General features: G+C 71.4%; 93 protein-coding genes, 5 pseudogenes and 1 riboswitch (1 of these 99 running past the window's edge). Of the genes and pseudogenes, 31 read left to right on the top strand and 67 right to left on the bottom strand.

Going from position 1 to position 110304, the window contains the following annotated elements; genetic code table 11:
- Positions 1-398 precede the first annotated feature (398 nt).
- Both ACFYXB_RS26475 and ptsP read left to right on the top strand, forming a co-directional pair.
- Positions 399-848, top strand: a complete 450-nt coding sequence (locus ACFYXB_RS26475; RefSeq protein WP_351360894.1) for a PTS glucose transporter subunit IIA — start codon at positions 399-401, stop codon at positions 846-848.
- 79 nt (positions 849-927) lie between these two features.
- The gene (ptsP, locus tag ACFYXB_RS26470; RefSeq protein WP_351360897.1) at positions 928-2598 is read left to right on the top strand and encodes a phosphoenolpyruvate--protein phosphotransferase; all 1671 of its coding nucleotides are present in this window, start codon (positions 928-930) and stop codon (positions 2596-2598) included.
- Positions 2599-2670: 72 nt separating this feature from the next.
- On the opposite strand, the gene ACFYXB_RS26465 is transcribed toward ptsP, so the two are convergent.
- The gene (locus tag ACFYXB_RS26465; RefSeq protein ID WP_389586539.1) at positions 2671-3564 is read right to left on the bottom strand and encodes a hypothetical protein; all 894 of its coding nucleotides are present in this window, start codon (positions 3562-3564) and stop codon (positions 2671-2673) included.
- A gap of 187 nt (positions 3565-3751) precedes the next feature.
- Positions 3752-5719: an acetoacetate--CoA ligase gene (locus ACFYXB_RS26460; protein WP_389586537.1), complete on the bottom strand. Its 1968-nt coding sequence runs from the start codon at positions 5717-5719 to the stop codon at positions 3752-3754.
- Positions 5720-5932: 213 nt separating this feature from the next.
- Here ACFYXB_RS26460 and ACFYXB_RS26455 point away from each other — a divergent pair, with 213 nt between their 5' ends.
- Entirely contained in the window at positions 5933-8293 is a 2361-nt protein-coding gene (locus ACFYXB_RS26455) for a glycoside hydrolase family 31 protein (RefSeq protein ID WP_389586535.1), read from the top strand.
- Between the two features lie 9 nt (positions 8294-8302).
- On the opposite strand, the gene ACFYXB_RS26450 is transcribed toward ACFYXB_RS26455, so the two are convergent.
- Complete coding sequence (locus ACFYXB_RS26450) at positions 8303-8839, bottom strand: NUDIX domain-containing protein (protein WP_389586533.1); 537 nt, start codon at positions 8837-8839, stop codon at positions 8303-8305.
- Between the two features lie 125 nt (positions 8840-8964).
- On the opposite strand from ACFYXB_RS26450, the gene ACFYXB_RS26445 reads away from it, so the two are divergent.
- The 5 genes from ACFYXB_RS26445 to glpK all read left to right on the top strand — a co-directional run bounded on the left by ACFYXB_RS26445 (position 8965) and on the right by glpK (position 14998).
- A complete protein-coding gene (locus tag ACFYXB_RS26445) occupies positions 8965-9411 on the top strand; it encodes a Zn-ribbon domain-containing OB-fold protein (RefSeq protein ID WP_389586531.1) in 447 nt (148 codons plus the stop codon).
- The gene (locus ACFYXB_RS26440) at positions 9408-10598 is read left to right on the top strand and encodes a lipid-transfer protein (protein WP_389586529.1); all 1191 of its coding nucleotides are present in this window, start codon (positions 9408-9410) and stop codon (positions 10596-10598) included. The genes ACFYXB_RS26445 and ACFYXB_RS26440 overlap by 4 nt, the downstream gene beginning before the upstream one ends.
- Positions 10599-10730: 132 nt before the next feature.
- Complete coding sequence (locus tag ACFYXB_RS26435) at positions 10731-12380, top strand: EAL domain-containing protein (RefSeq protein WP_389586527.1); 1650 nt, start codon at positions 10731-10733, stop codon at positions 12378-12380.
- A gap of 338 nt (positions 12381-12718) precedes the next feature.
- Positions 12719-13456: an MIP/aquaporin family protein gene (locus tag ACFYXB_RS26430; RefSeq protein WP_389586525.1), complete on the top strand. Its 738-nt coding sequence runs from the start codon at positions 12719-12721 to the stop codon at positions 13454-13456.
- A 21-nt stretch (positions 13457-13477) separates the two neighbouring features.
- Positions 13478-14998 carry a glycerol kinase GlpK gene (gene glpK / locus ACFYXB_RS26425; RefSeq protein ID WP_389586523.1) on the top strand — a complete coding sequence of 507 codons (1521 nt, stop codon included), beginning with the start codon at positions 13478-13480 and terminating at the stop codon, positions 14996-14998.
- 122 nt (positions 14999-15120) lie between these two features.
- On the opposite strand, the gene ACFYXB_RS26420 is transcribed toward glpK, so the two are convergent.
- Genes ACFYXB_RS26420 through ACFYXB_RS26400 form a run of 5 tightly spaced genes read right to left on the bottom strand, consistent with a single transcriptional unit; the run spans position 15121 to position 23001 of the window.
- Positions 15121-15726 carry an ATP/GTP-binding protein gene (locus tag ACFYXB_RS26420; RefSeq protein WP_389586521.1) on the bottom strand — a complete coding sequence of 202 codons (606 nt, stop codon included), beginning with the start codon at positions 15724-15726 and terminating at the stop codon, positions 15121-15123.
- Positions 15707-19324 carry a hydantoinase B/oxoprolinase family protein gene (locus tag ACFYXB_RS26415; protein WP_389586519.1) on the bottom strand — a complete coding sequence of 1206 codons (3618 nt, stop codon included), beginning with the start codon at positions 19322-19324 and terminating at the stop codon, positions 15707-15709. The genes ACFYXB_RS26420 and ACFYXB_RS26415 overlap by 20 nt, the downstream gene beginning before the upstream one ends.
- A gap of 24 nt (positions 19325-19348) precedes the next feature.
- Positions 19349-19744 (bottom strand): DUF742 domain-containing protein, encoded by a 396-nt coding sequence (locus ACFYXB_RS26410; RefSeq protein ID WP_351360933.1) that lies wholly within the window; start codon positions 19742-19744, stop codon positions 19349-19351.
- 9 nt (positions 19745-19753) lie between these two features.
- On the bottom strand, positions 19754-20182 hold the full coding sequence (locus tag ACFYXB_RS26405; protein ID WP_351360936.1) for a roadblock/LC7 domain-containing protein: 429 nt from the start codon (positions 20180-20182) through the stop codon (positions 19754-19756).
- Positions 20179-23001, bottom strand: a complete 2823-nt coding sequence (locus ACFYXB_RS26400; RefSeq protein WP_389586516.1) for a nitrate- and nitrite sensing domain-containing protein — start codon at positions 22999-23001, stop codon at positions 20179-20181. Before ACFYXB_RS26400 ends, ACFYXB_RS26405 begins: the two co-directional genes overlap by 4 nt.
- Before the next feature lie 420 nt (positions 23002-23421).
- On the opposite strand from ACFYXB_RS26400, the gene ACFYXB_RS26395 reads away from it, so the two are divergent.
- Positions 23422-23958, top strand: a complete 537-nt coding sequence (locus tag ACFYXB_RS26395; protein WP_389586548.1) for a hypothetical protein — start codon at positions 23422-23424, stop codon at positions 23956-23958.
- A gap of 166 nt (positions 23959-24124) precedes the next feature.
- Positions 24125-24319 (top strand): annotated as a pseudogene (locus ACFYXB_RS26390) (GMC oxidoreductase); the annotation flags it as partial.
- Between the two features lie 24 nt (positions 24320-24343).
- Here the strand turns inward: ACFYXB_RS26390 and ACFYXB_RS26385 are convergent.
- The 3 genes from ACFYXB_RS26385 to ACFYXB_RS26375 are packed head-to-tail and all read right to left on the bottom strand — an operon-like array spanning position 24344 to position 31599.
- Positions 24344-29122, bottom strand: coding sequence for a hypothetical protein (locus tag ACFYXB_RS26385; RefSeq protein ID WP_389586514.1), 4779 nt, complete (start codon positions 29120-29122; stop codon positions 24344-24346).
- A 40-nt stretch (positions 29123-29162) separates the two neighbouring features.
- On the bottom strand, positions 29163-30041 hold the full coding sequence (locus ACFYXB_RS26380; RefSeq protein ID WP_351366387.1) for a hypothetical protein: 879 nt from the start codon (positions 30039-30041) through the stop codon (positions 29163-29165).
- Positions 30042-30072: 31 nt separating this feature from the next.
- Positions 30073-31599: a hypothetical protein gene (locus ACFYXB_RS26375; RefSeq protein ID WP_389586512.1), complete on the bottom strand. Its 1527-nt coding sequence runs from the start codon at positions 31597-31599 to the stop codon at positions 30073-30075.
- 179 nt (positions 31600-31778) lie between these two features.
- On the opposite strand from ACFYXB_RS26375, the pseudogene ACFYXB_RS26370 reads away from it, so the two are divergent.
- Positions 31779-32168: pseudogene (locus tag ACFYXB_RS26370) on the top strand (allophanate hydrolase subunit 2 family protein); the annotation flags it as partial.
- Between the two features lie 4 nt (positions 32169-32172).
- Here the strand turns inward: ACFYXB_RS26370 and ACFYXB_RS26365 are convergent.
- From ACFYXB_RS26365 to ACFYXB_RS26345, 5 genes and pseudogenes are all read right to left on the bottom strand, one after another.
- Positions 32173-33039, bottom strand: a complete 867-nt coding sequence (locus ACFYXB_RS26365) for an SGNH/GDSL hydrolase family protein (RefSeq protein ID WP_389586510.1) — start codon at positions 33037-33039, stop codon at positions 32173-32175.
- A 263-nt stretch (positions 33040-33302) separates the two neighbouring features.
- Positions 33303-34445, bottom strand: a pseudogene (locus ACFYXB_RS26360) (glycosyltransferase); the annotation flags it as partial.
- A complete protein-coding gene (locus ACFYXB_RS26355) occupies positions 34442-35569 on the bottom strand; it encodes a glycosyltransferase family 4 protein (RefSeq protein ID WP_389586508.1) in 1128 nt (375 codons plus the stop codon). The pseudogene ACFYXB_RS26360 and the gene ACFYXB_RS26355, both read right to left, overlap by 4 nt.
- 139 nt (positions 35570-35708) lie before the next feature.
- Positions 35709-37127, bottom strand: coding sequence for a HEAT repeat domain-containing protein (locus ACFYXB_RS26350; RefSeq protein ID WP_389586506.1), 1419 nt, complete (start codon positions 37125-37127; stop codon positions 35709-35711).
- A 301-nt stretch (positions 37128-37428) separates the two neighbouring features.
- On the bottom strand, positions 37429-37821 hold the full coding sequence (locus ACFYXB_RS26345) for an ankyrin repeat domain-containing protein (RefSeq protein ID WP_389586504.1): 393 nt from the start codon (positions 37819-37821) through the stop codon (positions 37429-37431).
- Positions 37822-38161: 340 nt separating this feature from the next.
- Here ACFYXB_RS26345 and ACFYXB_RS26340 point away from each other — a divergent pair, with 340 nt between their 5' ends.
- Positions 38162-38356, top strand: a complete 195-nt coding sequence (locus tag ACFYXB_RS26340) for a hypothetical protein (protein ID WP_389586502.1) — start codon at positions 38162-38164, stop codon at positions 38354-38356.
- Positions 38357-38396: 40 nt separating this feature from the next.
- Positions 38397-39986: a hypothetical protein gene (locus ACFYXB_RS26335; protein WP_389586500.1), complete on the top strand. Its 1590-nt coding sequence runs from the start codon at positions 38397-38399 to the stop codon at positions 39984-39986.
- A gap of 92 nt (positions 39987-40078) precedes the next feature.
- Here ACFYXB_RS26335 and ACFYXB_RS26330 read toward each other — a convergent pair whose 3' ends face one another.
- A complete protein-coding gene (locus tag ACFYXB_RS26330; RefSeq protein WP_389586498.1) occupies positions 40079-41587 on the bottom strand; it encodes a PLP-dependent aminotransferase family protein in 1509 nt (502 codons plus the stop codon).
- 101 nt (positions 41588-41688) lie between these two features.
- Between ACFYXB_RS26330 and ACFYXB_RS26325 the strand changes: the two genes are divergently transcribed.
- From ACFYXB_RS26325 to ACFYXB_RS26310, 4 genes are all read left to right on the top strand, one after another.
- Positions 41689-42342, top strand: a complete 654-nt coding sequence (locus ACFYXB_RS26325) for a YitT family protein (protein WP_389586496.1) — start codon at positions 41689-41691, stop codon at positions 42340-42342.
- The gene (locus tag ACFYXB_RS26320; protein ID WP_389586494.1) at positions 42339-43106 is read left to right on the top strand and encodes a glycerophosphodiester phosphodiesterase; all 768 of its coding nucleotides are present in this window, start codon (positions 42339-42341) and stop codon (positions 43104-43106) included. The genes ACFYXB_RS26325 and ACFYXB_RS26320 overlap by 4 nt, the downstream gene beginning before the upstream one ends.
- A gap of 59 nt (positions 43107-43165) precedes the next feature.
- Positions 43166-44521, top strand: coding sequence for an MFS transporter (locus ACFYXB_RS26315; RefSeq protein ID WP_389586492.1), 1356 nt, complete (start codon positions 43166-43168; stop codon positions 44519-44521).
- 278 nt (positions 44522-44799) lie between these two features.
- Entirely contained in the window at positions 44800-45174 is a 375-nt protein-coding gene (locus ACFYXB_RS26310) for an RNA polymerase-binding protein RbpA (protein WP_003977404.1), read from the top strand.
- A 118-nt stretch (positions 45175-45292) separates the two neighbouring features.
- Here ACFYXB_RS26310 and fxsA read toward each other — a convergent pair whose 3' ends face one another.
- The 4 genes from fxsA to ACFYXB_RS26290 form a co-directional block, all read right to left on the bottom strand.
- Positions 45293-45856: an FxsA family membrane protein gene (gene fxsA / locus ACFYXB_RS26305; protein WP_389586490.1), complete on the bottom strand. Its 564-nt coding sequence runs from the start codon at positions 45854-45856 to the stop codon at positions 45293-45295.
- Positions 45857-45935: 79 nt separating this feature from the next.
- Positions 45936-46730: a polyprenol monophosphomannose synthase gene (locus ACFYXB_RS26300; protein WP_389586488.1), complete on the bottom strand. Its 795-nt coding sequence runs from the start codon at positions 46728-46730 to the stop codon at positions 45936-45938.
- A gap of 520 nt (positions 46731-47250) precedes the next feature.
- On the bottom strand, positions 47251-48855 hold the full coding sequence (locus ACFYXB_RS26295) for an amidohydrolase (protein ID WP_389586486.1): 1605 nt from the start codon (positions 48853-48855) through the stop codon (positions 47251-47253).
- A gap of 47 nt (positions 48856-48902) precedes the next feature.
- Positions 48903-49343 carry an Lrp/AsnC family transcriptional regulator gene (locus ACFYXB_RS26290; RefSeq protein WP_351357942.1) on the bottom strand — a complete coding sequence of 147 codons (441 nt, stop codon included), beginning with the start codon at positions 49341-49343 and terminating at the stop codon, positions 48903-48905.
- Positions 49344-49611: 268 nt separating this feature from the next.
- Here ACFYXB_RS26290 and ACFYXB_RS26285 point away from each other — a divergent pair, with 268 nt between their 5' ends.
- Positions 49612-50046 (top strand): hypothetical protein, encoded by a 435-nt coding sequence (locus tag ACFYXB_RS26285; RefSeq protein ID WP_351357885.1) that lies wholly within the window; start codon positions 49612-49614, stop codon positions 50044-50046.
- A gap of 445 nt (positions 50047-50491) precedes the next feature.
- On the opposite strand, the gene ACFYXB_RS26280 is transcribed toward ACFYXB_RS26285, so the two are convergent.
- The gene (locus ACFYXB_RS26280) at positions 50492-51664 is read right to left on the bottom strand and encodes an acyl-CoA dehydrogenase family protein (protein WP_389586484.1); all 1173 of its coding nucleotides are present in this window, start codon (positions 51662-51664) and stop codon (positions 50492-50494) included.
- A 333-nt stretch (positions 51665-51997) separates the two neighbouring features.
- Here ACFYXB_RS26280 and ACFYXB_RS26275 point away from each other — a divergent pair, with 333 nt between their 5' ends.
- Entirely contained in the window at positions 51998-53251 is a 1254-nt protein-coding gene (locus ACFYXB_RS26275; RefSeq protein WP_389586482.1) for a glycoside hydrolase family 18 protein, read from the top strand.
- 45 nt (positions 53252-53296) lie between these two features.
- Here the strand turns inward: ACFYXB_RS26275 and ACFYXB_RS26270 are convergent, their stop codons facing one another.
- The 3 genes from ACFYXB_RS26270 to ACFYXB_RS26260 form a co-directional block, all read right to left on the bottom strand.
- Entirely contained in the window at positions 53297-53956 is a 660-nt protein-coding gene (locus tag ACFYXB_RS26270; RefSeq protein ID WP_389586480.1) for a TetR/AcrR family transcriptional regulator, read from the bottom strand.
- A gap of 76 nt (positions 53957-54032) precedes the next feature.
- A complete protein-coding gene (locus ACFYXB_RS26265) occupies positions 54033-54173 on the bottom strand; it encodes an SCO1431 family membrane protein (RefSeq protein ID WP_351357898.1) in 141 nt (46 codons plus the stop codon).
- A gap of 140 nt (positions 54174-54313) precedes the next feature.
- Positions 54314-55672, bottom strand: a complete 1359-nt coding sequence (locus ACFYXB_RS26260) for a peptidase C39 family protein (RefSeq protein WP_389586478.1) — start codon at positions 55670-55672, stop codon at positions 54314-54316.
- Between the two features lie 356 nt (positions 55673-56028).
- Between ACFYXB_RS26260 and ACFYXB_RS26255 the strand changes: the two genes are divergently transcribed.
- Together ACFYXB_RS26255 and ACFYXB_RS26250 are read left to right on the top strand one after the other, a co-directional pair.
- Positions 56029-56649: a uridine kinase gene (locus ACFYXB_RS26255; protein ID WP_389586546.1), complete on the top strand. Its 621-nt coding sequence runs from the start codon at positions 56029-56031 to the stop codon at positions 56647-56649.
- A gap of 432 nt (positions 56650-57081) precedes the next feature.
- On the top strand, positions 57082-58941 hold the full coding sequence (locus ACFYXB_RS26250) for an AAA family ATPase (protein ID WP_389586476.1): 1860 nt from the start codon (positions 57082-57084) through the stop codon (positions 58939-58941).
- A 69-nt stretch (positions 58942-59010) separates the two neighbouring features.
- Here the strand turns inward: ACFYXB_RS26250 and ACFYXB_RS26245 are convergent, their stop codons facing one another.
- The 9 genes from ACFYXB_RS26245 to ACFYXB_RS26205 all read right to left on the bottom strand — a co-directional run bounded on the left by ACFYXB_RS26245 (position 59011) and on the right by ACFYXB_RS26205 (position 66386).
- Positions 59011-60111 carry a hemolysin family protein gene (locus tag ACFYXB_RS26245; protein WP_389586474.1) on the bottom strand — a complete coding sequence of 367 codons (1101 nt, stop codon included), beginning with the start codon at positions 60109-60111 and terminating at the stop codon, positions 59011-59013.
- Positions 60108-61442: a hemolysin family protein gene (locus ACFYXB_RS26240; RefSeq protein ID WP_389586472.1), complete on the bottom strand. Its 1335-nt coding sequence runs from the start codon at positions 61440-61442 to the stop codon at positions 60108-60110. The genes ACFYXB_RS26245 and ACFYXB_RS26240 overlap by 4 nt, the downstream gene beginning before the upstream one ends.
- A gap of 198 nt (positions 61443-61640) precedes the next feature.
- Complete coding sequence (locus ACFYXB_RS26235; protein WP_389586470.1) at positions 61641-62105, bottom strand: PH domain-containing protein; 465 nt, start codon at positions 62103-62105, stop codon at positions 61641-61643.
- 21 nt (positions 62106-62126) lie between these two features.
- Positions 62127-62975 (bottom strand): ATP phosphoribosyltransferase, encoded by an 849-nt coding sequence (gene hisG / locus ACFYXB_RS26230; RefSeq protein WP_351357916.1) that lies wholly within the window; start codon positions 62973-62975, stop codon positions 62127-62129.
- Positions 62976-63025: 50 nt separating this feature from the next.
- Entirely contained in the window at positions 63026-63298 is a 273-nt protein-coding gene (locus ACFYXB_RS26225) for a phosphoribosyl-ATP diphosphatase (protein WP_389586468.1), read from the bottom strand.
- A gap of 34 nt (positions 63299-63332) precedes the next feature.
- A complete protein-coding gene (gene ribH, locus ACFYXB_RS26220) occupies positions 63333-63818 on the bottom strand; it encodes a 6,7-dimethyl-8-ribityllumazine synthase (protein ID WP_351357922.1) in 486 nt (161 codons plus the stop codon).
- 20 nt (positions 63819-63838) lie between these two features.
- Complete coding sequence (locus tag ACFYXB_RS26215; RefSeq protein ID WP_389586466.1) at positions 63839-65149, bottom strand: bifunctional 3,4-dihydroxy-2-butanone-4-phosphate synthase/GTP cyclohydrolase II; 1311 nt, start codon at positions 65147-65149, stop codon at positions 63839-63841.
- Positions 65146-65787 carry a nicotinamide riboside transporter PnuC gene (gene pnuC / locus ACFYXB_RS26210; RefSeq protein ID WP_389586464.1) on the bottom strand — a complete coding sequence of 214 codons (642 nt, stop codon included), beginning with the start codon at positions 65785-65787 and terminating at the stop codon, positions 65146-65148. Before pnuC ends, ACFYXB_RS26215 begins: the two co-directional genes overlap by 4 nt.
- Positions 65784-66386: a riboflavin synthase gene (locus ACFYXB_RS26205; RefSeq protein WP_389586462.1), complete on the bottom strand. Its 603-nt coding sequence runs from the start codon at positions 66384-66386 to the stop codon at positions 65784-65786. The genes pnuC and ACFYXB_RS26205 overlap by 4 nt, the downstream gene beginning before the upstream one ends.
- Before the next feature lie 151 nt (positions 66387-66537).
- Positions 66538-66668, bottom strand: a riboswitch (FMN riboswitch).
- 268 nt (positions 66669-66936) lie between these two features.
- On the opposite strand from ACFYXB_RS26205, the gene ACFYXB_RS26200 reads away from it, so the two are divergent.
- The 3 genes and pseudogenes from ACFYXB_RS26200 to ACFYXB_RS26190 form a co-directional block, all read left to right on the top strand.
- Positions 66937-67200, top strand: a complete 264-nt coding sequence (locus tag ACFYXB_RS26200) for a sigma factor (RefSeq protein ID WP_389586460.1) — start codon at positions 66937-66939, stop codon at positions 67198-67200.
- The gene (locus ACFYXB_RS26195; RefSeq protein ID WP_389586458.1) at positions 67194-67823 is read left to right on the top strand and encodes a sigma factor-like helix-turn-helix DNA-binding protein; all 630 of its coding nucleotides are present in this window, start codon (positions 67194-67196) and stop codon (positions 67821-67823) included. The genes ACFYXB_RS26200 and ACFYXB_RS26195 overlap by 7 nt, the downstream gene beginning before the upstream one ends.
- 102 nt (positions 67824-67925) lie before the next feature.
- A pseudogene (locus ACFYXB_RS26190) lies at positions 67926-68664 on the top strand (SDR family oxidoreductase); the annotation flags it as partial.
- Positions 68665-68720: 56 nt separating this feature from the next.
- Here the strand turns inward: ACFYXB_RS26190 and ACFYXB_RS26185 are convergent.
- Positions 68721-69914, bottom strand: coding sequence for an ROK family transcriptional regulator (locus tag ACFYXB_RS26185; protein WP_389586456.1), 1194 nt, complete (start codon positions 69912-69914; stop codon positions 68721-68723).
- Positions 69915-70080: 166 nt separating this feature from the next.
- Here ACFYXB_RS26185 and ACFYXB_RS26180 point away from each other — a divergent pair, with 166 nt between their 5' ends.
- A complete protein-coding gene (locus ACFYXB_RS26180) occupies positions 70081-71301 on the top strand; it encodes an MFS transporter (RefSeq protein ID WP_389586454.1) in 1221 nt (406 codons plus the stop codon).
- On the opposite strand, the gene ACFYXB_RS26175 is transcribed toward ACFYXB_RS26180, so the two are convergent.
- Together ACFYXB_RS26175 and ACFYXB_RS26170 are read right to left on the bottom strand one after the other, a co-directional pair.
- Positions 71261-71719: an acyl-CoA thioesterase gene (locus ACFYXB_RS26175; RefSeq protein WP_389586452.1), complete on the bottom strand. Its 459-nt coding sequence runs from the start codon at positions 71717-71719 to the stop codon at positions 71261-71263. The two genes, ACFYXB_RS26180 and ACFYXB_RS26175, sit on opposite strands and share 41 nt — an antisense overlap.
- 87 nt (positions 71720-71806) lie before the next feature.
- Positions 71807-73072 (bottom strand): alginate lyase family protein, encoded by a 1266-nt coding sequence (locus tag ACFYXB_RS26170; protein ID WP_351355930.1) that lies wholly within the window; start codon positions 73070-73072, stop codon positions 71807-71809.
- 122 nt (positions 73073-73194) lie between these two features.
- Between ACFYXB_RS26170 and ACFYXB_RS26165 the strand changes: the two genes are divergently transcribed.
- The 3 genes from ACFYXB_RS26165 to ACFYXB_RS26155 all read left to right on the top strand — a co-directional run bounded on the left by ACFYXB_RS26165 (position 73195) and on the right by ACFYXB_RS26155 (position 76503).
- Positions 73195-74601, top strand: coding sequence for a uracil-xanthine permease family protein (locus ACFYXB_RS26165; protein WP_389586449.1), 1407 nt, complete (start codon positions 73195-73197; stop codon positions 74599-74601).
- Between the two features lie 124 nt (positions 74602-74725).
- Positions 74726-75412, top strand: coding sequence for a DUF5995 family protein (locus ACFYXB_RS26160; protein WP_351355924.1), 687 nt, complete (start codon positions 74726-74728; stop codon positions 75410-75412).
- Positions 75413-75573: 161 nt separating this feature from the next.
- Positions 75574-76503, top strand: coding sequence for a TIGR03619 family F420-dependent LLM class oxidoreductase (locus ACFYXB_RS26155; RefSeq protein ID WP_389586447.1), 930 nt, complete (start codon positions 75574-75576; stop codon positions 76501-76503).
- Here the strand turns inward: ACFYXB_RS26155 and ACFYXB_RS26150 are convergent.
- The 10 genes and pseudogenes from ACFYXB_RS26150 to ACFYXB_RS26105 form a co-directional block, all read right to left on the bottom strand.
- On the bottom strand, positions 76500-78212 hold the full coding sequence (locus tag ACFYXB_RS26150; protein WP_389586445.1) for a flavin monoamine oxidase family protein: 1713 nt from the start codon (positions 78210-78212) through the stop codon (positions 76500-76502). The two genes, ACFYXB_RS26155 and ACFYXB_RS26150, sit on opposite strands and share 4 nt — an antisense overlap.
- 52 nt (positions 78213-78264) lie before the next feature.
- Entirely contained in the window at positions 78265-79053 is a 789-nt protein-coding gene (locus tag ACFYXB_RS26145; RefSeq protein ID WP_351355916.1) for a carbon-nitrogen hydrolase family protein, read from the bottom strand.
- A gap of 401 nt (positions 79054-79454) precedes the next feature.
- Entirely contained in the window at positions 79455-79631 is a 177-nt protein-coding gene (locus ACFYXB_RS26140) for a DUF742 domain-containing protein (protein ID WP_389586443.1), read from the bottom strand.
- 45 nt (positions 79632-79676) lie between these two features.
- Positions 79677-79871: a DUF742 domain-containing protein gene (locus tag ACFYXB_RS26135; protein WP_389586544.1), complete on the bottom strand. Its 195-nt coding sequence runs from the start codon at positions 79869-79871 to the stop codon at positions 79677-79679.
- A gap of 40 nt (positions 79872-79911) precedes the next feature.
- A pseudogene (locus tag ACFYXB_RS26130) lies at positions 79912-80214 on the bottom strand (nitrate- and nitrite sensing domain-containing protein); the annotation flags it as partial.
- Positions 80215-80408: 194 nt separating this feature from the next.
- Entirely contained in the window at positions 80409-81875 is a 1467-nt protein-coding gene (locus ACFYXB_RS26125) for an HAD-IA family hydrolase (RefSeq protein WP_389586441.1), read from the bottom strand.
- Between the two features lie 14 nt (positions 81876-81889).
- Positions 81890-82966: an ABC transporter ATP-binding protein gene (locus tag ACFYXB_RS26120; protein ID WP_389586439.1), complete on the bottom strand. Its 1077-nt coding sequence runs from the start codon at positions 82964-82966 to the stop codon at positions 81890-81892.
- A gap of 4 nt (positions 82967-82970) precedes the next feature.
- Positions 82971-83789 carry an ABC transporter permease subunit gene (locus tag ACFYXB_RS26115; protein WP_351355907.1) on the bottom strand — a complete coding sequence of 273 codons (819 nt, stop codon included), beginning with the start codon at positions 83787-83789 and terminating at the stop codon, positions 82971-82973.
- On the bottom strand, positions 83774-84673 hold the full coding sequence (locus tag ACFYXB_RS26110; protein ID WP_351355904.1) for an ABC transporter permease subunit: 900 nt from the start codon (positions 84671-84673) through the stop codon (positions 83774-83776). Before ACFYXB_RS26110 ends, ACFYXB_RS26115 begins: the two co-directional genes overlap by 16 nt.
- Positions 84670-85827 carry an extracellular solute-binding protein gene (locus ACFYXB_RS26105; RefSeq protein ID WP_351355901.1) on the bottom strand — a complete coding sequence of 386 codons (1158 nt, stop codon included), beginning with the start codon at positions 85825-85827 and terminating at the stop codon, positions 84670-84672. Before ACFYXB_RS26105 ends, ACFYXB_RS26110 begins: the two co-directional genes overlap by 4 nt.
- A 212-nt stretch (positions 85828-86039) precedes the next feature.
- Between ACFYXB_RS26105 and ACFYXB_RS26100 the strand changes: the two genes are divergently transcribed.
- Both ACFYXB_RS26100 and ACFYXB_RS26095 read left to right on the top strand, forming a co-directional pair.
- On the top strand, positions 86040-86780 hold the full coding sequence (locus ACFYXB_RS26100) for a GntR family transcriptional regulator (RefSeq protein WP_389586437.1): 741 nt from the start codon (positions 86040-86042) through the stop codon (positions 86778-86780).
- 24 nt (positions 86781-86804) lie between these two features.
- Entirely contained in the window at positions 86805-87263 is a 459-nt protein-coding gene (locus ACFYXB_RS26095; protein ID WP_389586435.1) for a hypothetical protein, read from the top strand.
- A 6-nt stretch (positions 87264-87269) separates the two neighbouring features.
- Here ACFYXB_RS26095 and ACFYXB_RS26090 read toward each other — a convergent pair whose 3' ends face one another.
- The 8 genes from ACFYXB_RS26090 to fmt all read right to left on the bottom strand — a co-directional run bounded on the left by ACFYXB_RS26090 (position 87270) and on the right by fmt (position 94816).
- Positions 87270-87722: an Lrp/AsnC family transcriptional regulator gene (locus ACFYXB_RS26090; protein WP_389586433.1), complete on the bottom strand. Its 453-nt coding sequence runs from the start codon at positions 87720-87722 to the stop codon at positions 87270-87272.
- A 116-nt stretch (positions 87723-87838) separates the two neighbouring features.
- On the bottom strand, positions 87839-89281 hold the full coding sequence (locus ACFYXB_RS26085; RefSeq protein WP_351355889.1) for a GuaB1 family IMP dehydrogenase-related protein: 1443 nt from the start codon (positions 89279-89281) through the stop codon (positions 87839-87841).
- Positions 89282-89689: 408 nt separating this feature from the next.
- The gene (locus tag ACFYXB_RS26080) at positions 89690-89998 is read right to left on the bottom strand and encodes a barstar family protein (RefSeq protein WP_351355886.1); all 309 of its coding nucleotides are present in this window, start codon (positions 89996-89998) and stop codon (positions 89690-89692) included.
- Positions 89995-90402 (bottom strand): ribonuclease domain-containing protein, encoded by a 408-nt coding sequence (locus ACFYXB_RS26075; RefSeq protein ID WP_389586430.1) that lies wholly within the window; start codon positions 90400-90402, stop codon positions 89995-89997. The genes ACFYXB_RS26080 and ACFYXB_RS26075 overlap by 4 nt, the downstream gene beginning before the upstream one ends.
- A gap of 63 nt (positions 90403-90465) precedes the next feature.
- Entirely contained in the window at positions 90466-91509 is a 1044-nt protein-coding gene (locus tag ACFYXB_RS26070; RefSeq protein WP_389586429.1) for a sugar-binding transcriptional regulator, read from the bottom strand.
- A 78-nt stretch (positions 91510-91587) separates the two neighbouring features.
- The gene (gene rpe / locus ACFYXB_RS26065; RefSeq protein WP_351355878.1) at positions 91588-92274 is read right to left on the bottom strand and encodes a ribulose-phosphate 3-epimerase; all 687 of its coding nucleotides are present in this window, start codon (positions 92272-92274) and stop codon (positions 91588-91590) included.
- A gap of 100 nt (positions 92275-92374) precedes the next feature.
- Complete coding sequence (locus ACFYXB_RS26060; protein WP_389586427.1) at positions 92375-93805, bottom strand: RsmB/NOP family class I SAM-dependent RNA methyltransferase; 1431 nt, start codon at positions 93803-93805, stop codon at positions 92375-92377.
- Positions 93806-93883: 78 nt separating this feature from the next.
- On the bottom strand, positions 93884-94816 hold the full coding sequence (gene fmt, locus ACFYXB_RS26055; protein WP_389586425.1) for a methionyl-tRNA formyltransferase: 933 nt from the start codon (positions 94814-94816) through the stop codon (positions 93884-93886).
- A gap of 283 nt (positions 94817-95099) precedes the next feature.
- On the opposite strand from fmt, the gene ACFYXB_RS26050 reads away from it, so the two are divergent.
- Positions 95100-95642, top strand: coding sequence for a hypothetical protein (locus ACFYXB_RS26050; protein ID WP_389586423.1), 543 nt, complete (start codon positions 95100-95102; stop codon positions 95640-95642).
- 100 nt (positions 95643-95742) lie between these two features.
- On the opposite strand, the gene ACFYXB_RS26045 is transcribed toward ACFYXB_RS26050, so the two are convergent.
- The 12 genes from ACFYXB_RS26045 to ACFYXB_RS25990 all read right to left on the bottom strand — a co-directional run.
- On the bottom strand, positions 95743-97890 hold the full coding sequence (locus ACFYXB_RS26045) for a primosomal protein N' (protein ID WP_389586421.1): 2148 nt from the start codon (positions 97888-97890) through the stop codon (positions 95743-95745).
- Between the two features lie 133 nt (positions 97891-98023).
- The gene (gene metK, locus ACFYXB_RS26040; protein ID WP_389586419.1) at positions 98024-99232 is read right to left on the bottom strand and encodes a methionine adenosyltransferase; all 1209 of its coding nucleotides are present in this window, start codon (positions 99230-99232) and stop codon (positions 98024-98026) included.
- Positions 99233-99471: 239 nt separating this feature from the next.
- Positions 99472-100674, bottom strand: coding sequence for a bifunctional phosphopantothenoylcysteine decarboxylase/phosphopantothenate--cysteine ligase CoaBC (coaBC, locus tag ACFYXB_RS26035; protein WP_351355860.1), 1203 nt, complete (start codon positions 100672-100674; stop codon positions 99472-99474).
- Between the two features lie 118 nt (positions 100675-100792).
- Positions 100793-101065 carry a DNA-directed RNA polymerase subunit omega gene (rpoZ, locus tag ACFYXB_RS26030; protein WP_005319902.1) on the bottom strand — a complete coding sequence of 91 codons (273 nt, stop codon included), beginning with the start codon at positions 101063-101065 and terminating at the stop codon, positions 100793-100795.
- A gap of 75 nt (positions 101066-101140) precedes the next feature.
- Entirely contained in the window at positions 101141-101698 is a 558-nt protein-coding gene (gene gmk / locus ACFYXB_RS26025; protein ID WP_351355858.1) for a guanylate kinase, read from the bottom strand.
- Between the two features lie 60 nt (positions 101699-101758).
- The gene (locus ACFYXB_RS26020; protein WP_003977346.1) at positions 101759-102082 is read right to left on the bottom strand and encodes an integration host factor; all 324 of its coding nucleotides are present in this window, start codon (positions 102080-102082) and stop codon (positions 101759-101761) included.
- A 267-nt stretch (positions 102083-102349) separates the two neighbouring features.
- Entirely contained in the window at positions 102350-103195 is an 846-nt protein-coding gene (gene pyrF, locus ACFYXB_RS26015) for an orotidine-5'-phosphate decarboxylase (protein WP_389586416.1), read from the bottom strand.
- Positions 103192-104298: a quinone-dependent dihydroorotate dehydrogenase gene (locus ACFYXB_RS26010; RefSeq protein WP_389586414.1), complete on the bottom strand. Its 1107-nt coding sequence runs from the start codon at positions 104296-104298 to the stop codon at positions 103192-103194. The genes pyrF and ACFYXB_RS26010 overlap by 4 nt, the downstream gene beginning before the upstream one ends.
- 56 nt (positions 104299-104354) lie before the next feature.
- Entirely contained in the window at positions 104355-107663 is a 3309-nt protein-coding gene (gene carB / locus ACFYXB_RS26005) for a carbamoyl-phosphate synthase large subunit (protein WP_389586412.1), read from the bottom strand.
- A complete protein-coding gene (carA, locus tag ACFYXB_RS26000; RefSeq protein ID WP_389586410.1) occupies positions 107656-108798 on the bottom strand; it encodes a glutamine-hydrolyzing carbamoyl-phosphate synthase small subunit in 1143 nt (380 codons plus the stop codon). The genes carB and carA overlap by 8 nt, the downstream gene beginning before the upstream one ends.
- Positions 108795-109373: a hypothetical protein gene (locus tag ACFYXB_RS25995; RefSeq protein ID WP_351355843.1), complete on the bottom strand. Its 579-nt coding sequence runs from the start codon at positions 109371-109373 to the stop codon at positions 108795-108797. The genes carA and ACFYXB_RS25995 overlap by 4 nt, the downstream gene beginning before the upstream one ends.
- A protein-coding gene (locus ACFYXB_RS25990; protein WP_389586408.1) for a dihydroorotase crosses the window boundary here: on the bottom strand, positions 109370-110304 show its 3' portion. 352 nt of this gene lie beyond the right edge of the window; the window shows 935 of its 1287 coding nt (coding positions 353-1287); its start codon lies off the right edge, out of view — the gene reads right to left on this strand; its stop codon occupies positions 109370-109372. Before ACFYXB_RS25990 ends, ACFYXB_RS25995 begins: the two co-directional genes overlap by 4 nt.

The raw sequence follows: 110304 nt of genomic DNA, 5'->3' as shown, positions 1-110304 counted from the left end.
GCTGTTGAGTTCTCAAGGAACGGACGCTTCCTTCGTACTCACCCTCTCGGGCTTTCCTCCGGGCGCTTCCCTTCGGTGTTTCCAGACTCTATCAGTGTTTTTCCGTCTCTCTGACCGCCCTCCCGCAGACATGCCGAAGGAGACCCCGAGATAGGATCTGACAAGTTGAGTGCTGCTGAGTATGGACACCTGGTGGCGTCGCTCGGCCTCAAGCAGGAGTACGACTGTACACGCGCCCTCGAAGGCGGTGCAAATCGATTGGACTGGTGGTCTAGACCACTAGCTGGTAGCTTCCATGCGGAACCGACTCTTCATCTGACATACCCTGCTGCTCAGCGTGCCGTCCGGGACAGCCAGTGACGGCCTCTATATGCAGCCCCACCTCCGGGAGGCTTCCCATGACCACCGTGACGTCCCCACTCGCTGGACGCGCCATCGGACTGGCTTCCGTGCCGGATCCGGTCTTCGCCGGGGCCATGGTCGGCCCGGGCACCGCGATCGACCCCGTGCGTGAGCCTTCGGAAGCAGTCGCCCCCGTGGACGGCGTCATCATCTCGCTTCACCCGCACGCCTTCGTCGTCGTGGACGACCAGGGACACGGCGTGCTCACCCACCTCGGTATCGACACCGTGCAGCTGAACGGTGAGGGCTTCGAACTGCTCGTCAACAAGGGCGACACCGTGACGCGGGGCCAGGCCGTCGTGCGCTGGAACCCGGCCGCCGTCGAGGAGGCCGGGAAGTCCCCGATCTGCCCCGTGGTGGCACTCGAAGCCGCGGCCGACTCCCTCTCCGACCTGCGTGACGACGGCGATGTGAAGGCCGGCGACAGCCTCTTCGGCTGGAACTGACATCGGTGCCGTCGTACGACGGCACGTAGGACAACCACCGCGGCGGCGGGACCTGCCGCACTTATCGGAGACGGGTGAGATGGAGACAACGCTGCGAGGCGTCGGCGTGAGCCACGGTGTGGCGATCGGCGAGGTGCGGCACATGGGAACGGCGGTGCTCGAGCCGCCTGCCAAGCAGATCCCGGCGGAGGAGGCGGAGCGCGAACAGGGGCGGGCCCGCCAGGCTGTGGACGCTGTGGCGGCCGACCTCATGGCGCGGGGCAATCTGGCGGGGGGTGAAGCCCAGGCGGTGCTCGAGGCGCAGGCCATGATGGCCCAGGACCCCGAGCTGATGGCCGATGTGGACCGGCGTATTGCTGTGGGCAGCACGGCCGAGCGTGCGGTGTACGACGCGTTCGCCGCGTACCGCGAGCTGCTGGCCGGCGCCGGTGAGTATCTCGCCGGACGTGTGGCCGACCTCGACGACGTGCGGAACCGTATCGTCGCCCGGCTGCTCGGCGTTCCGATGCCGGGTGTTCCCGACAGCGACGAGCCGTACGTGCTCGTCGCCCGTGATCTGGCGCCGGCCGACACGGCGCTGCTGGACCCGACCCTGGTGCTCGGTTTTGTCACCGAGGAGGGCGGGCCGACCAGCCACAGCGCGATCCTCGCTCGTGCGCTCGGTGTGCCGGCTGTGGTGGCACTGCCGGGTGCGGGTGAGCTTGCCGAGGGGACGGTGATCGCCGTCGACGGCAGCACCGGCGACATCTTCGTGAACCCCAGCGAGGAGAAGAAGGCGCAGCTCGAGGCAGCGGCCGCCGAGCGGAAGGCGGCGCTGGCCGCCTCGACGGGCCCGGGTGCCACCGCCGACGGGCACAAGGTGCCCCTGCTGGCCAACGTGGGTGGTCCGGCGGACGTGCCTGCGGCTGTGGAGGCGGGGGCCGAGGGTGTGGGTCTGTTCCGCACCGAGTTCCTCTTCCTTGACGACAGCAAGAACGCGCCGTCCGAGGAGAAGCAGGTCGAGGCCTACCGGCAGGTGCTCGAAGCGTTCCCCGAGGGCCGTGTCGTCGTACGGGTGCTGGACGCGGGTGCGGACAAACCGCTGGAGTTCCTGACTCCGTCCGACGAGCCGAATCCGGCGCTGGGTGTGCGCGGTCTGCGGACACTGCTCGACCACCCCGACATCCTGCGGACCCAGCTGACCGCGCTGTCCAAGGCCGCCGAGGGGCTGCCGGTCTATCTCGAGGTCATGGCGCCGATGGTGGCCGACCGTGCCGACGCCCGGGCCTTCGCCGACGCGTGCCGTGCGGCGGGGCTGCGGGCGAAGTTCGGCGCGATGGTGGAGATTCCCTCGGCCGCGCTGCGGGCGCGCTCGATTCTGCAGGAGGTCGAGTTCCTGTCCCTGGGCACGAATGACCTCGCCCAGTACACCTTCGCCGCCGACCGTCAGGTGGGTGCGGTGTCCCGGCTGCAGGATCCGTGGCAGCCCGCGCTGCTCGACCTGGTGTCGCTGTCCGCGGACGCGGCGAAGGCCGAGGGCAAGAGCTGTGGTGTGTGCGGCGAGGCTGCGTCCGACCCACTGCTGGCGTGTGTGCTGACGGGTCTGGGGGTCACCTCCCTTTCCATGGGTGCGGCGTCCATTCCTTATGTGCGGGCGACGCTGGCCAAGTACACGATGGCCCAGTGCGAGCGGGCCGCGGCGGCCGCCCGGGCGGCGGACAGCGCCGAGGAAGCGCGCGGGGCGGCCCAGGCGGTGCTGTCCGGCGAGTAGTGAGTCGCGCCGGGCTGCCGTCGGTGGTTCTTCAGGGGCGCTCCGCCTTCGGATGGAGCGCCCCTGGCGCGTTCAGTGGCGGTGTCCTGGTGTCCCGTCGTCCTTTCCCAGGTCGGGCGGTACGCAGTAGTCGACGCCGGATTCCGGGGAAATGAGGTCGCCGGATTCGATGTCCGTGCAGTAGGCGTCGAAGACCTCGCCGGCGGTGAGGGGCTCCAGGCCGTCCTTTCGGATCCGCCATCCGTAGATGCGGTCGGCTGTGCCGGGCGCGCTCGTGCGCATGACGAGTCCGCCCGGGCTGCGGGTGGCGATGCCGAGTGCCAGGACGGTGGTGAATTCGAGGGCCTCCGCCTCGTCCAGGCGTGTGATGCCCTCGGCGTCCTCGTCGGCGTGCAGGACGGACACGAGTGTTTCCGGTGATCCCCAGACACTGCACACAAGGTGCCGGTCGCCGGGCGATGCCGTGTCGAGGATGCGGGCGAGCAGGTCCGAGGCCCGGTTGAAGGCCGCGCGGCCGATGTCCTCGCCGCAGGTCGTGCAGGGACCGATTCGAGCCAGCAGGGTGCTGGCGTATTCCCAGGTGGCCTGGCGGATGGCCTCGTCGACGAGCTCGGGCACGAGTTCGTCGAGTGCCTGGCCGTCGTAGGGGACGGTGGCACCGGTGGCGGCGAGTTCGGCGGTGAAGCGGGTGCGGCTCGACGCGGTGTCCGGTTCGAGGCCGGTCTCCGCGCAGTATTCGGCGTACTCCTCCGGGTCGAACAGAGCGAGGGTGGTGTGGCCGCCCTGCGCTGCGCGGGCCCTGAGGAGTGCCTCCATCTGGTGGAGGTAGATGGTGTGGTCGTCGAAGGTGAAGCTGCGATAGCGCCGCATGGCCAGGAAGTCCTGCTCGTCGGTGAGCAGGCCGATGGTGCCGGCGATTTCGCGGCGCAGGACGCGTCGCATGGTCAGGTGGTCGGTGTGCGCCATGTTTCCCCCAGTGCGCGATCGATCAATGCTCACTCACAGTAACCGGAGGCACTGACAACGGGTGCCGGTGGCGCTGGCGGCGCTGACCGCGGAGGGGCAGACGGGGTGCGGCCGGCCTGGGACTTCGCCGTCGTGCTCGGCGAAGTCCCAGGCCGCCTACGGAGGTTGACCAGGCCTTCCGTTTGGGTCAGGCGCGTTTGCGGGCCAGCTCCTCGTAGAAGTTGAGCAGGTCGAGGTTGTCGATGGAGCCCGGGTTGACGGCCTTCTCCAGGGGTGTGCCTTGAAGCAGGCGTTTGACCGGGACCTCGATGCGCTTTCCGGTGAGGGTGTGGGGAACGCCGGGTACCTCGATGACCTCGTCGGGGACGTGCCGTGGCGAGAGCTGTTCGCGGATGGCCTGCTTGATGCGGGCCAGGAGGGAATCATCGAGAACCGCTCCCGGGGCCAGCTGCACGAACAGGGGCATCCAGTAGCCCCCGTCGGGCTGTTCGATGCCGATGACCAGGGATTCCTTGATCTCGGGGAGGCGTTCGACAACTTCGTAGATGTCGGCCGAACCCATGCGCACGCCCTGGCGGTTGAGCGTGGAGTCGGAGCGGCCGTGGATGATCACGGAGCCGCGAGAGGTGACGGTGATCCAGTCGCCGTGGCGCCAGACTCCGGGGTAGGTGTCGAAGTAGCTGTCGTGGTACCGGCTGCCGTCGGGGTCGTTCCAGAAGCGGATCGGCATCGACGGCATAGGGTTGGTGACCACGAGCTCGCCCACCTCGTCGACGAGGGGCTTGCCGCTGGGGTTCCAGGACTGCAGGTCGGTGCCCAGGCCGGGCGCCTGGAGTTCGCCCGTGTACACCGGGAGGGTGGGTACGGCTCCCGCGAAGCAGGAGCACACGTCCGTGCCGCCGCTGACGGAGGCGATCCAGAGGTCGTCGCGGACCTCGTCGTGCAGCCAGCGGAACCCGTCGGGCGGCAGGGGCGAACCGGTGGTGGCGACGCACTGCACCTTGGACAGGTCGAAGTCGCGGGACGGGTGCACGCCCGCCTTGCGGCAGGCCATGACATACGCGGCCGACGTGCCGTAGAGGGTGGCTCCCGTGCGTTCCGCGACGCGCCACTGGGCGCCCGTGTCCGGGTAACCGGGGCTGCCGTCGTACAGGACGATCGTGGTGCCCGTGAGGAGCCCGGAGACGAGGAAGTTCCACATCATCCAGCCGGTCGAGGTGTACCAGAAGAAACGGTCCTCGGGGCCGAGGTCGCAATGCAGGCCGAGCTGTTTGAGGTGCTCGACCAGGATGCCGCCCTGGGACTGGACGATGGCCTTGGGCAGGCCGGTCGTGCCGGAGGAGTACAGCACCCACAGGGGATGGGCGAAGGGGACCTGTTCGAAGACGGGCTCGGTGTCGGCGGACGTCAGTGCCGACCACTCCAGAGCGCCCTCCGGTGCCTCGGTCCCGAGGAGGGGAATGTGGACGACGGCCCGCAGGGTGGGCAGTTCGCGGCGCAGTTCGGCGACGACCTCACGCCGGTCGTGCTCCTTGCCGCCGTAGCGGTAGCCGTCGACGGTGAACAGCACGACGGGTTCGACCTGCTGGAAGCGGTCGAGGACACTGCGGGCGCCGAAGTCGGGGGCGCAGGAGGTCCAGACGGCACCCACGGCGGCCGCGGCGAGGAGGGCGACGACGGCCTGCGGGACGTTCGGGAGGTAGCCGCTGACGCGATCGCCGGGGCGTACGCCGAGGGCGCGCAGTTCGGCGGCGAGTGAGCCGACCTGGCGGCGCAGCTCGGACCAGGTCACCGGGCGCGGTTCGTGGGTCTCGTCGACGTACAGGAGCGCCGGTTCGTCCGCGCGGGTCGCTGCGGCGCGCAGGGCGTGCTCGGCGTAGTTGAGGGTCGCGCCGGGGAACCAGTCCGCGCCGGGCATCGCGCGGTCGCCGAGCACGCGCGCGTAGGGCGTCGAGAACCGGACGTCGAACCACTCCGTGACGGCTTTCCAGAACGTGTCCAGCTGGTCCACGGACCAGCGGTGCAGTGCGAAGTAGCCGCCCTCGGACGGGGCGCCGTGGTGCTCGGCCGCCCAGGCCTGGAACTTGGTGATGCGTGCCTGGGCGATCCGTTCCGGATCTGGCTGCCAGAGCGGCAGGGGGTTCGCGGTCGACATGGGGCGGCTCCCGGACTGTACGCGTGGTGTGCGTCACTCGCGCACGGGCTGGGTTGTGCGCGTGACGCGGCTGACAGGGACGATGCCATGTGATCGACTTCTACACCAGGGTGCGCCCCACATAGTCCCTGTCGTAACGATGTGCTCCCAGCACGGGTGAACGGCAGTTGAACGACACGCGCGTGTGGGGCTGTCAGTGGCAGGGTGAGCAGCATGGACGGTCGTGACCTGGTGCGTTCGGTGAAGGTGGTCGGTTCGAGGAGGGCGGCTCAGGGGTTGCGCACCGTACGGGCCGCATGGCGCAGGAGGCGTACCGACGCCGTCGCGCTGAAGCCGCGGGGTGCGGAGCGCGCGCGGGTGCCGGGTCAGGTGAGCGGCGTGGAGCCCGGGCCCGGGGGCGGTCTGATCCGTTTCACCAGGTCGGAACTGCGGATCACCGTCGATGTGAACGGGGCGGTGTTCTGGGGCTGGGACGGGGCCGGTCCCGAGCCGTCGTACGCCCTCGCCGGGCGCTCCCCCGAGCCGGACCCCAGGGCGGTGCTGGAGCCGGACAAGGACGGCGGCTGGCGGGTCGTGGCGGAGCGGGTGACTGTCGTCGTCTCCCGGCACGGCGCGATAGAGGTGTGCACCCCCGGGGGCGTGACGCTGCGGCGGGAAATGCCGCCGCGATGGTGGGAGCCGGTCGGTGGCGGGACGGCGCGCTGGATGCAGCGCTCGGAGGTGGCCGCGGACGCACGCTTCTTCGGCCTGGGCGGCCGCGCGGCGGGGCCCCGGCTGCGCGACGGGACGTACCGGCTGTGGAACACCGACCCGGGACGTGCCTTCGAACCTGGTGACGATCCCCTGTACATCACGATGCCGGTCCAGATGGTGGTGGCCGACGCGGCCACGCACCTGGTCTTCCACGACACCTCGTGGGACGGGACGGTGACGTTGCGGGAGGGCGAGGAGGGCGCCGGATCGGGCCATGACCGGGCCGGGCGGTGCGAGCTCAGGGTGGACGGCGGTCCGCTGCGCTGCTGGGTCATGGTGGGCACTCCCGCGCGTGTGCTGCGCGCATGGGCCTCGCTGACGGGGGCGCCCGCGCTGCCACCCGCGTGGGCGCTCGGGCACCATCACGCGCGCTGGGGTTTCAGCTGCGAGCAGGAGGTACGGCGGATCGTCGCGGGCTATCAGGAGCACGGCCTGCCGCTGGACGCCATCCACCTGGACATCGACCACTTCGACGCGCATCAGGTGTTCACGGTCGACAGCGAGCGCTTCCCGAGGCTGCCGGTGCTCGCCGAGGAGCTGCGGCGCGTGGGGATCCGGCTGGTGTCGATCGTGGATCCGGCGGTGAAGTCCGAGCCGGGCAACACCGTGTACGACAGCGGGACCGCCGTGGAGGCCTTCGTGCGGGACGCCTCGGAGCAGTTGGTGCGGGGCGAGGTGTGGCCCGGGGAGTCGGTCTTTCCCGACTTCACGCACGCGCGCGTGCGCAAGTGGTGGGGCGGGTTGTACGAGGAGCGGCTCGCCCAGGGCTTCGCCGGGTTCTGGCACGACATGAACGAGCCGACGTCCTTCAACGCCTTCGGCGAGTCGACCCTGCCGCGCTCGGTCCGGCACTCGCTGGAGGGCTTCGGTGGCGACCACAGGGAGGCCCACAACGTGTATGCGCTGTGCATGGCCAGGGCGGCCTATGAGGGGCTGCGCGAACTGTCGCCCCAGCACCGGCCGTTCCTCTTCTCCCGCTCCGGCTGGGCCGGTATGCAGCGATACGGCGGCACGTGGTCGGGGGACGTGGCCACGGCCTGGCCGGGGCTGCGGGCGTCCCTGTCGCTGGCGCTGGGGCTCGGGTTGTGCGGGGTGCCGTACTCGGGGCCGGACGTGGGCGGTTTCGACGGGAGCCCGTCCCCGGAGCTGTTCCTGCGGTGGTTCCAGCTCGGCGCGTATCTGCCGCTGTTCCGCACCCACGCGGGTCTGCGGGCGGGGCGCAGGGAGCCGTGGGAGTTCGGCACCGAGGTGCTGGAGCACGCACGCGTGGCGCTCGTCGAGCGCCGGCGTCTGCTGCCGTACTTCATGACCCTCGCGCATCTGGCCAGGCGCACCGGTGCGCCCTATGTGCGGCCCGTGTGGTGGGGCGCGCCGGAGGACCGGGCGCTGCGCGACTGCGAGGACGCCTTCCTGCTGGGCGACTCTCTCCTGGTGGCGCCGGTGCTGGACCCGGGCGCGGACCGGCGTGCCGTGCTGCTGCCCAGGGGGCACTGGTACGACACGGTGACCCAGCAGGTGTACGAAGGTCCGGGGCAGGTTCTCGTCGACGCCCCGTTGGCGAGGATTCCGGTGCTCGCGCGCGCGGGTGCGGTGATTCCGGTGCGGGGTGCGGACGGCGGGCTCGAGCTGGAGGTGTGGGCGCCCGCCCGTGGCCGGACCGGGGGCGGGCTCGTCGTGCCGGACGCGGGCGACGGGTGGGACGAGCTGGAGATCGAACGGTACGTCGCCCGCTGGGAGGGCCGGCGGGTGGTGGTCGGACGCGAGGGGGACGGCGGTGTGAGTGAGCCGCCCTACCCGGTGCGCATTCGAGGGCTCGGGTGAGCGTCGAGCTCAGATGTAGCGGCCCTCGAAGAACGCCCGGACGGCCAGGGTGTGCAGCGGGAAGGCGAGTTCCTCCGCCCGCCGCAGCAGGTGCCAGCCCTCCGTCTCGTCCGTGGCCCGGGACGCCGGGAGCAGGTCGGCCGGACGCTCGGGGAGGAGCCCGAACAGCAGCAGGTGCCCGTCGGGCGAGCTCATCGCGTCGACGAGTCGCACGTCGCGGCTCGCGGCGTCGATGCCCGTCTCCTCCTTGAGTTCGCGTACGACGGCCTGCCGCCAGTCCTCGCGGTCGTCGATGTAGCCGCCCGGCAGTGCCGTGCCCCCGCGCGCGGGGGCGACGGTGCGGGTGATGACGACCAGGGCGGTGCCCTTCGTGTCGTACACGGGCTGGAGGGCGATCGCGACCGGCAGCGGATTGCGGTAGGCGACGGCCCCGCAAGCGGCGCAGGTGCGAGGGAAACCGGAGACTCCCTCTCCGTAGGGCGCTCCGCAGCTCGAACAGTGCGAGTCCGGCTCGGAGTTGGCGGTTGGGTGCTGAATTTCGGACACGCGCGGACTGTATCCGATCGCAGGAAGCACGTCTTCCGGAAGCACCTGAAGCAGGCACGGTCGTAATCGGAGGGCACCGTGGCACACTTCTGACGTTCCGTCAGATCGAGTGCTCTGGAGGGGCTTTGTCGCGCACACGCACGCCTGCGGTCGTCGGCTGGTTCACCGGCGAGGCGGGGGACTTCCGGCTTCTTGGCACACGCTGTGCGGCCTGTTCGGCGGTCTTCTTCCCACGCGAGGACGTCGACTGCCGCAATCCGGAATGCCCGGGCGGCGACCTGGACGAGGTCGCGCTGTCGCGGCGCGGGCGTATCTGGTCGTACACGGACTGCCGGTACCGGCCGCCGTCACCCTATGTGAGCGATCCGGAACTTCCGTGGGAGCCGTACGCGTTGATCGCTGTGGAGCTGGAGTTCGAGCGGATCGTGGTGCTGGGACAGGCGGTTCCCGGCATCACCGTCACGGACCTGGCGGTGGGCATGGCGGTGGAGGTCGTCCCCGGAGTGCTCCACGAGGACACGGAGACGACCTGGACGACCTGGAACTGGCGGCCGACGGGGGTGACGGCATGACGGAGGACGTGGCGGTGCTCGGCGTGGGCATGCACCCCTGGGGCAAGTGGGGACGCGGCTTCGTCGAGTACGGCACCTCGGCGGCCCGGGCGGCGCTTTCCGACGCCGGTCTGGAGTGGCGGGACATCGGCTCGATCGTCGGCGCGGACACGGTGCGTGGCGGCTACCCGGGGTATGTCGCGGGGGCGACGTTCGCGAAGGCCCTGGGCTGGCAGGGAGCCAGGGTCACCAGTGTGTACGCGGCGTGCGCGTCCGGGGCGCAGGCGGTCGCAGTGGCGCGGGCCCAGATCCTCTCCGGGCTGGCGGACGTGGTGCTCGTCGTGGGGGCGGACGCGGCCCCCAAGGGGTTCTTCCGGCCGGCCGGCGGGGACCGGCACGACGACCCCGACTGGCTGCGCTTCCGGCTGCTGGGGGCGACGAATCCGGCGTACTTCGGGCTGTACGCGCGACGGCGGATGGCCGTGCACGGGGACACACTGGAGGACTTCGCCCAGGTCAAGGTGAAGAACGCCGCTCTGGGGGCGCTGAATCCGTACGCCCGCTACCGCAGGCGGGTCACCGCCGAGGAGGTGGCCGCATCCGCGGTGGTCGCCGATCCGCTGCGGCTGCTCGACATCTGCGCGACCTCGGACGGCGGCGCGGCGCTGGTGCTGTCCGGCCTGGACTTCGCACGTCGGCACGCTGTGCCGCGGCCGGTGCGGATCCGCGCGGTGTCCACGGTGACGCCGCGCTATCCCAGCACCGTGCTGGACCTGCCGGACATCGCCACGGACTCGGCGTCGGCGGCCGGGCCGCCGGACGAGACGTTCCGGGCGTCGATAGCCCGGGCCGCCTACGAGGAGGCGGGCATCGGTCCCGAGGACCTGTCCCTGGCCGAGGTGTACGACCTGTCCACCGCCCTGGAGTTGCAGTGGTACGAGGATCTGGGGCTGTGCGGCGAGGGTGAGGGCGCGAAGCTGCTGCACGAGGGCGCGACTGCCCTGGGCGGGCGCACACCGGTGAACGCCAGCGGTGGACTGGCCTCCTTCGGAGAGGCGGTGCCGGCCCAGGCTCTCGCCCAGGTCTGCGAGTTGACCTGGCAGTTGCGGGGTGCCGCCGGGGAGCGGCAGGTGGCCGGGGCGAGCGTCGGGATCACGGCCAACCAGGGGCTGTTCGGGCACGGTTCGTCGGTGATCGCGGTGCGCTGAAGGGTATGGACGGGGGTGGTGTGACAGGAGGGTTACCGGCGGTTCTCCTACGCTGTGTGACCATCCAGGAATCCTGCGTGAACGTCTTATGAACTGCGCCTGGGCGTGCGCGGGCGGCGCCATCATGCTCCCGTGCACTCCTGGTCGGACACACTCCGCTTCGCCTTCCAGCCGATCGTCAATCTGGCGACCGGCGGAGTCGCCGCACTGGACACTCTCGCCCGCCCGGAGACCGGCGACATCCTGGCAGAAGCCCGCCGTGACCCCGAACTCGACGGAAAGCTGGCCGTGTTGGCCCTCCGCGCGGCAGCTCGCAAGGAGAAGCTCCTGCCGCTGCACGTCAACGTGTTCGCGGGCACCCTGGCCGACCTCGGCGGCCTCACGCCCCTTCACTCCGCCGTACGGGAGGTGGGCCGGATGCCGTGGGAGGTGACCCTCGACATCGTGCCGCCGTACACGCACGTGCCGCAGCGGGCCCTCCTGGAGGCGGTGACGGCGCTGCGCGACCAGGGGTTCCGGATCAGCGCGGACGGTATCGGGGACGGGGACGTACCCCTGCGGCTGCTCATCGACATGAGCCCCGATCTCGTCAAGCTGGATGCCTCGCTGCTGTCGCGGCCGGCCGCGGTGCGGGCGATGCGGACGCTGTGCGAGCAGCTCGGCGCCCTGGTGGCCGTCGAGGGCGTGGAGACCGAACTCCAGTACACGGCAGCGGTGTCGGCCGGCGCGCAGCTGGCGCAGGGCGACCTGTTCGCACCGCCGGCCCGGATTCCCGCGGCGGACGTATACGTTCCGCCCCGCTTTCCCGACGCCCCGGCGACGCTCCCGTCGGGTCCGACGGTGCGGGAGTTCGTACGGCCCGCCGCACTGATGCCGGCGACCGCGTCGGCGGGACAGGTGCGGGCGCTGCTGACCGGGTCGCCGGAGGTGTCCGGGGTGCTGCTCGTGGACCAGGCCGGGGTTCCGGTCCGCTCGGTGCACCGCTCCCGCTTCCTGCTGTCGATGTCGGGCCGCTACGGACATGCCCTGTACGCGGACCGGCCCGCCGTGAAGTTGGGCGACCCTCCGCGCACGGTCGGTGTCGACGCCACCGCCTGGCAGGTGCTGGACGTGGTGGCCGTGGGCGGCCGCGACCGTACCTCGGACGATGTCGCGGTGGTCGACCGCCATGGGCGCTGTGTGGGCGTCGTGCGGCTGGCTGACCTGGTCCGGGCGCTGGCCGAGGACCGGGTCGAGGAGGCCGCCGCGCTCAATCCGCTGACGCGGCTGCCCGGTTCGGACGCGATCACGACCGAGGTGGACCGGTGGCTCGCGAACGGGCGGACGTGCGCGTTGAGCTGGCTGGACATCGACCACTTCAAACAGGTCAACGACGGTGCCGGGTTCGCGGCCGGCGACGAGCTGATCCGGTCGGTGGGGCGGGCGCTGCAGCACGCGGCGTACGGGAACACGCGGGTGGGGCACATCGGCGGCGACGACTTCCTGGTGCTCGCGGACGAGGAGGGACTGGATCCGCTGGTCACCGCCGTGCTCGACACGCCCTGGTCGGCGGGCGGTCGTCCCGTCACGCTGTCGCTGGCCACGGTCGTGTGCGCGCCGGGCAGTGTGGCCGACCACCGGCAGGCGGCGGCCTGTCTGGCACCGCTGAAGCAGGCGGCGAAGTCGCTGTGCGGGGTCAGTTGGGTACTCGGGCGTGCGGGGCTGCCCGGGCACGAGATCCGGCGCGGCTCGAAGACCGCGCCCGCCCGCGCGGGATACGCGGCGGCCGAGCCCCACGTCTGACCGGCCGCACCCGGCACGCCCGTTGGGCCCGCACAGGCGACGCACGCGTGGCTGTCACCGTTGCTGTCCGCGACCTTGACGCTCTCTGGACGCCGGTGAACACTTCCCGGTGTCGGTCGACATCGCCGTACATTCTCGGCGTAATCAGGCACTGCGCCGCGGGCTTCTGCTGAGCCATGGCACGTTCCCCACGGGCGATTCGGCTGCGACGGCACGCTCGTCACGGACGCCGGGCGGGGCGCGGGAGCTTCCCTGCCTTCGGCTGAAGTTGCCAAGGGAACCGTTCCTGCACGGAGGGCCGGGGTCGATCCCCCGGGGGCCAGCGCCTGGGAGCCGCCATGAGCAACGGAGACATATTCGTCGGCGAAGTCATCGGTACCGCGATCCTGATCCTCTTCGGTGCCGGTGTCTGCGCCGCCGTCACCCTCAGATACTCCAAGGCCCGGGCCTCGGGGTGGGTCGTGATCGCGTTCGGCTGGGGATTCGGCGTGCTGGCCGGCGCGTACACCGCCGCCCCGCTCTCCGGCGGGCAACTCAATCCCGCCGTCACCATCGGCATCGCCGTCAACACGGGCGAGTGGGACAAGGTCTGGGTGTACCTGCTGGGCCAGATCGTCGGAGCGATGCTCGGCGCCATCCTCGCGTATCTCGTCTACCTCGCCCAGTTCCAGGCCAACGTCCGCGGGAAGGGCTCGACGGAGGAACCCACTGCGACCCTCGGCATCTTCTCCACCATCCCGGAGATCCGGAATCCGCTCGCCAACCTCATCACGGAGATCATCGCAACGATCGCCCTCGTCCTGCCCATCCTCGCCTTCGGGCTGACCAAGGGGCTCGGTGAGTCCGGCACCACGGTGCTGGTCGTCTCGCTGCTCGTCGTCGGCATCGGACTCTCCCTCGGCGGGCCCACCGGCTATGCCATCAACCCGGCGCGCGACCTCGGCCCGCGTATCGTCCACACCTTCCTGCCGATCCCGAACAAGGGAACGTCCGACTGGGGTTACGCCTGGGTCCCGGTCGTCGGCCCGCTCATCGGAGGAGCGCTCGCGGGCCTCATCTACAACGCAGCCTTCTGACCCAGCGACCAAGGGGTAGCCATGACGGACACCGCCGAGAAGTACGTTGCCGCAATCGACCAGGGCACCACCTCAAGCCGCTGCATCATCTTCGACCGCGGCGGCGCGATCGTCGCCGTCGACCAGCGCGAACACCGCCAGATCTTCCCCAAGCCGGGCTGGGTGGAGCACGACGCCACCGAGATCTGGTCCAAGGTCCAGGCGGTGGTCGCCGGAGCGCTCGCCAAGGCCGGGCTGCGTGCCGAACAGCTCAGCGCCCTCGGCATCACCAACCAGCGCGAGACGACCGTCCTGTGGGATCGCGCCACCGGCAAGCCGGTGCACAACGCGATCGTGTGGCAGGACACGCGCACGGCTGCCCTGTGCAACGAACTGGGCGGCACGGACGGGCAGGACCGCTTCCGCGAACAGACCGGGCTGCCGCTGGCCAGCTACTTCTCCGGGCCCAAGGCGGCCTGGCTGCTCGACAACGTGCCGGGGCTCAGGGACCGGGCGGAGCGCGGCGAGATCGCCTTCGGGACCATCGACTCCTGGCTGATCTGGAACCTCACGGGCGGCACCGACGGCGGACGGCACGTCACCGACGTGACCAACGCGGGGCGCACCATGCTGATGAACCTGGAGACCCTCCAGTGGGACGCGTCCATCCTCACCGCGATGAACGTGCCGGAGGCGATCCTCCCCGAGATCAGGTCCTCCGCCGAGGTCTACGGGACCGCCGTCGGCCAGCTCTCCGGTGTACCGGTCGCCTCGGCACTCGGCGACCAGCAGGCGGCCGTGTTCGGACAGGCCTGCTACGACGTCGGGACGGCGAAGAACACGTACGGCACGGGCAGCTTCCTGCTGCTCAACACGGGCAACAGGCCTGTCCCTTCGAAGAGCGGACTGCTGACGACGATGGGCTACAAGATCGGCAGTGAGGCCCCGGTCTACTGTCTGGAGGGGTCCATAGCGATAACGGGCGCGCTCGTGCAGTGGTTCCGCGATCAGCTCGGCATCATCCGCACCGCCGACGAGATCGAGACCCTGGCAGCGAGCGTCGACGACAACGGCGGCGCCTACATCGTGCCCGCGTTCTCGGGCCTGTTCGCGCCGTACTGGCGCTCCGACGCGCGCGGGGTCGTCACGGGCCTGACCCGGTACGTCACGAAGGCACACCTCGCGCGGGCCGTGCTGGAGGCGACGAGCTGGCAGACACGCGAGGTCGTGGACGCCATGTTCCAGGACTCCGGGGTGCACATCACCACCCTGAGGGTGGACGGCGGCATGACCAAGAACAACCTGCTCATGCAGCACCAGGCCGATGTGCTCGGGGTACCCGTGATCCGGCCCAAGGTCTCCGAGACGACCTGCCTGGGCGCCGCCTACGCGGCAGGCCTCGCGACAGGTGTGTGGAACGATCTCGACGAGCTGAAGTCGCACTGGCGGAAAGACGTGGAGTGGACGCCCGCGATGGAGGCGTCCGTGCGCGACCGCGAATACCAGAACTGGCGCAAGGCCGTGGAGAAGAGCTTCGGGTGGCTGGAGGAGGGTGACAACTAGGAGCCGGGGAGACGTGCTCCACGCACGCGTGCGGCGCAGGTGAACCCCCGCGCGCGTGGAGTGTCCCCGAAGGGACCACGGCTCGTACCCCGGTCGGCGGGGGTGCGGGCCGTGGGCGCGCGTCAGGTCGTGACGGTCTGCCGGCGGTCGGCCGCGTACGCCATCGCGTGCTGGACGACGCCGATCAGCACCTCCTTGACCGATGCGCGGTCACGGGCGTCGCACACGACCAGCGGCACGTCAGCGTCGAGGTCGAGGGCCCGGCGGACGTCCTCTGCCGGGTAACGAGAGGCTCCCTCGAAGCAGTTGACGCCGACGAGGAAGGGTATGGAGCGCCTCTCGAAGTAGTCGACGGCGGCGAAGCAGTCCTCCAGGCGGCGGGTGTCGGCGAGCACGACGGCACCGAGCGCGCCCTCGGACAGCTCGTCCCACATGAACCAGAACCGCTCCTGTCCAGGCGTGCCGAAGAGGTACAGCACCAGGTCCTCGCGCAGTGTGATGCGGCCGAAGTCCATGGCCACGGTGGTGGTGTGCTTCCCCTCGACACCGCGCGTGTCGTCGACCGGACGTCCGGCCTCCGTGAGCAGCTCCTCGGTGCGCAGCGGCCTGATCTCGCTGACCGCACCGACGAGGGTGGTCTTGCCCACGCCGAAGCCGCCGGCCACCAGGATCTTCAGTGTGACGGGCTCGACCAGGGGCTTGCCGCGCTCAGAACGCCCGAAGGTCATCGCTCTCTTCTCCTGCTTGATGGGGATCGGGCAACGGCGGCCCGTAGCCGCCGCCACCGGGGGTTTCGATGACGAGTACGTCGCCGGGGCCGACGTCAGCCGAGTCGCTTCCGCCGAGTTCGGTCACCGTGCCGTCGGCCCGCTCCACGCGGTTGGCGCCGAGTGCGCCGGGGAAGCCGCCCGCCATGCCGTACGGGGGGACACGGCGGTGCTGGGAGAGGGTGGAGACGGTCATGGGCTCGTGGAAGCGGATGCGGCGCACCGCTCCGTCCCCGCCGCGCCACTGTCCGGCGCCGCCGCTGCCCTGTCGTACCGCGAACTCGTCCAGCTGAACCGGCAGTCGCCACTCCAGGACTTCGGGGTCGGTGAGGCGCGAGTTGGTCATGTGGGTCTGGACGACACTCGCTCCGGGGAAGCCGTCTCCGGCGCCGGACCCCGAGGCAACGGTCTCGTAGTACTGGTGGCGCTCGTTGCCGAAGGTCACGTTGTTCATGGTCCCGGAGCCCTCGGCCTGGACGCCGAGCGCCGCGTAGAGGGCGCCGGTGATGGCCTGGGAGGTCTCGACGTTGCCCGCGACGACGGCGGCGGGCGGCTGGGGCGCGAGCATCGAGCCGGACGGTACGACGATGTCCAGGGGGCGCAGACAGCCGTCGTTGAGCGGGATGTCGTCGGCGACCAGGGTACGGAAGACGTAGAGCACCGCGGCGTTGACGACGGAGAAGGGCGCGTTGAAGTTGGTGGCGAGCTGGGCGGACGTACCGGTGAAGTCGATGGTCGCGCGGCGCTCCGCGCGCTCCACGCGCACGCGTACGCGGATGACGGCACCCGCGTCGGTCTCGTAGGCGTACTCGCCGTCGTCGAGGGCGCCGATCACGCGGCGGACGGCTTCCTCGGCGTTGTCCTGGACGTGCCGCATGTAGGCCTGGACGACCTGGAGTCCGAAGTCCTCGATCATGCGCGCGACTTCGTCGACACCCTTCTGGTTCGCGGCGATCTGGGCCCGCAGGTCGGCGAGGTTGGTCCTGGGGTTGCGCGAGGGGTACGGCGCCTCGGTGAGCAGGCCGAGGGTCTCAGCCTCACGGAAGCGGCCGTTCTCCGCGAGCAGCCAGTTGTCGAAGAGGATGCCCTCCTCGTCGATGGTCCGGCTGTTCGCCGGCATGGAGCCCGGCGCGATGCCGCCGATCTCGGCGTGGTGGCCGCGCGAGGCGACGTAGAACAGGATCCGGTCACCCTGCGTGTCGAACACCGGGGTGATGACGGTCACGTCGGGAAGGTGGGTGCCGCCGTGGTAGGGGTCGTTGACGGCGTATGTGTCCCCCGGCCGCATCTCGCCGGCGCGGCGGCGGATGACCTCCTTGACGCTGGTGCCCATGGAGCCCAGGTGGACGGGGATGTGGGGGGCGTTGGCCACCAGGTTTCCGTCCGGGTCGAACAGGGCGCAGGAGAAGTCGAGGCGTTCCTTGATGTTGACGGACTGTGCCGTGGACTCGAGCCGGGCGCCCATCTGTTCGGCGATGGACATGAAGAGGTTGTTGAAGACCTCGAGGAGAACGGGATCGGATTCCGTATCGAGATCGGAACTCTGCGTGACCGTCGCCCGTTCCATGACCAGATGGCCGTCGTCGGTCGTCGCGGCCCGCCAGCCGTCGTCGACGACGGTCGTGGCGCCGGCCTCGGTGATGATCGCGGGGCCGGTGACGATTTCGCCGGGGGGCAGGTCCTCGCGGCGGTGGAGGGGTACGTCGCGCCAGGCGCCGCCCGTGTGGAGGCGGACCGTCTCTGGGGCGGCGGTGCCGCCCTCGTAGGTGGCGAGGGCGGAGAGATCGGGGGGTTGGGTGATGCCGGTGGCTTCGACGGAGAGGGCTTCGACGACGACCGGGCGGTCGAGGGTGAAGGAGTACGTGGCGCGATGACGTTCTTCGAAGGCGTGCCTCATGGTGTCGGGCTCGGTCAGCTCGACCGTGAGGGTGGTGTCCGTGCCGTCGTAGCGGAGCTGGGCGCGGCGGGTGACCTCGATGCGGTCCTGAGGGACGTCCTCGGCGAGGAGTTCGGCGCGGGCCGCGCCCTCCAGGTCGTCGGCAGTCTTGCGGACGGCGGGCATCGAGGCCGCCTCCAGGGGCGCCTCGACGGACTGTTCACGCATGGCCGTGGTGTCGGCGAGGCCGATACCGAGGGCGGAGAGGACGCCGGCCATGGGCGGCACCAGGACCGTGCGGATGCCGAGCGAGTCGGCGACCATGCACGCGTGCTGTCCGCCCGCACCGCCGAAGGTGGTGAGGGCGTAGCGGGTGACGTCATGGCCCTTCTGCACGGAGATCCGCTTCACGGCGTTGGCGATGTTGGCGACGGCGATCTGCAGGTAGCCCTCGGCGACCTGCTCCGGCGTGCGCTCGTCGCCGGTCTGCTCGCGGATCTCGTCGGCGAGGTCGGTGAATCGGTCCCTGACGAGCGCGCCGTCCAGGGGCTGGTCGCCGTCGGGCCCGAACACCTTGGGGAAGTGGGCGGATTGGATGCGGCCGAGCATGACGTTGGCGTCGGTGACGGCGAGCGGGCCGCCGCCGCGGTAGCAGGCCGGTCCCGGATCCGCTCCGGCCGAGTCCGGTCCCACGCGGTAACGGGAGCCGTCGAAGTGCAGCACCGAGCCGCCGCCGGCCGCGACGGTGTGGATGTCCAGCATGGGGGCGCGCAGCCGGACGCCGGCGATCTGCGTGGTGAAGACGCGTTCGTACTCGCCGACGAAATGCGAGACGTCGGTGGAGGTGCCGCCCATGTCGAACCCGATGACCCGGTCGAAGCCGGCGAGCTGCGACATCCGGGCCATGCCGACGATGCCGCCTGCCGGTCCGGAGAGGATGGCGTCCTTGCCGCGGAACTGGCCGGCCTCGGCGAGCCCGCCGTTGGACTGCATGAACATCAACCGCACGCCTTGGAGTTCGTCGGCGACGTGCTGGACGTAGCGTCGCAGCCCGGGCGACAGGTAGGCGTCCACGACGGCGGTGTCCCCTCGCGGGACGAGCTTCATCAGTGGGCTGACCTCGCTGGACAGCGAGATCTGCGGGAAGCCGGTGCGGGCGGCCAGTTCGCCGATGGCCTGTTCGTGGGCCGGGTGCAGATGGCTGTGCATGCAGACGACGGCGACGGCGCGGATCCCCTGGTCGTACGCCTCCTGGAGGGGGCCCTGGAGTGCGTCCAGGTCCGGTGCGTGCAGGACGGTGCCATCGGCCGCGATGCGCTCGTCGACCTCGACGACCCGTTCGTACAGCAGCTCCGGCAGTTCGATGCGTCGGGCGAAGATGCGGGGGCGGTTCTGGTAGGCGATGCGCAGGGCGTCGCGGAAACCGCGTGTGATGACGAGGAGAGTGCGCTCGCCCTTGCGTTCCAGGAGGGCGTTGGTGGCGACCGTGGTGCCCATGCGGACGGCCTCGACGGGCTCCTGGGAGCCGCCGAGGAGTTCGCGTACGCCGGCGACGGCCGCGTCGGCGTAGCGGGCGGGGTTGTCGGACAGCAGCTTGTGCGCGAGCAGGCTGCCGTCCGGGCGCCGCGCGACGATGTCGGTGAAGGTCCCGCCCCGGTCGACCCAGAACTGCCAGCCTGTCACGTCACTACCCCGATTCCGCGCCGGTCACAGCGCCCGGAGGCCGTTGATCACGTCGCGCAGAATACTCTCGTCCGGCAGCTCCGCCGGGGGTACGGGACGCGTCACATGGACGAGTTCCCCGTTCACGAGATCTCCGACGAGGACCCGGACGACTCCGACGGGCAGATCGAGTTCCACGGCGAGTTCGGCCACCGATTGCGGGGCGTCACGGCAGAGTTCGACGATGTCCACGTGTTCCGGGGACAGCGTCTGGTCCGCCTCCGGGTCGTCCACGTGGGGTTCCGTGACGACGACCGCGATCAGGTCGAGGCGGTGCTGGGCCGCACTGGAGGTACGGCCGCGCGTCATGGCGTACGGACGCACGACCGGTCCGGCCTCGTCGTCGAACCAGTGGCTTCTTGGCTGACCCTCTCCGCTCATGTCATCCCACTACCCGCCCGAGGGCAGATCGGTGCGCGGAGCGGCGCCCAGATGCACCCCGACCCGCTTGACGAGGAGCGTCATCTCGTAAGCGACCTGGCCGACGTCGGAGTCCGCGTCGGAGAGGACGGCGAGGCAGCTGCCGTCGCCGGCGGCCGTCACGAACAGGAAGGCCTCGTCGAGTTCGACAACCGTCTGCCGCACGCTGCCCGCCTCGAAGTGGCGGCCGACGCCCTTGGCGAGGCTGTGGAAGCCGGAGGCGACAGCGGCGAGGTGCTCGCTGTCCTCCCTGGTCAGGTCCTTGGACACGCCGGTTGCCAGGCCGTCTCCGGAGAGCACGACGGCCTTGCGGATGCTGGCGACCCGGTCGACGAGGTCGTCGAGGAGCCAGTTCAGCTCGCCGTTGTTGGTGTGGCCGGTCGCCTTCGGTGCGGTCATCGACCGTCCCCCTTAGTCGTTCCTTGTGCTGTGCCGTTCCGGGGCTCGTCGCCCTCGGCGTTCTCCTCACGGCCGCGCTGCCAGCCGCGCTGGAGCGAGGCCATGCGGTTGCGAACCTGGTCGGCGTCGCGCTCGACGGGCTCCGTCTCGCGCGCGGGGCGCCGTTCGGGGTCTGTGCGCAGTTGCGGGGCCAGGTTGGCCTGTCGTACGCGCCTGGGCAGTGCCGCGATGCCGGGGGCGGGCTCCTGGGGGGTGCCACCACCGGGCGGTGTGTCGCCCTGGCCGCCGTCGGCCGGAACTGCGGGGCGCGGGGTGCGGCGTGGGAGCGCGGGGGGCTCGGACGAGCCGGCCTGGGTCTCGGTGCGCTCGTCGAGGCGGCCGGCGAGTCCGGTGCCGGGGCGCGGAGACGTCGCGCCGCGGCGGCGTGACGGCAGCGGGGCCAGGGCGTCCTGTTCGGAGCGGCGCGGGCCGGCCGGAGGTTCGGCGCCGGCCTCGCCGCGGCCGGAGCGCTGTTCGGTGACGGGCCGTCCGTGCGAGCTGACCAGCTTGGGCGTACGGCGGCGGGGCAGCGGCACGGGTGTGCCCTCGCGGTCTTCGGTATCCGCGCGGTCCGTCGCGTCGGAGGAGCGCTGATGGACGTCACCGAAGGGGGCCGGAGCCTCGTCGCCCGCGCGGGTGCGGAAGCGGCGGGGGCGGAACAGTCCGCCGCGTTCGCTGTCCTCGTCGGTGAGCGCGCCCGGGAAGTCGTCGAGGGCGTCCAAGTCGACGGGCGCCTCCAGTTCGATCGGCCCGTCCAGCGCGGAGGTCGGCAGACGCGGCAGTTGCACGGGCACCTGGCCCAGGGCGTTCGCGCGGCTCTCCGCCACTTCGGCCTCCTTCGAGGGCCGGTCCCGGTCCAGGCGGAAGCCGATGCCGTTGGTGTCGGGGACCTCGTCACTGAGCAGGACGTCGGGGATGAAGACGACCGCCGTGGTGCCGCCGTAGGGCGACGGTTGCAGCGAGACGCGGACGTTCTGGCGCTGGGCGAGGCGGCTGACCACGAACAGGCCGAGCCGGTCGGTGTCGGAGAGTTCGAACTCGGGGGTCTCGGCGAGCCGGAGGTTGGCGTCCAGCAGGGCTTCGGCCGCCATACCGAGGCCGCGGTCGTGGATCTCCAGGGTGAAGCCGTTGGCGACGCGCTCGCCCAGGACCTGGACGGCGGTGTGCGGCGGCGAGAACACCGTGGCGTTCTCCAGGAGTTCGGCCACCAGGTGAGTGACGTCCGCGACCGCCGGGCCGGTGACGGCGACGCGGGGCAGCCGGCGGACCTCGATGCGCTCGTAGTCCTCGACCTCGGCGACTGCGGCACGGACGACGTCCATCAGCTGAACGGGTTTGCGCCACTGCCGGGAGGGGGCGGCACCGGAGAGGATCACCAGGCCCTCGGCGTGCCGGCGCATACGGGTGGTGAGGTGGTCGAGGCGGAAGAGGTCGGCGAGTTCGTCGGTGTCCTCCGTCCTGCGCTCCATGGTGTCGAGCAGGGTGAGCTGCTTGTGCAGCAGTACCTGGCTGCGCCGGGCGAGGTTCACGAAGACGTCGGAGACCCCGGCGCGCAGTTCCGCCTGTTTGACGGCGGCCTCGACGGCGGCGCGCTGGAGGGTGTTGAGGGCCTGGCCGACCTCGCCCATCTCGTTCTTGTCGTACTCCAGGCGCGGGACCTCGGTCTCGACGTCGACCTGTTCGCCTGCGGACAGTCGGCGCATCACGCTGGGCAGCCGGACGCCGGAGGCCTCATGCGCTTCGAGGCGCAACTGGCGCAGGTCGCGGATGAGCCCCCGGCCCACGCGTACGGACAGGACGATGGAGACGAGGAGGGCGACCAGTCCGAGGACACCGGCGACGGCCGCCTGGACGATGACGCCCACGGCCGTGGGACGGACGCGGTCCTGGTAGCGGTCGCCGACCTGATCGTCGAGGACGCGGAGTTCGTCGAGCGCGTTGCCCGCCGCGGTGTCCCAGCTCTTGGCGTCGACACCGTGCGGTGCACCGGATCCGGTGGCGATGACGTCCTGTTCGGCCACGCGCAACGGGGCGGTGGAGGCGTTCTTCCAGAAGCGCTCGTAACGGTCGCGTTCGGCCGCGGGGACCAGCGGCAGGCTGATGTCGTACAAGAGAGTGCGCTGGGCGACGAGGTCGGAGATGTCGCGGGTCTCGTCGCCCGAGAGCTTTCCGACCACCAAGGCGGAGCCGAGCAACGCGTCCTCTCGGGAGAGGAGTTCACGGGCACGGGTGATGTTGACGAGGGCGCGGGCCTCCTGGTCCATGTCCACGTCGTCGATGCCGTCGAGGCTCGCGAGCAACGCGAAGCACGGGTCGACGACGCGGTTGTAGAGGTCCAGGGTCTGCGACCGGCTGACCGTGCCCTCCTCGACGCTGCGGCGCAGGGAGTCGATGCCGTCGACGGCGTCCAGGACCGCGGTGAGGTGCTCGGCGTCGTCCGTGTCCATGTCGCCGCGGACGTCGGGGTTCCTGGCGTTCTTGCGGATCTTGACGATGGCCTCGTCGGTGGCGGTCCGGGTGCGGCGCAGGGCGGCAAGTGCCTCGGAGGCACGCGGGTCGGCGAGGTAGACGAGGGACTGGCGGCGTTCCTGCTGCAGGACACGCACCGTGTCCTCGGTGGGGTAGCCGATGTCCTCGACGACGTGCGACACGTGGAAGAGCCGGGCGACCTCCCGCCCTGTGAGGACGGTCGCGAATCCCCAGATGGCGGTCAGGGACAGCAGCGGCACGAGCAACAGCGCCACGATCTTCCGGCGGATGGACTTCCCGCGAAAGCGCATGGCCTCCCCCAGCTCGACCCCCTCCGGACGGGGGTACGCATGTGCGTCAACAAACGGCGCGAGCCTACTACCGCATCACGGTCAACTCGAAGACCTGTCCGGAGGCAGAACTTCCGTAACGGCGGCGAGACATGCCGAGTTGTACGGGCATTGCGGGAGATTACCACCCCGATTCCGGCAACTGTGGCCGGAGTGGGCAGGATTGGCGTGTGGACCGGTTGGCCGGAAATTTTCGGCGGTTGGGAATCTTCGTGACGCTTCGTTCGTCCTTCTCTACGGGAAGTGGGGGCGAAATCGGCCACAGGAGCCGCATCTCGCATCTCGGCGGCGTAAAACAGCGCAAGCCGGGCAGCCACTGGGGAGCCGGTGTCTTCGGACACCGAGGCGAGGGGTCTGCTGGCGGTGGGGAGTGACACGTTGATGGGCACGACGGAGCGGCGCGACACAGCGGAGGACGGCGGTACGGGGCGCCTGAAGACGGGGCGAAGCGCTCAGGCGCCGGATCACCACATTCCGGCGCAGGGACGCGGTCCGGAAGTCGTCACAGGGTCTTCTCGGCAGCCGCAGTACCGGCCGTTGTGGATCGAGGAGCCGGCACGGCGGCGCAGGATGCCCGATCCCGTGCGAACGGCGGCGGTGCGGGCGGTCCTCATCATCTCCGTGACCCTGATTCAGGCCATGGTCGCTTTCCTGTGCACGCTGGCCGGGTCGTGGCTGGCGTTCCCGATGGTGCTCAGCAGTGTGGCCAGCACGGTGGTGGCCACGTGGGCCGCGCTGGACGTCTGGGTGACCCGCCAGGTGTGGAACCAGCGCAATGGCGTGGTGTCGGTACCGAGCAGTACGGCGCGGTCGCTGCGCCGTGAGCGCCGGGCCGCCCGGCGGCAGGCCAAGGTCGCCGAGCGGGAGCGGGAGCGGATACGCCGGCGGGGCGGCACCGGGCAGCTGTCGCACTCCTGAGGGGCACCCCGGTCAGAGTGCGGCCGGCTCCACCGGGCTCTCCGTCCAGCTCCCCAGCTGACTTTCCTCGCGAGCGAGTTCACGTCGGGCCCGCGTGAAGAGGCGGCGGCGGTCGACGGACAGTACAGCGACCGTACGGCCGTCGCGTTCGTACCAGGCTAGGAAGCCGTCCTGCACCGTGAAGATGGGCGCGGACGACGACCCCTCGGCCCCGCTCGACGCGCGACTGCGGGTCAAGGGGGTCGTGGGGCTGCGGGTGGCCGACGGGTCGGTAATGCCTGACTTGATCTCCGTCAATCCATGCATCACGACCATGGTGATAGGCGAGAAGTGTGCCGACTTGATCAAGGAGGACAACTGATCAATGAGTCGATCAACCTCTTGATCAACTGGTTGACGGCGCAGGCTTCTTGAACATCCGTGTTGCCGTGATCTCGCTGTGTACCACTTCTCCGGACTGGGGCTGCTGAGGCAACCCCGGCCGGAGATGTTCCTCCACGCTGATGTACTTCAGCCCCGCCCTGAGGTCCGCGTCGTTGCGCAGCCGGATGACCAACGGGAACTCGGCCAGCGCGGTCGTGTCGAACAGACCGGTCGTGTAGAGGAGCTGCACGCCCAGCGCATCCGACACGGCCCGCTGGAGTTCCAGCAGATACGTCGCGTTGGCGCGGCCGATCGGGTTGTCGAGGAACAGCGTGCCCGCGTGCCGGTGCTTGTCACGGCCCCGGTCGTTGGAGCGCAGGGCGGCCATCGTGCAGTACAACGCGATGGCCGCGGTGAGCAGCTGGCCGCCGGAGAACACATCGCCCATCTGCCCGACGGGCACGCGCTCGGCGCGCAGTACGGCATCCGGCTTGAGGATCTCGACGGCGACACCCTTCGGCTGAAGCGCTGCCGCAACTCCCCGCAGCAGCAGGGACATGCCGTCGCGCCGCAGGTCGGAGTTCTTCTTCACTGCGGCGCGGGTCGCGTCGTCGATGACCTCGCCGAGCCGTTCGGTGAGTGCGGCCTGGTCGGGCTCGTCGAAGCGGATGCGCAGGAACTCCTGCCCGGACCACTCGCCGAGCCCCTCCGGCAGCCGGGACAGCCGCTGCGCTGACCGCAGTGTGGCCAGGGCCGACTCCACGAGCCCGCGCAGCCGGTCCACGATCGAGTCCCGGTTGCGCTCCAGCTGCGCCAACTCGTCCGTCAGCACCCGGAGTCGGGGTGCGAAGGCGTCGGCCCACTTCTGGGCGTGCTCGGGCAGCGCGGAGGCGGGCAGCTCGCGGATCTGCTGCCGTGCCGGGGTGCGTACCTGTTCGTAGCGCGTGGAGTTGGCGTGCCGGACGAGTACGTCGCTCGCCTCGCGCACGGCGGCCTCGGCGGCGGACAGGTCGGCGGCGCAGCCGCGCAGCGAGCGGCGGGCCTCGGCGGCGGACCGGCGGGCCTCCTCCAGGCTGCCGGGATACGGCTCCGGTTCCTCCAGTTCCTCGTCCGGGGTGTGCTCGCGCAGCAGGTCGCGGAGCATGGCGGCGATCTCGTCGAAGCCGCCAGCCGCGTCCTCGGCCTCGCGGTGGGCCTCCAGCAGCTCGGCGTGCGCCTCGCGAGCTTGGGTCAACTCCTCGGTGCGTGAGGCGAGTTCGGCGGTCGCGGTGCGCAGCAGCGCCTGGGCGTGCTCGGCGTCGCGCGGGAGCAGTTCCTCGGGCAGCTCGGTGTGCGCCTCGCCGTCCTCGGGCGCGTGCCGCTCGGCCTCGCCGCGCAGCCGCCCGAGCTGCTCGCTCGCGGTGGACATGCGGGTCTCCAGGAGCTGGACCAGCTCCTCCGCGCGTGCGGCGGCGGCCTGCCGGGAGGGGCCGTCCGAGCCCTCGGGCGACTCGAGAAGCTGCTCCGCGCGCGTGCGGACCTTGTTGCTGAGCCGGTCGAGGTCGGCGCGGGCCGCGCTCTCGTCGCTCTCCGCGCGTGCCTGCTCGGCGCGCAGGTCGGCCCCGACGCCGACCTTCTCGTACAGCTGGGAGGCGGCCCGGTAGGCCTCGCGGAGGGCGGGCAGGGCCGCCTTGGGCGTGTCCGTGCCGTCCTTCGGTACGTCGTCGGGCGCGCCCGCGATCTCGGAGCGCTCGGCACGCAGCGCGCGGGCGGTGCGGCGCGCGTCGTCGGCGGCGCGCTGCGCGGCGCGGCGGTCCTGGTCGGCGGCGCGGGCACGCTCCAGGCAGGCCTGGGCGCGGGCCTCCGACTCGGTGGCGTCGTCGGCGAGTTCGCGCAGCTTGACCTGCCAGCCGGAGCGCTCGCGCAGCCGGAAGGCGAGCCCGGCGAGGGCGTCGGCGGCACGGCGGGCCTTCTGCGCGGCCTCCTGTCGCTCGTCGCGTACCTGCGTGGCCTCGGCGGCGACCTCGTCGGCCTCGGCCCGCACGGTCCGCGCCTCTGCCAGCTCCGCCTCGGACTCCTCGGCGAACACGCGCGCGTCCCGGGCGGCCTCGGCGAGCTCGCCGAGCCGTCCCGCCGGGCAGCCGGTGCGCCACGAGGCGAGCCGGGCCGCCAGCTCGCGGTCCTTGCCGAGCCGCGCGGCCAGCGTGCGGATCTCCTCGTCCCGTTCGGTCGCCCGCGCGCGCAGCGCCTGCCGCTCCTCGTCGGCGGCGTGCTCGTCGTGCATGGCCGGGTTCGGCGGGACGAGGAACACATCGGCGAAGCCGCCGGCGGCGGCCGGGGTCGGCGCGAGCAGTGCGGCGGCCGTGCCGACGGCCACGGCCGACCGGGGCAGCAGGGCCGCGTCGCCGAGCGCCTCGCGGGCACGTGCGTGTGTGCCCGGGTCGGTGATGATCACGCCGTCGACCAGCTCCGGGCGAGCGGCGAGCACGCGCGCGTGGTCGGCCGGGTCGACGGCCTGCGCCAGGTAACGCCAGCCGGGCAACGCCGGGATGCCGTGCTCGCCGAGGAACTCGACGGTGGCCAGCACGTCGGGGCCGGGCGGCAGCAGCCCGCCGTCACCGAGCGCCCCGAGGATGCGGGCGTCGTCGGCGGCGGCGGTGCGCAGTTCGAAGAGCTGCCGTTCGGCGGACGAGACGGACTCGTCGAGGAGTTCGCGCAGTTCGTCGGCGAAGCGGTCGAGGTCCTCGGGGGTCAGCGGGCCGTCGGCGACGGGGCGACCGCCGGCGGCCGGGGCGGACTCTTGCCCGGACCTGCCCTCGGTCATTGCCGTCCGGCCGTGTGTTGCCGCCGCTTCGGTCCTGGGACGCGCACCGGCCGCAGCGCCCCGGTCTTCGGCCCCCGCGGTGTCCCGACCACCGGTCGAGCCGTCGGCCCCCGCGCGGGGGCCCGGCACCCCGGCCCGCACCACGCCGGAAGCGCCCGGCAGGCTCAGCAGCTCCGCCAGTCGTTCCTCCGCCGCCAGTGCCTCGGCGAGGCGGCGTTCGGCCGTGTGGGTCCGCTCGGTGGCCGTGGCCGCGTCCGCCGCGCGGGCCGCCGTCAACTCCGCGCGGGACTCGGCGGAGGCCGCCTCGCGCGCGTGTTCCGTCGCCCTGCGGGCGGCCTCGCGGGCCGTGTCCCAGACGGCGACCGCCGTCTTCTCGGCGTCGCTGGCCGCGAGGGCTGCCCGCGCCGGGTCGGCGTCGGGCGCGCTGTCGTCGAGCCAGCCCGCGCGCACGGCCTCGGCGGTCTCCTGCTCGACCTCGCTCAGTCGCTGGCGCAGGTGCCCGATCTCGCTGCGGGCACGCTGCGCCTCGGTGGCGGCGCCGGTCGAGTCCCGGTGCGCGGACTCGCTCAGCTCCAGGAGCGCGGCCGAGCGCTCCTCACCCTCGTTGGCGAGAGCTTCGGCGTTCTCGGCGGCCGCGTGCAGGGCCCGTACGAGATCGACGGCGGCCTTGGCCCGGGCGGCGAGGGCGGGGGCGGCGTCCCGTTCGGCCTCCTGGATCGCGGCGGCCACGCGCGCGACGCGGTCGGCGGCGGCGCGGTGCCGCAGCACGGCCTCGGCGGCCTGCCAGGCGGAGTGCAGAGTGCGCGCGTCGGCCAGCTCGCGTTTCTGCGCGGCGGCAGACTTCTCACTGGCGGCGAGCGCCAGCGAGGCGTGCCGGTAGGCGAGTTCGGCGGCGATCAGCGCACTGCGCTCGCGTGCGCCCTCGGAATGTGTGACGGCGTACGCGGCGGCCGTGACCCGCTGGGCGAGGTCACCGGCCCGTACCCGCTCCCGCACGCCCCGCGCGGACAGCCGCCGGGCCAATGTGCGAGTACGGCGCTCGGCGCCCGCGTGGATGTCACGCGCGCGTGAGCGTGCCTCGGCGGCCTCCACGATCCGCCCGAGCAGGTCGACCGACCCCGCGGTGAAGTCCCGCTCGGCGATCAGCTCGGAGCGTCGGCCCAGCTTGTTGCCGAAGCCGCCGACCAGGTCGGCGAGGCCGTCGGTGTCCCGGGTGTCGGTGACCGCGCGCAGCAGCAGGTCGGTGAAGTCGGAGTCCTTCTTGACGGCGAAGAGCCCGGCCGCCTCGCCCTCGTCGGCGTTCATCTCCCGCTGGTAGCGAAAGAGTTCGGGGTCGAGGCCGAGGTCGCCGAGGTGCTCGGTCCAGCGGTCGTGGATCTCCTCCCAGTGCACTTCGAGGTGCGGGTACGCCTTACCCGCCTCCGTGAAGGCGTCCCGGAAGCCCTTCATGGTGCGGCGGCGCCCCTGGGCGCCCGACTGGCCCTCGACGGGCGGGCGTACGGCGGTGGACTCGGCGACGGGGAGGCTGTCCAGGCTGAGGCCCGGGCCGGGCCGGAAGGAGTACCAGGCCTCGGCGAACTTGCGCGGGTCGTTGGAGACCTGACGGCCTCGCCACTCGCTGACCTTGCCGACCACGACGCACTCGCCGGTCAGCGTGTGCTGCCACTCCAGGGCCACGTGTCCGCAGTCGTCGGCGAGCAGGAATTTGCGCAGCACCCCGGAGCTGGCGCCGCCGAGGGTGTTGCGGTGGCCCGGGAGCATCACCGAGAAGATCAGCTTGAGCAGGACGGACTTGCCGCCGCCGTTCTCCAGGAACAGAACGCCCGCGGGCGCGGGCCGGCGCGGTGGGCCGACGGGCTCCTCCTCGAAGAACTCCGCCTGTGTGGGAGCGGGTTCGGGTACCGGCTCGCCCACGCCCCGCAGGTCAAGCACGGTGTCGGCATAGCGCGCACCGGCGGGACCGATGGAGTAGAGGCGGACCCGGGACAGCTCGTACATGGCGGACTCTCGTCGTAAGTCTGTGTCGGTTCAGGGGGGGTCAGGAGTGGAAGGGCAGCCCGGCGTCGGCCACCAGATCCAGGTCCTCGGTGTCCTCGGCGGGCAGCAGGCCGGCGGTGCCGTCGGTGACCGGGACGACGCCCAGCTCGAGGAGTTCGGCCAGGGCGGCGCTGCCGGCCAGGTCGCGGACCTGCAGCTGGTAGCGGGCCGTCGTGCGGTACGTGCCGCCGTTGTCGTCGCCCGTTCGCTGCAGGAACCCGGAGTCGGTAAGGAACGCGACGGCCTTGCCGACGATGCCGGTCGTCGAACCGGCGAGTCTGCGCGCGTCCTTGGTGGCGCCGGTCGCGCTGCGTCTCGCCCAGATCCGCCAGGCGGCCTCCAGGCCGGGCGCGTCGGTGGCCGGGTCGGTGTTCTCGCCCTGCTGCTCGGCCCGCTCCTCCAGGCGTCGGCAGGCCTGCCGTACGAAGGCGTCGACGCCGTTGACGGTGACTCGGCCGATGTAGCCGTCGTCGGCCAGGTCCTCGGGGCGCGGGAAGGCCAGCGCGGCGACGGCGAGATGGGCCAGCCCGTGCAGGAACCGGTCGCCTCCGTCGGCGGACGTACGGCGCGCGTAGTCGCCCATGCGCACGGCGAACACCGAGTCCTCGGCGGCTGTGACGGCCATCCCCGCGCGCGGGGACACCTCGAGGACGACGAGCCCGAGCCCGGCCGCGACGGCGTCGGCGAGGCGCGCGAACGGCGGGTCCTCGCGGTATCGGCGGAGCAGCTCCGTGTACTCCTGGTCGCGCGCGGGCTGAAGTTTGGGCTGGAGTCCGAAGGCGACGAGCCGCGCGGCGTCGGCGGCGTCGGCGGGGGTGACGGCGGCAGTCGCCGACGGTGCGGGGGCCTCCGGCTCACTCCACTCGACGTGCTCGGTCACGGCTGGGGCTCCTTGTCACACACTTGCTCGGTCATGCTGCTTCCGTCCGGTCCGCCACCATCCCCGCCGCGTCCAGCAACGCCGTGCCGACGATGAGGTCGGCGCCGCCGAACTCGGGGTCGTCCAGCTCGGTCCCGTCGTCCACGGCGAACAGCAGCTTCTGCTCGCCCTGGCGATAGGCCGTGCCGACGGGCGGGCTGGCGGCATGTACGGCCAACAGCGCGATCAGATACGGCAGTTCGGGGTCCGAGCGCCGCGCCTCGGACAGCAGCCCCGACAGCCGGCGTGGCGCGTCCGCCGGCAGGTCCAGCAGCTCCAGCGCAGCCGCCAGTTGCTCCTCGCTGAACCGGCTGTCGTCCGGTGTGGCGACGAGGTCGGGCTCCGGCATCTCCGCCCCGAGGTGTTCACGCTCGGCGGGAGGCGTCAGCAGTATGTCGACAAGATCGGCGACGCGCACCGACACCGGGGTGCGAAGCCCCGTCCCGCGCGCGAAGAAGGCGTCCGTGACGTGGAGCGCCTGCTCCAGGGGCAGCGGAAGGACGGGCGCCACCAGGTGCCCGTACAGGTCGATCCCCGATGTGGTCAGGGGCGTGGCGAAGGCCTGCCGGTCCTGCTCGGCGCGGAACAGCGGCCCGGCTTCCAGGAGTCGGGACTGGAGCTGGGTGTGGCGGCGGATGCAGTCCTTGACTATGTCGACCAGTTCGGCGGCGCGGCGCTTGTGGTCGGCGTCCTCGGTCTCGTCGCGTGCCCTGCGGATGTTGGTGAGGATCGCGTTCTCGTGGCGGTACCGGTCAGCGACGTGGTCGAGGGCCTCGGCGATCATGTCGGGCACGGTGTTGAGCCAGTCGACGGCCCGGACGTTGCGCCGGGTGGCGTCCAGGGCGCGGCGCAGCGTCTCCGCGTACTGGACCGTGCGGTAGCGGGCCTGCTCCGCGGCGAGCTGGGCGTCGGCGAGCCGGCCTCGGTTGATGAGCACCTCGAGCTTGACCTCGGCGGCGATCTGGGCGCTGGTGACGTCCGTGTCGAGGGCGCCGACCAGGACGTTGACCGCCTCGTCGGTCGTCCGGAGGTAGACGGTGCCGCCGGGGCCGGGGACCTCCTCGATCAGCTTGAAGTCGTAGTCACGGCGGACATAGGTGCCGTCCGGCGCGAACGTGCCGTACACGGCGCGGAAGCCGCGGTCGACGCTGCCGACGTTGATCAGGTTCTCCAGGACCCAGCGGGCCACGCGCTCGTGCTCGGCGGCGGGGCGGCGCGGGGCCTGGGCGGCGATGCGCGGGATGAGCCGGGCCACTATCTGGTCGTGGTCGGCGCCCGTGTCGAAGTCCATGTTGAGCGTGACGAGGTCGATGGCGGCCAGGGCCACCTCCGCCATGCCGTACACCGAGTACTCGCCCGCCAGGTTCGCCTTGCGCGCGTCCAGGTCGTGCAGCGGCGCCGTGCAGGCGAGCGCGCGCAGCCGCCGCGCCAGCCCCTCGTCGGCGGCCGGGCCCGGAGCGGGGCGCGGCCCCGCGCTGAGCTGGGGCGGAACGCTGTCCGTCGATGCAGGCGAAGTCACGGGGCACAGACTAGGTCCTCGGTATGACAACGGCCCAAACGGCGCGGATCGGCTCCGCCGGGAGGGCCGGTCCACTGCAGGTTGTCGTGCGGCTGCTCGCCGTCCGTGGCCGGTCGCGCAGTTCCCCACGCCCCTACGGGCGCCCCTGCGGGGCGCCCTTATCAGCCGAGTCTCGTATCGTCCTCCCCGATCCGTCGCCGGTACACCTCCCGCCGGCCGAGCTCGTACTGCGCATGACGCTCGGCCCGCGTGACGACTGGTTCACGCCCGGGACCGTACGGGAGTTCACGTCCCGTGCGTATCGCGTGTCCTCCGGGAGCAACCGCATCGGGCTGCGCGCGGAGGGGCCCGCCCTGGAGCGGGCCCGTCCCGGCGAACTCCCCAGTGAGGGCATGGTCCTGGGCGCCGTCCAGGTCCCGCCGGACGGACGCCCCGTGGTCTTCCCGGCCGACCACCCGACCACCGGGGGCTACCCGGTGGTCGCGGTGGTCCGCGCCGCCGACCTCCCGGCCGCAGCGCAGGCGGTACCGGCCACCCCGGTCCGCTTCCTGGCCGTACGCCGACGCTGAGCCTTCACGCCGCGTCCGGCTGTTCCCCCACCGAAACGGCGCGTTCCGTCACCGAGACGGCGGCCAGCGCCGCGGAGACCGCGTGCGCCGTCCTGAGGTCGAGGCGGGCGCTCGTGCCCCGCGCGCGGTGCCGCGTCTCGTCCCAGGCCAGCTTGAGGAGCTGCGGCAGCAGGTCGGAGCAGCGCCGGATCACCCAGGCGGTGCCGGCGGTGGCCAGCCACCACAGGCTCGCCGACTTGGTGGGAGCGGGGAACTCCGGCTCGGGCGAGGGCACAGGTCCCGTCGCAGCGCCCACTTTCGCGAGCAACGCATGGAAGCGCAGGGCGAGTTGCCGGTGACCGCGCTCGCCCGGGTGCAGCCGGTCCGAGCTCCACATCGCGCGGTCGGTGATCCACTCGGCCTCGGCGGCGTGCAGATGGACCACCCCGTACCGCTCGGACAGCGCGTGCACCACCGTGTTGACCGCGCGTTGCCGACGGGCCAGCGGGCGGGCCAGGGCGCCCGGGAGCCCCAACATCGAGCCGGGGTCGGGCAGGCACGCGGTGAGCACGACGGCTCCCTGCCGGGTGAAGGCCGCGTAGACCTTGTCGAGCCGGGCGGCCACCGCGTGGATGTCGAAGGTGCAGCGCAAGGTGTCGTTGACGCCGATGACGACGGAGACGACGTCCGGCTTCAGCTCGAGAGCCGCCGGGGTCTGTGTCTCCAGGACGTCCCGCGTCTGCGCCCCGCTGACCGCGAGGTTGGTGAATTCCACCTCGCCGGAGAGCCCGCCGGACAGCAGCTCGGCCCAGCCGCGCCATCCGTTGTCGACAGGATCTCCCACTCCCTCGGTCAGCGAGTCACCGAGCGCCACGAACCGGACGGATCTCATGCCACACCCTCCGGCACGACACGACGGGACGGGACCGACGCGTCGTGGGCGTCGGGACGGGACGGTAGTGACACATCGCCGTCGACACGACCGGACGGCAGCGACGCATCGTCCACGTCGGGGCAGGGGGGTGCCGACACGTCGCGCGCGTCGGAACGGGACGGCAGCGACGCATCGCCGTCCGTACGGCGTGCCTGTGCCGTCGTGTCGTCGTCCGGGACCCGGCGCGACGGTGCCGTCCCCGCGTCGCCCTCACTGCGGCCGGCCGGCGCCGTCGCATCGTGCGCCTCGAGGAACGCCTCCACCGCAGCTCCCCACCCGAAGCACTCCGCACGCGCGCGTGCCGCTTCGCGACGCTCGTTCTCCGAGCGTTCCAGGAGCATCTCCACGGCATCCGCGAACGCCTCGCCGCGGTCGGCGGCCGTGGCCCCGGCCGAGCCGATCACCTCCGGCAGCGCGGACGAAGCGCTGGCCACCACGGGTGTCCCGCACGCCATGGCCTCGAGCGCGGCGAGCCCGAACGTCTCGGCGGGCCCGGGTGCCAGGGCCACGTCGGCGGATGCCTGGAGCGCGCCGAGCAGCGTCCGGTCGCCGACGTGCCCGAGGAAGGTCACCGGCAGCCCGCGTTCACGTGCCCGCTGTTCCAGGCGTGCCCGCAGCGGTCCGTCACCGGCCACGACGAGTACCACCCGCCGCCCGCGCCGCACCAGCGCCTCCAGTGCGTCGAGCGCCGTACTGGGCCGCTTCTCCACGGACAGCCGGGAGCACATCACCAGCAGCGCCTCGTCCTCGCGCGCGTGCAGGGCTCGCGCCCCGGGGTCGCGCAGCGACGGGTGCCGGGTCGTCAGATCGACGCCCAGCGGGGCCCGGACGACATTGCGGGCACCGATGCGGATGAACTCGCGCTCGGCGAACTCCGTGGTGCACACCACGCGCGAGTAGGTGTGCGCCGTACGGGTGTTGAGGGCGTCGGCGGCGCGCCGGGAGAGGTTTTCCGACAGGCCCCAGGTGCGCAGTACGCCGTCGGCGGTCTCGTGGGAGACCATCACGGCGGGGACGCGGGCCCGCCGGGCCCACCGACCGGTCCACCGCAGCGTCGTACGGTCGGACACCTCGAGGCGGTCCGGGGCCAGTTCCTCCAGGAGGGCGGCGACCCGGCGCTTGTCGGCCAGGACGCGGTAGCCGCCGGTGCCGGGCAGCAGCGGGCCGGGCAGGGTGATGACCCGGCCCTGCTCGGTGTCCTCGTCGCTGTACCGCTCGCCCGGCACGATCAGCACCGGATCGTGGCCCGCCGCCTTGAATCCCATGCCCAGCTCGCGCAGCGCGGTGCGCAGGCCGCCGGACGTGGGGGCGACGAAGTTGGCGAGCCGGACGATCCGCAGGGACGGCGTGGGAGCACTGGTCATGCCGCCACCACCGTCCGCCGCGCGGCGAGCACGTCCTTGTAGTGGGCGATCAGCTGGTCGCCGACCGCGGCCCAGGTCCGGCCCTCGACGGTCGCCCGGGCGGCGGCGCCGTACTCGGCCCGCATCCCGGCGTCGGCGGCCAGAGCCTGCACCGCGTCGCGTACGGCGTTCGCGTCGCGCGGCGGCACGAGCAGCCCGGTGCGCCCGTGATCGACCAGGTCGAGCGGGCCGCCGGCGGCGGGGGCGACGACGGGCACGCCGCTCGCCATGGCCTCCTGCACGGTCTGGCAGAACGTCTCGAAGGGGCCGGTGTGGGCGAAGACGTCGAACGAGGCGAAGATCCGGGCGAGGTCGTCGCCGGTACGGCGGCCCAGGAAGACGGCGCCCGGCAGTGCCTCGGTCAGATGGGCCTGGCTGGGCCCGTCGCCCACCACCACGACCCGCACGCCGTCCAGGCCGCAGGCCTCGGCGAGGAGTTCGACCTGCTTCTCCGGGGCGAGGCGTCCGACGTAGCCGACGATCACCTCTCCATTGGGGGCGAGTTCCCCGCGCAGCGCCTCGTCACGCAGGTCGGGGCGGAAGCGCACGGTGTCCACGCCGCGCGGCCACAGCCTGACCCGGGGCACGCCGTGCGCCTCCAGGTCGTTCTGGGCGGCGCTGGAGGGGGCGAGAGTGCGGTCGGCGGCGGAGTGGACGGAGCGTATGCGCCGCCACGCCGCCGCCTCGCCTGCGCCCACGTAGGTGCGGGCGTAACCGGCGAGGTCGGTCTGGTAGACGGCCACGGCGGGGATGCCGAGCCGGGCGGCGGCCGCCATGCCGCGGACGCCGAGGATGAAGGGGCTGGCCAGGTGGACCATGTCGGCGCGGTGGTCGACGAGGGCCGCGGCGAGGCGTCGGCTGGGGAGGGCGACGCGGACCTGGGGGTAGCCCGGGAGCGGAAGGGAGGGGACATGGACGACGGGGCAGGGCGCGGACGCGTCCGGCTTGTTGCCCGGGGCGGGAGCCGGGGCGACGACGATGGGAGCGTGACCGCGATCGACGAGGTGTCGGGCGGTCTGGAGCGCGCAGTGGGCCACGCCGTTCACATCGGGGGGAAAGGATTCGGTCACGATGACGACACGCATACCCGTGTTTTCGCCGCGCTGGACGTGGCCGCGTCAACGTGGATCTTTCCGGACGGGGAACGATCCGTGAGCGTTACGCTCTCCACCCAAGCAGGTCAGACCGCGTCCATGCCCTCCTGACCCACGAGTCACTCCGTGTTCATGTGATCGGCCCGTCAGGGGCGATCCGGCTGCGTACGGCCGTCTGGACCTCGGCCTCCTCAGCCGGATCGGCGGCCAGCCGACGCAGGCGCTCCACGACCCGGGCGTCACCGGTCTCGGCGTGCCGGGCGGCGAGTTCGCGGGTGGTTTCCTCGCAGTCCCACAGGCATTCGACAGCGAAGCCGGCGCCGAACGAGGGGTCGGTTGCGGCCAGGGCGCGGGCGGCGCGGCCGCGGAGATGGGACGAGGCCGTCTCGCGGTACACATGGCGCAGAATCGGTGCCGCGCAGATGATGCCGAGGCGGCCGGCGCCGTCGACGAGCGTCCACAGGGTCGGCGCGTCGGGTCCCTCGCCCCGTACGGCCTCGCGGAGGGCGCCGAGGACGAGGTCGCGGTCGCGGGTTCCGCCGCGGCAGGCGAGCATGCGGCCGGCGGCGGCGCCGAGGGCGTCGGGCCGGCGGGCCCAGCGCCGCGCCCGGTCGACGGCGACGACGCTGCGCATCCGTTCGAAGGCGTCGACGGCGGCTTCGGCCACGGCCGTCTCGCCGTCGGACACGGCGGCCTCGATCAGCCCAAGGGCGTCAGGATCGTTGCTGTCGGCGAGGTAGCGCAGGGCCGTGCACCGGGCTCCCTCGGTGCCGGCCCCGGCGGCCCGGAGGATCTCCGGCCGGTCCTCGGGGCCGGCGACGGCGACGAGGCAGCGGGCGGCCGGGACATGGCGGGCCGCGCCTCGTTCGATGCCCTGCTGGGCCCAGTCGAAGACGGCTTGCACGCTCCATCCGGGCCGGGGTCCGGTGGGTCGCATCTGGCGCTGCCAGCGGTCGAAACAGCCGGCTTCCCGGGCGGTACGCACGCGTGCGGCGATCGCTTCGCGCGGATCCTCCGCCCACAGCCGCCAGGGCCGTGGCTCGAAAGCGTCGCGCACGGCGACGGACAGCTCCGCCTCGCCCTGCGCATCGGCGGGGAACCGGGCCAGGACGGGTACAGCCAGGGCACGCAGGCCCGCGTCGTCGTCCCTGAGGGCGAGTTCGTCCAGGGCCCAGGCCCAGTTGGCGCCGTGGGCGGCGTACCGGCGCAGCAGCGCGAGCGCGTCGCGCCTGCCGTACGAGGCGAGGTGCCCGAGGACGGCGAGGGCCAGGCCGGTGCGCGACTCCTCGCTGTCGAGGACGTCCTCGGGGTCGAAGAGGTGGGCCTCGATGGCGTCGAGTTCGCCGTTCAGGTCGAGGTAGAGACGGGCGTAGTAGAGGGAGCGGTTCTCGACCTGCCAGTCGTGGCGGGGATCGCGCAGTACACAGTGGTTCAGTGCCGCGAGCGCTTCGGCGCGCGGGGCGGTGAGCGCGTGCAGTGTGCCGTCGCCGCGGCCCCGCTGGAGCAGGCCGAGCAACGTACCGCTGGGCGCTATGACCGGATCGAACATGGGAAACAGCCTCACATCAAGCGTCGACGCAACCGGGGGACACGCACTACCTGGCCGCGTGACACAACGTCGGGGCGCCCGCCGTCTCTTGCTTGCTGTAGACCATCTTCCTCTGCCTCTCGTAAGTGGCCCATGCGGGCCGGATCACGGCCCGCGCGGTGCGGCAGCACCTGCCCAGCCATCGCGTCCGTGAATCACGACGTCATGATGACCCGCGGCTTTCGCCTACCGCGACCGGATTTCCGGCGGCCTTTTACCGCCTCCCCCGTTTTCCGTGTCGTACCTGGTCAGGACGTTCGGATCAATGCGCGCCGAACAATTCCAGGAGTTCCGTCTTACCGAACATCCGGGCGGTGTCGACCGCGGACGGAGTTCCCGCGGCGGGGTCGGCGCCGCCTTCGATGAGGGCCTTGATCACTTCCTGCTCACCCTTGAAGACGGCTCCGGCGAGCGGGGTCTGGCCCCGGTCGTTGACCCGGTCCGCCTCGGCGCCGCGGGCGAGCAGTGCGCGTACGGCGTCGGCGTGGCCGTGGTAGGCGGCGAGCATCACCAGGGAGTCACCGCGGTCGTTGGTGAGGTTCGCCGGCACGCCCGCGTCGACGTACGCGACGAGCGCCTCGGTCCGCCCCTGCCGGGCCAGATCGAAGATCTTGGTCGCCAGCTCCACGACCTCGGGGTCGGGGTCTTCACTCATCGGCCGGACCACCTCTCCTGCGACTTCCGGGGCCCTATTCGGGGACTGACAGAGCGTACGGCAGCGACCGGGCCGCGCCCGTACGGGTGAATCGCCAGCGTACTGGCTGCCGCGGCACATGACCCGTTGTACCCGAGGTAAAGATCATCGCGGACCCATCGAACGCGGGAATCCCGCCCGTCTTGCGCGTGGACCGGTACTCGGCCGGGCCAAGCCCCCTCCACCGCCTGGGGGAAATCAGACGAAATTCACTCAGTTGCACCTTTTATCGTATGGATACATGCTGTGATGCTGGAAGTACTCATGGTGAGTGTCCCCTCTCGACACCAGGAGATCGCAAATGAACCTCTCCATGTCAGGCGTCGTCCTGCTCGGCATCGTCGTCTTTCTCTTCTTCCGCAAGGACGGGCTCAAGGCGTCGCACGCCGTGACCTCGTCCCTGTTCGGCTTCTACCTCGCCAGCACGGCCATCGCCCCCAGCATCCAGGCGGGCGGCGAGAGCCTGGCGAGCCTGCTCGGCGGCATCAAGTTCTGACGCCGCCGTTCCCGCCCGTACGTACCGTCAGGAGACAGCAGTGGCCCGGCGCCCTCTCCCCCGCATTCTGAGCAACGGCAGCGCTCAGCTCGCCAGGAGCCGGGAGCTGGTCCGGACGACGGCCGACAGCGCCAGGGACGTCCTCCACCCCCTGATCACCGTGATGCGCGGACTGCGCCGGCTGGCCTCGGCCGGGCGGCGCAAGTGGGCGGAGACACCCAAGGACAAGCGCGGGCCACTGCTGTTCCTGGTGGCCTCGCTGGTCCTGGTCGTGGCGCTCGTGCCGTACGGACCGCTGCTCGCCGGCGTCTCCCTCATGGCGGCGGCGGCCTGGCACGGCCGGGACCGCACCCCGCCTGAGCAGGACGGCCCGAGCAAGTCGCAGGCGGAACGGCTCCAGTCCCTGTACGAGGCCCTCGTCCCGTACTTCTCGACCCCCGAGGACCCGGCACCGCTCTACGCCCACGGCGGGGAGTGGGACAAGGCCTTCACCACGCATGAGTTCGACGAGGCGGGCCGCATCGGCCATCTCGTCATCCGCTACCCGGCCTATTTCACGGACGGCGAGGCCGAGGCCCGCGCACGGATCGAGCACCTGCTCACCGCGAAGTCCGGCCGGGGCCGCGAGTACCACTTCGTCTGGGACGAGGAGGGCAACCTGCTCACGGTCACCGTCCTCGCCCCGCTGGCCAACGACATCGCCGCCCAGCGCTTCGTCACCGCGCCGGGCGAGACCGTCCTGGGCTTCACCGACCCGACCGAGGTGCAGCGCACGCTCCCGCTCGACTACGGCGACGAGCAGCGCGACGTCCCGCCGGTCGTCTGGCGCACCGGTGTCCGCTCCACCGAACCGCATCTGCTGGCCCTCGGCCAGCCCGGCAGCGGCACCTCGACGCTGCTGCGCTCCATCGCGCTCCAAGCGCTCCAGCACGGCGACGTGCTCATCGTCGAGGGCGGCAGCACCGGCGAGTACGCCTGTCTGACCGGCCGCAGCGGCGTTCTGGCAGTCGAGTGCGGGCTCACCGGGGCGCTGGCCAGCCTGGAGTGGGCCGCGCACGAGACCGAGCGGCGGCTCATCGCGGCCAACCGGGCCCGGCAGGAGGGGCAGCCCCCGCCGGAGGACACCAAGCGTCCGCTGTGGATCCTCCTGGACCGCCCGAGCGTCTTCGCCCACCTCGCCGCCGCGGACGGCCGCGAGGATCCGCAGACGCTGCTCCAGGTGCCTCTGCGGCACGGGCGGGCGGCCAATGTGACCGTGGTCGTGGCCGAGCAGTTCGACAACGCGGACGCGCTGAGCGAAGCGGTACGGCAGCACACGCGCGCGCGTGTCGTGCTCGGGCCCGCGTCGCCGGAGCAGGTGGCGACGGTGCTGGGCGCTCCGCCGCACACGACGCCGGTGGCTCAGGTGCCGCCGGGGCGGGGGTATGCCCGGCTGGGCGGCGGTCCCGTGCTGCGGCTCCAGGTGCCTGCCACGCCGGATCCGTACGACGAGGCGACCAGCGAGGCCGACCGGCAGGCGGTGCTGGCACTGCTGCCGGCGCCGGTGGCTGAAGAGGCGACGCTCGTGGAGGCGGAGGCTGGGCAGGCCGGGGGTGTGCGGGCGGAGGCCGTCGTGGCGGAGAGTCCGTGAGCGAAGGCTGGTGGTGGCCCGGTGGTGGTGCCGGGCGGGTGAGGCACGACTGCCCGCGGCTGGGGCCGCGCAGCGAAGCGGCAGGTGGACGGCTACGCCACGAACGTTCGCGGTGCCTCCGTCGCCCCCGTCGCTCCCGTCTTCACCAGTCGTGCCGCCGCCGCCAGGCGTACCGCCGCTTCCTCGGCCACCGCTCCGCCCACCGTGAACGGCAGCCGCACATATCCCTCGAAGGCGCCGTCCACGCCGAAGCGCGGGCCGGACGGGACGCGTACGCCGACCCGTTCCCCGGCCTCGGCCAGACGCGAGCCCGACAGACCGCCCGCGCGCACCCACAGCGTGAGGCCGCCGTGCGGGACCTCGAACTCCCAGTCCGGCAGCTCACGCCGTACAGCCGCCACCAGGGCGTCCCGGTTCTCGCGTGCCTGGGCACGCCGCAGGGCCACCGCCTGCTCCCAACCGCCCGTGCTGAACAGCCAGTTGACAGCCAACTGCTCCAGGACGGGAGTGCCCAGGTCGGCATAGGCGCGCGCGGCGACCAGGCTGCGGATCACGTCCGGGGCCGCCCGCACCCAGCCGATCCGCATCCCGGCCCAGAAGGCCTTGCTCGCCGAGCCGACCGTGATCACGGTCGAGCCCGCCGGGTCGAAGCCGCACACCGGGCGCGGCATCTCGGCGGCGTCGAAGCCGTCCTCAAGCCACAGTTCGCTCATCGTCTCGTCGGCGACCAGCACCGTCCCCGCCGAGCGGGCCGCGTCCACCAGCCGGCGCCGCTGGTCCTCGTCGGCGAGCGCTCCGGTGGGGTTGTGGAAGTCGGCCACGACATAGGCCATGCGGGGCGCGGCCTCCCGCAGGACCTGGCGCCAGCGGTCCATGTCCCAGCCGGAGAGCCCCTCCCCCATGGCGACCGGAACCAGCCGGGCGCCCGCCTCCCGCATCAGCTGGAGGATGTTGGCGTACGACGGCGACTCCACGGCCACGCGCTCGCCCCGGCCCGCGAAGAGGTGGCAGATGGCGTCGATGGCACCCATGGCACCGGTCGTGACCATGATCTGCTCGGGCATGGTGGGGATGCCGCGCGCGGTGTAGCGCTCGGCGATCATCGAGCGCAGGGCGGGCAGGCCGGCCGGGTAGTCGCCGTGGGTGTGGGCGTAGGGCGGCAGTTCCTCCAGGGCGCCCTGGACGGCCCGGGTGAGCCAGGGCTCGGGGGCGGGCAGGGCGGCGCAGCCGAGGTCGATCATGGAGCCGAGTGCCTCGGGGGGCAGCGGTTCGAGGCCGCGGGCAGGCAGCGGGTTGCCGGCCGGGACCGCGGTCCAGCTGCCCGCGCCGCGCCGGGACTCCAGGAAGCCCTCGGTGCGCAGCGCCTCGTAAGCGGTCGCGACCGTGGTGCGGCTGACCGAGAGGGACAGGGCCAGTTCGCGTTCGGCGGGCAGCCGGGCGGCCACGGGCACACGGCCCTCCAGGACCAGCAGACGGATGCCGTCGGCAAGCGCGCGGTAGGCGGGCGGGCGGCGCGTGCCGGGGCCGGCCGGGCGCTCCTGCTGGGAGTTGAGCAGCCGGGCGAGCTGCGCGGCACCCACCGCAGAGGTCCACTGCGCCATGCAGATCAGTCCACCTTCCCCGAATTGGCCATGGATGACGTTCCATCCCGAGCCACAGAGTGACATGCGTCAGTCCACCATGACCACCAGGGGGGTATCTCTTGTCCGATCAAGGCCGTCTCGGGCGACGGCTGATCCAGTTGTACGCAGGGCTCGCGCTGTACGGCGCGAGCTCCGCACTGCTCGTCGAGGCGGGCCTGGGCCTGGAGCCCTGGAACGTGCTGCACCAGGGCCTCGCGGAGCTCACCGGGCTGACCATCGGGGTCGTCTCCATCATCGTCGGCGCCGCCGTGCTGCTGCTGTGGATCCCGCTGCGCCAGCGCCCCGGTCTCGGCACGGTCTCCAACGTCTTCGTCGTCGGCCTCGTCATGGACGGCACCCTCGCGATGCTCCCCGAAGCGCACGCCCTGGCCGTACGGATTCCGCTCCTGCTGACGGGCATCGTGCTCAACGGCGTGGCGACCGGCCTCTACATCTCCGCGCGCTTCGGACCCGGCCCGCGAGACGGGCTGATGACGGGACTGCACCTTCGTACCGGACGTTCGATCCGGCTGATGCGCACGGCGATCGAGGTCGCGGTCGTCGTCACCGGCTTCGCCCTCGGCGGCAGCGTCGGCGTCGGCACCCTCCTGTACGCGCTGTCGATCGGGCCGCTCGCACAGCTCTTCCTGCGCATGTTCGCCGTCCCGTCGGCATCGGAGCGCAGCACGGTCGTTGCCACCGGGTCACCCGGGAGAGCGATACTTCGTCCGTGACCACGCTGATACGCCACCCGTACCTCGACCATCCCGGTCCCATCCCCTTCGCCCACCGGGGCGGGGCCGCCGCCGGGCTGGAGAACACCGTGGCGCAGTTCCGGCGCGCCGTCGACCTCGGCTACCGGTACATCGAGACCGACGTGCACGCGACCGCGGACGGCAAGTTGGTCGCCTTCCACGACTCGACCCTGGACCGGGTCACCGACGGGGCGGGCCGGATCGCCGACCTGCCGTGGGAGGACGTACGGCACGCGCGCGTGGCGGGCAGCGAGCCGGTGCCCCTCTTCGAGGAGCTCCTTGAGACGTTCCCCGAGGTGCGCTGGAACGTGGACATCAAGGCGGAGCCCGCGCTGCGGCCGATGCTGGACCTGATCGAGCGCACGGATGCCTACGACCGTGTGTGCGTCGGCTCCTTCTCCGAGGCGCGCGTCCTGCGCGCCCAGCGGCTGGCCGGGCCGCGCCTGGCCACGTCGTTCGGCACGCGCGGCGTGCTCAACCTTCGGCTGCGCTCCTGGGGCCTCCCCGCTGCGGTGCGCCGCTCGGCGGTCGCCGCGCAGGTCCCGGAGTCGCAGTCGGGCCTCCCCGTGGTCGACCCGCGCTTCGTCCGCGCCGCCCACGCGCGCGGGCTGCAGGTCCACGTGTGGACGATCAACGAACCCGAGCGGATGCACCGACTCCTGGAACTGGGTGTGGATGGCATCATGACCGATCACATCGACACGTTGCGCAAGGTCTTCGAGGACCGCGGCATCTGGGTCTGAGCATCCGGCGCCCGTCCCGCGCCTTGGCACGGCACCATCGGCGGGAATCGAGGGCAGGGGTGGGCACCGAGACGGTGCGGGCGGGCGTGGCCGACGCGGCCGCGGACCGGCGCCGCGAACAGCGCGGCTGGTACTTCTACGACTGGGCGTGCTCCGTCTATTCGACGAGCGTGCTGACGGTGTTCCTGGGCCCCTATCTGACGTCGGTCGCGAAGTCGGCGGCGGACGCGGACGGGTTCGTGCATCCGCTGGGTATCCCGGTCCGGGCGGGGTCCTTCTTCGCCTACTCGGTGTCCCTGTCGGTGATCGTGGCCGTCGTGGTGATGCCCCTGGTGGGCAACGCGGCCGACCGCACCGGCCGTAAGAAGCCCCTGCTCGGGGCTGCCGCGTACACGGGCGCCGCCGCGACGACGGGCATGTTCTTCCTCGACGGCGACCGCTATCTGCTCGGCGGCGTGCTGCTGGTGGTCGCGAACGCGGCCCAGTCCGTGGCGACGATGCTCTACAACTCCTATCTGCCGCAGATCGCTCCGCCCGAGGAACGCGACGCTGTCTCCTCACGCGGCTGGGCCTTCGGCTACACCGCAGGTGCCCTCGTCCTGGTCGTCAACCTCGTCCTCTACTCCGCGCACGACAGTTTCGGCCTGTCCGAGACGGCGGCGGTCCGTATCTGCCTGGCCTCGGCGGGTCTGTGGTGGGGCGCCTTCACGCTCGTACCGCTACGGCGGCTGCGCGACCGGCGTGCCACAGCGGCCAAGGCCACGACGGCCACGGCCACCGGGCTGCGGCAGCTCGCGGCGACGGTCCGCGACATGCGCCGGCACCCGCTGACGCTCTCCTTCCTGCTGGCGTACCTCATCTACAACGACGGCATCCAGACGGTGATCTCGCAGGCCTCGGTCTACGGCTCGGAGGAACTGGGGCTCGGGCAGTCGACGCTCATCGGGGCCGTGCTGCTGGTGCAGGTGCTGGCCGTGGCGGGCGCGCTGGCGATGGGGCGGCTGGCCGTGGTCTACGGCGCGAAGCGCACGATCCTCGGGTCACTGGTCGCCTGGACGGTCACGCTGGCAGCCGGGTACTTCCTGCCCGCCGGGGCGCCGGTGTGGTTCTTCGTACTGGCCGCCGGAATCGGACTGGTGCTCGGCGGGAGCCAGGCGCTGTCCCGGTCGCTGTTCTCGCACCTCGTGCCTCCGGGCAAGGAGGCCGAGTACTTCTCGGCGTACGAGATGAGCGACCGCGGCATGAGCTGGCTGGGCCCGCTGCTGTTCGGTGTGACATACCAGCTGACCGGTAGCTACCGGTCAGCGATCATCTCCCTGGTGGCCTTCTTCGTCATCGGGTTCGCCCTGCTCGCGCGGGTTCCGGTGCGCCGGGCGATCGGTGCCGCGGGCAACCCCGTCCCGGAGAAGATCTAGCGCTGATTTAGCGCTCAACACGAAAGGGCGGTAGTGTACGCGTTTGGCCTGCCAGGCGTACCGTTACTGCGCGTCAAAGATGCCGAAACGCCGGGTGACATCTGCTAGCAGATGTGACAAACCGGGCGCTGGTGGGTACAACAAGGGGCGGCTACGACGGCGACGCATGACCCGGAACGGGACTCGGAACGGGAATCTTTACCGCCGACCGGACGTTGACCGGATGACGACGACAGCGACACCTGTCCTGTGGGCGACAAGCCCGGGAGGCACGATTCATGAGTGAGCGAGCTCTTCGCGGTACGCGCCTCGTGGTGACCAGCTACGAGACGGACCGCGGCATCGACTTGGCCCCGCGCCAGGCCGTGGAGTACGCATGCGAGAAGGGGCACCGCTTCGAGATGCCCTTCTCGGTCGAGGCGGAGATCCCGCCGGAGTGGGAGTGCAAGGTCTGCGGTGCCCAGGCACTCCTGGTGGACGGCGACGGCCCTGAGGAGAAGAAGGCCAAGCCCGCGCGTACGCATTGGGACATGCTGATGGAGCGGCGTACCCGTGAGGAGCTCGAAGAGGTCCTCGAGGAGCGGCTGGCCGTTCTGCGCTCCGGGGCGATGAACATCGCTGTTCATCCCCGGGACAGCCGCAAGAGCGCCTAGCGCGAAGACGGCAGACACGACAAGCACGTAACCGCGGGCGCCGTACGTAAGGTAGACGTACGGCGCCCGCGGTTTCGTGCTGCCCGGATGCGGTGACCCCGGCGCGCCGCCCGGGGGCTCAGCGGGTCAGCGGCGGGCGCTGTTCACGCGAAGTGTCCCCCGGTTCGTTCCTGTCGTCCCGGATGACCTCACCCTGGACGATCTTCCCGTCGGGACGGTGAATGCGGGCCTGCTGGAAGGCGTCGCCGAAGGAGCCGGGGGTCGCCGCGCGCAGTTTGCGGTCGACGGTGCGTTCCGTGTAGCGGCTCAGCGCCTTCTGGAGTGGCGGGATCAGGAGCAGCAGGCCCACCGCGTCCGAGATCAGGCCGGGGATCACCAGCAGCAGACCGCCGAGCATCAGGAAGCCGTTGCCGCCGCCGCGCTCGGGGGAGCCGCCGCGCTGCAGTGCTTCGTTGAGGCTCTGGAAGGCGCGTCGGCCGGCTCGCTTGATGACCACGCAGCCGGCGACGAAGCCCGCCACCAGCAGCAGGAACACGGTGAGGCCGCCCGCCTCACCCGCGACCACGGTCAGCAGCCAGATCTCCAGCACGAGCCACACGGCGATGCCCAGCGGCAGGAACGTGCGCAGCCGGGAGCGCCGGGGCCGGACGGAGGGCTGAGGCGTCGGCATGCCAGTCGTCATGCTCCCAGTGTGCCTGGGCCCGGCTCAGTGCGGGATAAGCGGGACGATCAACGGGACCTGTGAGGTCACGGTGTACGGGTCAGGCCTGCTTGCGCCTGCCGGTGATCCGGCCGACCCGCTCCCCCACGCCCCACGCCGTGACGCGCCACAGCGCCTCCACGAGGATGTCCCGGCTCATCTTGGAGTCGCCCAGCTCCCGCTCGACGAAGGTGATGGGGACCTCGACGACGTGGAAGCCAGCCTTGACGGCGCGGCGGGCCAGGTCGACCTGGAAGCAGTAGCCCTGGGAGGCGACCTCGTCGAGGCCTAGGCCCTCGATGGTCTCGCGGCGGAAGGCGCGGTAGCCGCCGGTGATGTCGCGCAGCGGCAGGTCGAGGGCGAGGCGCGAGTAGAGGCTGCCGCCGCGTGAGATGGCCTCACGGCTCTTGGGCCAGTTCACGACCCGGCCGCCGGGCACCCAGCGGGAGCCGAGCACCAGGTCGGCACCCTTGAGGGCGGTGAGCAGCCGGGGCAGTTCCTCGGGCTGGTGGGAGCCGTCGGCGTCCATCTCGATCAGGACGCCGTAGCCGTGCTCCAGGCCCCAGCGGAAGCCCGCGAGGTAGGCGGCGCCGAGGCCCTCCTTGCCCTTGCGGTGCAGCACCTGGACGTGGTCGTCCTCGGCGGCCAGTTCGTCGGCGAGCTTGCCCGTGCCGTCGGGGCTGTTGTCGTCCGCCACGAGGACGTGGGCCTCGGGGACGGCCCTGCGCACCCGGCCGACGATGGACTTGATGTTCTCGGCCTCGTTGTAGGTCGGAATGATCACCAAGGCCGTGCCGAGCGGGCCGAACTGCCTCCCCCGGTGCTGTGCCGCGAGGGTCCCGTCGCCGTCGTTCACTGCTGCCCCTTCATGTCGTAAGCAGGGGTCCACCATAGTGGCCGCGGCCTGCGCCGACGTGACAGCACGTTCGTACGGTGGTGTCGATTGCGCAAGAGCGCGGTAAGACCGGCGTACGTCCGCTACGGATGGAGGCCCGGCGCCCTTCGGGCCGACCTGGGACCCGCTGGCTGCGGGTCGACCGAAAGCCGTTGTCTACTGAGCACCGGGCCCCACCCGGGTCACACCTTCCCGACCGGCCGGAACTTCCCTCGTCGGCGCGGCGCTGAGCCTGGCTCCCAGCGACGGTGCCCCGGTGCGGCACACCGTCCCTGACCCAGCGGCGCTGCGAAGAGTGCTCGGAGGCTCCCCGGTCGGGCGTCCGGTGGTGGACTCGGCCGAACCTACCGGCCCCCTGCTGCTGGCTGTCAACAAGCGTCTGACCTGGGGAGATTTCAGCACATACCGGGTCGGCACAGAGGATGCGCAGGTCGCGCGACGCGACGGCAGTGATCTTCCTCCACCGCGCCACCCCCGGAGATCACTCGCCCGGCCCTACGAACACCGTCCGTCCGCCCACCACCGTGCGCAGGCAGCGCGGGAGGTCGTGGCCCGGGGTCAGATCGGGCAGGCCAGGGGTGCCGGAGCGCGGGTCGGTCGACCAGCGTGCAACGCGGTCGTCGGGGGCCTGGACCACGAGTTCGTCGGTGCGCCACACCGCGTAGTCGGCGGGCGCTCCGGGCACCAGGACGCCCGCGTCGTCGCGGCCGACAGCCCGCCAGCCGCCCCGCGTGTGCGCCGTGAACGCGGCGCGCACGGAGACCCGGTGCTCGGGCGTGCGGTGGAAGGCGGCCGCGCGGACCGTGCCCCACGGGTCGAGCGGCGTGACCGGGCTGTCGGAGCCGAAGGCGAGCGGGACTCCGGCTCGCAGCAGGGCCGCGAACGGGTTCAGCGTGCGGGCCCGCTCCGCGCCCAGCCGGTCGGCGTACATGCCGTCCGCGCCGCCCCACAGCGCGTCGAAGGCGGGCTGGACGGAGGCGGTCAGGCCGAGTTCGGCGAAGGCGGCGACGGTCTCGGGGGTGAGCATCTCGGCGTGCTCGACGCGATGGCGGGCGGCGCGGACCCGGGCCAGGCCCACCTTGTCGGACGCGGCACGCACGCCCTCGACGACGGCGGTCACGGCGGCGTCGCCGATCGCGTGGAAGCCGGCCTGGAGGCCCGCCTCGGTGCAGGCGACGACATGGGCGGCCACGGCGGCGGCGTCGAGGTAGGCGGTGCCGGTGTGGTCGGCGTCGGCGTACGGCTCGTGCAGGCAGGCGGTGTGGGAGCCGAGAGCGCCGTCGACGAAGAGGTCGCCCGCGGCGCCGAGCGCGCCGAGCGCGCGGGCCTTGTCGACATCCCGCTCGGCCCAGTAGCCGATCACGCGCGGACCGGGCACCTCCCGGGCGAGGCGCAGGAGGTCCGTGAAGTCGTCCTCGGAGGAGATCTGCGGGCCGCCGCACTCGTGGACGGATCCGATGCCGAGGGAGGCGGCGTGCGCGAGGGCGGTGCGCTGAGCCTCGGCGCGCTGCACAGGTGTGACGGCGGCGAGCGCGGCGGCGCGTACGGCGTGGTGGTCGTCGCGGGTGAGCGGGGCGTCCACGCGGGAGACCTGGCCGGGGACCAGGTCCAGCAGGGCCGTGGTGACGACGGCCGAGTGGACGTCGATGCGGGAGAGGTACAGCGGGCGTCCGCCGGTGGCCTCGTCCAGCTCCGCGCGGGTCGGCGGGCGGCCGCCGGGCCAGCGGGCGGCGTCCCAGCCGTGGCCGAGCAGGACGCGGTCGTCCGGACGGGAGGTGGCGAAGTCCCGTACGAGCGCCAGTGCCGCGTCGAGGGACGGCGCGTCGGACAGGTCGAGGCCGGTGATCGCGAGGCCGGTCGAGGTGGTGTGCACATGGGCGTCCGTGAACGCCGGGGTGACCAGGGCCCCGTCGAGGTCGACCACCTCGTCGACGCCGTCCGCGAAGGCGTCGGCGGCCCCCTCGGAGCCGACCCAAGCGACCTGGCCCCGCTCCACGACCATCGCGGTGGCGAAGGGATCGGCGGGGCTGTGGACCTCTCCGCTGCGGAGCAGGACGGTCTGCGGCTGGTCGGTGCGCTCACTCATGGGGAACAGTCTCGCGCCTGGCCGCGGCCGCCCTGTACGCAGGTCGGTCAGACCTTCGGCGGGCGTGCCTCGTACGGCGTCGAGAGCACCACCGTCGTGCGCGTCGACACGCCGGCCAGCGTCCGCAACCTGGCCAGCAGTTCCTCCAGATCGTGCGGCGTGGCCACGCGGACCTTGAGGATGTAGTTCTCGTCGCCCGCGACGCTGTGGCAGGCCTCGATCTCGGGGACGTCGGCGAGACGGTCCGCGATGTCGTCGGGGGCGCTGGGGTCGAACGGTTTCACCGAGATGAAGGCCGTCATGGGCAGTCCCACGGCCTCGGGGTCGACGACCGCGGCATACCCGCGGATGACGCCGCGCTGCTCCAGCCGGCGCACCCGCTGGTGCACGGCCGACGTGGACAGCCCCGTGGCCTTGCCCAGGTCTGTGTAGCTCATCCGCCCGTCCTTGACGAGCAGCTGCACGATTTGACGGTCCAGCTCCTCCATGGCGCCAAAACCTACAGTGTGCTTGATCTCCTCGGATACCTGAGCAACCCAGGTCATACCCGGTTCGTGATGTGTCCGAGAGTCGGCCGTGAGCCGTCGGAGGGACAAATCCAGCGCACCGGGCATCTGCGGTCGGCATGTGACCAACGCCACAGCGCCCGGGCGGGCTCCGTGATGTCCTCGTGATTACCGCCGAGACGGGACGGGAAGTGCTTGCTGTGGTCGTGGCCGCAGCGCCTTCACGGCCCAGCCCGAGGGGGAGAATCCCATGCAGAGTCTTAAGCGCCCTGGTCGTACCGCGTCCAAGCGGCAGCTGGTCGTCGAGCCCGAGCCGGAGGGCGTCGAACCCGACGCCTACGAGGCCGAAGAGTTCGACGCCTACGACACCTTCGAGATGTACCGGGTGATCTGCCCGGACTGCGCGCAGCCCATCGCGCTGCTCGCGGACGAGGAGGTCCTGCCGGAGCACGCACTGTGCGCCTCGCCGTGGAACCCGTTCGGCCTCACGGTCTGTGCCGGTACGGGCCGTTCGGCGACCGACGCCCAGTCCGCGGACGAGTCCTTCGAGCCGCAGGAGCAGGACACCGCCCTCCTGCTGACGCTTCCCCAGGGTCTGAACTGGCGGACGCAGCCCTTCTCGCACGTCGGTGGCCCGGGTTCGCGCCCCATGCGCGTCCCGGAGATGCGCCGCCAGGCCGCCTGAGGCCTCCGGCCCGGCCGGTCCCGCTCGATCCCAGTAGCCGCCCCGCACCATGGCTCGCAGGCTGTCGTGGTGCAGGATCAGTGCGTCCGGGTCCACCGGGACCACGACCTCCCCGAAGTACGCCTGGCTGGCGGTACGTCAGACGCCTCGGGGAGGCCGGAGCCGTGATCGGACGTCCGCGAACTCACGCTCGATTCTCTTGATCGGTGACCTGTTCCGCCGCCCCTGCGTTGCCGAGGTATGACCCCCACATATTCGGTCACCAAGCGTCAGCGCCGACTCTTCGTCCCCACACCCGCAGAATCGGTTCCGCCGCCCCAGCACCAGGACCCGCCTATCTACCGCGACCTGATGCGCACCTGGGCCGACGGAGGCCGCACCCTGCCGGGCCGCCACGACCCGGAGTGGGTCAGGCTGGCGGCCGTCCCGGTCGCCCCGGGCCGGTTCAGCGAGTCTCAGGGCCCGCCAGATGACGGCCGATGACCATCCGCTGGATCTGGTTGGTGCCCTCGACTATCTGCAGGACCTTGGCCTCGCGCATATAGCGCTCGACGGGGAAGTCCGTGGTGTAGCCGTACCCGCCGAGGATCTGGACGGCGTCTGTGGTCACCTTCATCGCCGTGTCGGTGCAGTGCAGCTTGGCCATCGCCGCCTGCTTGGCGAACGGCCGGCTCGCGTCGCGCAGCCGCGCCGCCGACAGATAGAGCGCCCGGCCTGCCTCGATCTGGGTGGCCATGTCGGCGAGCATGAAGCGCAGGCCCTGGAAGTCGGAGATCGGCCGCCCGAACTGGCGGCGCCCGGTGGCGTACGCGACCGCCTCGTCCAGCGCCGCCTGGGCCAGGCCGATTGCGCAGGCCGCGATGCCGAGCCGCCCGGAGTCCAGCGCCGCCAGGGCGATGGCGAAGCCCTGGCCCTCCTCGCCGAGGCGCCGCTCGTCGGGCACCCGGACGCCGTCGAAGTGGACCTGGGCGGTCGGTGAGCCCTTCATGCCCATCTTCTTCTCGGGCGCCGCACCGCTGAGCCCTTCGGCGTCGCCGGGCACCAGGAACGCGGAGATCCCCCGCGAGCCCTCCACTCCGGTGCGCGCCATGACGGTGTAGAAGTCGGCGATCCCGCCGTGCGTGATCCAGGCCTTCGTACCGGTGATGACCCACTTGTCGCCGTCCCGCACCGCCCTGGTGCGCAGGGAGGCGGCGTCGGAGCCGGAGGACGGTTCGGAGAGGCAGTAGGCGCCCAGCAGACCGCCGCCGAGCATGGCCGGAAGGTGCTCGACCTGCTGCTGCTTGGTGCCGTAGGCGGCCAGTGCATAGGAGGCGAGGGTGTGGACGCTCACGCCGAGGCCGACGGTGAGGCGGGCCGCGGCGAGCTCTTCGAGGACCTGGAGGTAGACCTCGTACGGCTGGTCCCCTCCGCCGCACTCGGAGTCGTACGGCAGGCCGAGCAGTCCGGACTCCGAGAGAAGGGTGAAGACCTCGCGCGGGAAGCGTCCGGCGTCCTCCTCCTCGGCGGCCCGCGGGGCGATCTCGCGCTGCGCGATGTCGCGGACGAGAGAGATCAGGTCCCTGGCCTCGTCGGTGGGCAGCTGACGCTCCACCGGCTGCGGGGCACGGTCGGACATGGCGACGGTCTCCTCCCTGAGTCGGGCACATCGGCGGACGTGCGCCTTGGGTGGGGCGGCGCCGCCTGGTCCTGCGGGGTCCGACTGGGGCTCGCTCCCGGGTCGCGGAAGCTGCTGACCAGCGGCTCTGCGCTGTGAGTATGCCCGATTGGCGCCCTCCAGTCACCAGTTAACGACCGCTTACTTCAAGAAATCCAGCCCGGCCCGAGCGCCCCGAAATTGGTCCGAACCATTGACCGCACTGGTCTAGTCCTCCTACGCTCTCGGGTCACGGCTTGACCGCGTTCATGCCAAACAGCACGCGTTCCCCTCTCCCCCACGAGGAGACACCCGATGCACACTCCCCACCACTCCGACGCCCGCATCCGGGCGCTGCTCTCCGCCGCCTGTTGCGCCGTCCTCGGTGCCGGGCTGCTGGCCGGCGCCGGCACGGCGACCGCCACACCCGCCGCACGGGACACGCCCGCACCGAAGGCCGCCGCGGCCGGCTCGAAGGTCGTCGGCTACTTCACCGAATGGGGCACCTACGACCGCAAGTACTACGTCAAGAACATCGAGACCTCCGGCTCCGCCGCCAAGCTGACCCACATCAACTACGCCTTCGGCAACGTCACCGGCGGCAAGTGCGCGATGGGCGACTCCTACGCCGCCACCGACCGCGCCTACACCGCCGCCGAGTCGGTGGACGGCGTCGCCGACACCTGGGACCAGCCACTGCGCGGCAACTTCAACCAGTTGCTCAAGCTGAAGAAGAAGCACCCCGGCCTGAAGGTCCTGTGGTCCTTCGGCGGCTGGACGTGGTCGAGCGGCTTCGGCGAGGCCGCGAAGAACCCGGCCGCGTTCGCCCAGTCCTGCTACGACCTGGTGAAGAACTCCAAGTGGGCCGGCGTCTTCGACGGCATCGACATCGACTGGGAGTACCCGAACGCCTGCGGCAACACCTGCGACACCAGCGGGCGGAACGCCTTCAGGAACGTGCTGGCGGCGCTGCGTTCGAAGTTCGGCTCCGGCAGCCTGGTCACCGCGGCGATCACCGCCGATGCCACCAGCGGCGGCAAGATCGACGCGGCGGACTACGCGGGCGCGGCGCAGTACGTCGACTGGTACAACCCCATGACGTACGACTTCTTCGGCGCCTGGGACGCGGCAGGTCCGACGGCGCCGCACTCGCCGCTGAACTCCTACTCGGGCATCCCGAAGGCGAACTACTACACGTCGGCGACCATCGCGAAGCTCAGGGGCCTCGGCATTCCGGCCTCGAAGCTGCTGCTCGGCATCGGTTTCTACGGCCGCGGCTGGACCGGTGTCACCCAGGCGGCACCCGGCGGCACGGCGACCGGCCCGGCGGCGGGGACGTACGAGCAGGGCATCGACGACTACAAGGTGCTGAAGACGAAGTGCCCGGCGACGGGCACCGTGGGCGGCACCGCATACGCCAAGTGCGGCAGCGAATGGTGGAGTTACGACACCCCGTCGACCATCGCGACCAAGATGACGTACAAGAACCAGCAGGGTCTGGGCGGCACGTTCTTCTGGGAGCTGAGCGGGGACACAGCGAACGGCGAGCTGATCAAGTCGATCGGCTAGCCAGGGAGTCGGGGCGGGGGCCGGAGCCTCCGCCCCGATGGTCGGTCAGGTGTCGCGGCGGGCCGACTCGGGTGCCGGGTGGGCGGGGTCCAGCTCCTCGATGGCGCGGAGGACTCCGCCGAGCGTCTTGACCAGCAGTTCGCGCATGGCGTCGCGATCGAGGTCGGGGCGGCCTATCCAGTCGAGGGTGGCGCCCTCGACGCTGCACACCCAGGAGAGCAGGCCCATGCGGGCGAGCGGTGCGATGTCGCTGCGGCCGTACGCCCCCTCGGCGATGGTCGACACGATCGCCTCGCGCACGCCGTCCCGGATGGCGTGCACCTCCGTGTCGAAACCGACGCCGCCGCTGACGATGGCGCGGTAGGCGGCCTGGTGGTTCTCGGCGAAGCGCAGATAGCTGTCGATGGTGCGCTGGACGCGGTTCACGGCCGGAAGTTCGAGACCGCTCGCGGCGAAGGAGACCAGGTCGGCGACGGAGTCCTGGATGATCGCCAGGTAGTAGCCGCGCTTGGACTGGAAGTAGTAGTAGATCAGCCCCTTGGCCACATGCGCCTGCCGAGCGATGTCGTCCATGGACAGCGCGTCGTAGGACGTGTCCGCGAACAACTTCCGCCCGATGGCGATGAGTTCGGCACGTCGTGCCACAGAGCGCTCGGTACCGCGCGCCCGAGGACGGACGACGGCAGCCTGTTGGCTGATATTCAATTCGGACCCTGGTCTCAACCGGTGGCGGGACATCCGCAGTATGTCAGAACGTCCTCGCGCGCCGGCCTACTCGGAGTCACAGCAGACCGAGCTGGGTCACGAGCATCGCGACGACCACGACCAGGGTCCAGCCCATGACGTGCTCGACGATCTTCGGGCCGTCGTCCTTGGGGCCGCCGGTGCGGGCGCGGGCGGCGGTGGCTGAGTGTGCGGTCATGGCGTCTCACTGAGGTCGGCTGTACGGGTGGACTCCCCCCACCGTTTCGTCCACCTTGCCACCGTCGGCGGCCTTTGCGGCAGAGAGGTTGGTCACAGGCGCCCGGCCCCCGGTCCCGCCCGGGGGCCGTAGCCGGTGACTCAGCGCACACCCACCGCCGCGAGCGCCTTGCGCTGGCGCGGGGTCGGATGCTCGGGGAAGTACAGGTAGCAGACGCCGCCCGTGCCCGAGGACACACCGCCGCTGGCGTTGATCCGCTTCGTCCTGAGCCAGATGTTCTCCCACTCGCGCCGCAGATAGACGCGCCGCACCGCCTCGTCGCTCGGCGAGGCCGGGTCGTTGGCGATCACATCGCCCTCGGCGGTGAAGCCGATCACCGTCATCAGGTGGCCGGAGGTGCCGTAACCGGCGCCGGTCAGCTCGGTCTTGAGGAAGGACTGGGACGTTATGGCCGGGATGCCGGCCGCGATCAACGTCTCGAGGTCGGTGAGCGAGGAGAGCCGGGTGACCACGCCCTGTAGCCCCTCGAACGTGGCGGCGTAGGCGGCGTTGAACGGCCAGTTGCCACAGCCCTCGTACTGGTAGTCGTACGTGTAGCGGGCCGCGTGGTCCACCTGCGGGTCGGCGTAGCCCGGGTCGACCCAGGACAGCTGCTCGGGGGTGAGCCGGCCGCCCCAGTACTCGATGATCATCTGCGAGGAGGTGGGGCTGCACCAGGCCTCGCCGCCGTTGTCGAACTGCGGGTACTGGCCCTTGTGGATCTCCTGCGAGTAGCGCGGGACGATCAGCTCCTGGGCCAGGCCCGGCGTGGAGGCGGGCACGGTGAAGCGGTCCGGGACGTCGGAGCCCATGGCGCCCAACCGCCAGACGGTCGGGGTGAGCTTCGTGCCCGGCTTGCGGTAGAGGGTGAGGCGCAGCCGGTACGACACGAGGCGCAGGCCGGTGCTCGCGTCGTCGATGGCGAACGTGTCCGTCCAGATCGAGCTCTTGCCGTCGCTCTGGTCGTCGACCGAGGTGCGCCGGATGTCCTCCTCGCCGGCGGCCCAGCGGCCCATCACGTACCAGGGGGTGTCGGTGCCGTCGGAGTACGTCCCCTGGAGCTCGACCTGGAGCCAGGTGCCCGCCGGGGTGTGCGCGTTCCAGGAGGCGATCGCCTCGGTGGCAGGGACGGAGAGCCGGTGGACCGGGGAGGTCCAGGTGGCGTACTCCCAGGCGGCCGTGGTGCCGGTGTGCGGGTCCGTGTAGTCGGTGGTGCCCGCCGGGGCGGCGAACACCACGCCGGGGCGGGCACCCGAGACGGCCCGGACGCCCTTGGCGGTGCCAGAGCGCCAGTCGGTGTACGTGGTCCAGGCACGGTTGTCGACCAGCCGGGCGGGAGCGGCGGCGTCGGTGGCGGCGGAGACGGTCGCGGCGGCCGCGTGTCCCGTGCCGCCGGCGACGGCCGCGACAACCGCGGCGGCCAGAACGGTTCTGCGGGACGGTTGTTCGGCTCTGCTCATGGGCGGAAGTACCCCCAGGGGTCCGAGTCGGGTCCGGTGCGCGGCGGTTCGCCTTCGGGGCGTACCACTCCTGCCCCTTTTCGGCTCGCTCGCCGAGCAGTTGTGCGCCAACTATGGAACAGCCGCCATGCCCCTGCCAGCACTTCGACCGATGCCACGCCCAGCAATATTGGTCTCGTCCACTGATGCCACCTGCGGCGGACGGCCCTGGCGCACGCGCGTGGCGTTCGCCGGGGCCGGTGCGGCGAGGCTGAACTCGCGGTCAGAGGTCCATCGCAGCGACCTCGTCGGGGCGGCCGTAGCTCTAGAATGTTTCCGGAAAACACCCCACACCGCATCACACCTCAGGAATCGCCATTCACGCCCTCGCCTCCCGGCTGCGCACACTCCCCCCGTCCTGCGGGCCGGTGCGGCTGATCGGTGTCGACGGCCACGCCGGATCCGGGAAGTCCACGTTCGCGGGACAGTTGGCCGCCGCGCTGGACGGGGCGCCGGTGCTGCACCTCGACGACATCGCCAGCCACGACGAACTCTTCGAGTGGACCGGCCGCCTGCTGGCCCGGGTGATCGAGCCGTTCACCCGTGGCGAGCCGGCCGCCTACGAGCCGTACGACTGGCACGCCCGCCGCTTCGGCCCACCCCGGGAGCTGCCTGCCGCGCCCGTGGCCCTCGTCGAGGGCGTCGGCGCCGGGCGTCGTGCGCTGCGCCCGTATCTGTCGCGGCTGCTGTGGATGGAGTTGCCGCACGAGGAGTCCTGGACGCGCGGCCGCCTCAGGGACGGGGCGGAGCAGCGGGAGTTCTGGGCCGGGTGGGTCGAGGCGGAACGCCGGCACTTCACCGAGGACCCTTCCCGGCCGTACGCCGATCTTCTGGTGCTGCAGTCACGGAAGGGGTACGAGGTGCTGCCGGGACCCTCGGGAACTATTGGACCGGACCATCATGTCACGCACCGTGACGGACCATCCCCAGCGTGCTGAACCCGTGAAGACCCTTGCGTGAGAACTTGGCCAAGTGCTTCAACTCGGCTTGACCCGGCGGCCGTACAGGACTTACGTTCTCAATGAGCGGCCTTTCGGAGCCGCCCCTCAACGCGAAGCCCCCGGTTGTTCCCCCGTGATCGGGGGCTTCGTTCTGCCCTCGGCCGCTCTCTCCGGGCGCCCCGCGCACCGATTCGCTCACCCTCGGTCACCGAACGTGCCGCGGCCCGGCTGTTCCCACCTCGCGGAACGGCCCGTGCCGGCACCCTTCGGCGGGCGCACACCCCGCAGGTACGATGCCCTCGGTGCGACCTTCGAACGGCTGCTTCGCGCACCTGCAACTCCGGTCCGCGGCACAGCGGTTCGACCGAGGCGGCCGTCGGGCGACAGCCCGGTGGTGAACCAACGGGGGCAGGGTTTGTGGGGGACGTGATGGACTTCGGCACACGGGGCCCCGAGGCCCCGGCCGACCTCGCCTGGCTGAGAGGCGTGGACGCCTACACGATGGGCGCCTATCCCCAGGCGGAGGACGAGTTCCGCACCGCCGTGCGGATGGACCCGGGGATGGCCGACGCCTGGCTCGGGCTGCACGCGCTGCGCATCGACACGACGACCGCGCTGCTCCGGATGTTCCGGCACCGCGACCGCTTCGGCGAGCAGCGCACCCGGCACCGCCGCGCCCTGAACTCCTGGTATTGGCTGGGCTGGTGGGTGCAGCCGGTGCTCGAGCACCCGCGCGACCTGCTGCTCGCGCACGCCTCGCACTGGCTGGACGGCCGGCACGTGCCGGAGCTGGACCGGGCGCTCGCCGGACTGCCGCCGGTCGACACCGATCCGCAGGTCCGCTTCCTGCACGCCTGCCGGGCCTATCTGGTCAAGGACTGGGAGCAGCTGGTCCGGCACACCGACCCGCTCATCAACGATGCCTTACTGGGCATCGAGGCGGGCCTGTTCGGCGGCATGGCCCGGGTCCGCCTGGAGATGTACGGCCAGGCCGAACCCCTGCTCGCGGCGGCCCTGATGCGCTGCCGCAGCGAGCAGCCGCAACGCAAGGAACTGCGCTACTGGCTGGCCCGGGCGCACGAGGGCACCGGCCGCAGCGCCGCCGCGCTCCCCCTCTACCGGGCCGTGCACCGGGTCGACCCCGCCTTCATGGACACCTCGGCCCGGCTCGCGGCGATCGCCGAGGGCGACGGGTACGACGACGCGGCCGACCTCGCGGCGATCACGCTCACCGGCGCCGGGGACACCGTGGACGGCCAGGACACCCTCGACCCGTTGTTCGGCACCGAGGCCCGCGATCTGCGGCTGTCCGAGAACGATCTGCCGCCCGTGGGCCCTCTGCCCTCGGTGACCGACCCCGCGGTGCGCGAGAAGAGCGTCGTGCCGTCGCCGCTGCCCGCCGGGCCGACCGATGCCGCATTGCTCGAGGAGGCGCTCGCCGAGCTCGAGCGCATGGTGGGTCTGGAACCCGTGAAGCGCCAGGTCAAGGCGCTCTCCGCACAGTTGAACATGGCGCGGCTGCGGGCCGGTCAGGGGCTGCCCGTCCAGCCGCCGAAACGCCATTTCGTCTTCTCCGGTCCCTCGGGCACCGGCAAGACCACCGTCGCCCGCATCCTCGGCCGCGTCTTCTACGCCCTCGGCCTGCTCGGCGGCGACCATCTCGTGGAGGCCCAGCGGGCCGACCTGGTGGGCGAATACCTGGGCCAGACCGCCGTGAAGGCCAACGAGTTGATCGACTCCGCGATCGGCGGGGTCCTGTTCGTGGACGAGGCGTACTCGCTGTCCAACTCGGGCTACGGCAAGGGCGACGCGTACGGCGACGAGGCCCTGCAGGTGCTGCTGAAGCGGGCCGAGGACAACCGCGACCACCTGGTGGTGATCCTGGCCGGCTATCCCGAGGGCATGGACCGCCTGCTGGCCGCCAACCCGGGCCTGTCGTCCCGCTTCACGACCCGTGTCGACTTCCCCTCTTACCGGCCGATGGAACTCACGTCGATCGGTGAGGTCCTCGCCGCGGAGAACGGGGACGTGTGGGACGAGGAGGCGCTGGACGAACTGCGGTCCATCGCCGGGCACGTCGTCGACCAGGGGTGGATCGACGAACTGGGCAACGGGCGGTTCCTGCGGACGCTGTACGAGAAGAGCTGCGCGTATCGGGATCTGCGGCTGTCGGGGTATCTGGGCCAGCTGACTCGGGACGACCTCGCCACGCTGCGGCTTCCCGACCTGATGCAGGCGTACGGCGAGGTGCTGTCGGGGCGGGGGCCGCAGGATCCGTCGGCGATGTGACGTGCGCAGCGGCACCCCGCCGACGCGGGCGAGCGAAGACCACCCGCCCGCGTCGGTACAGGGCACTGCTCAGCTCGCCAGGGCCTGTTCCGGCTCGCCGCTCGCCCTCGGCTCCGTGACCTTCGGTTCCGTCGGCTTCGGTTCGCGGGCCTCTCGGTGTGCCGGGTCGCGTACCTCCCCGACCAGGAGTTCCAGCACGTCTTCCAGGGCGACCAGGCCGAGGACCCTGCCGGACGCGTCTGCCACCTGGGCCAGGTGGGTCGCCGCACGGCGCATCACCGTGAGGGCGTCGTCCAGGGGGAGTTCGGAGCGCAGTGTCGTCATGGGGCGCCAGATCTGCTGGGGCACCGCCCGCTGCGAGTCCTCCAGGTCGAGTACGTCCTTCACGTGCAGGTAGCCCATGAAGGCGCCGTTCTCCGTCGCCACGGGGAAGCGGGAGTACCCCGTGCGGGCAGTCAGCTCGACGATCTGGCCCGGGGTGACCGACGGCGGCACCGTGACCAGGGACTCGCGCTTGAGGAGCACGTCGGTGACCGGGCGCGAGCCCAGTTCCAGCGCGTCCTCCAGGCGCTCCTGCTCCTCCGGGTCGAGAAGTCCGGCTTGGCCGGAGTCCTCCAGCAGACGGTTGAGCTGCTCACTGGTGACGACGGCCTCGACCTCGTCCTTGGGCTCGACGCGGAAGAGTCGCAGGATGCCCCGGGCGCAGGCGCCGAGCGCCACGGTGATGGGCCTGCAGATCGAGGCGAAGGCGACCAGGCCGGGGCTGAGCCACAGCGCGGCCTTCTCCGGCGCCGCCATCGCGAGGTTCTTCGGCACCATCTCGCCGATCACCAGATGGAAGAAGACCACCGCGGCGAGGGCGATGACGTAGCCGAGCGGGTGGATCAGACCGTCCGGCAGGTGGATCCGCTCGAACAGCGGCTCCAGCAGATGCGCCACCGTCGGCTCGGCGACCGCGCCCAGGGTCAGTGAGCAGACGGTGATGCCGAACTGGGCCGCGGCCATCATCTGCGGCAGCCGCTCCAGGCCGTACAGCACCTGGCGGGCGCGCGCGCTGCCCAGCGGTTCGATCTGGCTGCGGCGGACGGAGACGAGCGCGAACTCGGCGCCCACGAAGAAGCCGTTGGCGAGCACCAGCAGCGCGGCGAAGAACAGTTGGAGCACGCTCATCGGACGGCCTCCGCGGCAGCGGCCACGGGGGCGGTGCGGACGAGGCGGACGCGCTCGGCGCGGTAGTGGCCGACCTGGCGCACGGACAGCCGCCAGCCCGGCAGTTCGGCCTTGTCGCCGGGGGCCGGGATACGGCCGAGCAGATCGGCGACCAGGCCCGCGACGGTCTCGTACGGGCCCTCGGGCACGTCGAGGCCTATGCGCTTGAGGATGTCGACACGGCAGCTGCCGTCGGCTTCCCAGGCGGGTTTGCCGTCCTCGGACGGGGCGACGGCGAGTTCGGGCAGGTGCTGGCGGTCGTGCTCGTCGCGGACCTCGCCGACGAGTTCCTCGACGATGTCCTCCAGGGTCACCACGCCCGCCGTGCCGCCGTACTCGTCAACGACGACCGCGATGGGCTGCTCGCTGCGCAGCAGGGCCAGCAAGGGCTGGACCGGCAGGGTCTCCGGGACCAGCAGCGCCGGGTGGGCGATACGGCCGACCGGGGTACGCAGCCGGTCGGCCGCGGGGACCGCCAGGGCGTCCTTGAGGTGGGCCATGCCGACGATTTCGTCGATCTTCTCCCGGTAGACGGGGAAGCGGGACAGACCGGTGGCCCGGGTGAGGTTGACCACGTCCTCGGCCGTCGCGGAGGCCTGGAGCGCGCTGACCTTCACTCGCGGGGTCATGACGTGCTGCGCAGTCAGCTCGCCCAGCGACAGCGTCCGTACGAACAGGTCGGCCGTGTCCTGCTCCAGGGCGCCGGCCTGCGCGGAGTGCCGGGCCAGGGAGACGAGCTCGCCCGGTGTGCGGGCGGAGGCCAGTTCCTCGGCGGGTTCGACGCCCAGGGCGCGCACCAGCCGGTTGGCGACCATGTTGAGCGCGGCGATCACCGGGCGGAAGAGTCGGGAGAAGACATGCTGCGGGCGGGCGACGAAGCGCGCGACTGTCAGCGGCTTGGACACCGCCCAGTTCTTGGGCACGAGTTCGCCGATCACCATCTGGACCGCCGACGCGAGCAGCATGCCGACGACCACCGAGACACCGGAGACGGCACCCTCGGGGATACCGATCGCGCTGAAGGGGCCGTTGAGCAGCCGCGCGAGGGCCGGTTCGGCGAGCATGCCGACGACGAGGGAGGTGATGGTGATGCCGAGCTGGGTGCCGGAGAGCTGGAACGACAGCTCCTTGAGCGACTCGACGACCCTACGGGCGCGCTTGTCGCCCTCGGCGGCGGCCTTCTCGGCGTCCGCGCGCTCCACCGTCACCAGGCCGAACTCGGCGGCCACGAAGAAGCCGTTGGCGAGGATCAGCAGGAAAGCCGCTCCGAGGAGCAGCAGGGGGATGGTCATGCCGCCGCCTCGGTATGTCGGGAGGGGGCGGCGCAGGTACTACAGGACGATCCGTCCATCGCTGGAGGGAGTCACTCCTTTGGTAGCAGGGGGCCTCTGAAGACCGGGGGAACCACAGGGGCGGAGGCGTCGTGAAAACGCCTCCGCCAACAGATTAATCAAGACATGGGGTGGGAGGGAGAGTGGCCGCCCCCACACTCACCCTTGAGGCTGCTCCGGGTCCGTGACGGTGCGGGCCTCGGCGAGCGCCCGCAGGGTGCGGGCGTCGGCGATGGCGTGCTGCTTGGCGATGCCCGGCTGGATGCCGAGAGCGGGCAGGCTGGTGCCGTCGCTGAGGTCGATGAACACCCAGGGGTCGCCGGGGCGCAGGTTGACCTGGAGAATCTCCGCCCAGTCCAGGCGCCTTCGGCTCGCGATGTTGACGACGGTGACACCGGTCTCGTCGGCGACGACCTTCACCCGGGCGAGCTGGGCCAGCACCCAGAAGATGAGGGCGCCGGTGATGACGAAGCTCAGCCGCTCCCCCGGGCCGAGCGGCTCCAGGAGCATCGCGATCCCGGATATGACCAGGAAGATCACGACACCGGCGGTGAGCAGGACGGCACGGGTGCGGCCCGGGCGGAAGGTGACGGGCAGGGCGGGCAGTGGCGTCGGGGCGGACATCGGTGTGCGGCCTCCTCGTGGTCAGAGGCGGCAGGCGTGGATGGCCGTGGTGAGGATGGCCCGGGCGCCGATGGCGTACAGGTCGTCCATGATGCGCTGTGCGTCCTTGGCCGGGACCATGGCGCGGACGGCGACCCAGCCCTCGTTGTGCAGCGGCGAGATGGTCGGGCCCTCGAGGCCGGGGGTGATGGCGACGGCCGCCTCGAGGTGCTCGGCGCGGCAGTCGTAGTCCATCATCACGTACGTCCGGGCGACCAGGACGCCCTGGAGGCGGCGCAGGAACTGCCGCACCTTGGGCTCCTCGGTGTCCGCGCCGGTACGGCGGACGACGATCGCCTCGGACTTCATGATGGGTTCGCCGATGACCTCCAGGCCCGCGTTGCGCAGCGAGGTCCCCGTCTCGACGACGTCGGCGATGACCTCGGCGACGCCCAGCTCGATGGCGGTCTCGACAGCACCGTCGAGGTGGACGACGGAGGCGTCGATACCGCTGTCGGCGAGGTGCTTGGCGACGATGCCCTCGTAGGAGGTGGCGACCGTCCTGCCGTTGAGGTCCTCGACGCCGCTCGCCGTGCCCGGCTTGGTGGCGTAGCGGAACGTGGAGCGGGCGAAGCCGAGCGGGAGGATCTCCTCGGCGCTGGCGCCGGAGTCGATCAGCAGGTCGCGGCCGGTGATGCCGATGTCGAGGCGGCCGGAGGAGACGTAGATCGCGATGTCGCGGGGGCGGAGGTAGAAGAACTCGACCTCGTTCGACGGGTCGACGATCCGCAGCTCCTTGGCCTCGCGGCGCTGCTGGTAGCCGGCCTCATGCAGCATGTCCGCCGCAGGGCCGGACAGGGAACCCTTGTTGGGGACGGCGATGCGCAGCATGAGGTCGGCTTCCTTTGCTCGTTCTGTGCGGGGATGTGTGCGGCGTGGGCTCAGAGGTGGGCGTAGACGTCTGCCAGGGAGATCCCGCGGGCGACCATCATCACCTGAACGTGGTACAGCAGCTGCGAGATCTCTTCGGCTGCGGCCTCGTTGCCCTCGTACTCGGCGGCCATCCAGACCTCGGCGGCCTCTTCGACGACCTTCTTGCCGATGGCATGGACGCCCTTCCCGACCAGTTCTGCGGTGCGGGAGGTGGCGGGATCGCCGTGGGTGGCCTTGTGCTGGAGCTCGGTGAAGAGCTCCTCGAACGTCTTCTTGGACATGGTGGTCCTTACCCTACGCGGTCCGGGCCGTGCCTCAGTGCCAGGGTTCGGATACCGAGCGCAGCGTGCACGCGGTCGACACCGCCGCGGTGACGGCCTCGTGGCCCTTGTCCTCGTTGGAACCCTCGAGGCCGGCGCGGTCCAGGGCCTGCTCCTCGGTGTCGCAGGTCAGGACGCCGAAGCCGACGGGGACGCCGGTCTCCACCGAGACCTGGGTCAGGCCCTGGGTGACGCCCTGGCACACGTAGTCGAAGTGGGGGGTGCCTCCGCGGATGACGACGCCGAGGGCGACGACCGCGTCGTAGCCGCGGCCCGCGAGGACCTTGGCGGCCACCGGCAGCTCGAAGCTGCCCGGGACCCGGATGACCGTCGGCTCGTCGATGCCGAGCTCGCCCAGGGCGCGCAGGGCGCCGTTCACCAGACCGTCCATCACCTTCTCGTGCCACTGTGCCGCGATGACGGCGACCCTGAGGTCGCTCGCGCCGCGTACGGACAGTTCCGGTGCACCCTTGCCGCTCACGTCTCTCCTTCGTGCTTCTGTTACTGGTTGCCACAGGTGGCCGCGGACGCGGCCGCGGAGGCTGCCGCGGCCGGCGTGTCCAGCCAGGGCAGGTCGTGCCCCATCCGGTCCCGCTTGGTGCGCAGGTACCGGAGGTTGTGCTCGCCGGCCTGTACGGGCATCGGCTCGCGACCGGTGACCTTGAGGCCGTGGCGCAGCAGCGCTTCGGTCTTGTCGGGATTGTTGGTCATCAGCCGCAGGCTGCGCACGCCGAGGTCCTCGAGGATCTGCGCGCCGGCGCCGTAGTCGCGGGCGTCGGCGGGCAGGCCGAGTTCGAGGTTGGCGTCGAGGGTGTCGCGGCCGCGCTCCTGCAGTTCGTACGCCTGGAGCTTGGAGACCAGGCCGATGCCGCGTCCCTCGTGTCCCCGCAGGTAGACCACCACGCCCCGGCCCTCCTCCTGGATGCGCTCCAGGGATGCGTCCAGCTGGGGGCCGCAGTCGCAGCGGGCGGAGCCGAAGACGTCTCCGGTGAGGCATTCGGAGTGGACGCGGACCAGGACGTCCTCGCCGTCGCCGATGTCGCCGTGGACGAGGGCGACGTGCTCGACGCCGTCGACGGTGGAGCGATAGCCGTACGCCGTGAAACTGCCGTGCTTGGTGGGCAGGTTGACCTCGGCCTCGCGACGGACGGTGGGCTCGGAGGTCCGTCGGTACGTGATCAGGTCCTCGATGGAGATGATCGTCAGGCCGTGCTTGCGGGCGAACGGGATCAGCTCGGGCAGGCGCAGCATACGGCCGTCCTCGCCGGCGATCTCGACGATGGCGCCGGCCGGGCGCAGGCCCGCGAGCCGGGCCAGGTCGACGGCGGCCTCGGTATGGCCGTTGCGGACCAGGACGCCGCCGGGCCGCGCGCGCAGCGGGAAGACATGGCCGGGGCGGACGAGGTCGGTGGGCTCGGCCGTGCCGCCGGCGAGCAGTTGGAGCGTGGTCGCGCGATCGGCGGCCGAGATGCCGGTGGTCACGCCGTGGGCGGAGGAGGCGTCGACGGAGACCGTGAACGCCGTCTTCATCGACTCGGTGTTGTCCTCGACCATCTGCGGGAGCCGGAGCCGGTCGAGTTCCTCGCCCTCCATGGGGGCGCAGATCAGGCCGCGGCACTCGCTCATCATGAAGGCGACGATCTCGGGGGTCACCTTCTCGGCGGCGATGACGAGGTCGCCCTCGTTCTCCCGGTCCTCGTCGTCGACGACCACGATGGGTCGGCCGGCGGCGATGTCGGCGATGGCCTGTTCGACGGGGTCGAGGGTGAAGTCGTCCAGAGTGGTGCTGTAGAGGATCGGTGCCGATGTCATGCGGGCGCTCCTTCCAGGACGGGCCGCGAAGCCTTGCGCGAGCGCAGCCACCAGTCGCGCATGCCCCACAGGACGAGCGCGCCGTAGATGACGTAGACGAAGCAGGAGAAGGCGTAGCCGTTGGCGAAGTTGAGGGGGACGCCGACGAGGTCGACCAGGAGCCAGGCGAACCAGAACTCGACCATGCCGCGCGCCTGGGCGTACATGGCGACGACGGTGCCGACGAAAATGTAGGCGTCGGGCCACGGGTCCCAGGACAGGGACGGGTAGGCCTTGAAGAGGAGGGCCACCGCGACGGTGCCGACGGCCGCGGCGGCGAGCATGACCGCGCGTTCGCGCCAGGTGGCAAACCGTACGGAGACATGACCGTTCTCGCCCCGGTCCTTGCCGCGGTTCCACTGCCACCAGCCGTACAGCGCGACGAGCATGACGACGACCTGCTTGCCCGCGCTGCCTGTCAGATGGCCGAAGAAGGCGCCGAAGAGGATGAGGCCGGCGAGGAACTGCACCGGCCAGCTCCACACGGAGCGGCGCCAGCCGAGGGCGAGGGCGATCAGGCCGAAGATGTTGCCGACCATGTCGGACCAGAGGATGTGCTGGCCGAACAGGGTGAAGGCCTCGGAGTTGAGCCAGTTCACCGGCCGGCCCCCTGACCGGCGAGGAGCCGCTCGACGTACTTGGCGATGACGTCGACCTCGAGGTTGACCGGGTCGCCGGGCTGCTTGCGGCCGAGCGTGGTCAGTTCGAGGGTGGTGGGGATGAGGCTGACGGAGAAGTAGTCGGGGCCGGCCTCGACGACGGTGAGGCTGATGCCGTCGACGGTGATGGAGCCCTTCTCGACGACGTAGCGGGCGAGGTCCGCGGGCAGGGAGACCTTGACGATCTCCCAGTGCTCGGAGGGCGTGCGCGCCAGCACCTCGCCGGTGCCGTCCACATGGCCCTGCACGATGTGCCCGCCGAGGCGCGCGCCCACGGCCGTGGGGCGTTCCAGGTTGACGCGGGAGCCGACGGCGAGGGCGCCCAGGCTGGAGCGCTTCAGCGTCTCGGCCATGACGTCGGCGGTGAACTCGTCGCCCTCGTGGTCGACGACGGTGAGACAGACCCCGTTCACGGCGATGGAGTCGCCGTGCTGCGCGCCCTCGGTGACGACGGGGCCGCGGAGCCGGAAGCGGGAGGCGTCGCCGAGATTCTCGACGGCGGTGACTTCACCAAGCTCTTCGACGATTCCGGTGAACACTTCCCGGGTCCTCCTGCCTCATTGGGGCACGGACTCCGGGGCCTGTCGATGACGACAGAATGAACGGGTGAGCACACTCGGGGCGACGCCGACAAGGACCCGTCCCGACAGACGAGTCCCAGAGACGGCGGCGCGCACGCATGCCCGCCCGCCGCGCACTGCCTCCCATCCGGACTTTAACCGTCGGTCCAGGAATTTCACCTGATCAACCGGCCGCTGGAAGCGACCGGGTCGCGGACTGTAACCGCCGGTTCGGATTTTCACCGACCCCGGAGTGCGCTGCTTCTGGTACACGGCCAGTGTGCCACGCCCGATCGTCATCCAGACAGGCGCAGGATGTGGAGTGGCTCACAGACCATGACGCCGGTCTGCGCAGCAGCCTGGCACGGGCTCAACTCCCTTACACATGACCGATCTTGAGCCACACCCGATCTATTGACCACTGTGGTCTAGTCCTTTTACTGTTCGAGCGGGCCCGGCGGCGGTGACGACGGCCCTTGCCCGCCGTCGGGCCTCCAGGACCTTTGTGGGGTTCTGGCAGGGTGAGCGCGTGACCACGTCGCTCGCCGAGGAGTTCGAGACCCACCGCACGCGTCTGTTCGGGCCGGCCTACCGCCTGCTCGGTTCGGCGGACGAGGCCGAGGACGCGGTCCAGGACGCCTATCTGCGCTTCACCGACGCCGACCGTACGGAGATCGAGCACCCCGGCGCCTGGCTCGCCAAGGTGGTCACCAACCTCTGCCTCACCCGGCTCACTTCGGCCCGCGCCCGGCGCGAGCGGTACGTCGGACCTGGCTGCCGGGGCCGGTGCTGACGGCGGACGGCACACTCGGCCCCCTGGAGTCGGCGCAGCAGCGGGACGAGGTGTCCCTGGCGATGCTGGTCCTGCTGGAACGCCTCACTCCGGCCGAGCGGGCGGTGTACGTGCTGCGGGAGGCGTTCGGCTACGGGCACCGGGAGATCGCGGGCGTCCTCGACCTGAGCGAGGCCAACTGCCGTCAGCTGTACCGCAGGGCGGCGGGGCGGGTGGCCTCCGGGGAGGGCCGCTTCGAACCGGCTCCGGAGCGGCGGGAGGAGCTGGTCACGTCGTTCATCTCGGCGGCCCGGGACGGGGATCTGGCCGGCCTGGAGAAGCTCCTCGCGGCCGACGCGATCTGGTGGAGCGACGGCGGCGGCAAGGTCTCGGCAGCCCGGCGGCCGGCCGAGGGGCGCGCGGCGGTCGCCCGGTTCCTGGCCGGTGGCACGCGGAAGTTCGCGGCGGGCCTGGACTACACGGTCGCCGAGGTCAACGGCGCGGCCGCGCTGCTGGCGTGGGCGGGCGCCACGGTGGTCGGGGTGGTCTGCTTCGAGCTGCGGGACGGGCTGATCACGCGGGTGCATGCCGTGGCGAACCCGGACAAGCTGGAATTCGTACGGCGCCAGCTCGCCCGTTCCTGAAGAAACTCCGCGGGGTTGTCACATTCCGCGGGGGCTGCTGAGTCTGAGCCGGCGAAGGGTGCTCCACCGGGGAGCGCCCGGTGTCGGGAGGGACGGAACAGCATGACCACGATCCTGGTGACCGGCGGGACCGGAACGCTCGGCCGGCTCGTCGCCGAGCGGCTGCGGGCGGACGGGCACGAGGTGCGGGTGCTCAGCCGCCACACCCGGCCGTACGCCGTCGACCTGCGCAAGGGCGGTCCCGACCTGGACGCGGCCGTGGCGGGCGTGGACACGGTCGTGCACTGCGCGACCACGCCGAGCGGCGGTGACGAGCGGGCGGCGACGAACCTGATCGCGGCGGCGCGGCGGGCCGGGGTGGGTCACCTTGTCCACATCTCGATCGTGGGTGTCGACCGGGTGCCTCTCGGCTACTACAAGTTGAAACTCGCCGTGGAGAAGCTGGTCGAGGAGTCGGGCCTCGGCTGGACGCTGTTGCGGGCGACGCAGTTCCACGACCTGTTGGTCCGACTGTTCCAGGCCCTCGCCAAGTCGCCGGTGATGCTGCTGCCGGCGGACGTCCCGGACCAGCCGGTCGAGGTGACCGAAGTCGCGGCCCGACTCGCCGAGTTGGCGGCGGGGCGCCCCGCGGGACGCGTGCCGGACCTGGGCGGCCCCGAGGCACGGACGATCGAGTCACTGGCCCATGCCTATCTGCGGGCGACAGGGCGACGCCGTGCCGTGCTCGGCGTCGCGCTGTTCGGCAGGACGGTACGCCGCCTTTCGGGCCGGCGGGCATCTGGCACCGGAGCACGCGGGTGGGAAGGGGACGTTCGAGGAGTACTTGGAGCGGCGGTTCGGGGGTGGTGGGGGGGAAGTGACGCCGGGGCGCGCGGGCGCCTCTCGCCCTGTCGCCACTCAGCGTTCCGGTGGTGCGAACAGTTCGTCCTGGGCCCGTTCCCGGGCCGTCAGCAGGGCACCTCGTAGGACCGCTCCGCCGCCCAGGGCAGTCGCGCGTACCTCCGTGACCAGGGGAGACATGCGGCGCAGCCGGGACTCCACGCGGTCGGCGAGTTCTCCTCCCCCGGCCTGGCCGACCTCGCCGCCCAGGACCACACAGCCGGGGTCGAGGATGGCGACGACAGACGCGGCGCCAATGGCGATCCGCTCGGCGAGGGTGTCGAGGAAGCGGTCGGCCGCGTTGCCGGGAGCGGCGGTCGCCGCCGCTGCCCGGACCGCCTCCGCCGCGATCGGGCCGTCCCCGTCCGGGTCTCCGGGCAGTCCGTGGGCCACGGCCAGCGCCCCGATCGCCGCGGCCCCCGCCAGCGAGTGGAAGCCGCCCTCGCAGTCCGTCGCCGAGGGCAGCGACGCCGTACCCGGAACCGGTAGGAAGCCGATCTCTCCGGTGCCGCCGGAGGCGCCGCGGCGGAGGGTGCCGTCGAGGACGACGGCGGCTCCGGCGCCGTGGCCCAGCCAGAGCAGGACGAAGGTGTCGCGATCGCGGGCGGCGCCCTCGCGCTGCTCGGCCAGGGCGGCGAGGTTGGTCTCGTTCTCGACCGTGACGCGGGCCTGGGGGAACCGCTCCTGAAGGGGCGTGACCAACCGCCGGTGCCAGACGGGCAGCCCGGTCGAGTCACGGAGTTCGCCCGTGGCGGGGTCGATGAGGCCCGGCGCGCCGATGCCGACGGTGTGCAGCCGGTCGGCCCCGGCTTCCTTGGCCACGCGCTCCACCAGCGTCACCGCCTGTTCCACCGCGGGCCCCGTCCCGGTGTCCCCGCCGATCGGCACGGACGCCTCGGCGAGCACTCGGCCCAACAGATCGGAGACGAGCACGGAGACGCCCTCGGTGCGCACGTCGAGCGCGGCCAGATGGGCCCGGTCGGCGACGATGCCGTACAGCCGGGCGTTGGGGCCCCGGCGCTGCTCGCCGGACTCGCCGACCACCGTGATCAGGCCCGCCGCGGCAAGGCGTTCGACGAGGTCGGCGACCGTCGGCCGGGACAGCCCGGTCAGCTGCTTCAACTGCCCTGCCGTGAGCGGGCCTTCCTCCTGCAGCAGCCCAAGGGCGAGCCGGTCGTTGATGGCCCGGGCGGTGCTCGGTGATGCGGGCATGACGGGAATCCTCCCAGATCGGCGAACCGGACCGGCACGTCGTCGCCGGCACTCGGCGGCCGGACAACCATCTATCTATCAGGCAGGGTCCCTGATAGTTTACGGCGGTGCAGCGGGCACAGAGCGGGGCACGCGGCGGATGACCCACCCGGGGAGGGGCTGGACCATGAGTGACGTGGGTTTCGAGGAGCACGAGGTGAGGCGCGCGCGATACGCCGTGGCGGCCGTGTTCGCCGTGCACGGTGCCGTCACCGGCTCGTTCGCGACCCGTGTGCCGTGGATCCAGGACCATGCCTCGCTGGGCGCGGGCCAGTTGGGCTTCGCGCTGGCCTTCACGGCGCTCGGCGCCTCCTGCGCGATGCCGCTGGCCGGACGGATCAGCCACCGCTTCGGCAGCCGTACGGCCCTGCGCGGCCTCCTCGTGCTCTGGACGCTGTCCCTGGTCCTGCCAGGACTCGCGCCGAACCTGTTCACGCTGTGCCTGGCGATGTTCGTCTACGGCGCGAGCGCGGGCATGGCCGACGTCGCCATGAACGCGCTCGGTGTCGAGGTGGAGCGGCTGCTCGGCAAGTCGATCATGTCGGGGCTGCACGGCATGTGGAGCGCGGGCGCCCTCGTCGGCTCGGCGGCCGGCACCCTCGCCGCGCACCTCGGTTCGGACGCCCGTGTGCACTTCGCGCTGGCGGCGGCCGTATTGACCCTGCTCGGCTTGCTGGTCTCGGGTCAGGTGCTGGACGTACAGCCCGCCGAGGACGAGGAACCGCCGCCGAGGTTCGCGCTGCCGCCGAGGTCGGCGCTGCTGATCGGCACGGTCGGCTTCTGCGCGGTGTTCGCGGAGGGCGCCAGCCTGGACTGGTCGGCGGTGTTCCTGCGGGACCGGCTGGACAGCTCCGCGGGGCTCGCGGCGGCGTCGACGACGGGCTTCATGCTGACCATGGCGGTGGCCCGGATCGCCGGGGACGCGGTGGTGAACCGGTTCGGCGCGGTCCGTACCGTCCGAGCGGGCGGTGTTCTGGCCGTGCTCGGCGGGCTGCTGATCGTCGTCGCGGGCCATCCGGCGGTGGCGATGGCCGGGTTCGCGCTGATGGGGCTGGGCATCGCGGTCGTCGTACCGCTGTGCTTCGCGGCGGCCGGGCACAGCGGCCCCAACCCCAGTCAGGCGATCGCGGGCGTGGCAACGATCACGTACACCTCGGGGCTGATCGCGCCCAGCCTGATCGGCGGTGTGGCGCAGGCGACCAGCCTGGTGGTGTCGTTCTGCCTGGTGACGGTGCTCGCCGCCGGACTCGCGATGTTCGCGGGCGTGCTGCGCACCGGAGGGCGGGGCGCCCGTGGCGAGGCCGCGGTCAGTCCGCGGACCGCAGCAGTTCCCGACCCGCGGCCCTGAAGCCCTCACTCCAGGGAGCGGGGCGCAGCGTGGCCGCGTCCAGCCGGACCAGGACCCGGGTGCCGTGCGCGTACGTGAGTGCTCCGTCGACCGAGCAGAAGCGGAAGCCGTAGGTCAGGCCGGTCGTGCCGAGCCGTTCCAGCCACAGGTGGACGGCGTAGGTGCCCGGCCTGGTCACCGGCGCCTCGTAGCTGACGCGGAGTTCCTTGACGGCGTTGCAGGCGTCGCCGGCGGCCGCCCAGTCGCCCTCGAAGCGGACGCCCTTCTCGTTCCACAGCTCGGTCCAGGCACGCTCGACCATCACCGGGTAGCGGGCGTTGTGGAGCAGCCCGAGCGCGTCCAGATCGTCGAAGTGGACGGTGACGGGGATCAGCCGGCCATACGACAGGGCGGGGGTGGGCGGGGCTTCGGCGGTCACGGGTGGGGCTCCTGAGCATCGCGGCGGGGCGGTGGGGACACCCCATCCTAAGCGAGCGCTCAGGAGTCCCGGCCGGGAAGCCCCTGGTCAGCCCGCGATCGAGTCCAGCTGCTCCGCGGCGGGCCGTAGGGCCCACAGGTCACCGCCCGGCGGCGCCTCAAGGAGCGGGACCGCCTGCTGTGCCGCCTGGTCGCCCGCGTCCGCCGCCGCGTGCACGACGTCACTGGCCGCGTACCGGAGGAACTCCAGCTCCGGATACGGCCATGCGGCGGCTCCGGTCGCGGCGGGCAGCAGAAAGTCCACGGCCTTGAACAGGCTCTGCCCGTCCGGCCCTTCGTACGTCCACAGGTCCACGCCGACGTGCCGGCCGATGGCCGCGAGCCGGGTGTAGGCGACCAGGTCGAAGGTCGAGTAGTGCCAGCTACGGGTCCGGGCCAGCTCCTGCGGCTGGCTGCCGTCCCCGGCGATCTGCGGGTCGATGCGCCGGGCGCGTGCGTCGAGCACCGTGCGCCGGGCCAGATCCTCGTCGCCGGTCGCGTAGGCGAGGGCGGCGAGCTGCATGTCGTAGAAGGTGCCGTGGTTGTTGGCGGTCGCGCCCTCCTGGTGGCCGAAGTCGCTGTCGGCCAGCCAGTCGCGGAAGTCGGTGTTCCAGCGGGCCATTCCGGCGCGGTCATCCTTCTTCCAGCCGGGGGCTCCCGTGTCGAGGATGGCGAGCGCGTCGACGACGCTCGTGTACGACTGCGAGAAGTCGATGATCCCGATGGCCCGGCCGTCGTACTTGCAGGGGATGAACTGGGCGTGATTCAGGTTGGGGTTCATCCGTGTGGCCGGGTCGAGGAACCAGGTGCGCAGGATCTGCCCGGCCTTGCGGGCGTAGCGCGCCTCGCCCGTGTAGTACCAGGCGAGCGAGAGGTCGTACGTCGAGTCGAAGACCTTCTCCACGTCCTGGCGGTCGGTGCCGCTGTCGACCTCGGGGTTGCGCTGCCCGTCGCGCTGGACGTAGGGGCAGCCCCAGGGGTTGTCGGCGGTCGGCGTCGTGGTCGGCCACCAGTAGGGGGCCTGGCTCAGGTAGTCGTGGACGTCGCCGCCGGGCGCGGGCTTGGGTTTGTCCACGACCGTCCACGGTCCCTGGTCCAGCCAGGTGTCGGCGCGGGCCGTCAAGTCCTCGAGCGCGCCGCGCAGTTGGGGGTCGCCATGGTCCAGGAGGAGCTTCGTTGCCTGAAGCCGGGCGCCGTCCAGGACGGCGGTGTGCGGGACCTTCGGCGCCGCCTGGGCGGGGGCGGAGGGGACGAGGACGGCGACGAAGGCCGCCAGCGCGGCCAGCAGGACGGCCGCTCGGGGTCTTCCACTCATCAAGCACTCCGATCAGATACGTGAACACAGTTCATGAATAGGACCGTGTGAGCGTAGAGGCACCAGGTACCCCTGACAATGGTGCGGAACGTCTTCATGTACAGAGAAAGTGAAACCCCACCATGGATCTCGGCGTGCGCTGGAAACTGCACGGCGACGGGCGTACGCCCGCGCCCGGAGCGGTGGTACGCCCCGACGAACGGCTCTCCTGGCCCCGCACCGTCGGGCTGGGCGCCCAGCATGTGGTCGCCATGTTCGGCGCGTCCTTCGTGGCGCCCGTGCTGATGGGCCTCGACCCGAACCTCGCGATCATGATGTCCGGCGTCGCGACCGTGATCTTCCTGCTCGCGACCCGCGGGCGGGTGCCCAGCTATCTCGGCTGCTCCCTCTCCTTCGTCGGCGTCGCCGCGGTGATCCGCGCGCAGGGCGGCACGAGCGCCACCGTGACCGGCGCGGTCTTCGTCGTCGGCGTCGCGCTGTTCCTGGTGGGTCTCGCCGTCCAGCGCTTCGGGGCCCGGATCATCCACGCCACGATGCCGCCGATCGTCACCGGCGCGGTCGTCATGCTGATCGGCTTCAACCTCGCCCCGGTGACCGCCGCGACGTACTGGCCACAGGACCAGTGGACGGCCCTGCTCGTCATGCTGTTCACCGGTCTGGCCGTCGTCGGTCTGCGCGGCTTCTGGTCGCGCGTCGCGATCTTCCTGGGTCTGCTCTTCGGATACGGATTCTCCTGGGCGTCCGACCGGGTCCTCGGCAAGATCCACTCGGTGGACGCGAGCGGCAAGCTCACCGACCACTGGCGCCTCGACCTCTCCGGCGTCGGCAAGGCCGACTGGATCGGCCTGCCGTCCTTCCACGGGCCGAGCTTCCAGTGGTCGGCGATCCTCGTCGCCCTGCCCGTGGTCATCGCGCTGGTCGCCGAGAACGCCGGGCACGTCAAGGCGGTCGGCGAGATGACCGGCACCCGGCTGGACGACAGGCTCGGCACGGCGATCTCCGCGGACGGCGTCGCCTCCATGCTCTCCACCGCAGTCGGCGGTCCGCCCAACACCACGTACTCCGAGAACATCGGCGTGATGGCCGCGACCCGCGTCTATTCGACCGCCGCCTACTGGGCCGCCGCCGGCTTCGCGCTGCTCTTCGGCATCTGCCCCAAGTTCGGCGCGATCGTGGCCGCGATCCCGGGCGGCGTCCTCGGCGGCATCACCGTCATCCTGTACGGCATGATCGGCCTGCTCGGCGCGCAGATCTGGAGCAACTCCAAGGTCGACCTGCGCAACCCGCTGAACCTGGTCCCGGCCGCCGCCGGCATCATCATCGGCGTCGGCAACGTCTCCATGAAGTTCTCCGACAACTTCTCCCTCAGCGGCATCGCGCTCGGCACCCTTGTCGTCATCACCGGCTACCACGCCCTGCGCGCCTTCGCCCCCGCCCACCTCAAGCGGCAGGAGCCGCTGCTGGACGAGGGCACGTCCACGTACGACACCGGGGCGGAGACGGAGAACGGCCGGCGCGCCGGCTCCTAGGCGCGCGGCCACCGCGCTGGTCCCCCCTCTTTCAGCCCCCCGTGCCACGGGCACGTTCCCCCGTTGTGGGGAAGCGTCGGCCCCGTCGGCACGCCGGGCGGCCCCGGGCTGGGACCCTGCCCCCATGGCGCAGTTGGACCACTTCATCCCTTCCGTCGACGCCGTCGTCTCCCGGATGCGCGCGCTCGACGCGAGCCTGCCGGAGCGGGACGGCGTCGCCGTGTTCAACCGCGTCTACCTTGCCGTCACGGAGGAGGTCGAACGGCGCCTGGACACGGGCCGGTTCGCAGACCCGCGAGCCGCGATCGCACTGGACGTGCGGTTCGCGGAGCGGTATCTGGCCGCCGTCGACGCGGTGGCCGACGACCGCCGACCGCCCGCCTGCTGGCGGCCGCTGTTCCAGTTCCGCCACCATCCGGGCGTACGACCCCTGCAGTTCGCGCTCGCGGGCATCAACGCGCACATCGGCCACGACCTGGCGCTCGCCGTCGTGGACGCCTGTCGCACGCTCGGCTGCGAACCCGCCGATCTGGAGGACGAGTTCGACCGCGTGGGCGATCTCCTCGGGTCGCTGGAGGAGCGCATCCGCGAGGATCTGATGCCGGGCCCCGATCTCCTCCAGATCGCGGATCCGCTCACCCATCTGCTCGGCGCGTGGAGCCTGGAGCGCGCGCGGGACGCCACGTGGGCGGCGGCACGGGCGCTGTGGGCGCTGCGCGGTTGCGAGGACGTCGCCGAGGAGTTCACCGAGCGCCTGGACGCGGCCGTCGGCTTCGCCGGGCGCATGCTACTCACACCGCTGCCGGACTGATCCGGGCCCAAGCTCTTCACGGCGCCGCCGTACTCATCCGGCCCATGCCGGTCACGCCACGGCCGTACTGATCCGGCCGTCGCGCGAGCCGTCCCCCGGAACGACCCAGCGATCACTGTACGTTGATCGACAGTCACCCGACTGCGAAGGAGCACCGGTACATGGCGACCCGGCTCGGCCTCGGCCTTCCCCAGATGCGGCAGTACGCGATCGGCAAGGACGTGCCCGACGTGGCACGCGCGGCCGAACGGATCGGCTACGACAGCCTGTGGGTCTTCGAGCGGGCCCTGTTCCCCGAGCCCGCCACCCAGGGCCTGTATGGCATCGAGGGCCTCCCCTGGCCCGACAGCTACCGCAATGTGGCGGACCCGCTGGTCACCCTGGCCCTGGCGGCCGCGGCCACCGAACGGGCCGCCCTCGGCTCCAGCGTGCTGGTCGCACCGCTGCACGAGCCGTTCCAATTGGCCAAGGCCCTCGCCTCGCTGGACGCGGCGAGCGGCGGCCGGGTCCTCGCGGGCTTCGGCACGGGCTGGTCGCTGGACGAGTACGCGGCCTCCGGGATCCGGCCGTTCGAGGAGCGCGGCAAGGTGCTCGACGAGATCATCGAGGTGTGCCGCGCGGTGTGGGGCCCGGACCCGGTGCACTACGACGGCCGTATCACGAAGATCGAGTCGGCCGTGGTCGGCCCCAAGCCCGTCCGGCCCATCCCGATCCTGCTGGCCGCGGGCAACCGGCGGGCGCTGCGCCGGCTGGTCGACCACGCCGACGGCTGGCTGCCGGTGGGCATGGACGTCGAGCAGATCGCGGCGCAGTGGCGGCAGGTGCAGGACCTGGCCGTCGAGCGCGGACGCCCGGAGCCGATCCGCACCGTCCTGCGGGCGAACGCGACGTGGTCGGCCAAGCCGCACGGAGGTGCCGGACGGCGGCCGTTCCAGGGCGACGCCGACCAGATCGTCGAGGACCTGGTCGCCCACGCCGCGATCGGCCTGGAAGAGATCCTCGTCGACCTCCAGACCACCCCGCGCGACGCCCAGGAACTCCAGGACGTCGCGGCGGAGGTGTACGAGAAGGCGCGGGCCGCCGGGGTCTAGTCCTCGGGGAGTTCGACGGGTGCGATCTCGTCGTAGACGTCGCCCGGGCCCGGGTTGGTCGCGTCGGTCGTGCCGCCGAAGTGGTGCATGACGCCCCAGACCGCGTTCAGCGCGGTCTGGACAGCGCCCTCCGCCCAGCCGGCCGTCCAGGAGATGTCGTCGCCGGCGAGGAAGATGCCCCGCTTGTCCTCGGGCAGCCGGTCCTGCATGAAGTGCGTGAACAGGCGCCGCTGGTAGCGGTAGTGGCCGGGCAGGTTGGCCTTGAACGCGCCCATGAAGTAGGGCTCGTTCTCCCAGGAGACGGTCACCGGGTTGCCGATGATGTGCTTCCGGATGTCGACCTTCGGGTAGATCTCGCCGAGCGACTTCAGCATGACCTCCATCCGCTCGTTCGCGGACAGCGGCAGCCACTTCAGGCTGTCGTCGCACCAGGTGTAGGAGAGGCAGATGACGGCGGGCTTGTCCGGGCCGTCGTCGAGGAGGTAGGTCCCGCGCGTCATACGGTCGGTGAGCGTCATCGACATGACGTCGCGGCCGGTCGGATTTCCCCTGTCGTCGACGGCCTTGTCGAGCCAGAAGGGCCGGTCGACGGGCACGAAGAGCTTGGAGCTCTCCATGTAGTGGGTGCGCTCGATCGCCGTCCAGTGGTCGATCGGGAACAGCGAGTCGTCGCAGGCGATCTTGGAGAGCAGCATCCAGGACTGGGCCGTGAAGATGGCCGCCTGGTACGTACGGATGTCGCCGTTCGCGTCCGTCACCGTGATCCGGTTGCCGGTGGTGCGGTGCAGCCGGGTCACGGCCGGGCGGGGTTCGCCGTTCTCGTGCAGGGACTTGAGCGAGGTGCCGTACGCCCAGTGCACGATCTTCTGCGGCTCGCGCTCCCACAGGCGCAGCGGCAGCTGCTGGGAGCCGCCGACGATGCCGCGGTGGTGGTCGTCGGCCTCGGTGTAGACGACGCGCAGGATCTCCAGGATGGAGTTGGGGAAGTCGGTGTCCCAGCCGCCGGTGCCGAAGCCGACCTGGCCGAAGATCTCGCGGTGCCGGAAGGACTTGAAGGCCTCGGAGTCGCAGAGGAAGCCGTAGAAGGTCTGGTTGTCGAGCTTCTCGACGAGCTTCGCCCAGATCTCCCGGATGCGCGGCACGTCCCGCTCGCGCATGGCGCGGTTCATGTCGGAGAAGTCGGCGCCCTCGTCCAGGCACTTGTTCCACGCCGCGGCGACATCGCGGTAGATCTGGGGCAGGTCGTCGATCGTCTCGGCGTAGTGCGACTCGCCCTTGAGGTCGACGACGGTCGACGGGGTCGCCTCGGCCAGGGGGTTGGGGAACGGGTGGGTCTCGAGACCGACCAGGTCGATGTAGTGCTGGAGCGCGGTGGAGGACGGCGGGAAGCGCATCGCGCCCATCTCGGCGGTCAGTGACTCGTCGCAGCCCTCGAAGCCGACGGTGCGCAGTCGGCCGCCGAGCTGGTCGGCCTCGTAGACGACGGGCTTGAGGCCCATCTTCATCAGCTCGTAGGCGGCCACGATGCCGGAGAGGCCACCGCCTATGACCGCGACCTCGGTGCCGTGCTCGGTGGCGGGGATCTGGCCGAGGCCCGCCGGGTGGGCGAGGAAGTCGTCGTACGCGTACGGGAAGTCCGGGCCGAACATGGTGATCGGCGGCTGCTGCTCGTCGGCGTGCTGGACGGCGTTGGGCACCGTGGACGTCATGGGGTACGGACTCCTTGCGCGGGGGTACTCGGGGGAAGCTTGAGGGGGTGGGTCAGACGAGGGACCCGTAGAGGCCGGGGCGGCGGTCCTTGAGATACGGGTTCGCCTCGCGGGAGGCGGCCAGGAAGGCCGGATCCACGTCGGCGAGGAGGAGTTCCTCACCGCGTCCCGCGCGGGTGCGGGCGATGCCGTCGGGGCCGGCGAGGACGGACAGTCCGACGAACTCGAACTCGCCCTCGGGGCCGACCCGGTTGACGTACGCCACGTACATCTGGTTCTCCCAGGCCCGCACCGGGACGAGAGACTCGGCGACGAACTGGAACGGGTGCATCTGCGCCGTGGGCACGAGCAGGAGGTCGGTGCCCGCGAGGGCGTGGGCGCGGACGTTCTCCGGGAACTCGACGTCGTAGCAGATCATCAGGCCCACGGTCAGGCCGTTCAGCTCGGCCTGTACGACCTGCTGCTCGCCCGGGGTGAAGTGGTCGCGCTCGAAGCAGCCGAAGAGGTGCGTCTTGCGGTAGTTCGCGAGGCGGGTGCCGTCGGCGGAGATCAGCTGGGCGGAGTTGTAGAGCGTCTCGCCGTCGCGCTCCGGGTAGCCGTAGGCGATCGCCAGGCCGTACCGGGTGGCGATCTCGGCGATCGCGTCCGCGGAGTCGCCGTCGGCGGGCTCGGCGTGGCGGGCGATGCCGTCGCCGATCGCGTAGCCGGTGAGGAACATCTCCGGTGCGGCGAGCAGCGCGGAGCCCGCGGCGGCGGCACGGGCGGCGGCCTTGGCGAGGACCTTGAGGTTCTCGACGCCGGAGCCGGGGCGGCCGGAGCTCTGGAGCAGGGCGGTGCGCATGCGTGATCCTCACCGGTGCAAAGGGGGGTTTGGGGGGCCAGATAGACGGTACGGTCGCCGGGCTCGGCCGGACAAGAAGGAGCCGTTGCGCGCCGATAAGCAGTTCGTTGCGTGCACCATCGCTCGAACGGCGATTCATTGCGCGGACCCGACGGCGCCCCGATCGCCGCTGAGGCGCAGGTCACAGTGGGTGTAGCGGGCCTGGAGCACCCGAAGCGGCTCGGATCGGCGGCGGAGCCGCTGTGCGGGGCTTGGTGGGGCTCACCGATACGGACCAAACCGGCCTCGGCAGGGCCACCGAGCAGCACCCGCACGACGGTCAGCGGCAGGTCGACATCCACGGCCGGCTCGACGACCAGCCCGGGGTCACGGCGCACCGGGTCGAACGGAGCGACACGGGCCTACAACGCCCGAAGCCGTTCGACGATCTCCCGCAACAGCTCCGGATCGGCAGCAGGACCACTTCGCCCGGCACCGCGAGGCTCCTCGATACGGACCAGACCCGCCTCGGCAAGGCCACCGAACAGCACCCGCACCACCGTCAGCGGAAGGTCGACATCCGCAGCCAGCTCAACCACCAGCCGCAGGCCACGCCGCACCAGGTCGAACAGAGCGACACAGGCCTACAACGCCCGAAGCCGTTCGACGATCTCTCGCAACAGCTCCGGATCGGCAGCAGGACCACTTCGCGCGGCACCGCGAGGCTCCTCGATACGGACCAAGCCCGCCTCCGCGAGGTCGCCCAGCAGAACCCTGACGGCGGTCAGCGGGAGGTCCGCGTCCGCGGCCAGTTCGACGGAGGGCGCTGTATGCGGCAACGGCCTGGTCCCAGGTGACGTCGCGGGACAGCACCCGCTCCCGCAGCCTCTCCAGCCCGTCGGTCGCGTCCACCATCGCGTCGAGCGCGTGCCGTTGCCGGGCGGTGAGCCGGTCGCCGTCCCGGATCGCGTCGCGCATGGCGTTCACGGCGCGGTCGGTGCGACGCTGCTGGGCGAGCAGGTCGCCGGCGGCGGCCGTGTCGAGACGTGTGCCGAGGTACGTGGCGGGCAGCCGGCGTTCGATCTGGATCTGGCCGACGGCCGTGTCCACTGGGGTGCCGAAGACCTCGTACACCCCCTGGAGCCGGATCAGCGCCCGCAGTTCGCCGGTGACCGAGACCATGGCGAAGCCCCACAGGGCCATCAGGGCCACGACCGGGGCGAGTGCGAGCGCCACGATCCGGGAGCGCACGGTGGTGGGACGGGCGACGGGCCAGCGCCTGGATTACCTGCCGGTGTTACCAGTCAGTAGAAAGTTCGGCACAACTTACGGGATCGTCACCACGACCGCATTGGTTGCCGCGGGTAACACACCGGTCAAACCGGTGAACCCAGTCGGAACGCGGTCACCACGGCCGCGTGGTCCGAGGGCCAGTCGTTGTCCGCGACGTCGGGCCAGGGACGCGGGGTGCCGGTGACGAGCGTCCGTGAGCCGAGCACCGTGAGGCCGCGGTGCAGGACGAAGTCGATGCGGTCCTGCGGCTCCCGGCGCCCGCTGCCGTCCTCGTGCAGCGCGTGGATCGGCGACCAGGTGTGACCGGGCTCGGCCACCGGGTCCGGGTGGGCCTCCCGGTAGGAGTCGCGCAGCCCCGCCTCCGCCGCGGCCTTCGTCACGGGCCACTCGACGTCCGGCCGGTCCAGGTGGGACGGGGAGTTGAAGTCGCCGACGAGGACGACCGGTACGGCGTCGTCGGCCGCCTCGGCCATCCGGCGCAGGGTGTCTCGCATCTGGGCGAGGCGCACCTCTTCGTGGGCGATGAGATCCGCTTCCCCGAGCCCGTCGAAGGCGGCTTCGTAGGGGCCGTACGGCGTGTAGTCGAGGTGCGCGGTCCATACGTCGACCGCGCGGCCCGGGGCCACCTCGATGCGTACTCCGGCGGCTCCGTAGAAGCCGACGTCCGGGTCGCCGAAGCGGGCGGTGACGGGGTGTCGGCTGATGACGCCGAGGTTCTCCCCGGCGCGATGGTGGTGCCAGCCGAGGGCCTCGGCGAGTTCCTGGGCCGCGGTGCCCCCGGTCTCCTGGAGGCCGACGACGTCCGCGCCGCTCTCCAGAATGATCTTGAGCTGCTTGGCCCGGTGGTCGTCGACCTGGCTGCCGCCGAGCCACAGGTTCCAGGACATGACGCGGAGTTCGGGCGCGACCATCTCGTACAGCTCCTGAGGGGTGATCCCGACGAGACTCTCCCGGACGGTCCTGCCGGGGGCCGCGTCGATCGGAGCGAGGGACGGGACCGCCAGGACGGTGCAGCCGGCCGCCTCGGCGGAGGCAACGCCGGTCTCGGTGTCCTCGACGGCCACACAGGCCGCCGGGTTGACGCCGAGGGCACGGCAGGCGGCGAGGTACGGGTCGGGCGCGGGTTTGGTACGGCCGGTGTCGTCCGCGGTGACGGAGACGGCGAACCGGCCGGGGCCGAGGGCGTCGAGCACGAGGTCGGCGACGGCGCGTGGGGACGCCGTGACCAGGGCGGTGGGGACGCCGGCGCGGGCCAGCGCGTCGAGCAGGTCGAGGGCTCCGGGGCGGGGCACGATGCCGGTGCGGACGCGGTCCGCGAACTTCCGGTGCAGTTCGTCCGCGAGGTCGCCACCGGGCCGCCCGGTGGCCGCGCCGAGCCAGGCGGCGGTGTGCTCGACCGGGCGGCCGAGCACCTCCGGCTGGTCGGCCTCGGTCAGCGGGCGTCCGGCGACCTGTGCCACCGCCTCCCACCACAGGCGCTCGGTGTCGACGAGCGTGCCGTCCATGTCGAACAGGACGGCCTGGAGCGGGAGTCGGGGGTGGGGGGTCACGTTTCTGCCTCTCGTCACTTCTGGGTACGTTCTGCCACCAGCACCGGCCGCTCGGGCAGCGACACGCTCACGGCGGTTCCCGCGCCGAGGCCGGCGGCCTCGTGCGCGGGCAGGTCGGCCTTGGCCTCGGTGTCGTCGGCGAGCCGGACGGTGACCCGGACGACCGCGCCCAGGAAGGCCGTGGCGACGACGCGGGCGTCGCCCTGCTCGTCGGCCGACACATGGACGGCTTCGGGCCGCACGAGCACGTCGACCGCGCCGTCGGACACCTCGCCGTCCGCGGGCAGCCGCTGCCCGAGCACTGCGACCGTGCCGTCCTTCAGCTCGCCCGGGATCCGGCTCATCGTGCCGACGAACTCGGCGACGAAGGGGGTGGCGGGCCTGCCGTACAACTCGGCCGGTTCGGCGCACTGTTCGAGCCGGCCAGCGCGCATGACGGCGACCCGGTCGGCGACGGACAGGGCCTCTTCCTGGTCGTGCGTGACGAACAGGGTGGTGATGCCGAGCTCTCGCTGGAGCCGGCGGATCTCCTCACGCAGCGTCAGCCGTACCTTGGCGTCGAGCGCGGACAGCGGCTCGTCGAGGAGCAGCACGCGCGGGCGCAGGGCGAGCGCGCGGGCCAGCGCGATGCGCTGCTGCTGGCCGCCGGAGAGCTGGTGCGGGAACCGCTCGCCCTTGTCGGCGAGGCCGACCAGTTCCAGCAACTCGGCGGCGCGGGCCCGCCGTTCGGACGTACGCACCTTGCGCATGCGCAGCCCGAAGGCGACGTTGTCGACGGCGTTGAGATGCGGGAAGAGGCTGTACGACTGGAAGACCATCCCGGCGTCGCGGCGGTGGGCCGGGACGTGGGTGACGTCCTGGCCGTCGACCAGCACGGCGCCGGAGTCGGGGTGTTCGAACCCGGCGAGCATGCGCAGCGCGGTGGTCTTGCCGCAGCCGGACGGGCCGAGCAGCGCCAGGAACTCCCCCGGGCGCACGGCCAGGTCGAGCCCGTCGAGCGCGACTGTGGACCCGAACTCCCGGCGCAGGCCCCGGAATTCGACGGTGGCGGCCTGCTCGGTGGCGGCCTTCTCGAGCGTGGTGGCGGTCATGCGTTCATCCCTGGGAGGAAGCGGTTCGGGTACGCCCGCCGGCACCGGCGAGCGCGAGGAGCAGGGCCCAGGTGACGAGCAGGCTGAGCACGGACACGGCGACGGACAGCTGGGCCTGGGAGCCGCCGACGTTGTAGATCCACACGGCGAAGGGCTGGAAGCCGAGCAGCCGGGCGACGGTGAACTCGCCGAGCACCAGCGCCAGTGTGAGGAAGGCCGCGTTCAGCAGCGCCCCGCGCAGATTGGGCAGCACGGCGCGTACGAGGGCCTGCGGCCAGGAGGCGCCGCAGCTGCGGGCGGCCTCGACGAGGGTGCGCACGTCGATCGCGCGCAGTCCGGAGTCCAGCGCGCGGTACACGAAGGGCAGCGCCATCACGACGTACGCGAGGACGAGGACGACGGGGAAGCTCGGGTTCTGGATCGCCACGAAGGTCTGGAACAGCGGGGTCCGCGACAAATGATCCGGGCCCCACTTCAGAACGGTCGCGATGCCGGCGACGAACGCGATCGGCGGCACCACCAGGGGCAGCGAGCAGATGACCTCGACGACCGGCCGCAGTCGGGGTGCGCCGAGGCGCAGTGCTACCACGGCGGGCACCATCAGCAGCAGGACTGCGACGATGGTGGCGGCGGCCAGCTCCAGCGAGAGCACCAAACTGGAAACGAAGCCGTCGGCGGACAGGATCTGTGTGTAGGCGTCGAAGGTGACGCCCTGCCCGGGCACGTCGACGGTGAAGACCACGGACGCGCCGAGCGGCACCAGGAAGTACAGCGCGGCAAGGCCGAACACGGCCCATCGCCACGGGGTCAGGCGTCGAGCCATCGGGCGCTCCGTCGTTGCAGGGGCAGGTACACGGCCATGACCAGGCCCGCGACCAGGACCATGTCGAGGCTGAGGGCGAGGGCCACGTTCTCCTGGCCGATCAGCACGTTGCCGGAGATGGCGTCGGCGATCTGCAGGGTGACCAGCGGCACCGCGCTGCCCACCATGGCGGCGGCGGTGGCGTACGCCGCGAAGGCGCTGCCGAACAGCAGCACGAAGCCACCGAGCAGCGAGGGCGCCAGGACGGGCAGGGCCACGTGCCGCCAGTACTGCACGGTGGTCGCGCCGTTGTTGCGGGCCGCCTCGCGCCACTGGGAGCGCAGGCCGTCCAGGGCCGGGGTGATGGTGAGGACCATCAGCGGGATCAGGAAGTACAGGTAGACGATCACCAGGCCCCAGAAGCTGTACAGGTCCCAGCCCTTGTCCGCGAGGCCCAGGTGGACGGTCAGCACACCGGCGTTGCCGAGCGTGGCGACGAAGGCGAAGGCCAGCGGGACGCCGCCGAAGTTGGCGAGAACCCCGGAGGCGGTGAGCACGGCCTCGCGCAGCGCGCGGGAGCGCGAGGTGACGACGGCCTGCGCCAGCGGCAGCCCGAGCACGACCGCGAGGGCGGCGGAGATCGCGGACAGCTTCACACTGCCCAGGAGGGCGGTGAGGTACGGCCCCTGCAGCGAGGTGCTCAGATTCGCGGCCGTGTACGAACTGGCGCCCGTCGACTGGTCCTTGACCGTGAAGGCGCCGTTCAGCATGGCCACGGCGGGGATGCCGAAGGCGATCGCGGTGAACACCAGCAGCGGCACGACGGCCAGCCAGCCGGGGGCGTGGCGCCGCCGCTTCACCGAAGCGGTCGGCGCCACATCCGCGCGCGTGAGAGCGGCGGTCATCCGGAAACGGCCTTCGACCAGCCCTGGGAGAGGACCGTCTTGGCCTTGCTCTGCTGGTCCTCGGTCGGGAAGGAGGGCGTCCCGGAGACCTGCGGGAGCTTGGCGGCGGCGGCCTTGTCGAGGGTGCCGGCCTTGTCCAGGGCCGTCATCAGCACCGGGCGGGCGTAGCCCTTGAGCCACAGGTTCTGGCCCTCGGCGCTGTACAGGTACTCCTGCCACAGGCGGGCGGCCGCCGGGTGCGGGGCGTCCTTGGTGATGGCCTGGGAGTAGTACTGGGCGTACTGGCCGTCGGTGGGGATGGCGACCTTCCAGTCCACGCCCTTGGACTTGAACTCGTCGGCGTAACCGGCGTTGAGGTAGTCCCAGTCGATGCTGATCGGCGTCTCGCCCTTCTCGACGGTGGCCGGGGTCGACTCGACGGGCGTGTAGTTGCCGTTCTTCTTCAGCTTGGCGAAGAAGTCGAGGCCCGGCTGGATGTCGTCGAAGGAGCCGCCGTTCGCGAGGGCCGCCGCGTACACGCCACCGAACGCCGAACCGGACTTGGTGGGGTTGCCGTTGAGGGCGACCTGGCCCTTGTACTCGGGCTTGAGGAGGTCCTTGAAGGTGGTGGGGCACTCCTTGACGCGCTTGGCGTCGCAGCCGATGGAGATGTAGCCGCCGTAGTCGTTGAACCAGCGGGCCTGCGGGTCCCTCTGGCCCTCGGGAATGTCGGCGTACGAGGCCACCTTGTAGGGCGCGAGCAGGCCCTGCTGAGCGGCGCTGAGCGCGAAGGAGCTGCCGAGGTCCAGGACGTCGGGGGCACGGTCCTGGCCCTTGCGGGAGGTCACGGCGTTGATCTCGTCCTGGCTGGAGCCGTCGGGGCTCTCGTCCTCGATCTTGATGCCGTACTTCTTCTGGAAGCCGTCGATGATGGCGCCGTAGTTGGCCCAGTCGCGGGGCACCGCGATGATGTGCAGCGCGCCCTCCTGCTTGGCCGCCTTGACCAGGGCGTCCATGCCGCCGAGGTCGGCCGCTGAGGTGGCGGTGGCGGCGCTCTTGCCGTCGGCGGTGGTCGATGCGTTGTCGGGGGCGGCGCCGCAGGCGCTCAGCGCGAGCACGGCTACGACAGCGAGGGAGCCGCCAAGGACGGCAGTTCTCGGCAGGGACACGGTCACGGGTCTCTCCAGGAATACGCACGAGGGTGAGGTGGTGCGGAAAACTTGTCTGAACAAGTTGACCTTAGTCAGCCCGTCGTGGATGTCCTGTTCGTAAACATCGAAGAAACCCTGGCCCCTGATTCCCTGCACATTCCCGGCTGACACGAATCACCCGGGAATGTCGATTAGGCTGCTCACGCTGTGCACAGCCGCCTACTCAGAGGGGACGCATGACGGCGCGACACGAGGAGATCGCCGACGAACTGCGGCGGGCCATCGACCGCGAGGAGTACACAGTCGGCAGCCGGCTGCCCGCGGAGACGGAACTCGCCACGCACTACGGTGTCTCCCGCGGCACGGTCCGGCAGGCCGTCGCCGCCCTCACCGCCGAAGGGCTCATCGGCTCCCGCCAGGGCGCCCGCCGCGTGGTGCTCGCCAGCCGCCGGAGCCAGAGCTTCGAGGAACTGCGCAGCTTCGCCCAGTGGGCGCGGGCCATGGGCCGCGAAGCGACTGGACACGTCGTGCTCCAGGAGTACCGCCCGGCGGCCAACGAGGACGCGGTCCGGCTCCAACTGCGCGAGGGCACACCGGTGTTGCACGTCCTGCGCGTGCGCGGCCTGGACGGCGAGCCGGTGCTCCTGGAACGCACCGTGTACGCCGACTGGATCTCCCCCGCCGTCGAGGCGATAGAGCCCGAGTGCCCGTCCGTCACCCAGCGCCTGTACGACGACACGGGGCTGGTCTTCGCCTACGGCGAGCACGTCATCGACGCGGTGGCGGCGGGCGCCCAGGATGCCGAGCTGCTCGGCATTCGGCGCACGAGCCCGCTGCTGCGCGTCCGCCGGGTGACGACGACCCGCGAGGGCCGGCCCGTGGAGTGGTCGGACGACCGCTATCGCTCGGACGCGGTGAGCTTCAGCGTGCACAATTCGATCGGGAACAACGCGCTGGCACGCAAAACGGCCGAGTAGGACCGGAATTCGAAGGGGGCCCGTGTGGAACTCGCCGGGATCACCGGGCTGCCGTACGTCGACGAACACACCCTCCTCGTCGCCGCGGGTACCGACACCGTGTGGCGTGCCACGGTCGAGGTGCTGGAGCGCACCTCGACCCGTCCCGGCGCCGTCCGCTATGCCCGCCTGGTCGGCTGCGCCGATCGCACGGCGTCCGGACTGCGGCCCCTTGCCGTGGGCTCGACGGTGCCGGGCTTCCGGGTGCTCGCCGCGGAACCAGGACGTGAGCTGGTGCTCGTCGGCCGGCACCGCTTCTCGTCGTACGCGCTGATCGTTCGCCTCGAACCGGAAGGCCCGGGTCGCTCGCGTCTGCGCGCCGAGACCCGGGCCGTCTTCCCCGGCGCGTCCGGTGGGCTCTACCGGCGGCTGGTGATCGGCACGGGCGGGCACGCGGCCGGGATGCGGCGGCTGCTCGCGGCGGTCGCCCGCGCGTCCCGGTGAGCCGGATCAGCCCGGCGCGCCCGAGGTGAAGCGGCGCAGCAGGGGCGAGAGCACCAGCACCGACTTGGTGCGCTCCACGAACGGCTCCCCCGCGATCCGCTCCAGCACCCGCTCGAAGTGGCGCATATCGGCGGCGAAGACCTGGACGAGCGCGTCCGCGTCGCCGGTGACGGTCGACGCGGCCACGACCTCCTGGTAGCGCTCCAGACCCTTCTGGATGGTCTCCGGCGAGGTGTTGCGCCGGCAGTAGATCTCGATGAACCCCTCGGTCTCCCAGCCGAGCGCCGCCGGGTCCACTCGTACGGTGAACCCGGTGATGGCTCCGGTGGCGCGCAGCCGGTCCACGCGCCGCTTCACGGCGGGCGCGGAGAGTCCGACCAGTTGCCCGATGTCCGCGTAGGAGCGGCGGGCGTCCTCGGCGAGGGCGTGCACGATGCGTTCGTCGAGATCGTTCAGCACTGTGGGTAGGTCACTTCTCGGACGGTGCGGGTGTGGCAGGTCGGGAACGGCGATGGCCGTGTACGAAGTACAACACGAGCCCGACCGCCGTCCGGACACCGAAGAAGGGAGCCGGGTCAGCTCCAGCTTGCGTGCAGGGGCTTGCCCTCGGCGTAGCCGGCCGCGCTCTGGATGCCGACGATGGCCTTCTCGGCGAACTCCTCCAGGGAGGCGGCGCCGGCGTAGGTGCAGGAGGAGCGGACGCCCGCGATGATCGAGTCGATCAGATCCTCGACGCCCGGGCGGGCCGGGTCGAGGAACATGCGGGAGGTGGAGATGCCCTCCTCGAACAGCGCCTTGCGGGCGCGGTCGTAGACCGACTCGTCCGACGTACGGTTGCGCACCGCACGCGCCGAGGCCATGCCGAACGACTCCTTGTAGAGACGCCCGTCGGCATCCTGCTGGAGGTCGCCCGGCGACTCGTACGTGCCCGCGAACCAGGAGCCGACCATCACGTTGGACGCGCCGGCCGCGAGCGCCATCGCCACGTCGCGCGGGTGCCGGACACCTCCGTCTGCCCACACGTGCTTGCCGTACTTCTTCGCCTCCGCGGCACACTCCAGCACCGCCGAGAACTGGGGCCGCCCGACGCCGGTCATCATGCGCGTGGTGCACATGGCGCCCGGTCCGACACCGACCTTGATGATGTCCGCGCCGGCGTCGATCAGGTCCTTGACGCCCTCGGCGGAGACGATGTTGCCCGCGACGATGGGCACCTGCGGATCGAGGGCACGTACCACCTGGATCGCGCTGATCATCGACTCCTGGTGACCGTGCGCGGTGTCGATGACGAGAGTGTCGACGCCCGCGTCGAGGAGCTGCTTGGCCTTGCCCGCGACGTCCCCGTTGATGCCGACGGCGGCGGCGATGCGCAGCTTGCCGTTCGCGTCGGTCGCCGGGGTGTAGAGCGTGGCGCGCAGGGCGCCCTTGCGGGTGAGGATGCCGGCGAGCCTGCCGTCCTTGTCCACGGCCGGGGCGTAGCGCCGGTTGGCGGTGTCCAGGGTGTGGAAGGCCTCGCGCGGGTCAATGTCCGCGTCGAGCAGCAGCAGGTCGGTGGACATGACCTCGACGAGCTGGGTGAAGCGGTCGACGCCGGACAGGTCCTGGTCGGTGACGACACCGACCGGACGGCCGTCCTCGTCGACGACGACACCGGCGTTGTGGGCGCGCTTGGGCAGCAGGGCCAGCGCGTCGGCGACGGTCTGGTGCGGGGCGAGCACGATCGGGGTGTCCAGGACCAGATGACGGCTCTTGACCCACCCGACGACCTCTGTGACGACGTCGATCGGGATGTCCTGCGGGATCACCACCAGGCCGCCGCGCCGGGCCATCGTCTCGGCCATGCGCCGGCCCGCGATGGCGGTCATGTTGGCCACGACCAGCGGGATCGTGGTGCCCGTGCCGTCCGGGGAGCTGAGGTCCACGCCCTGACGCGAGCCGACCGCGGAACGGCTCGGCACCATGAAGACGTCGTCGTACGTCAGGTCGTACGCGGGCTGGATGTCATTGAGGAAACGCACGTGCCGCACATCCCAGTCGATCAGAGGTGACCCCCGGACAGGTGTGCCCGGGGCATAAGCACGTACTTCATTGTCCCATGACAGCTCTCATGTCATACCCAGGCGAATCATCCAGGCAGGTCAGCCCCGGGTTCGGAGGATCGACCAAAGAGGCGGGGCCCGCGTCGGCCCAGGGCCCCGCGCGCCGCCTCGACGAACGCGCTGCGCGCGGTGTCGAACTCGTCGAGGGACGGCCGGTCCTTCGCCGAGCGGCGTGCCGTGCTCCTCGCGGCGCGGTCCCCGCAACGCACTGCACCGGCTGCTCGACGCGCTCCCGGTCCTCGCGGGTGACCAGCGTGTCCTGCGACCCCGTTCACCGTCCTGCAGGATGTGTCACGACCCCATCCGGCGAACGGAGTTGACAGTACGTCAGCCCAGGGCGAGCGCCACGGTGAGCCGTGGCTCCCGCTGGGACGCCTCGGTGAACACCTCCTGCGCGACACCCCACTCGTCCGGCCGCTCCCGCGCGTACTCCCGCCACCCGGTGACGACGACGAGCAGCCCGTGCTCGGCCGCGTCGGTCGGCCACACGGTCGGGTCGGAGAGGCTGTCGGCCAGGGCGTCCCAGTTGCGGCCGAACCAGTCGGGCAGAGCGAGGGCTTGGGCGGACCGGTCCATGACCCCCGCCTTGTCGGCGACTCCGCCGAGGTCGAGCTGCACCACACGCGGGCTCGTCATCTCAGCACCGCCCGGAACGATTCGTAGTGATCATCGGTGTAGTAGACCTCGCCGCCCCGTCCGGTGACAATCCGCCGGGCCCCGCGGTCGCGTGAGCCGGGTGTCTTCACGGTGTACTCGTGGTAGTAGCCCCGCTCGTGCGCCGGCAACAGCTTCTCGAAGTTCCCGAAGACGACGCCGTCCTTGGCGTACGGGAAGGGGCCGTCCTGGTCGATGAGGGTCAGGGTCTGACGGGCCTCGGGCGGGAGCGCGGACTCCTCGATCGTGGTCATGCCCCGGGCCCAGGACGGTGTGGCGGCGCCCGCCGCGCCGGTGGTGGTGTGGATCGGCGAACAGCCGCTCACCAGGACAGCGAAACAGAGCAGGACCCCGGACAGCACACGGGGGACGAACCGCAGCAGCATGCGTCGATGCTGTCACGGCCGTCCCCTCATGGCTGGCCTGCTTTCCGGATATTTCAGGGTCTGTCAGGGTCCATCCGGATCCGCCCGGTTCAGGGCGGGCCTCGGGGTCGGTCCCGCGGTCATCAGGGAGTCCGCCGCGGAGGTGTCCGTCACCAGGCTGGTGACGAGACCGGAGCGCAGCACCGCGTCGATGGCGGCCGCCTTCCGCTGTCCGCCCGCGATCGCGACGACCTCGGGGACACGGCGGAGCTGGTCTGCCTTGACCGTGATGCACCGCTCCCCCAGGTCCCGGCCGACCCTGCGACCCTCGGAGTCGAAGAGATGCGCGGACATCTCGGCCGCGACGCCGAGCGAGGCGTAGTGCGCCCGCTCCTCGTCGCTGAGCATGTCGTGCACGGTCGAGATGCCGGGCTCCCAGGAGCCGATGGAGACACAGGCGACCGTGACCTTGTCGAAGTACTCGAAGGCCCGGGCGATCCCGGTCTGGTTGCGCAGCGCCGCCGCGGTGGCCGCGTCCGGCAGCAGCATCGGCGCGTAGATGGGGTGGGCGTCGCCGCCGGACACCTGGGCGGCACGGCGGACGGCCTCGACCGAGCCGCGCTCGGCGGTCCCGGCGTCGTACACGCCCGTCAGCTGCACCACGGTGCAGGGCGGCAGACGGTCGAGGGCGGCCGCCATGTGGATGGTGGAACGCCCCCAGGCCAGACCGAGGACGTCGCCCTCGTTCACCAGCTCACCGAGCAGGTCGGCGGCGACTTCGCCGAGGTTCTCGGGGTCTGGTGAATCCTCGGCCTCGGCCGGGGACTCGACCACGACTGCGTGCCTGAGGCCGTACCGGGCACGAAGCGCGTCGGAGCGGTCCGCGTCCAGTTCGGCCGGGACTCGGATCTCGATGCGTACAAGATCTCGTTCGAGAGCGGTTTCCAGGACCCGGGCCACCTTGAAGCGGCTGACGCCGAACTCCTCGGCGATCTGGATCTTGGACTTGCCCTCGAGGTAGAAGCGGCGGGCCATGGCCGCCGCCTGCACCAGCTCAGCGGGTCCCATCCGCATGGCTGACCGGCCCGCCGACATACCCGACACGGCGATCTCCTCACTGCTGTTCACACTCTGGATTCGCCGTTCATCCTTGCAGATCCGCGGCGCTTGATCAGCCCTGATGGCCGCCGTTCACGTACCTGTGGCTCAGTGGTCGCATGCCCACGACGCCTTCGCCGTGGCCGCCTCCGCCTGGGTGCGCAATGCACGTACCGCCGCGGCCGGGTCGTTCGCCCCGTACACGGCCGAACCGGCGACGAAGACGTCCGCTCCCGCGTCCGCGCACCGCTCGATCGTGGACGCGGAGACACCTCCGTCGACCTGCAGCCAGAGCTCGAGGCCGTGCTTGGCGATGAGCTCCCGGGTGCGACGGATCTTCGGGAGCATGATGTCGAGGAACGCCTGGCCGCCGAAGCCCGGCTCGACCGTCATGATCAGCAGCATGTCGAGTTCGGGGAGCAGGTCCTCGTACGGCTCGATGGGCGTCGCGGGCTTGAGCGCCATGGAGGCGCGGGCGCCCTTGGCGCGGATCTCACGGGCGAGCCGCACCGGCGCGGCGGCCGCCTCGACGTGGAAGGTGACGGACGAGGCCCCCGCTTCGACGTACTCGGGTGCCCACCGATCGGCGTCCTCGATCATCAGATGGCAGTCCAGCGGCGTGTCCGTCGCACGGGCCAGGGACTCCACGACCGGCACGCCGAGCGTGAGGTTCGGGACGAAATGGTTGTCCATGACGTCGACGTGGAGCCAGTCGGCTCCCTCGACCGCCTTCGCCTCGTCGCCGAGACGGGCGAAGTCGGCGGACAGGATGCTGGGGTTGATCTGCACGGCCATGACCCAAGCGTGCCATGCCCTGGCACTGTTGTTCGCGCCGGTCCAGACCTTTGCCGTTCATCGGATGGTCCGGCCGTCTACGGCCCAGCCGGAGACGGGGTCAGCCGGTGCGCCGGATGAGCGCCAGATACATGGCGTCGGTCCCGTGCATATGGGGCCACAGCTGAACGTCGGGCCCCTCGCCGAGCGCGGGAACGCCCGGCAGCAGCGGGCGGGCGTCGATCAGCTCGGTGTCCGGGTACTGCTTGAGCACGTCGTCGACGACGGCCCGGGTCTCGGCGAGGTGCGGCGAGCAGGTGGCGTAGCCGACGACGCCGCCGACCCGCACCGAGTCCAGCGCGGTGCGCAGCAGGGCGCGCTGCAGCGGCGCGAAGCTCTCCAGGTCCTCGGGGCGACGCCGCCATCTGGCCTCGGGGCGCCTGCGCAGGGCGCCGAGCCCGGTGCAGGGCACGTCCATCAGCACGCGGTCGAAGGTGCCGGGCCGCCACGGCGGCCGCGTCCCGTCGGCGGCGATGACCTGGTACGGCCCCGGGTTCCCGGCCAGCGCCTTGGCGACCAGACCGGCCCGGTGCGGCTGCTTCTCGCAGGCGAGCAGGACGGCTCCACGCTCGGCGGCCAGCGCGGCGAGGAGCGCGGCCTTCCCGCCCGGGCCCGCACACCCGTCGAGCCACTTCTCGTCGGGACCGTCGACGGGAGCGTTCGCGAGCGCGAGGGCGACGAGCTGGCTGCCCTCGTCCTGCACACCGGCCCGGCCCTCCCGCACGGCGTCGACGGCGCCCGGCTCCCCGCCCTCGGTGAGCCGCACGGCATACGGCGACCAGCGCCCCGGCATGGCGGCCTCGTCGGCATCGAGAAGTTCCTCGGTCGTGGCCCGGCCGGGCCGGGCGACGAGGGTGACCTCGGGCCGCTCGTTGTCGGCCTCCAGCAGATCCTCGATCCCGGCGCGCCCGCCGCCGAGCGAGTCCCACAGCGCGGAGACGACCCAGCGGGGATGCGAGTGCACGACGGCCAGATGGTCCTCGGGGTCGTCGTCGTACGGCGGCGCGACCTTGGCCAGCCAGCCGTCCAGGTCGTCCTGCGCGACCTTCCGCAGCACGGCATTCACGAACTTGGCCCGTCCGTCTCCGAGGACGACCCGCGCGAGCTCGACGGAGGCGGACACGGCCGCGTGCGTGGGAATCCGCGTCCCGAGCAACTGGTGCACGCCGAGGCTGAGCACGTCGAGGACCGGCGGGTCGACCTCCCGCAGCGGCCGGTCGACGCAGGCGGCGATGATCGCGTCGTACGTCCCCTGCCGCCGCAGCGTCCCGTACACCAGCTCGGTGGCGAGGGCGGCGTCCCGGCCGTCGAACTTTTCGGGTCCCTCCTTGTCCCGCGCCTTGCGCAGCAGCGGCGGCAGCACGAGGTTGGCATACGCGTCCCGTTCGTCCACGGCACGCAGCGCCTCGAAGGCGAGGATGCGGACGGGGTCCTTCTGGGGACGACGGTAGGGCTTGGCGGGCTTACGGGGCCGCCGGGACTGCTCGCTCACGAAAAAGGTGCTCCGGGTGTGGATTGAGTGCGGCCTCCAGCCTACGTCGGCCGGCCACCACCCGAGCCGGGCGGGCCGTCAGCCGCCGAGGCTCTCACCGGGCGCGATCCGCACCCCGCGCGCCCAGTCCGCGGCGCGCATCGGCTTCTTGCCCTGAGCCTGCACCCACAGCAGCTCCACCGCATACGACCCGGTGCCCATGTGCACGCTGTTCTTGCCGACGGCCGGCTGCCCCGGCGCGAGGTCGGTGCGCTCGGGCACGGGCGTGACCTGGATGAGCTTGAGCCGCTCACCGCGGAAGGTGGTCCAGGCGCCAGGTGCGGGCGTGCAGCCGCGCACCACCCGATCGACGCGAAGGGCAGGGGTCGTCCAGTCGATCTGCGCGTCCTCGACGGTGATCTTCGGCGCGAGGGTGATCCCGTCCGCGGGCTGCGGTACGGCCTTGAGGTTGCCGTCCTCGATGCCGTCCATGGTCGCCGCGAGCAGCCCGGCGCCGGCGAACGCGAGCCGGGTCAGCAGGTCGCCGCTGGTGTCGGCGGGCCGGATCTCCTCGGTGACGGTGCCGTAGATGGGGCCCGAGTCGAGTCCCTCCTCGATCAGGAAGGTCGAGGCCCCGGTGATCTCGTCGCCCGCCATGATCGAGTGCTGCACCGGCGCGGCCCCGCGCCAGGCGGGCAGCAGCGAGAAGTGCAGGTTGACCCAGCCGTGGGCCGGGACGTCCAGGGCTACGCGCGGCAGCAGGGCACCGTAGGCGACGACGGGACAGCAGTCCGGGGCGATCTCCTTCAACCGCTCCAGGAACTCCGGATCCCTCGGCTTCAGGGGCTTCAGCACCTCGATCCCGGACTCCTCGGCCCGCTCCGCCACGGGAGACGCGACCATCCTGCGCCCCCGCCCGGCCGGCGCGTCGGGCCGCGTGACGACGGCGGCCACGTCGTGCCGCCCGGAGGCGATGAGAGCGTCCAGAGCGGGAACGGCGACCTCGGGGGTACCGGCGAAGACGAGCTTCATGGCTGGGTTGGAGCCTCTCGGGCGAAAACGACGGACGGGCAGCCCCCAAGTCTATGACCACGGCCGGACGGCCGCCGACGGCGAACGACCCCCACGGGAAAGGGCCACGTCTCGGCCAACTGGAAACGAGTGGTGCACGAGTGGGAGAAGGGCGTACGAATATGCTCGCACGCCCCCACCCCGTTACCAGCGGAGCGCACACGCGTTGGTCAAGGAAGAGTTGACCGCAACGGGCCGCTGTCGCGGCCCAATTCCTTTCAACGCCGGTTCGAGAGGCTTGTTCATGGCCGACCACGCAACCCACGACGCCCAGGCCCGGGCCAGCCTGCACTTGCTGGTGCGGGACATCGAGCGGGTCCGCCGGCAGGTGGACGCGCTGCGCACGCTCACCGCCCAGTTGGGCAACGTCTACCGCCCGCGCCGCTCCGGCCCGTCCACGGGCTTCGTCGTCTACGGACGCGCCCCCGCCCCGACGGTCCGTCTCGCCCAGGAGCTCCGGGACAGTGTCGAGACGCTGGTCACGGCCGCGGTGGACTTCGACCGTTCGCTCGGCTTCTCGTGGGACGCGGTCGGCTCGGCGCTCGGGGTCACCAAGCAGGCGGTGCACCGCCGTTACGGCGCCCGCCGCGCCGCGGCCCAGGCAGCCGCCGAGGCGGAGCGTGCGACGGAGCCGTCGGGGACCCGCACGGTCAATATGAACACCGGCCTTCCCTCGGTGCCGACGGTTCCCGCGGCCCGCTCCATGCCTACGCAGCCGACCGCGAACAGCCCTACGCTCCGCGAAGAGGTCAGGCCGACGGCCTTCCCGGGCCCGCGCAACGGCTGACTCTCCCTCACCCCGCCCTCCCGGCGCACTCCCGGGAGGGCAGCCGCATGCCGGCAGACAGCTGAACGCCAACTTCAGCCGACGCCCGGCCCAACTCGTCTCAGCCGATGTCCGGCGGATCGATCCTCACCCGTACCGCCTCACCGCTTCCCCGTGCCATCCGCGCGGCCTGCGCCGCCTTCAGCGCGGCGGCCAGTGCGGATCCGCTGCCGGGTGGGACGCGGACCAGCGCCCGCTCCCAGTGTTCCCCGGGTGGCGGCGCCCCGGTCCGCCGTGGGCGCTCGGACTGGGTGACCGGCACCGGTACGGGTCCCAGCACCTCGGCGTCCGGCGGCAGTTCGACCGCGTCCAGGAACTCCGCCACCGCCTCCGCCGGACCCGACACGGCCGCCATCCTGGACACCGGCGGGAACCCCAGTTCGGCTCGCTCGCCCAGCTCCCGCACCGCGTGCCCGACCGGGTCCCACCTCACCAGTGCCTGCACGGGCCGCAGTGTCGGCTCGGCGACGACGACCACGGTGCCGTGCTCCCCCTGCGGCCGCACCAGCGCGGACGCCGCGATCCACCGCCGCAGCGCGTCCTCACCGGCCCGCAGATCCGGCCGCCCGAGCATGGCCCAGCCGTCGAGCAGCAGGGCGGCCGCATAGCCGCCCTCGGCGACCGGTTCGGCGCCCGGTGTGCTCACGACCAGCGCGGGCACCCCCGGCACGGTGTCCAGCACCTGCTCACGCCCGGACGTCCGCACCGGTACGGCGGGGAACGCCCGCCCCAGCTCCTCGGCCGTACGCCGCGCCCCCACGACCTGGGCCCTCAGCCGGAACGACCCGCACTCCGGGCAGTGCCACGCGTTCTCCTCGCGCCCGCACCACCCGCACCTCGACGCCCCCGCGTCCTGCGCCTCCAGCGGCCCGGAGCAGTGCCGGCACCGCGCGGGTGCCCGGCACTGCGCGCAGGCCATGCGCGGCACGTACCCCCGCCGGGGCACCTGCACCAGGACCGGCCCGTGCTTGAGTCCCTCGCGGACCACCTGCCAGGCGAGGGTCGGCAGCCGGGCGGCCCGCGCGGCCTCGTCCCGCGCGAGATCGCCGTCTCCCACGGTCCGCACGAGCGGCGCGGCCCGCCGCGCCTGTTCGCGCCCCGCGACAAGGGGCCGCGCCCAGCCACTCTCCACGAGCTGCGCAGCCTCCACGGTGCAGCTCCAACTCCCCAGCAGAAACGCGCACTTGTCGAGGGCGGCGCGCAACAGCAGCACGTCCCGGGCATGCGGCTGCGGGGCACGCGGCTCGCTGTGGCTGTCGTCCCCGTCGTCCCAGATCGCGACGAGCCCCAGGTCCCGCACCGGCGCGAACATGGCGGCCCGCGTCCCGACGACGGCCTGTACGGATCCTCGCCGCACAGCGAGCCACTGCGCGTACCGCTTCTCGGGCCCCGCGTCGGCGGTCAGCAGCGCGTGCCGTCCCTCGCCGAGCAGCGCGGTCAGCGCGGCGTCGACCCGGGTGGCGGCCCGCCCGTCCGGTACGACGACGAGCGCGCCGCGCCGCGAGGCGAGCGTCGCGGCGACGGCCCGCGCCAGTTCCTCGCTCCACAGCGGCCCCGGCAACGCGTTCCACACGGCGCGCGGCGCACCACCGGAGGTCAGCGACTCGAGAAAGCCTGCCCCCCGCTCGTACCGCACCCATGACCCGGCGTCGGGCGCCCCAGGTGGCGGCAGCGGCGCGGGCGACGGCCGCTGCTCGGCCCGTGCGTTGCGCGGCGGTACGGCGAGCTGGAGCACATCGGCAAGACTCCCGGCGTACCGCTCGGCGACGGCGCGCGCGAGTCCGAGCAGTTCCTCGCTCAGCACGGGCTCGGGGGACACCACTTGGGCCAGCGCGGCCAGCGGCCCTGAGTAGTCCGACTCGGCGCGCCGCCCGACGAGGAACCCGTCGATGAGCCCCCCGCCCTCGCGGCGCCCGTCCCGCACCCGGCCGCGCCCCGCCCCGAAGCGCACCCGCACGCGCACCCCGGGCTGCGCCTGCTCGTCGAGTTCCTCGGGCACGGCGTAGTCGAAGTACCGGTCGAGGTGGAGCACGCCCTTGTCGACGAGCACGCGCGCGACGGGCAGCTCCTTGGCCAGCGCCGCTCCTCGCCAGGTCCGGGGCTTGGCCCGCGGCACCTTGGCCCCCCGCACGCTCTCCCGGATGAGCGCGAGCTGCTCCGGCGGCGCCCCTTCGGCCCCGCTGTCCGTCTGCCCGTTCTCGCTGCTCACGCCTGCATTCTTACCAAACGCCACTGACAACCGGCGCCGCCGGCGGCGGACGGCGGCACCGGACTCCCCTGTGCGGAAACGCCGAGACCCGGCTCCCCGAAGGGAACCGGGCCTCGGTGAAGGCGGGCGGAGACTACAGGCCGGCGGCCTTGCGCAGTGCGTCCACGCGGTCCGTGCGCTCCCACGTGAAGTCGGGCAGCTCGCGGCCGAAGTGGCCGTACGCAGCCGTCTGGGAGTAGATCGGGCGGAGCAGGTCGAGGTCGCGGATGATGGCGGCCGGACGGAGGTCGAAGACCTCGTCGATCGCCTTCTCGATCTTCTCGTGGTCGATCTTGGCGGTGCCGAAGGTCTCGACGAAGAGACCGACCGGCTCGGCCTTGCCGATGGCGTAGGCGACCTGGACCTCGCAGCGGGAGGCGAGGCCCGCGGCGACGACGTTCTTGGCGACCCAGCGCATGGCGTACGCGGCCGAGCGGTCCACCTTGGACGGGTCCTTGCCGGAGAAGGCGCCGCCACCATGGCGGGCCATGCCGCCGTACGTGTCGATGATGATCTTGCGACCGGTGAGGCCGGCGTCGCCCATCGGGCCGCCGATCTCGAAGCGGCCGGTCGGGTTGACCAGCAGGCGGTAGCCCTCGGTGTCGAGCTTGATGCCTTCGTCCAGCAGGGCCTTCAGCTCGGGCTCCACGACGAACTCGCGGATGTCGGGGGCGAGCAGCGACTCCAGGTCGATGTCGCTCGCGTGCTGCGAGGAGACGACGACGGTGTCGAGGCGGACGGCCTTGTCGCCGTCGTACTCGATGGTGACCTGCGTCTTGCCGTCGGGGCGCAGGTAGGGGATCGTGCCGTTCTTGCGGACCTCGGAGAGGCGCTTGGACAGGCGGTGCGCCAGGAAGATCGGCAGCGGCATCAGCGTCGGCGTCTCGTCCGTCGCGTAACCGAACATCAGGCCCTGGTCGCCCGCGCCCTGCTTGTCCAGCTCGTCGTCGTCGCCCTCTACTCGGGACTCGTACGCCGTGTCGACACCCTGGGCGATGTCGGGCGACTGCGAGCCGATCGACACCGAGACGCCACAGGAGGCGCCGTCGAAGCCCTTCTTCGACGAGTCGTAGCCGATCTCGAGGACCTTGTTGCGGACCAGCGTCGCGATGTCCGCGTACGTCTTGGTCGTGACCTCGCCGGCCACGTGCACCAGGCCGGTGGTGATCAGCGTCTCCACGGCGACCCGGGAGGTCGGGTCCTCGCGCAGAAGCGCGTCGAGAATGGTGTCGCTGATCTGGTCAGCGATCTTGTCGGGGTGACCCTCGGTCACAGACTCCGAGGTGAACAGACGACGGGACACAACGCTCCCTGGGGTTGCAGCGGCTGCTGGCTGATCATTGGCGGACGACACGGGGGGCTGCGCCCGGCGTCGTCCGGTAACAGCTTATCGGTCGCACTCGGCCGAAGGCCCACCTGTCTCACCTCTCGGGAGCGCTGTGACCTGCGGCACGGGCATTCTGCACAATGCCGTGCGGCGTTGACCAGAGCCGCCACGCGACAATGTGATGTTCCACAAATCCGTCAAGTGGCCGAAACAAATCAGCCCAGACGGTCTCTCACCAGGTCCCACACGGTCTCGGCGAGCGCCTCCTTCGGACCGTACGGCACGGGCGTCTCGCTTCCGTCCGCTCCCAGCACGACCGCCTCGTTCTCCTCGGAGCCGAACGTCTTGCGCTCCCCCACCTCGTTCACCACGAGGAGGTCGCACCCCTTGCGTGCCAGTTTCGTGCGGCCGTTGGCGAGGACGTCGTCCGTCTCGGCGGCGAAGCCGACGATCACCTGTCCGGGCCGCGCCCGGTCGGCCGAGATCTCCGCGAGGACGTCCGGATTCCGCACGAGGACGATGGGCTCCGGGTCCTGGCCGTCCTTCTTCTTGATCTTCCCGGTCGCGTACGCCGCCGGCCGGAAGTCGGCCACCGCGGCCGCCATGACCACGGCGTCGGCGTCCGCGGCCGCCTTGAGCACCGCCTCGCGCAGCTGGACCGCCGTACCGACCTGGACGACGTCGACACCCGCCGGGTCCGCGAGGCCGGTGTTCGCCGCGACCAGCGTCACGCGGGCGCCCCGCGCGGCCGCCGTTCGCGCGAGGGCGTAGCCCTGCTTGCCGGAGGAGCGGTTGCCGAGGAAGCGGACCGGGTCGAGGGGCTCGCGCGTGCCGCCCGCGGAGACGACGACGTGCCGTCCCTCGAGGTCGGGCTCGGAGATTCCGCGGGCGAGCACCCGGCGGCAGACCTCGAAGATCTCGACGGGGTCGGGCAGCCGGCCCTTGCCGGTGTCGACGCCGGTGAGGCGGCCGACGGCCGGTTCGACGACGACCGCGCCGCGGCGGCGCAGCGTCGCCACGTTCTCCTGGGTGGCCGGGTGTTCCCACATCTCCGTGTGCATCGCGGGGGCGAAGACGACCGGACACCGGGCCGTGAGGAGGGTGTTGGTCAGCAGGTCGTCGGCGAGGCCGTGCGCGGCCTTGGCGAGCATGTCGGCCGTGGCGGGGGCGACGACGACCAGGTCGGCGTGCTGTCCGATGCGGACGTGCGGGACCTCGTGCACGTCGTCCCAGACCTCGGTCGAGACGGGGTTGCCGGACAGTGCGGACCAGGTGGCGGCGCCGACGAAGTGCAGCGCGGAGGCGGTGGGGACGACCCGCACGTCATGGCCCGACTCCGTGAACCTGCGCAGCAACTCACACGCCTTGTACGCGGCGATGCCGCCGCTGACCCCCAGAACGACCTTGGGCTTGTCCACCGTCTCTCCCCGGACTCGGCTGGCGTGCGCCCTCCCCGGGTGCACGCCTCCATCAGACACCACAGGCCCGGCAGCGCGCTGCCGGGCCTGTGGATAAGTCAACTGCGATCTGAAAGTACTACTGCGCCGGGCCTTCGATGGCCTCGGACGTCAGCAGTCCCGCGTTGATCTCGCGCAGGGCGATCGACAGCGGCTTCTCGTGCACGTGGGTGTCGACGAGCGGACCGACGTACTCGAGGAGGCCCTCGCCGAGCTGCGAGTAGTACGCGTTGATCTGGCGGGCCCGCTTGGCCGCATAGATCACGAGGCTGTACTTCGAGTCGGTGGCCTCGAGGAGCTCGTCGATCGGCGGGTTGATGATGCCCTCGGGCGCGGTGATGGAAGAGGACACGCTCTACCTTCCGATGGATGGGAAAGATTCAGTCGATGTGACCGGCCCGCATCGCTTGGTGGACGGCGGTCACGATCACACAACGTCCACCAAGGCTAGCAGCTCGCGCGCCACGTCCTTGACAGAGGTGTTGACCAGGGTGACGTCGAACTCCGGCTCGGCGGCAAGTTCGACCGTGGCCGCCTCCAGGCGGCGTCCGATCACCTCGGGCGCCTCGGTGCCCCGGCCGGTGAGCCTGCGCACGAGCTCCTCCCAGGAGGGAGGAGCCAGGAACACCAGCTGGGCCTCGGGCATGGACTCGCGGACCTGCCGGGCGCCCTGGAGGTCGATCTCCAGGAGGACGGGCTCGCCCGCCTCCAGGCGGTCCAGCACGGCCGTGCGCGGCGTGCCGTAGCGGTTGCCGGCGAATTCGGCCCACTCCAGCAGCTCGCCATTGGCGATCAGCTTGTCCATCTCCTCGTCCGTGACGAAGAAATAGTGGACTCCGTGCTTCTCGCCGGGGCGGGGCTTACGGGTGGTCGCCGAGACCGAGAGCCAGACCTCGGGGTGTTCCTTGCGCATATGGGCGACGACCGTGCTCTTGCCGACCCCGGAGGGGCCGGAGAGCACGGTCAGCCGCGGACGTTCACTCATGCAGCGATTATTCCAGCAATCCCGGAGTGTCCGGGACGCCAATCCGCCAGGAGCCGGTACTCAGGAACCGGTGCTACCGAACTCGCGCTCCAGGGAGGCGATCTGGTTGGAACCGAGCCCACGCACGCGGCGGCTCTCGGAGATACCGAGTCGCTCCATGATCTGCTTGGCGCGGACCTTGCCGACGCCGGGCAGGGACTCGAGCAGGGCGGAGACCTTCATCTTGCCGATGACGTCGTTCTCCTGGCCCTGCTTGATGACCTCGTGAAGAGAGGCGCCGGAGTGCTTGAGTCGATTCTTGACCTCGGCCCGCTCCCGGCGAGCCGCGGCGGCCTTTTCGAGCGCGGCTGCGCGCTGTTCAGGGGTAAGGGGCGGAAGAGCCACGCCTACGTCACCTCGGATGTCGAACTGTCGGATACGGACCGGTGAGGAACCTAGTCGCCCCACACCTGGGGAGCTACGAGCAACACGCTTGCCCGTTCACTCTGCTCGGAGACTAGCGGGCAAGTCCGCCAGAGTCAGCGAGAACAGCGGAAAAGTCCTGGTCAGCCTCCGCCAGGTCGGACATTTCCGACATAATGCCCTCGATTTGAGGATGTATTCAGGCTCAAATCGACTTGGTACCGCTCCCGCGCAGACGCGTCGCAGGACTCAGTCACCTGCCAGGACGGCCCGAATTGCCTCCGCGAACCGCTCCGCCGCGCCGCGCAGCGCTGCAACGTCGGGACCGTGACGCAGAACACCCCGGCTGACGTTCGGCACGACGTTGCGCACGGCCGCTCCGAAGACTCTGGGAAGATCGGCGGGCGTCGCTCCCTGGGCACCGATGCCGGGCGCCAGAAGCGGACCGTTGATGTCGAGGTCGTACGACGACAGGTCGCCCAGCGTCGCGCCCACGACCGCGCCGAAGGAGCCCAGCGGCTCCTCCCCCGCGTTCTCGGCCGCCAGATGCGCCAGCATGGTCGCGCCGACGTTCCTGCCGTCTGCGCGGACGGCGTGCTGGACCTCGCCGCCCTCGGGGTTGGAGGTCAGCGCCAGCACGAACAGGCCTGCGCCGCTCTCCCGGGCCAGCGCGACGGCCGGGCTCAGCGAGCCGTAGCCGAGGTACGGCGAGACGGTCAGGGCGTCCGAGAACAGCGGGGCGTCCTTGTGCAGGAAGGCCTCCGCGTAGGCGGCCATGGTCGAGCCGATGTCGCCGCGCTTGGCGTCCATGACGACGAGGGCACCGGCCGCGCGCGCCTCCTGGACCGACTTCTCCAGGACGGCGAGGCCGCGCGAGCCGTACCGCTCGAAGAACGCGCTCTGCGGCTTGAGGACGGCGACCCGGTCGGCCATCGCCTCGACGACCGTACGGCTGAACCGCTCCAGACCGGCGATGTCGTCGTTCAGGCCCCACTCCGCGAGCAGGGAGGCGTGCGGGTCGATGCCGACACACAGCGCGCCGCGCTCGTCCATGGCGTGGCGCAGCCGGGCGCCGAAGGGCTCGAAGGAGGTCATGCGGGCTTCCTCACGTCGGCGCCGACCGCGTCGGCGAGGGTCGCGTACGGGCTGGTGCGCAGGCGGGCGGCGAGCCCCTTGTGGAGGGCGCGGCACCAGAAGGGCCCCTCGTAGACGAAGGCGCTGTAGCCCTGGATCAGGGTGGCGCCCGCGAGGATCCGCTGCCAGGCGTCCTCGGCGTTCTCGATACCGCCGACGCCGACCAGGGTGATCCGGTCGCCCACGCGCGCGTACAGGCGGCGCAGCACCTCCAGGGAGCGTGCCTCGAGCGGGGCACCGGAGAGGCCGCCGGTCTCCTTGACGAGGGTGGGCGGGGACTTCAGACCGAGTCCCGCGCGCGCGATGGTGGTGTTCGTGGCGATGATCCCGTCCAGGCCGAGCTCCACGGCCAGGTCGGCTACGGCGTCCACGTCCTCGTCGGCGAGGTCGGGCGCGATCTTCACCAGCAGCGGGACGCGGCGGCCGGTGACCGTGTGGTCGGCCGCCTCGCGGACGGCCGTCAGCAGGGGGCGCAGCGCCTCCGTCGCCTGCAGGTTCCGCAGCCCCGGCGTGTTTGGGGAGGAGACGTTGACGACCAGGTAGTCGGCGTACGGCGCCAGTCGCTCGGCCGACTTCACATAGTCGCCGACGGCCTCCGCCTCGGGGACGACCTTGGTCTTGCCGATGTTGACGCCCACGACGGTCCTGAACACCGGCTCACGGGTGGCGAGTCGGGCGGCGACGACGAGGGAGCCCTCGTTGTTGAATCCCATGCGGTTGATCAGCGCGCGGTCGGCGACGAGCCGGAACAGCCGCTTCCTGGGGTTGCCCGGCTGCGGCTCGCCCGTCACCGTACCGATCTCGACGTGGTCGAAGCCGAGCATCGCCATGCCGTCGATCGCGAGGGCATTCTTGTCGAAGCCTGCGGCGAGCCCGAAGGGGCCGTGCATGCGCAGGCCGAACGCCTCCGTACGCAGCTCCCTGTAGCGGGGGGCGACGGCGACCGCGACGAAGGTGCGCAGCACGGGGATGCGGACGGCGAGCCGGATCCAGCGGAAGGCCAAGTGGTGAGCCCGCTCCGGGTCCATCCGTTTGAAAACGAGATGGAAGAACAGCTTGTACATGTCTCAGAGTCCTCATACAGAGAGGGACACCGTTTCCGGTGTCCCCCTCAAGGCTGCTAGTCGCGGGCCGCGGTCAGGCGTTCCGCGTGTTCCTGGAGCGAACGGACGCCCACGTCCCCGTGGTTGAGGGCGTCGATGCCCTGGACCGCCGCGGCGAGCGCCTGGACCGTCGTCAGGCACGGCACGGAGCGGGCCACCGCCGCAGTACGGATGTCGTAGCCGTCGAGGCGGCCGCCGGTGCCGTACGGGGTGTTGACGATGAGGTCGACCTCACCGTCGTGGATGAGCTGGACGATGGTCTTCTCGCCGTTCGGGCCGGTGCCCTCGGACTGCTTGCGCACGATGGTGGCGTGGATGCCGTTGCGCTTGAGCACCTCGGCCGTGCCGGACGTGGCGAGCAGTTCGAAGCCGTGGGCGACCAGTTCGCGCGCGGGGAAGATCATCGAGCGCTTGTCGCGGTTGGCGACCGAGATGAACGCCCGCCCCTTGGTGGGCAGCGGGCCGTAGGCGCCCGCCTGGGACTTGGCGTAGGCCGTGCCGAAGACGGAGTCGATGCCCATGACCTCGCCCGTGGAGCGCATCTCCGGGCCGAGGACGGTGTCGACGCCACGGCCGTGGATGTCGCGGAAGCGCGACCACGGCATGACGGCCTCCTTGACGGAGATCGGCGCGTCCAGCGGCAGTTCGCCGCCGTCGCCCGTCGCGGGGAGCAGTCCCTCGGCGCGCAGTTCGGCGACGGTCGCGCCCAGGGAGATCCGAGCGGCGGCCTTCGCGAGCGGCACCGCGGTCGCCTTCGAGGTGAAGGGGACCGTACGGGAGGCGCGCGGGTTGGCCTCCAGGACGTACAGGATGTCGCCGGCCATCGCGAACTGGATGTTGATCAGCCCGCGCACGCCGACACCGCGCGCGATGGCCTCCGTGGAAGCCCTGAGCCGCTTGATGTCGAAGCCGCCCAGCGTGATCGGGGGCAGGGCGCACGCCGAGTCGCCGGAGTGGATGCCGGCCTCCTCGATGTGCTCCATGACACCGCCGAGGTACAGCTCCTCGCCGTCGTACAGGGCGTCGACGTCGATCTCTATGGCGTCGTCGAGGAAACGGTCGACGAGTACCGGCCGGGAGGGGCTGATCTCGGTCGACTCGGCGATGTAGGAGGCGAGGCGCGTCTCGTCGTACACGATCTCCATGCCGCGCCCGCCGAGGACGTACGACGGCCGGACCAGGACCGGGTAGCCGATCTCGTCGGCGATGGCCTTGGCCTCGGCGAAGGTGGTGGCCGTGCCGTGCTTGGGAGCGGGCAGGCCGGCCTCGGCGAGGACGCGGCCGAAGGCGCCCCGGTCCTCGGCGGCGTGGATGGCCTCGGGCGAGGTGCCCACGATCGGCACGCCGTTGTCCTTCAGTGCCTGCGACAGACCGAGCGGGGTCTGGCCGCCGAGCTGCACGACGACGCCCGCGATCGGGCCGGCGAGCGACTCGGCGTGCACGATCTCCAGCACGTCCTCGAGGGTCAGCGGCTCGAAGTACAGGCGGTCGGAGGTGTCGTAGTCCGTGGAGACGGTCTCCGGGTTGCAGTTGACCATCACGGTCTCGTACCCGGCGTCGGACAGCGCGAAGGAGGCGTGGACGCAGGAGTAGTCGAACTCGATGCCCTGGCCGATGCGGTTGGGGCCGGAGCCCAGGATGATCACCGCGGGCTTCTCGCGCCGGGCGACCTCGGTCTCCTCGTCGTAGGAGGAGTAGAAGTACGGCGTCTTCGCGGCGAACTCGGCGGCGCAGGTGTCGACCGTCTTGTACACCGGGCGCACGCCCAGCGCGTGCCGGACCTCGCGGACGACATCCTCGCGCAGGCCGCGGATCTCGCCGATCTGGTGGTCGGAGAAGCCGTGCCGCTTGGCCTCGGCGAGCAGTTCGGATGTGAGCCCCGGTGCCTCGGCCAGCTCGTCGGCGATCTCCTTGATGAGGAAGAGCTGGTCGACGAACCAGGGGTCGATCTTCGTGAACTCGAAGACCTCCTCGGCGGTGGCGCCCGCGCGGATGGCCTGCATGACCGTGTTGATCCGGCCGTCGGTGGGCCGTACCGCCTGAGCCAGCAGCTCGGCCTTGTCGCCGGGGTCGCCGACGAAGGTGAACTGGCTGCCCTTCTTCTCCAGCGAGCGCAGCGCCTTCTGGAAGGCCTCGGGGAAGTTGCGGCCGATGGCCATGGCCTCGCCGACCGATTTCATGGTGGTGGTCAGCGTGGAGTCGGCCTGCGGGAACTTCTCGAACGCGAACCGCGGGGCCTTGACGACGACGTAGTCGAGCGTCGGCTCGAAGGAGGCCGGGGTCTCGCGCGTGATGTCGTTGGGGATCTCGTCGAGGGTGTAGCCGACGGCTAGCTTGGCGGCGATCTTTGCGATCGGGAATCCGGTCGCCTTGGAGGCGAGCGCCGAGGACCGCGACACGCGCGGGTTCATCTCGATGACGATCACGCGGCCGTCCTCGGGGTTCACCGCGAACTGGATGTTGCAGCCGCCCGTGTCGACGCCGACCTCGCGGATCACGGCGATGCCGATGTCGCGCAGGATCTGGTACTCGCGGTCGGTCAGGGTCATCGACGGGGCGACGGTGATCGAGTCGCCGGTGTGGACGCCCATGGGGTCGAAGTTCTCGATGGAGCAGACGACCACGACGTTGTCGTGCTTGTCGCGCATCAGCTCCAGCTCGTACTCCTTCCAGCCGAGGATGGACTCCTCGAGGAGCACCTCGGTGGTCGGCGAGAGCGTGAGGCCCTGGCCGGCGATGCGGCGCAACTCGTCCTCGTCGTGCGCGAAGCCGGAGCCGGCGCCGCCCATGGTGAAGGACGGGCGGACGACGACCGGGTAGCCGCCGAGCTCGTCGACACCGGCGAGGACCTCGTCCATAGCGTGGCAGATCACGGAGCGGGCGGACTCGCCGTGCCCGATCTTCGCGCGGACGGCCTCCACGACCAGCTTGAACAGGTCGCGGTCCTCGCCCTTGTGGATGGCCTCGACCTTGGCGCCGATCAGTTCGACGCCGTACTTGTCCAGGACGCCGTTCTCGTGCAGCGAGATCGCGGTGTTGAGGGCCGTCTGGCCGCCCAGGGTGGGCAGCAGGGCGTCCGGGCGCTCCTTGGCGATGATCTTCTCGACGAACTCCGGGGTGATCGGCTCGACATAGGTGGCGTCGGCGATCTCCGGGTCGGTCATGATCGTCGCCGGGTTGGAGTTGACGAGGATGACCCGCAGGCCCTCGGCGCGCAGGACGCGGCAGGCCTGCGTGCCCGAGTAGTCGAACTCGGCGGCCTGGCCGATAACGATCGGGCCGGAGCCGATGACCAGGACGGACTGGATATCGGTGCGCTTAGGCACGCTGGCCCTCCAACAGGGATACGAAGCGGTCGAACAGGTAGGCGGCGTCGTGCGGGCCCGCTGCCGCTTCGGGGTGGTACTGGACGGAGAAGGCCGGCTGGTCGAGCAGCCGCAGCCCCTCCACGACGTCGTCGTTGAGGCAGACGTGGGACACCTCGGCGCGGCCGAACGGCGTCTCGCTGACCCGGTCGAGCGGTGCGTCCACGGCGAAGCCGTGGTTGTGCGCGGTGACCTCGACCTTGCCGGTCGTACGGTCCTGGACCGGCTGGTTGATGCCCCGGTGGCCGTACTTCAGCTTGTAGGTGCCGAAGCCGAGGGCGCGGCCGAGGATCTGGTTGCCGAAGCAGATGCCGAACAGGGGCGTCTTCCGCTTCAGGACGGCGGCCATGAGCGCGACCGGGCCGTCGGCCGCGGCCGGGTCACCGGGTCCGTTGGAGAAGAAGACTCCGTCGGGTGCGACGGCATACACGTCCTCCTCGGTCGCGGTGGCGGGCAGCACGTGGACCTCTATGCCGCGCTCGGCCATGCGGTGCGGGGTCATGCCCTTGATGCCGAGGTCGATCGCGGCGACGGTGAAACGCTTCTCGCCGATCGCCGGGACGACGTACGCCTCCTCGGTCGCGACCTCCTCGTAGAGGCTCGCGCCCTTCATGTGCGGCTGTGCCTGCACGCGCGCGACGAGCTCGTTCTCCGGGGCGATCGCCTCGCCGGAGAAGATCCCGGCGCGCATCGAACCGCGCTCGCGCAGATGGCGGGTGAGGGCGCGGGTGTCGATGCCGGAGATGCCGACGACGTGCTGCGTCACCAGTTCGTCGTCGAGGGAGCGCTTGGCCCGCCAGTTGGACGGCACGCGCGCGGGGTCGCGCACGACATAGCCGGAGACCCAGATGCGGCTCGACTCGTCGTCCTCGTCGTTCCAGCCGGTGTTGCCGATCTGCGGGGCGGTCGCGACGACGATCTGGCGGTCGTACGACGGGTCGGTCAGGGTTTCCTGATAACCGGTCATCCCGGTGGAGAACACGGCCTCGCCGAAGGTCTCCCCCACGGCCCCGTAGGCTCGGCCACGGAAGGTGCGGCCGTCCTCCAGGACGAGTACGGCGGGAACCTTCACGGTGCCCCTGGTGGAGGTCGTCATCGTTCGGCGCCTTCCGTGCTGGTTGTCTTGATCATGGAGTTGATGGCCTCGACCCACTCGGTGTGCTCGGCCGCGCGGTCGGAGCGGAAACCGGAGTCGATCAGCCTGTCGCCGTGCGCCCAGGTCACCACGAGCAGTCCGCCCTCGGTGAGGACCTTGCCCGCGATGCCCTTGTCGAGCCGGGCCTCGCGCAACGCCGCGGCCGGGACGAAGAAGTCGGCCGCCCCGGGGCGTACGACGTCGAGGCCCGCCTCGGTCAGCGTGAGCTCGGCCCGGCTGCGGGTGCCGAGGCCGTGCGCCACGATGCGGTCCAGCCACTGCCCGGCCGTCGTGGAGCCGTGGTAGCGGCCCGACATGCTCAGTTTCGCCGGGCCGGTCGTGTCCGGCGCGCTGGGCAGCTCGGGCAGGTCGCCTTGGAGCGTGCCGCGCCACTTCCAGCCCTCGCGCATCAGCCAGTAGACGAGCGCGACGAAGAGAGCGAGCCCGACGAGCCAGCCGATGCGGGCGGCCCAGTCGGTCACCTCGGCGGACTTCTTCTCGATGGCGAGGTACGTCAGTTGCTGCAGAGGTGTCACGTGAGCTTCCCGTCGACGAGCGTGGCCTTGCCCCGCAGCCATGTGTGCGTGACACGGCCCGGCAGCTCGCGCCCCTGGTACGGGGTGTTGCGGCTGCGCGAGGCGAAGCCCGCGGGGTCCACCTCGCCACGGTATGCGGTGTCGACGAGGGTCAGGTTGGCAGGTTCGCCTGCCGAGACCGGACGTCCGTGGCCCGGGGCCCGGCCGATCCGCGCGGGCGTGACCGACATGCGGTCGGCGACGCCGGCCCAGTCGAGCAGCCCGGTCTCCACCATCGTCTGCTGGACGACCGACAGGGCGGTCTCCAGGCCGACCATGCCCATGGCCGCCGCGGCCCACTCGCAGTCCTTGTCCTCGTGCGGGTGCGGGGCGTGGTCGGTGGCGACGATGTCGATCGTGCCGTCGGCGAGCGCCTGGCGCAGGGCGAGCACGTCGCGCTCTGTGCGCAGCGGCGGGTTGACCTTGTAGACGGGGTTGTACGTGCGCACCAGTTCGTCGGTGAGGAGGAGGTGATGCGGGGTGACCTCGGCGGTGACGTCGATGCCGCGGGACTTGGCCCAGCGGACGATCTCGACGGACCCGGCGGTGGAGAGGTGGCAGATGTGGACGCGGGAGCCGACGTGCTCGGCGAGCAGGACGTCCCGGGCGATGATCGACTCCTCGGCGACGGCGGGCCAGCCGCCCAGGCCCAGCTCGGCGGAGACGACGCCCTCGTTCATCTGGGCGCCTTCCGTCAGCCGCGGCTCCTGCGCGTGCTGGGCGACGACGCCGCCGAAGGCCTTCACGTACTCCAGAGCCCGGCGCATGATCACGGCGTCGTCGACGCACTTGCCGTCGTCGGAGAAGACGGTGACCCCGGCGGCCGACTCGTGCATGGCACCCAGCTCGGCGAGCTTCCTGCCCTCCAGGCCGACGGTGACGGCGCCGATGG

The organism is Streptomyces sp. NPDC002619, assembly GCF_042889305.1.
GTDB lineage: Bacteria > Actinomycetota > Actinomycetes > Streptomycetales > Streptomycetaceae > Streptomyces.
Note: the sequence above shows the minus strand (reverse complement) of the source record. Positions and strands in the feature narration are given on the sequence as shown.

Excerpts from the sequence above, each read along its gene's own strand:
- ACFYXB_RS26355 (WP_389586508.1), bottom strand. The coding sequence starts at position 35,569 with ATGCGTGTCGTCATCGTGACCGAATCCTTTCCCCCCGATGTGAACGGC.
- ACFYXB_RS26170 (WP_351355930.1), bottom strand. The coding sequence starts at position 73,072 with ATGAGTGGAAGACCCCGAGCGGCCGTCCTGCTGGCCGCGCTGGCGGCC.
- ACFYXB_RS26145 (WP_351355916.1), bottom strand. The coding sequence starts at position 79,053 with ATGCGCACCGCCCTGCTCCAGAGCTCCGGCCGCCCCGGCTCCGGCGTC.
- ACFYXB_RS26165 (WP_389586449.1), top strand. The coding sequence starts at position 73,195 with ATGGATCTCGGCGTGCGCTGGAAACTGCACGGCGACGGGCGTACGCCC.
- ACFYXB_RS26250 (WP_389586476.1), top strand. The coding sequence starts at position 57,082 with ATGGACTTCGGCACACGGGGCCCCGAGGCCCCGGCCGACCTCGCCTGG.
- pyrF (WP_389586416.1), bottom strand. The coding sequence starts at position 103,195 with ATGACCTCCTTCGAGCCCTTCGGCGCCCGGCTGCGCCACGCCATGGAC.
- ACFYXB_RS26265 (WP_351357898.1), bottom strand. The coding sequence starts at position 54,173 with ATGACCGCACACTCAGCCACCGCCGCCCGCGCCCGCACCGGCGGCCCC.
- ACFYXB_RS26280 (WP_389586484.1), bottom strand. The coding sequence starts at position 51,664 with ATGTCCGACCGTGCCCCGCAGCCGGTGGAGCGTCAGCTGCCCACCGAC.
- ACFYXB_RS26160 (WP_351355924.1), top strand. The coding sequence starts at position 74,726 with ATGGCGCAGTTGGACCACTTCATCCCTTCCGTCGACGCCGTCGTCTCC.
- ACFYXB_RS26400 (WP_389586516.1), bottom strand. The coding sequence starts at position 23,001 with ATGCGCTTTCGCGGGAAGTCCATCCGCCGGAAGATCGTGGCGCTGTTG.
- ACFYXB_RS26365 (WP_389586510.1), bottom strand. The coding sequence starts at position 33,039 with ATGAGATCCGTCCGGTTCGTGGCGCTCGGTGACTCGCTGACCGAGGGA.
- ACFYXB_RS26100 (WP_389586437.1), top strand. The coding sequence starts at position 86,040 with ATGACGGCGCGACACGAGGAGATCGCCGACGAACTGCGGCGGGCCATC.
- glpK (WP_389586523.1), top strand. The coding sequence starts at position 13,478 with ATGACGGACACCGCCGAGAAGTACGTTGCCGCAATCGACCAGGGCACC.
- ACFYXB_RS26050 (WP_389586423.1), top strand. The coding sequence starts at position 95,100 with ATGGCCGACCACGCAACCCACGACGCCCAGGCCCGGGCCAGCCTGCAC.
- ACFYXB_RS26185 (WP_389586456.1), bottom strand. The coding sequence starts at position 69,914 with ATGCCCGCATCACCGAGCACCGCCCGGGCCATCAACGACCGGCTCGCC.
- ptsP (WP_351360897.1), top strand. The coding sequence starts at position 928 with ATGGAGACAACGCTGCGAGGCGTCGGCGTGAGCCACGGTGTGGCGATC.
- carA (WP_389586410.1), bottom strand. The coding sequence starts at position 108,798 with ATGACGACCTCCACCAGGGGCACCGTGAAGGTTCCCGCCGTACTCGTC.
- ACFYXB_RS26110 (WP_351355904.1), bottom strand. The coding sequence starts at position 84,673 with ATGACCGCCGCTCTCACGCGCGCGGATGTGGCGCCGACCGCTTCGGTG.
- ACFYXB_RS26150 (WP_389586445.1), bottom strand. The coding sequence starts at position 78,212 with ATGACGTCCACGGTGCCCAACGCCGTCCAGCACGCCGACGAGCAGCAG.
- ACFYXB_RS26385 (WP_389586514.1), bottom strand. The coding sequence starts at position 29,122 with ATGTACGAGCTGTCCCGGGTCCGCCTCTACTCCATCGGTCCCGCCGGT.
- ACFYXB_RS26460 (WP_389586537.1), bottom strand. The coding sequence starts at position 5,719 with ATGTCGACCGCGAACCCCCTGCCGCTCTGGCAGCCAGATCCGGAACGG.
- ACFYXB_RS26155 (WP_389586447.1), top strand. The coding sequence starts at position 75,574 with ATGGCGACCCGGCTCGGCCTCGGCCTTCCCCAGATGCGGCAGTACGCG.
- ACFYXB_RS26245 (WP_389586474.1), bottom strand. The coding sequence starts at position 60,111 with ATGAGCGTGCTCCAACTGTTCTTCGCCGCGCTGCTGGTGCTCGCCAAC.
- ACFYXB_RS26395 (WP_389586548.1), top strand. The coding sequence starts at position 23,422 with ATGGGCACGACGGAGCGGCGCGACACAGCGGAGGACGGCGGTACGGGG.
- ACFYXB_RS26290 (WP_351357942.1), bottom strand. The coding sequence starts at position 49,343 with ATGGAGGAGCTGGACCGTCAAATCGTGCAGCTGCTCGTCAAGGACGGG.
- ACFYXB_RS26215 (WP_389586466.1), bottom strand. The coding sequence starts at position 65,149 with ATGACATCGGCACCGATCCTCTACAGCACCACTCTGGACGACTTCACC.
- ACFYXB_RS26340 (WP_389586502.1), top strand. The coding sequence starts at position 38,162 with ATGAACCTCTCCATGTCAGGCGTCGTCCTGCTCGGCATCGTCGTCTTT.
- ACFYXB_RS26345 (WP_389586504.1), bottom strand. The coding sequence starts at position 37,821 with ATGAGTGAAGACCCCGACCCCGAGGTCGTGGAGCTGGCGACCAAGATC.
- rpe (WP_351355878.1), bottom strand. The coding sequence starts at position 92,274 with ATGGCCGTGCAGATCAACCCCAGCATCCTGTCCGCCGACTTCGCCCGT.
- fxsA (WP_389586490.1), bottom strand. The coding sequence starts at position 45,856 with ATGACGACTGGCATGCCGACGCCTCAGCCCTCCGTCCGGCCCCGGCGC.
- ACFYXB_RS26285 (WP_351357885.1), top strand. The coding sequence starts at position 49,612 with ATGCAGAGTCTTAAGCGCCCTGGTCGTACCGCGTCCAAGCGGCAGCTG.
- ACFYXB_RS26350 (WP_389586506.1), bottom strand. The coding sequence starts at position 37,127 with ATGTTCGATCCGGTCATAGCGCCCAGCGGTACGTTGCTCGGCCTGCTC.
- ACFYXB_RS26275 (WP_389586482.1), top strand. The coding sequence starts at position 51,998 with ATGCACACTCCCCACCACTCCGACGCCCGCATCCGGGCGCTGCTCTCC.
- ACFYXB_RS26455 (WP_389586535.1), top strand. The coding sequence starts at position 5,933 with ATGGACGGTCGTGACCTGGTGCGTTCGGTGAAGGTGGTCGGTTCGAGG.
- ACFYXB_RS26225 (WP_389586468.1), bottom strand. The coding sequence starts at position 63,298 with ATGTCCAAGAAGACGTTCGAGGAGCTCTTCACCGAGCTCCAGCACAAG.
- ACFYXB_RS26080 (WP_351355886.1), bottom strand. The coding sequence starts at position 89,998 with ATGACGAGCCCGCGTGTGGTGCAGCTCGACCTCGGCGGAGTCGCCGAC.
- ACFYXB_RS26410 (WP_351360933.1), bottom strand. The coding sequence starts at position 19,744 with ATGAGCGGAGAGGGTCAGCCAAGAAGCCACTGGTTCGACGACGAGGCC.
- fmt (WP_389586425.1), bottom strand. The coding sequence starts at position 94,816 with ATGAAGCTCGTCTTCGCCGGTACCCCCGAGGTCGCCGTTCCCGCTCTG.
- ACFYXB_RS26310 (WP_003977404.1), top strand. The coding sequence starts at position 44,800 with ATGAGTGAGCGAGCTCTTCGCGGTACGCGCCTCGTGGTGACCAGCTAC.
- gmk (WP_351355858.1), bottom strand. The coding sequence starts at position 101,698 with ATGAGTGAACGTCCGCGGCTGACCGTGCTCTCCGGCCCCTCCGGGGTC.
- ACFYXB_RS26295 (WP_389586486.1), bottom strand. The coding sequence starts at position 48,855 with ATGAGTGAGCGCACCGACCAGCCGCAGACCGTCCTGCTCCGCAGCGGA.
- ACFYXB_RS26465 (WP_389586539.1), bottom strand. The coding sequence starts at position 3,564 with ATGGCGCACACCGACCACCTGACCATGCGACGCGTCCTGCGCCGCGAA.
- ACFYXB_RS26330 (WP_389586498.1), bottom strand. The coding sequence starts at position 41,587 with ATGGCGCAGTGGACCTCTGCGGTGGGTGCCGCGCAGCTCGCCCGGCTG.
- ACFYXB_RS26180 (WP_389586454.1), top strand. The coding sequence starts at position 70,081 with ATGAGTGACGTGGGTTTCGAGGAGCACGAGGTGAGGCGCGCGCGATAC.
- ACFYXB_RS26475 (WP_351360894.1), top strand. The coding sequence starts at position 399 with ATGACCACCGTGACGTCCCCACTCGCTGGACGCGCCATCGGACTGGCT.
- ACFYXB_RS26260 (WP_389586478.1), bottom strand. The coding sequence starts at position 55,672 with ATGAGCAGAGCCGAACAACCGTCCCGCAGAACCGTTCTGGCCGCCGCG.
- ACFYXB_RS26405 (WP_351360936.1), bottom strand. The coding sequence starts at position 20,182 with ATGACCGCACCGAAGGCGACCGGCCACACCAACAACGGCGAGCTGAAC.
- hisG (WP_351357916.1), bottom strand. The coding sequence starts at position 62,975 with ATGCTGCGCATCGCCGTCCCCAACAAGGGTTCCCTGTCCGGCCCTGCG.
- ACFYXB_RS26075 (WP_389586430.1), bottom strand. The coding sequence starts at position 90,402 with ATGCTGCTGCGGTTCGTCCCCCGTGTGCTGTCCGGGGTCCTGCTCTGT.
- ACFYXB_RS26235 (WP_389586470.1), bottom strand. The coding sequence starts at position 62,105 with ATGTCCGCCCCGACGCCACTGCCCGCCCTGCCCGTCACCTTCCGCCCG.
- ACFYXB_RS26115 (WP_351355907.1), bottom strand. The coding sequence starts at position 83,789 with ATGGCTCGACGCCTGACCCCGTGGCGATGGGCCGTGTTCGGCCTTGCC.
- ACFYXB_RS26240 (WP_389586472.1), bottom strand. The coding sequence starts at position 61,442 with ATGACCATCCCCCTGCTGCTCCTCGGAGCGGCTTTCCTGCTGATCCTC.
- ACFYXB_RS26420 (WP_389586521.1), bottom strand. The coding sequence starts at position 15,726 with ATGACCTTCGGGCGTTCTGAGCGCGGCAAGCCCCTGGTCGAGCCCGTC.
- ACFYXB_RS26440 (WP_389586529.1), top strand. The coding sequence starts at position 9,408 with ATGACGGAGGACGTGGCGGTGCTCGGCGTGGGCATGCACCCCTGGGGC.
- ACFYXB_RS26010 (WP_389586414.1), bottom strand. The coding sequence starts at position 104,298 with ATGTACAAGCTGTTCTTCCATCTCGTTTTCAAACGGATGGACCCGGAG.
- ACFYXB_RS26430 (WP_389586525.1), top strand. The coding sequence starts at position 12,719 with ATGAGCAACGGAGACATATTCGTCGGCGAAGTCATCGGTACCGCGATC.
- ACFYXB_RS26120 (WP_389586439.1), bottom strand. The coding sequence starts at position 82,966 with ATGACCGCCACCACGCTCGAGAAGGCCGCCACCGAGCAGGCCGCCACC.